A 115,343-nucleotide genomic window follows, 5' to 3' on the forward strand; every position below is an offset into this window, starting at 1 on the left:
CCAGTATTGTCGTTTCGCCCACTGCTGCGTTGCAAGCATTTGCGCCAACAGACGGCGCCGAATTGCAGGTTTCTTTCAGTGAAGATGAAAGCTGGGATCTGAAGCTGGAAGTCCCGACGGATGCAGAGTTGCCTGTTGCGATGGCTACGCCAGCCATCGCAGGCCATGTGCTTCCGCTGGCGGGTGCCGTAACCGGCAATGTGAGCGCGGAAGAAAGCCGGGATCTGGTACTCGATGCCGCTGCGGATGCCGTCACACCGCAACAGACTGTTGCCGGGGCTGAACACAGCAGCGCGGCTCCAGCGATTGTCGCCCCCGAACCGCAGCCGGAAGCGCCATTCATGCTGGATGAAGCGGCAATCCACAACATCACGGCATCGGTCGGCGCACAATTGGCGGTGGACATCGCCAGCGAAGTCGAGCAACTGACGCGCCAGCACTTCAGTGCGCTCGTCAATACGCTGTATGGCGAAACGCTACGCAAGCTGACCGCGGAAATTGCCCACGATCTGGATCAGCGCCTGGCGCCGCGTATCAGCGAACTGGTGCAGGATGAACTACGGCGGCAAAAGCTGCTGCGCTAGCCAGCGCCTGGCATGGTTCCGGCAGGGTGCGGCCCGCGGCGGCAATACCCGGCGTGCTTCACCGCCGTCGCCCTGCAGGCGGCCATACCCGACGGCATCGCACCATGCCTACCTTGGTCGCAGCGCAACGCCCGCTGCGCGTCGTTCCTCATAACGGAACGGCAGCCGCGACTCGCTCGGCAATAAAAAGGGCACCCTTGCGGGTGCCCTCCTCGATTCCTGCATCGCTGCCGATTACTTCAGCAGTGCCTTGGCCTTGGCGACCAGGTTGTCGACCGTGAAGCCGAACAGCTTGAACAGCTCGCCAGCCGGAGCCGATTCGCCGAAGCGGTCCAGACCCACCACATCGCCTTCCAGGCCGACGTACTTGCGCCAGCCATCGGTCACGCCCGCTTCGATCGCAATGCGCGGCACGCCGGCCGGCAGTACGGAAGCCTGGTAAGCCTTGTCCTGCTTGTCGAATACGTTGGTGCTCGGCATCGACACCACGCGGGCAGCAATGCCCTCGCCTGCCAGTACCGCTGCAGCCTTGACGGCCAGATCCAGCTCCGAACCGGTACCGATCAGCACCACTTGCGGGTTGGCGGCATCACGCAGCACGTAGCCACCCTTGCGGATATTGGCGATCTGCGCTGCATCACGCGACTGGAACTGCAGGTTCTGACGGCTAAAAATCAACGTGGACGGGGTTTCTTTCTGTTCGATCGAATGTGCCCATGCCACCAGCGATTCAACGGTATCCGCCGGACGCCACACGTTCATATTCGGGATCATGCGCAGCGTGGCGGTCTGCTCGACGGCCTGGTGCGTCGGGCCGTCTTCACCCAGACCGATGGAATCGTGCGTGAACACGAACAACGTCGGGATCTTCATCAAAGCAGCCATGCGCAGCGCGTTGCGTGCGTATTCGCTGAACATCAGGAAGGTGGCGCCGTACGGACGCCAGCCGCCGTGCAGCTGGATGCCGTTCATGATCGCGGCCATGCCGAACTCGCGCACGCCGTAGCTGATGTGGTTACCCACCAGCTCATTGCCTTCGCGCTTGAGCGGGGTGCTGCCCTTCCAGTTGGTGAATACCGAACCGGTCAGGTCGGCCGAACCGCCGAGCATTTCTGGCAGATGCGGCACCAGTGCGTTCAGTGCGTTCTGGCTGGCCTTGCGGGTGGCAATGGTTTCAGCTTTGCCATCGGTTTCGGCGACGGCAGCGGCAACGATGTCAGCCCAGTTGGCCGGCAGCGTGTGTGTGTTGCGGCGGGTGAATTCTGTAGCCAGTTCCGGATGAGCGGCCTGATACTTGGCGAACAGCTCGTTCCACTCGCCTTCCCACTTGGCACCGGCTTCTTTCTTGTCCCAGCCAGCGTAAACGTCGGCAGGGATTTCGAACGGGCCGTGGTTCCAGCCAATGGCAGCGCGTGTGGCGGCGATTTCTGCTTCGCCCAGCGGCGAGCCGTGGCTGTCGTGGCTATCGGCCTTGTTGGGTGAACCCTTGCCGATGATGGTCTTGCAGCAGATCAGCGACGGCTTGTCGGTCACTGCCTTGGCTTCTTCGATGGCCTTGAGCACGGCTTCCGGATTGTGGCCGTCGATCGGGCGTACCACGTGCCAGCCGTAGGCTTCGAAACGGCCCGGGGTGTCATCGGTGAACCAGCCTTCGACATGGCCGTCGATGGAAATGCCGTTGTCGTCCCAGAACGCGATCAGCTTGCCCAGGCCCCAGGTGCCGGCCAGCGCTGCCGCTTCGTGGCTGATGCCTTCCATCAGGCAACCATCGCCCAGGAAACACCATGTGTGGTGGTCAACGATGGGCAGGCCGGGCTGGTTGAATTCACGTGCCAGCAGTTTTTCTGCCAGCGCAAAGCCGACTGCATTGGTGATGCCCTGGCCCAGCGGGCCGGTGGTGGTTTCAATGCCGGGGGCGTAACCGTATTCCGGGTGACCGGCGGTCTTGCTGTGCAGTTGGCGGAACGCCTTCAGGTCATCGATCGACAGGTCGTAGCCGGTCAGATGCAGCAATGCGTATTGCAGCATCGAGCCGTGGCCGTTCGAGAGGATGAAGCGGTCGCGGTTCGGCCACTGCGGGTTTTGCGGGTTGTGGCGGTAATTGCCTTCGCCCCACAGCGCCAGCGCAATTTCTGCCATGCCCATAGGCATGCCTGGGTGGCCGGAGTTGGCTTTCTGAACTGCATCCATCGCCAGCGCGCGGATGGCGTTGGCGAGGTCGGTACGCGATGCCATGAAAATTCCTCTCGTCGATATTCAATGCGGTTTGGATTACAAGGCGGTGGATTTACAGCCACACCGCCAGAACTTGCCGCATTATCCCCGAGTGGGCACCGGGTAAACAACAGGAACAGGCTGCAAAATCACCGACTTCTTCGGTAAATCGGTCTTTTCTCTCCCGCCTTGTGCATCGCCAGGCCGCGCAGATGCTCATTCCAGCACATAAACACCCGGCGCTGCAGCAAGATTGGGGTATTGCCGTGTGGACAGCTTCGGCTTCACCTGCTCGCCCGAACGCTCGCCCAGCCACGCAGACCAGCTGGGCCACCACGATCCAGCGGTTTTCTGCTGCCGTGCCAGCCAGCCGTCGGCAGCCTCGCCCCGGGTCACGCCACCCTGCCAGTAACTGCGCTTGGAGGTGGGCGATGGTGGATTGACGATGCCGATGATGTGGCCGGATGTCGACAGCGTGAACGTCACCGGCCCGCTGGCGCGCCCGGTCAGCTTCCAGGTCTGCAACCACGGTGCAATATGGTCTTCCTCTGCGCTGACCATGAACAGCGGCGTGCTGATGCGGCCCAGATCGATGGGCTGGCCGGCCAGCGACAGCGCGTCGGGTTCGGTCAGCCGGTTCTTGAAATAGAACTCGCGCAGGTAGTAGCAGTGCATTTTTTCCGGCATGCGCGTGGTGTCCATGTTCCAGAACAGCACATCGAACGCCATCGGCGTTTCACCCAGCAGGTAATTGCTGATCCAGTAATTCCACACCAGGCTGTTGGCCCGCAGCATGCGGAAGCTCGATGCCATTTCCTTGCCATCCAGATAACCCTTGCTGGCGATGGTTTTCTCGACAAAGGCCAGCCCTTCGTCATCGAGGAATACCTCGATATCGCCGGGGCGGGAGAAGTCGGTCAGCGTGGTCAGCAAGGTGGCGCTGCCCACCTTGGCAGCGGCTCCCTTGCCGGCCAGCCACGCCAGGTATGCGGCTAGCAGCGTGCCGCCGATGCAGTAGCCGGCGAGATTGACACTGTCGCTGCCGGAGATGGCGCGTGCTACATCGACGATGCGGTCGATGCCATCGGTGATGTAATCATCGAAACTCACGTCGCGGTACTCACCATCCGGGTTTTTCCAGCTGGTGATGAAGACCGAGAACCCCTGGCCGGTCAGCCATTTGACCATGCTCTTGCGTGCATCCAGATCGAGCACGTAATACTTGTTGATCCACGGCGATACGATCACCAGCGGCACCTTGTGCACGGTGGCAGTGCTCGCCTCGTAATGGATCACTTCCAGCAGCTTGCCGCGATACACCACTGCGCCGGGCGTGGTGGCGAGGTTCTCGCCCACCTTGAATGCATCCATGTCCGTCATCGGGATATCGCCGCCACGCGCGGTATCACGGGCGTAGTTCTGCAGCCCCTGCGCCAGGCTGTCGCCGTGGGTGGCCAAAGCCCGCGCAATCGCCACCGGGTTGGTCAGCAGGTAATTGGTGGGTGCCACCGCATTGAGCACCTGGCGCAGCCAGAACGCACTGCGGCTGCGCTCCTGGTCACACAGGCCGGGCGTGGCATACAGCGCATCCTGCAGCCAGCGCGTATTGAACAGATACCACTCCTTGATGCCATCCCAGTATGGCGATTCCTGCCAGACCGGATCGGCAAAACGTGTGTCGTCCGGGTGCGGCGGGAACAGGTCCTGATCGGCGCCGCCCAGGCTGCGCTCGAGCACCATCTTGTGCCACAGTCCGTAATCCTTGAACCAGTTGCCGACCTGGGTAGAGAGTGCATCCGGCTGCAGCAGCCAGGCGCGCTGCGCCTTCAGCGTGGTGGCCACCAGGCCGAAAGGATCGAACGACTGGCGCAGGTCATGCTGCAAGCGGGTGAACCGTAGCGCCTGTTCCTGGAAATATTGGGGAGTATCCATTACCGCCTCGCTACCGACCTGTCGATGCTTCAGAGTAAGTTGCAGCGCAACAAAACTCAATGCAACAAATGGTGCCGCTCAGCCTGCCAGCGCATTGGCCTGTTGCAGATCCTGCGGCGTGCCTACGTTGACCCAGTTGCCGGTATGGAGTTCGCCACTGATGCGGCCCGCGCGTGCTTCCCGCGCGAAAATCGGCCCCAGCTTCGCCACGCTGCCCGCGACCACACCGGCCACCAGCGCCGGGTGGCACACCCCCAGGCTGCCATAGCAGTAACGGGGCTTGCCGTCCGGGTCGATCAGCCCATCGTGCAATGCATAGTCGCCATCCGCGTGATACGGCGGGTTGGGCACCATGATCAGGTGGGCCAGCCGCTGCTGTTGCCCGGCCATCTGCCGCGCCACCACCGCGAGGTGTGCCAGATCAACCGTGGTGTATACATCGCCGCTGAGCAGCAGGAACGGCGCATCACCCAGTAGCGGCAATGCCTGTGCAATGCCGCCGGCGGTTTCCAGTGCAGTGCTTTCCGGCGAATACGCAATGTTCACGCCATAATCGGCGCCATCGCCCAGCACTTCCTTGAAGCGGTGCCCCTGCCACGCATGATTGATCACCACGTCGGTCACGCCTGCGGCAGCCAGCCGCCGCAGATGCCAGCCGATCAATGGCACACCGCCTACCTCGAGCAAGGGTTTGGGGCAGGTATCGGTAAGCGGGCGCATGCGCTCGCCACGGCCGGCGGCAAGGATCATCGCTTTCATCAGAAGGTGAACCCGGTTGCGATCTTTTCGCCGTTCAGGTCCAGCAGCAGCCGGCCCAGCGGCGTCAGTTCGCTGTAGCGCTGGCATACGTTGCGCACGTAGTTGAACACGCGCGGGATATCGGCCAGGTAGCGGGGCTTGTCATCACGCACGTTCAGCCTTGCAAACAGCCCCAGCACCTTCAGGTGGCGCTGCAGGCCCTGCCATTCGAACGCGGTATAGAAATCACTGAAATCATCATGCACCGGTACGCCGGCAGCACGCGCCTTTTCCCAGTAGCGGATGGCCAGGTCCAGCACGAAGCCTTCATCCCAAGCCACGTAGGCATCGCGCAGCAAGGACACCACGTCGTAGCTCACCGGGCCGTTGACGGCATCCTGGAAATCGAGCACCGCCAGTTCACCATCCACCACCATCAGGTTGCGCGAGTGGAAATCACGATGCATGAACAGCGTGGGCTGTGCGGTGTTTTTGGCAATGATCAACGCCAGCGAGCGCTCCCAAGTCGCCATCTGCTTGTCGTTCAGCGGCTTGGCCAAGTGCTGGTCGATATACCATTCACGGCAGATCTCCATTTCGCGGCGCTGGAATGCGGCATCAAACGCTGGCAGGTGTTCAAAAGCCAGGCCCGTCTGCATGCGCACCAGTGTGTCCATCGCTTGCAGATACCACGCCTTGGCACTGGCTTCATCCACCAGGAGGGGCGTCAGCTCCTGCGTACCCAGGTCTTCCAGCGCGACGAAGCCCTGCGCCAGATCCCGAGCCAGCAACGCCGGCACGCGGATGCCGGCAGCAGCCAGCTCATCACGACGGGCAAGAAAAGGCTGCGCATCGAATTGCGCCGGATCCGCCTGCATCACGATCACGTTGCGATCAGGGTAGGTAGCGCGCCAGTAGTGGCGGACACTGGCGTCAGAGCCGCCAATTTCCAGTGTTGCGGGCGCAACACCGAGACTGCTGGTCAGCCAATTGGAAATATCACGATTGAGGTTCATGGCTTGCGGGAAGAAACCTAGATAGAATCGGCGGATTCTAAACCGAAGACCATCCGGCCGCATGATCCGAATCCCGCTGCCGCCTTTCCGCGCTGCCCCTTTGCTGCTCACATTGATGACGGCATTTGCCTATGCGGCAGGCGAAGACCCCCCTGTGCAGATCGAAGCAGACCAGGCTGCAGGCCAGTCAGAAACCGGTGCGACAGCCAGTGGCAACGTCGTTGTCACACAGGGCGATCTGCAGGTAGAGGCCGAGTGGGGCAAATACGATGCCGCCACCGACAGGCTGAACGCCGGTGACCGCGTCAGGATGACGCAGCACGGTGACGTACTGGTCGGCAATACGCTCGATTACTTCATTGACCGCCACGAGGGCACGCTCACCAACCCCGATTACGCGATGGCGCAAGGTATGGGGCGTGGTGATGGCGTCAAGCTGCTGTTCGAAGGCGAAAATCACTACCGGGTGGATGAAGGCCGCTTCACCAGTTGCCAGCCCGGCGACGACTCCTGGTATCTGCACGCCAATACGCTGTGGCTGGACTACACCACAAATATGGGCATTGCGCATAGCGGCTGGCTGGAATTCAAGGGCGTACCCATCCTGTATTCGCCGTGGATGAACTTCCCGCTCGATGACGGCCGCCAGACCGGCTTCCTTGCGCCTTCGCTGTCGTTCGATAACCGCAACGGTTTCGACGTCACGGTGCCGTTCTACTGGAACATCGCCCCCAATTACGACGCCACCATCACCTCGCGCTACCTGGCGCGACGCGGCCTGATGATGGGCGGCGAGTTCCGCTACCTGCAGCCGGAATATCAGGGCAAGGTGCAGGCACAGCTGCTCAAGGACCGGGAAGCCGAAGAAAACCGCTACAGCTTCGTGTTCCAGCACCAGCAGGCACTGACCGATCGCCTGGGGATGAGCATCGACATCCAGAAGGTGTCCGACGACAACTTCTTCAACGATTTCGGTGACCGTGCCGCCATTGCCGCACAAACCAACCTGCCACGACAGGCACAATTCAACTACACCGGCGACGACTGGAACAGCAGCCTGCTGTTCCAGCGCTATCAGACATTGCAGGATGCCACGGTACCGTACGCGCGCATGCCGCAGTTTGCGTTCAACGCCACGCCAACCTTCGCCGAATGGGCGCAAACCGGCATCAGCGGCGAGCTCACCCAGTTCAGCCACCCCACGCAAACCAACGGGTTCCGCAGTTGGGCGTATCCGTCGATCAGCACCCCCATCGTCAACAGCTACAGCTTCATCAATCCCAAGGTGGGCGTGCACGCCACCAATTACCAGATCGATGATGCCAAGGGCGGCAACCCCAATAGCGCAACACGCGTGCTGCCCATCGTCAGCGTGGATTCCGGGCTGTTCTTCGAGCGCGATTTCTCATTCGGGGGCAACAACCTTACGCAAACGCTGGAACCACGCGCGTACTACCTGTACATCCCGTACAAGAACCAGTCCAACCTGCCCAATTTCGATTCGTCGCTGACCGATCTGTCGTTCTCGCAGCTCTTCCGCGAGAACCAGTATTCGGGCAATGACCGCATCAACGACGCCAACCAGCTGACACTGGCGGTGACCAGCCGGCTGTTCCTGGCAGACGATGGCGTGGAACTGGTGCAGGCCAGCATCGGCCAGCGTTTCTATTTCGAAGAACAACGCGTCACCCTCGACAGCAGCGATCAGCCCAGTACCGCCAGCAAATCGGATTTGCTGGTCTCGGTAGGCGGGCGCTTCTGGCGTGATTTCTCTGCCGATTACACGCTGCAGTACAACAATCGCGACAAGGAAACCGTGCGTTCCACCGCCGGCGCCACCTGGAACCCGGAACCCGGCAAGCTCGTCAACATCCGCTATACCATCAACCGCAACCAGAACCCGCAGATTGAGCAGGTTGACCTGTCGGCGCAGTGGCCGCTGACGCGCAACTGGTACGGCGTGGCCCGCATCAACTATTCACTACCCGACCGGCAGTCCTTGGATACCATTGCCGGGCTTGAATATAATGCCGGCTGCTGGGGCCTGCGCCTGGCCGCGCAACGCTTCATCACCAGCGATGCCCAGTTCAAGACCACGTACTTCGTGCTGCTGGAACTCAATGGCCTGGGCGGTCTGGGCAGCAATCCGATTACCGCGCTGCGCAATGCCATTCCCGGCTATACCGCTGATTTCGCCAGCAGACAGCAGTAACAGACAGCGTTACCGCAAACAGGATACACATGAACGTTCATCGCCTTGCCCGTCTTGCCGTGTGCAGCACCCTCGTGCTCAGCCAGCTGGGTCATGCCGCAGTCGATACCGTCGATCGCATTGTCGCCGTGGTCAACCGGGGGGTCATCACCGCCCAGGAACTCGATGCACGGGTCGAATCGATCAAGGGCAACCTGCAGGCGCAGAAAATTGCGGCACCGCCGCAGGACGTGCTGCGCCAGCAAGTGCTGGAACGGATGATCACCGAGCAGGTGCAACTGCAATACGCGGGGAATGTCGGCATCCGCATCGACGACAACCAGCTGGAACGTGCCGTCGCGCGCATCGCCGAACAGAACAAGCTGAGCGTACCCGCATTCCGCCAGGAACTGGGCAAGCAAGGGATCAGCTGGGCCACGTTCCGTGAGGAAATCCGCAACGAAATCACGCTATCGCGCCTGAAGCAACGTGAAATCGATGCCAAGATCGTCGTTACCGACAGCGAAATCGATGAAGCCATCAAGCTCGCCGAAGGCAAGCAGCAGGTCGAATACGAACTGGCGCATATCCTGGTGTCGCTGCCGGAAAACGCCAGCGCCGAAGTGATCGCGCAAAAGCGTGCCCGCATCAATGCCGCACGTGATGAAATCAATGCGGGCAAGGACTTTGGTGCCGTCGCCGCGGTGTATTCCAATGCGCAGGATGCCACCAAGGGGGGGCAGTTGGGCTGGCGCGCAGCGGGCTCGTTGCCGCCGGCCGTTGCCGGCCTGCTCTCCCAGCTCAAGCAGGGAGAGATCACCGACATCATCCGCAGCCCGGCCGGCTTCCACCTGATGAAGCTGCTGGACAAGCGCAGCAAGACCGAGCAGGAAATCGTCGAGCAGAACCATGTCCGCCATATCCTGATCAAGGTCAATGAAGTGGTTTCAGACGATGACGCCAGGCAGAAAATCGCCCAGCTGCGTGATCGCATCCTGCGTGGCACCCGTTTCGAGGAGGTTGCCAAGGCGTTCTCCGAAGACGGCAGTGCAGCCAAGGGCGGCGATCTGGGCTGGGTGAATCCGGGCGAGACCGTACCTGAATTCGAACAGGCGATGAATGCATTGAAACCGGGCGAACTGAGCCAGCCGGTGCGCTCGCCATTTGGCTACCACCTGATCACGGTGCTGGAGCGCCGCAAGCAGGATGTCACGCAGGAGCGCGCCCGCTACCGTGTGGGCATGGAAATCCGCCAGCGCAAGACCGAAGAGCAATACGACGACTGGGTACGCCAGTTGCGCGACAAGGCATTCGTCAGCATCCGCCTGAAGGATCAGTGATGCCGGGCATTCCGGTACTGGCCATTACCACTGGCGAACCCGCCGGCGTAGGCCCGGAGCTGGCAGCGGGCATCGCCGCAGCGGGCGTTGCCGGTGCGCGGCTGGTACTGATCGGCGACAAGGCGCTGCTGGCGGAACGTGCAGCCAGCGCCGGCATTGCCAATGCGCAATGGCCCGACTACACCCCCGCGGGCAACGATGCGGTGGCCGTGCTGCACGTGCCGCTGGGTAAAGCCTGCGTAGCCGGGCAGCTCGATACTGCCAATGCACGCTATGTGCTCGATACGCTGGATATCGCCATCGATGGCTGCCAGGATGGCCGCTTCGATGCGATGGTGACCGCACCGTTGCACAAGGGCGTGATCAATGAAGGCTGCCCGGGCAAGTTCTTTTCCGGCCATACCGAATACCTGGCAGAACACACCAACACACCACAGGTGGTGATGATGCTGGTGGGCGGGGGCTTGCGCGTGGCACTCGCCACCACGCATGTGCCGCTGGCGGAGGTATCGGCAGCGCTGACAGCAGAAAACCTCGTCACCACGCTGTCCATCCTGCATGACGACCTGCAGCAGAAATTCGGCATTGCAGCGCCGCGTATCCTGGTAGCCGGGCTCAATCCGCACGCGGGCGAATCCGGCCATCTGGGCCGCGAAGAAATCGACGTGATCGAACCGGTGCTGGAAAAGCTGCGAGCCACCGGCATGCAGCTGACCGGCCCCTTGCCGGCCGATACGCTGTTCCAGCCCAAATACCTGCAAAACGCCGATGCGGTGCTGGCCATGTTCCACGATCAGGGGCTGCCGGTACTCAAGTTTGCCAGCTTCGGCAACGGTGTGAACCTCACGCTGGGGCTACCCATCATCCGCACTTCGGTCGATCACGGCACTGCGCTGGATCTGGCCGGCAAAGGCACAGCAGACGCCGGCAGCCTGCGCGCCGCGATTGCGCTGGCGGCCGAACTCGCTGCCCGCCGCCATACAGCCTGACCCCAAGTCGACCCCACTAGAGAGTACCCATGAGCAGCCACATTCCGCGCAAGCGATTCGGCCAGAACTTTTTGCAGGATCAGGGCGTGATCGGCGCCATCATTGCCGCCATCCACCCGCAGCGTGGCGACGTACTGGTGGAAATCGGCCCCGGCCTTGCCGCGCTCACCGATCCGCTGCTCAAGCAGGCCGGCAAGCTGCACGTGGTGGAAATCGACCGTGATATCGTCAGTCACCTGTCGGGCAAATATGCGCCGGAAGACCTGGTGATCCATCACTGCGATGCGCTCAAGTTCGACTTCGGCGCCTTGGCGCAAGAGATCGGCAACAACGGCGTGATCCGCTTGGCAGGCAACCTGCCCTACAACATTTCCACGCCGTTGCTGTTCCATCTGGCAGGATTCGGTGCAGCCATTTCCGACATGCATTTCATGTTGCAAAAGGAAGTGGTCGACCGCATGGTCGCCAGCCCCGGCACCACCGACTATGGCCGGCTGAGCGTGATGCTGCAGGTACGTTTCAACATGGAACACGTGCTCGATGTGCCGCCCGCCGCGTTCTACCCGCCGCCCAAGGTCGATTCGGCGGTGGTACGCATGATGGCGTGGCCCACCCCGCCATGGCCAGTGGATGACCTGGTACGCATGGAAAAGCTGGTGCTCAATGCATTCGGCCAACGCCGCAAGACACTGCGCAACAACCTGAAGGGCGTGGTGAACGATGCCGAGCTGCAGGCGCTGGGCATCGATCCGGGCTGCCGGCCAGAAAATGTGACGGTGCCGCAATATGTGGCACTGTCAAATTTTCTAAGTAGTCATGCCCGTTGATTGCTAGTGATCCGCCAAGCCCTTTTGTTCGATTTCAATAAACCCGACGGCGGAGCTACGCACTTCCGCTTTCACTTCAATGCCGTTGCTGTAAAAAAACATGCCATAGGGCGTTACAATCGGCTGCACCTGAGTAGATTGCAAGGACTGCACTACCATCCCCTTCAAACTTGCCCCGCGGATGATCAGATAGCGCTCATCCGCGTTAGTCGGGTTGATGAAAATGGTACGTTCCAGGCCACTTCCTCGATTGCGCAGCGACTTTTCGTCGAAACTGCGTCTGGTTCTGAATTGCTCATCCAGCGTCAACACAACAGGCATGAAGAGGGATGCGTCGGCCATCGAACCTTCACGTTGCGCCAAGATGGTAACCGAATAGGCAGTCACAAACTGCGGCAGTTTGTAGAGCTTGAAAAACGCCTTTTCCCCATTTTCAAATATGTAAGAAGGCGAAGTACTGTCGATTACGGCTCTTTCCAGCTTCAACGGCAGCGCAGTTTGCTGACTCAATCTCAGATCACCAAGTGCAACAGAGCGCGTCAGTGCGGTTTCCGCAGCACTCACGCGTTGCGAAGCTGTCGTTGCTGCACAGCCCCCAAGTAAGGCAAGAATGAAACTGATCGATAGCAACCCAATCAGTTTCATGCTCAGTTCTTCGTCAAATCAGCTGCAACCTGGCCAATGATCGCCTGCACACCCTGCACCAATCCATCCCGGGCTTTGTCAGGGCTCGCCAGTAATTCAGTCATATCCGCAAAACGGAAATTTTCGCCACCGGCCAAATGCACTGTTTTTGCATTGGGAAATGTGTACCCATAGCTGACAATATCTTGGTACAAAACCTTACCAGTCTTATTGTCTTCCAAAACGACTTCTGCGTGCACATACGGATAATAAGGGGTTGAAGCGCCAGCAGCGATATAAGCGGCATAGATACGAGTTGCCAAAACTGCATCGGTCTTTACTTTGCCATGCATCGCAGCAGCAGTAGTGATCGGTGCATCGTCACCCGGCGCATTGACCACATCGACAACATAACCAGCCTGGCCCAATGCATCAACCAGTTGCTGAGACAGTTTCTCGCGCAACTTTGTTACCTTGGGGTCAAGCTTGGCGGTCAGCTTGTCGGTTTTGTCGGCCATATCAGCGGCGGCAATCAATCCGCCGATCAATCCACCACTGAAGCCCGGATGCGCCACGATCTGGATCGCATATGTCTCTTGGACATCCTGACGCGCAAATGTCACGGATTTTATGTTCTGCGCCGCCTCTTTATTGAATGCTTGCTTACTGACCGATGCACAGCCAGTAAACAACATGCTCAGCAACATAATACCAATTACTTTTTTCATTAAAATCAAGCCTGTTCTGTTCACTTTTTTCGAGGATGCGCAACCTATCAAACCCCCTGAGCAACTGTCAATAAAACCATGACGTATGGAACATCCCTATAGCTTGATCAGGTATTTCGACATATGGTTATGCTAACCATACATCCATCTGTTTGAACGATGACCGATACCGCCAACTCCCCCATGATCCGCTTTGCCAACGTCAACAAATGGTATGGCCGCGACCACCATGTGCTCAGGGACATCTGCCTTGAGGTCAAGGAACGCGAGGTCGTCGTGGTGTGCGGCCCATCCGGTTCGGGCAAATCCACGCTGATCCGCACCATCAATCAGCTGGAGCCGGTGAAGGATGGCGAGATCTGGGTGGGCAACGTGCAGGTGAACAGCACTCGTACCAACATCAACCAGCTGCGCGAAAATGTCGGCTTCGTGTTCCAGCACTTCAACCTCTATCCGCACCTCACGGTGCTGGAGAACATCACGCTCGCCCCCATCCAGGTGAAGAAGATGAAGAAAGAGGCCGCGATCGAACTCGCTACCGAACTGCTGCTGAAAGTGGGCCTTGCCAACAAGCGAGATGCCTACCCGGCCAACCTGTCCGGCGGCCAGCAGCAGCGCGTGGCCATCGCGCGCGGCCTTGCCATGCAGCCCAAGGTGATGCTGTTCGACGAACCCACCAGCGCGCTGGATCCGGAAATGATCGGCGAAGTGCTCAAGGTGATGAAAGACCTGGCCGAATCGGGCATGACCATGATGGTGGTCACGCACGAAATGGGCTTCGCCCGCGAAGTGGCCGACCGCATCCTGTTTCTGGAACAGGGGGAAATCCTCGAAGACACGACACCGGCCAATTTCTTCACCGCACCAAAAACCGACCGTGCACGGCAATTCCTCAAGCAGGTACTGGCGCCGATGCACGGCGGCTGATCGCATCGCTCAGCCGTCGCTAGCCAGCAACGGCCTTGCAAGCCGGATGCGCGCTACTACAGCAGCTTCCTTGCGCCATTCACGATCACGATCACCGCAAAATACAGGTACAGCACTGCTGAAAGCGCATGGCAACCCTGGATGAAGCGGCGCCCCAGCAGCTTGCCGCCATGCGCGGCGGTGAGTACCACGAATACCGACCAGGCCAGACCGCCAACAAAGAAGCCGGTCAGAAAGTCCGCTGCGGCCAGCATGCTGCCATCGGTAGCCTGTGCAATCAGGCTGCCGCCCACTGCGGCAAACCACAGGATGGCCGATGGCGATGCCAGTGCCAGTGTCAGGCCGCGACCGAACAGGTGACGCATTGGTGGCAACGGCGCATGCGCCACATCGCCGGCATGGGCATCACGCCATGCATGCAGCGCCATCTTGCCGGCCAGCCACAGCAGCACACCGCCACCCACGATCCAGGTCAGCCATTGCACGGCAGCAAACTGCAGCAGCACGCTCATGCCCAGCAGCGACAGCACCGCGTAGGTCAGGTCGCCAAAACAGGACCCCAGGCCCAGCCACAGCGCCGGTCGCGCGCCATGCTTGAGGGCAATGTCGATCATCGCCACGTTGACGATGCCGATGTCCAGGCACAACGAGAGCGACAGCAAAAAACCGGTGATGAAGATATCCATGCCGGTAATCTTACGGCGAGCGCCCATTCGCGCCCATTGCTGCTATCCCGGAAGCGCTGCGTCAGTGGCGCCAGAAGGCCGGGCTGAACAACACCAGCACCGATATCACTTCCAGCCGGCCCAGCAGCATGGCCACCGTGCAGATCCAGATCTGCAGGTCGTTCAGCACGCCGTAATTCGACGAAGGCCCGACCACGCCCAGCCCCGGCCCGGCATTGTTGATGCAGGCAATCACTGCGGTGAATGCGGAGAGGAAATCGAGGCCGGTGAACAGCAGCAGAAAGGTCAGCACCACCACGCACATGAAGTACAGGAAAATGAAGCCCAGTACCGCAAAGATCACCGGCCCCGGAATGCTGACCCCGTTGACCCGGAGCGGGCGCACCGCATTCGGGTGCAGCAGCGTGGTGAGCTGGCGTGCGGATTCGCGCAGCAGGATCAGCGTGCGGATCATCTTGATGCCGCCACCGGTCGAGCCGGAACAGGCAGTGATGCACGACAGGAACAGCATGCCAAGCGGTACCGCAATCGGCCACTGGCCAAAATCGGTGCTGACGAAGCCGCTGCCGGTACCGATCGATACCAGGTTGAACGCCACGTGGCGCAGGCTGGTTGCGTAGTCCGGGTAGCTGCCGTACCACACCAGGTAGGCGGAGAACGCCAGCGTGCTGGTCACGATCAGCAGCAGCATGGCCTTGAATTCCGAATCCCGCCAGTACACGTTGAGCCGGCGCCCGGTGATGGCAAGGTAATGAGTGGCAAAGTTGGTGGCGGCCAGCAGCATGAACACGATCATGATGCCCTCGACCAGCGGCGAATCGAAATAGCCGACGCTGGCATCATGCGTGGACAGCCCACCCAGCGACAACGCGGCAAACGCGTGGCACACCGCATCGAACCAGCTCAGCCCGCCCAGTGTTTTCAGCAACAGCGCGCACGCGGCGGTCATCGCCATGTAGATCAGCCACAGGTTGCGCGCGGTTTCGTGGATGCGCGGCGTGAGCTTGGCATCCTTGATCGGCCCGGGGGTTTCCGCCTTGAAGAGCTGCATGCCGCCCACGCCCAGCATGGGCAGGATGGCCACCGCCAGCACCAGGATACCCATGCCGCCCAGCCAGTTGAGCATGTGCCGCCACAGGTTGACCGATAGCGGCAGGCCGTCCAGGTTGCTGAACGCGGTGACGCCGGTGGTGGTCATCGTCGACATGCCTTCGAAATAGCAATGCGTGAACGACCACTGCGGGTTGAACAGCATCAGCGGCACTGCCGCCAGTGCGGGCAGCATGGTCCACAGCCCCACCACCAGCACGAAGCCATCGCGGATGCCCAGTTCACGCCGGAAGCGCCGGGTAAGCAGGATCAGCGCCAGGCTGAACAGCAGCATGCCAATCAGTGCATCCAGAAACGGCATCAGGCCGGCATCCTTGCCGAGAAAGGCCACGGTGATGGGTACCAGCAAGGTCAGCGAGAACATCAGCGCCACGCGGGCCAGTACCGATACCACCGGCAGCGTGCGATAGGCTAGGGTACGCATCGGCGCCTCAGAAGAAACCCAGTTTGACCGCGAACAGCTGCTCCACTTCGCGGATGCGGCGCTTGTTGTCGATGAACACGATCACGTGATCGCCGTCCTCGATCATCGTATCGTGGTGGACGATGATGACCTCCTCGCCGCGCACCAGCGCCGCAAACTGGATGCCGGTCGGCAGGCGCAGCTCTTCAAGCTTGCGCCCCACCACGCGCGAGGTGCTGCGGTTGCCGTGGGCAACGATTTCCATCGCCTCTGCCGCGCCACGGCGCAGGCTGTGCACGGCTTCGATATCGCCATGGCGCACGAAGGCCAGCAGCGAGCCGATGGTGACCTGCGCCGGTGACAGCGCCACGTCGATGCGGCTGCCCTGCAGCAGCCCCACGTAACGCGAGCGGTTGATGATGGCGATGACCTTGCGTGCGCCCATCTGCTTGGCCAGCAGGCCGGACATGATGTTGTCCTCGTCGTCGCTGGTCAGCGCCAGATAGAGATCGGTGCGTTCGATCTGCTCGGCTTCCAGCAGCGCCTCGTCGGTGGCGTCGCCGGCCAGCACCAGTACGTCGGGCAAGGCCTCGGCCAGCCACATCGCGCGCTTGCGGTCGGTTTCGATCAGCTTCACCTGGTAGTGGCCCTGCAGCGCTTGGGCCAGCCGGTAGCCGACATTGCCGCCGCCGGCGATCAGGATCCGGCGTATCTTGCGTTCTGCTTCATGGAAGGTGGCCAGCACCGTGCGCAGCTTGCCGCGCGCGGCCAGCACGAAGACCTCATCGCCCGCTTCCACCACGGTATCGCCATCCGGCCTTATGGTGCGGTTGCGGCGGTACAGGCCCACCACGCGGCGATCGCAATGCGGCAGCAGCTCGCGCAGCGCCCGCAGCGGCTTGCCGTCCATCGGCGCATCTTTCTCCACCCGCACCACCACCAGCTGCGCCAGGCCACCGGCAAAATCGAGCACCTGCAGCGCTTCGGGCGTTTCCACCAGCCGGTGCAGGTAATCGGTGACGATCTGTGCCGGCGTGATCACGTGATCGATGGCAAAGCCGTTGCTGCCGAACAGCTCGGGTCGCGCCAGGATATCCTGGTTGCGGATGCGTGCCAGCCGGGTGGGCACGTTGAACAGCTCGTAGGCGATCTTGCATGCCACCATGTTGAGCTCGTCGGTCTGCGTGACCGCCAGCATCAGGTCGGCATCGGCGGCGCCTGCCGCCGCCAGTATCTCCGGACTGCCGGCGTTACCGCAAATGGTGCGCAGGTCAAGCCGATCCTGCAGTACCTTGAGGCTGTCGGGATTTTCGTCGACCAGCGTCACATGGTATTGCTCGTGCACCAGCTGCTCGGCAACCGAGGCGCCAACGCGGCCTGCGCCAAGGATCAGGATATTGGACATGGCTACAACCATCGAGTGGGCAGCCAGGCTGCCGGATTAACAGTGCCGCAGCAGGGGCCGGGCTGGCCAGCGTCACAGCGCGGGGCTGATCAGGCGTGGCCGCGCTCAGTGTACATTGCCCAGCGGTGTCGAATTGATCGACGTGGCCGCATGCAACGGCTCGTCGTTGGTCAGCCGCAATGCACGCTGGCGGATATCTTCATGATGGCTGGCCTCGACGCGGTCTGCCAGTGCGGCAATCACCGCGGTGGGCGGCTCGCTGTGGAATGCCATGTAGTGATGCCGGTAGGCATCGCGGTGCCGCGCCACGCCGGCGGTATCACCCAGGCCAGCATGGGCCTTGGCCAGCGCCGCATGAATGCGGTAATGCAGATGGGGCGAGGGATAGGCATTCTCCACCAGTGCCAGCGTGATCAGCAGCGTCTCGCGCGCGGTCAGCCAGTCCGATTCGGCCAGCCGGCATTCGGCAATGCCGATCAGGCTCATCAGCTCGCCCCACTGGTGCTGTTGCAGCCGGCAGATCTTCAGCGCAGCCATGAAGCTGGCGTAGGCATCGGCCACCTCGCCGCGCGCCAGTGCTAGCTGGCCGCGCATCCGGTAGATCTCGGCCTCGTGTTCCAGGCTTTGTGCCGGCAGCAGCACATCGTATGCACGTTGCAGTGCAATCGCAGCTTCGTCCAGCCGCAGCAGCCGGTATAGGTCCTGTGCGATATTGATGTAGACCATGCCGCGCAGCAACGCATCATCCACCAGGTGCAGGTAGTCGAATGCCTTGTAATGGTGTTCCAGCGCCGCGTCGTAGCGCTCGTAACCGAAGAAGACCTGCCCCAGTCCCACCTGTGCCCGCACGAAGGCCGGGTAGCTGGCGCCCGCCAGCGCCACCGCCAGGCAGTCATGCCAATGCCGCATGGCGGCACCATAATCGCCGCTGCTGTAAAAGCAGCGGCCCAGCGCCTCCAGCAATTCGGCTTCCTCGGCCACATCACCCGCCTGTACGGCAAGCTTCAGCGTATCGGCCAGCAGGATCGTGGCCTGCTGCGCCTGCCCCATCATGCCCTGGGCCAGCCCGGCGATGCGCCGCGCGCGCAGACCACCCGCCACATGGCCGCAACCATCTGCCAGCCGCTGCGCACGCAGCGCAAGCTGCAACCCTTCGCCGGCCTTGTGCTGGATCAGCGTTTCAGCGCTGTCCAGCAGCCGGTCGATATCGGCATGGGTGTGCACCCGCGCGCTTACTCTTCTTCCGTACCGCGGTTTTTCTTCGGTACCTGGATGCCCAGCGACTTGAGCTTGCGGTACAGGTGGGTCCGCTCCAGGCCGATTTTTTCCGCCACCCGGCTCATGTTGCCGCCAGTCTGCTCGATATGCAGCTCAAGATAATATTTCTCGAACTGATCGCGGGCTTCGCGCAGCGGTAACGCAAAATCGACCATGGGCAGCGGTGCTGCCGGCGCTGCAGGGGTGATCGGTGCCTCGCCGCTTGGCGCAAACTGCGACAGGATGCGCGATACCGGTGCGGTATCGATCTCGCCATCGCGGCTGGTGAGCGCCAGGCTTTTCACCACATTGACAAGTTCATCGATGTTGCCCGGCCACTCCTGCTGAGCCAGCAACTGCAAGGCGTTCTGGCTGAAACGGCGTGGCCCCAGCTTGTTGGCGTTGACGATCTCGGCCAGCATGGCCTCGGCCAGTGGCGGGATATCATCACGGTGTTCGCGCAGGCTGGGTACCGGCACGATCAGTTGCGACAATTGGTGCAATAGCTCCGGGTCCATGCCGGCCGCCAGCACATCCAGCGGTTTGCTTGATGCGGAGACCAGCTTCACGCGTGACTTTTCCAGCTTGCCCAGCACGTTCTTCAGGCCGGCCTGTGCACGGCGATCCAGATAGGCAATATCGCGCAGGAACAGCACGCCGCCGGTGGCCTTGTTCAGCAGCTCCTGCGGCGCAATGGCGAAATCGTCATTGGACAGCGGGGCGACGAACGGTACACCTGCCCCGCCCAGATAGCGGGCACAGATCTCGAAGCCCACGCCCGGCTCACCGAGCAACATCACCGGTGTGCTCTGCTGCTTGGCGGCATCAAGCACACGCGCCAGATCACGGATCAGCTCGGCTTCGCCCAGCCGTGCCAGATTGGCCACCACTTTCTGCAAGTCCGGCTGTTGCGTGAGCGCGCGCTTGACCGCGGCCAGCAACTTCTGCAGACCGATGGGCTTTTCCAGAAAGTCCATGGCACCGATACGCGTGGCTTCCACCGCAGTATCAATGGTGGCGTGGCCGGACATCATCACCACCGGCATGGTGAGCTGGCCGTTGCGTGCCCACTCCTTGAGCAGCGTGACTCCATCGGTATCCGGCATCCAGATATCGAGCAGCACCAGCCTGGGTTGCGCCTGATTGCGTAATTTACGTGCGGTTTCGGCGTTTTCCGCCAAAGCCACGCTATACCCTTCGTCTTGCAGGATCTCCGACAGGAGCTCCCGGATGCCGATCTCGTCATCTACGACCAAAATATCCTGACTACCCACTTCAACCCTCCATGAGCGGCAACTCGATCCGTATGGATGCGCCGCCACTATCGCGGTTTCCCGCCGTAATCCTGCCCTGATGCTCTTCGATGATTTTCTTCACGATCGCAAGCCCGAGCCCCGTGCCTTTCTGCTTGGTAGTCACATAGGGTTCAAACACACGCGAGAGCATGTCAAGCTGGAAGCCGGTACCGCTGTCTTCTATTGTTAGCCGTGCAAATTTATCGGCTTTTTCGGTTTTAACGCAAATTTCCGCCCGACGTTCCGACGCGAGGTCGATTGCCTGGACAGCATCTTGCGCATTCTGCAGCAGATTATGAATCACCTGCCGCAAATGGGTGGCATCACCTTGAATGAGCAAGGGCCCATGTGCAAGGTCGATGCGTGTAATCGGCGCCGCTTCGTACAGTACCAGCACTTCGGCCAGCAGTTGCTGCAAATCGACTTGTTTATGCTTGCCGGTAGGCGCACGCGCGTAATCGCGGAACGCATCGACCATCTGCTTGAGCGATCCTACCTGCTTGACGATGGTTTGCGTGTTGCGCGCCAGCAGGTCGGCGCCAGCCGCGTCGAGCTTGTCGCTGAGCTTGAACTCCAGCCGCTCCGCTGCCAGCTGGATCGGCGTGAGCGGGTTCTTGATCTCGTGCGCCAGCCGGCGCGCCACCTCGCCCCATGCGGCATCGCGTTGCGCAGACAACAGCTTGGTGATGTCATCGAACACCACCACGAAACCGCCCCCGGTTTCCTCTGCCAGCCGCGTGCCGCGCACATTGAGCACGCGCTGGCTGTCATCGAGCTCCACCTGGCGTTGCCAGTGTTCTTCATCCGACTGGAAACCCTGCATGATGGCGCTACAGAAACGCTCGAAACGCGGGTTGAGATCCGGCCAGTCCGGTAGCGGCGTACCGTCGATCTGCTGCAGGTCCAGATCCAGCACCCGCAACGCACTCATATTGTTGGAAGCAATGCGCCATTCATCATCAAACGACAGCACGCCGGATGACAGTGAGCCCAAAATGGTCTGCAGATAAGCCTTGGCTGCCGCCTGCGCGGCCTCCTGGCGTTCCAGCGTGTCACGCGCATCCGACAGCTGGCGCGTCATGCGGTTGAATGAATGCGTGAGGATGCCGAACTCGTCCCGGCTGGTGATCGGTTGCTGGCGTGAAAAATCGCCGGCCGCCACTGCGCGGGTGGCGTCGGCAAGGATGGACAATGGCGCTGCAAGCTTGTCGGACAGGTAAATGGCCAGTGCTGCGGCACCGAGAAAGGCCATCAGCAACGCCAGTGTCAGTGTCAGGCTGAAAATGAACTTGAGGCCCTGGCGCGATTGCGATTGCAGCTTGTAGTCGGCGCGTGCACGTTCGACCAGCTCCGCATCGTCAGCCAGTTGTCTCGGCACGGGCTGTATCAGCTGCAACACGCGGGTGCGCTCGCCAAAGCCGGATGCATGCACGGGGATCAGCACGCGCATGGTGAGTTCCTCACCGGGTTTGGATTCCAGTACGCTGATGGGGGTACGTTGCGCCTGCCGGAGCTGCGCGCGCTCGGGCTGTTTGGGGAACAGCCCGGCATTTTCATTGCCGATATGCGCAATGGCCTGACCGCTTTCATCAAACAGGCTCAGTTCCTGGATGCCGATCTGCTCGCGCAGCCGCGTCAGCCGCGTCAGCACCGCACTGCCGGTTTCGTCATGGATGTCGAGCGCAATGACCTTGCCTTTGCGGGCAAGATCGGAGAGCTGATAGTCAATGGCGCTGTGGCCCAGGTTGAGGCCACGATCCAGTGCATTGTCCACCCGCACGCTGAACCAGTTCTCGATCGAGCGGTTCAGGAACTGCACCGACAACGTGTAAACCAGCGCACCGGGCAGCACGGCGATCAGCGCGAACGACAACACCAGCCGCAAAGTCAGCCGCGAGCCGAACTCCTTGGCCTTCACGCGCTTTTTCAGATGCCAGAGCCGCGATCCCACCAGCCAGACCAGGCCCAGCAACAGCAGGATGTTGAGGCCCAGCACCTGGTTGTAATACTGGGAAAAAACGGATGTACTGCCTGATGCGGTCGCCAGCAGGAACAGCAGGATGGCGCCCAGCGATGCCAGGATCAGCAGCATGCGCTTCACTGCGCGACCTCTCCGTTGACATCCACCCAGCCCGATTCGAGTTTCCAGTCGTTCTGGCCCAGCGTGGAGAGCTGGAATGGCTTGGGTAGTTGCGAGATATCAAGACGCAGGCGGATGCGGCCGGAAAACGGGTCTTTGTCCTTGGCGATACCGGTATCGTGCAGCACGTTCCAGCCACGCACCACGCCCAATGCCGACAGCGCCTCGTCGACGCTGGCAAAGCTGCGGTAGAAGTTGCCGAAGTTCAGCCGGTACTGGCGTGAAAGTGCATGGTAGGACAATCGGTAGGTGAGCGATGCAGTGGGATTGAAGCTGTCCATTGCCTGCCGGTACCACGAGTAGAGCCGCGGCCGGGTCAACTGGAATTCATAAGTGAATGGCAGGGTCAGCCCGTTGGCCAGCGCGTCTTCCAGCGTGGCGTTGAGGCTGAGCTGGAAGCGCGCGGACAGCTCGATGTGCTCGCCCGCGTACTCCGCACCGCTGCTGACCGGCTTGATGCCATCGGCCAGGGCCGTTGCAGAAACGCAAGCAGCCAGCAGCAATGCCGCCAGCTTAAAGAGGACGTTTCGAAAACAGCGCGTAGAAAAAGCCATCGTGCTCCGGGCTGGGCAGTAACTGTCCATCCCCCGGCAAGTCGAGCGGCAGGCGCTCGGCATCGGCGTGGCGGACGGCGAAAGCCGCTGCTTGCTCACCATTTTCAGCCGGGAAAATCGAGCACGTAGCATAAAGGAGTTTGCCGCCGGGTGCCACGAGCGCCCATAGCGCATCGAGCATTTGTGACTGCTGCTGGGCAAAAGCGGCGAAATCCTCGGGCCGGCGCAGCCATTTGATATCCGGATGGCGGCGCGCCACGCCGGTGGCGGAGCAGGGTACATCGGCCAGGATGCGGTCGAACGGCTTGCCATCCCACCAGTCAGCCGGCTTGGCTGCATCGCCGGTCTTGAGCGTGGCGCTCAGGTTCAGGCGTTTGAGGTTGTCCGCCACGCGTTCCAGCCGCTTGGCATCGCTATCGACGGCAGTGAGGTCCAGATCGGCAATTTCCAGCAGATGGCCGGTCTTACCGCCGGGCGCTGCGCACGCATCGAGCACGCGCATGCCGTCTTTCACATCCAGCAACCGTGCAGCACGTTGTGCGCCCCAATCCTGCACCGATGCATCGCCATCGAAGAAGCCCGGCAGTTGATCAACGCCAACCGGGTGCTTGAGCAACAGCGCGGTATCGTCCAGCGCGCGCGTTTCGATACCGGCTTCGCGCAGACGGGCCTGGTATTGCTCGGCGCTGCCGCGGCGCTGGTTCACGCGCAGCGTCATCGGCGGGTGCTGGTTGCCGGCCACCATCATCGCCTCCCATTGCTGCGGGTAAGCCTTCTGGATCGCGGATATCCACCAGATCGGGTGCGACCAGCGGCCCAGCTGCGTGCGCTGCGCGGCACCGATCAGCTCGGTGCGCTGGCGCAGGAAGTTGCGCAGGATGGCATTGACGAGCCCCTTGCCTTTGCCCGAGCCGGTATGTGCCGCCACTTTCACCGCATGATCGACGATGGTGTACGGCGCGGCACGGGTGAAGTGCAACTGGTAAATGCTGACCAGCAGCAGCGCGCGCAGCCCGGGTTCGTGCATGGGCTTGTTCAGCAGCGATTCCAGCGTTTTCTGCAGCAACCCGAGGTGACGCAACGTGCCGTAGCACAGGTCCTGGATCGCACCGCGTTGCTGCGGGCGCAGATTGGGTTCCAGCCGCCAGACCTTGGCGAAAGCATCGGTCAGCGTCTGGCCGTTCAGGACCGCGGCAACGGTATCGGTGGCATATTTTTGCGTAAGGTACATCAGTACTCCAGCTGCCCGCGTGCCATGGCATGCAGCCTGGCGACACGATCAGCGGTTTGCGGGTGAGTGCGGAACAGATTATCCAGCCCGCCAGCGTGCAGCGGGTTCATGATCATCATCTGTGCGGTTTCAGGGTGGGCCTCAGCGGTGTGCATGGTAATGCCACGTGCATAGGCTTCGATTTTCTGCAGGGCATCGGCCAGCGCTTGCGGATCGCCACTGATGCGGGCACCGCCGGCATCGGCCGCGTATTCGCGTGAACGCGAAATGGCCATCTGGATCACGCTGGCTGCCAGCGGTGCCAGGATGGCCAGCAAGATGCCGACAACGGGATTCATGGAACGGCCATTTTCATCACGGCCACCAAAAAACATCGCAAAGTTGGCCAGCGCCGAGATCGCACCGGCCATGGTGGCGGAAATGGTCGAGATCAGGATATCGCGGTGCTGCACATGGGCCAGCTCGTGCGCCATCACGCCGCGCAATTCACGGTAGCTGAGCACGCGCATGATGCCGGTAGTGGCCGCAACTGCAGCGTTTTCCGGATTGCGGCCGGTGGCAAACGCATTGGGCTGGTCTTCATCGATCACATAAACCTTGGGCATGGGCAGGCCGGCACGTTGTGCCAGTTCCTGAACCATGGCGTACAACTCGGGCGCGGTGCTGGCGTCGACCTGGTGTGCGTTGTACATGCGCAGCACCATCTTGTCCGAATTCCAGTATGCGAACAGGTTCATGCCGCCGCCGATCAGTAATGCAATCAGCATGCCGCTCTTGCCGCCGATCAAGCCGCCAATGAATACGAACAACGCCAGGAAGGCGGCCATCAGGATGGTGGTTTTCAGCCAATTATTCATAGGTTTGCGGGCAACAATGTGAATGGAGACATGAGATAGATGCCGCGTCAGGCAGAAAATTCAATCACCGCGATATTGATTGTGCATAGTTGGCATGGGTTGCCAAAGCAATGGCAATCCTTCACGCCTTCGGCGTTGCCGCGTGCCCGCTGCGGCAGCCTGGCAACGGCTGCTCAGCGGCCCAGAAAGCCACCCGTTGCTAGCACGGTGCCCGCCAGAAAGGCAGCTACATCCAGGCGTTTTCCACCGGCCTTTTGCAGTTCGGTCAATTGCAACGCGCCGCTACCGCAGGCCACGATGATGCCATTCCGCGCCACATCGAGAATTTCGCCGGGCTGCCCTGCCCCGCTTGCCTCGGCAGCGCGCCAGATTTTGAGCGGGTTGCCATCCAGCGTGGTTTGCGCTGACGGAAACGGATTGAACGCACGGATCATCCGGTCCAGCGCGCTGGCCGGGTGCGCCCAGTCGATTTGCGATTCTTCTTTCTTCAGCTTCTCGGCGTAGGTCACGCCGTCAATCGGCTGCGGCGTTGCCCCCGCCTGCAGCGCGGGCAGGTTGGCCAACGCGCTGACGATGGCGGTGGCGCCCTGAACCATCAGCTTGTCGTGCAGCGTGTGGGCGGTATCGTCCGCGGCAATCGGCGTCACGTGCACGCTGAGCATGTCCCCGGTATCGAGCCCGGCATCCATCTGCATGATGGTGATACCGGTGCTTGCATCACCGGCCAGGATGGCGCGCTGGATGGGCGCTGCGCCACGCCAGCGCGGCAATAGCGACGCATGGATGTTCAGGCAGCCCAGCCGCGGCATGTCCAGCACCACTTGCGGCAGGATGATCCCGTAGGCGGCCACGATCATCGCATCTGCGGCGATGGCGGCAAGCGGCGCCTGCTGCTCTGGCGTACGCAGTTTTTCCGGCTGGTACACCGGCAGCTGATGTTTTTCTGCAACGACTTTGACGGGCGACGGCGTGAGCTTCATGCCACGTCCCGCAGGCCGATCAGGCTGCGTCAATATGAGCAATATTTCGTGCCCGGCAGCAATCAGCGCCTCGAGCGCGGCAGCGGCAAAATCAGGTGTACCAGCAAAAATGAGTTTCATCGAATACCGGAAGTCGGGAAGAGACAACAGGGTGTGAGTCTGTGCCTCACACCTGCTTTTTACATGGTTTTGCGCTGGTTTTTCTTCAGCTTCTGCACAATGCGGTTCAGCTTCAGGCGTGAGAGTTTTTCGACAAAAACCTTGCCATCCAGATGGTCGATTTCGTGCTGGATGCAAATCGCCAATAGCTCGTGAGCGTCGATTTCAAACGGTTTGCCGTTGCGGTCCAGCGCTTTGACGCGGATATGCTCGGCACGCTCGACCTCCTCGTAAATGCCGGGCACGGACAGGCAACCTTCCTCGTAGGTGGTCTTGCCGTCCATTTCGACGATTTCCGGATTGATCAGCACCATCAGCTGGTCTTTGGTTTCGGAAATATCGATGACGATCAGCCGCTGGTGGAAATCCACCTGCGTTGCGGCAAGGCCGATACCGGGGGCCTCGTACATGGTTTGCGCCATGTCATCGATCATTTGGTGCAGACGGTTGTCGAATTGCGTCACCGGTTTTGCAACGGTGTGCAAGCGCTCGTCCGGATAGTGCAATATATTCAGAATGGCCATGGTTGCTTGCGACTTAAAAAGTTTGTATGCAGAATCAGTAAATAAACACTAATCACAGAGCGCTCCCGAACCGGGGCGCGGGATGAGCCCGACAATGCGAAAAACGATTATATCTCTTCTTTTGGCCCTCGGTGCCGTGGCAGGTTCCGCACAGGCCGACACACTTGCACTGCAGAACAGCGCACCTGAACGCTACGTGGTGGTGAAGGGGGATACGCTGTGGGGTATTTCCGGCAAATTCCTCAAGCAGCCGTGGCGCTGGCCAGAAATCTGGCAGCTGAACAAAGACGAGATCAAGAACCCGCACTGGATTTATCCGGGCGATGTGGTGGTGCTGGACCTGTCCGGCAAGGAGCCCCGCCTCAAACTGCTGAAGAACGACAAGAATACCAACCGCCCCAGCGGCCCGCTCAAGCTGGGCCCGCAGGTGCGTATCGAGGAATACACCAATGGCGCGGTTTCGAGCATCCCCGTGGATGCAATCCGCCCGTTCCTGCAGCGCCCGTTGCTCATCGAGCCTGAAGAGCTCAGGAAAGCGCCGCGTGTCGCTGCAGGCCCGGATAACCGCGTGGTCTATTCTGCGGGCGACAAGATTTATGCTACCAAGCTTGCCGGCAAGGCCGGTGATTCCTGGCAAGTGTTCCGCCCGGGCAAGCCGCTGATCGATCCGGCTGATCCCGAGCACAAACGGGTGCTGGGCTACGAAGTGATTTATCTGGGCGATGTGACCGTGGATGTGGTGGGTGACGTTTCCACATTGCGCGTGGTCACTGCCAAGGAAGAAATCGCTCCGGGTGACCGCTTGCTACGTGCCAACGACATTCCGTTCGTCAACTACGTGCCGCATACGCCGGATAACAATATCCAGGCGCTGGTTGTTTCTGCCTATGGCGGTATTGCCGAAGTGGGGCCCTATTCCACCGTGGTGATCAACAAGGGTTCGCTCGATGGGCTGGATATCGGCAGCGTGCTGTTCACCTTCAAGGCTGCCCGCCCTCTCAAGCGTGCCGACAACGAGGCCGAAGGCCTGATGATTCCACCGGAAAAGAGTGGCAACCTGTTCATCTATCGTGTGTTCCCGAACGTATCGTATGGTCTGCTGCTCGACAGCACCATGCCGGTCAACGTGGGTGACCTGGCCAGCTCGCCGCAGTAAATGACGTAGCCCGACAAAGGCCACGCAATGCGTGGCCTTTGTTTTGTGCACCAGGCCGGAGACGGTTGCCGGCCGGCTGTTCCCGGACAGGCTTTGATAGATAGGTCACCGCATATGCCGCTTGATACAGACAGCCGCGATTGGTTGCGTTTCAGCCTGGTGCCCGGCGTGGGTGCGCGGCGCCAGCTGGCGCTGCTGCGCGCGTTCGGCACGCCAGCCGCTGCACTGGCCGCCAGCCCCGTTGCGCTGGCCGATACGCTGCCACCTTCACTGCTGGATGCCTGGTGTACGCAGAACGCCACCGTTGCCGGGGTGGAACGTGCGCTGGATTGGCTAAGCGCGCCAGATCACTTCCTGCTGGCACTGGGCGATGCGGATTACCCGCCACAACTGCTGGATCTGCCGGACCCGCCGGTGGTGCTATACCTGAAAGGCAGGCGTGAACTGCTGGGCCACGCCGCAGTCAGCATCGTGGGCAGCCGCAATGCCACCGTGCAGGGCGTACAGAATGCAGAAGCGTTTGCCGCTGCGCTCAGCCATGCCGGGCTGGTGGTGGTCAGCGGCCAGGCAGCCGGTATCGATGCCGCAGCCCACCGTGGCGGCCTTGCCGGCCCCGGCTCGACCATTGCCGTCGTGGGCACCGGGCTCGATCGCGTGTACCCGGCCAGCAACCGCACGCTGGCGCACCAGATTGCCGGACAAGGGCTGATCGTTTCCGAATTTGCGCTGGGTACCGAGCCCAAGGCCGGGCATTTCCCGCAACGTAACCGCATCATTGCCGCGCTGTCGCTGGGTACGCTGGTGGTCGAGGCCACCCTGGGCAGCGGTTCGCTGATCACCGCCCGGCAGGCGCTGGAACTGGGACGGGAAATCTTTGCCATACCCGGGTCCATCCACGCGCCCCAGGCACGCGGCTGCCATAGCCTGATCAAGCAGGGAGCAAGACTGGTGGATGCCGCTGAAGATATCCTGCAAGAGCTGGACTGGCAGGCGCGGCTGGCGCCGGTGAGCGCCAGCCGGGCGGCAACAACTGCTGAAAACGGGCTGGAAAGAGGTGCGGAGGAGATGCAAGTTCTTGATGCAATGGGCTTTGATCCGGTCGATCTGGATGCACTGGTTGCCAGATCCGGCTTGACTGCGGATGCACTCTGCGCAATCCTGCTTGGTTTTGAGCTCTCCGGTGATGTTGCCGTTTTACCCGGTGGCCGCTGGCAGCGGCTTGGAAAATAGCGCTCCCGCCCCGATGTTGCCCCCATGCTAGAAGTTCTCGCCTATCTCTTTGAAGCTTTCCACAGTGCCGACGGTGTGCCGGAACTGCCTGCGCTTGCGCGCCAGCTCGATGCCGTCGGTTTTGAATCCGACGAAATCCAGGAAGCGCTTGCTTGGCTGTCAGAACTGTCGCAACTGGACGTTGACGCCTACCAGGACGTGCCGGATACCCCGCGCTGGCTGCATCCGCTGGAAGCAGCCCGTCTGGACGCCGATGCGCTCACCTACTGGCACTATCTCGAACATGGCAAGGTCTTGAGGCCGGCAGAGCGCGAAATGGCGCTCGACCGCGTTCTGGCCGATAGTCAGAATGAAATCGGCGCCGAACGCCTCAAGCTCATCGTATTGATGGTGGTCTGGCGCAAGCGAGACGAACTTTCTAATCTGCTGATAGAAGAAATCCTTTTTGGCCGCAATGGCGCTACGCTGCATTGAGCGCTCCACTGAACTCCCCGTCGAGGCCACATGGCTGAAAATCTGCTGATCGTCGAATCGCCGTCCAAGGCGAAAACGCTGCAAAAATACCTGGGCAAGGATTTCCAGATCCTTGCCTCCTACGGCCATGTGCGCGGTCTGGTGCGCAAGGACGGCTCGGTCGATACCGAGAACGAATACAAGATGAAGTACCAGGTCATCGACAAGAACAAGAAACATGTCGATGCGATCTGCGATGCCGTGAAAGCCGCCAACAACATCTACCTGGCATCTGACCCGGATAGAGAAGGCGAAGCCATCTCCTGGCATATCCTGGAAATCCTCAAGGGCAAGAAACTGCTCGACAAGGACAAGACCTTCAAGCGCGTGGTGTTCCACGAGATCACCGAATCGGCAGTGCTGAACGCAGTGGCCAACCCGCGCGACATCGACAGCAACCTCGTCAATGCGCAGCAGGCACGCAGCGCGCTCGATTACCTGGTGGGCTTCAACCTGTCGCCACTGCTGTGGCGCAAGGTACGCTCGGGCCTGTCTGCCGGCCGCGTGCAAAGCCCGGCGTTGCGCCTGATTTGCGAGCGCGAGATCGAAATCCGCGCCTTCACCAGCCAGGAATACTGGACGGTGCACCTCGACAGCCACAAGGGCCGCCAGAAGTTCGGCGCCAAGCTCAACGAGTGGCAGGGCAAGAAGCTCGAACAGTTCGATATCCCGACCGAAGCGGTGCAGGCCGACATCCTCAAGGCCATCGAAGGCGCCGAGGCCAAGGTCAGCCGGGTCGAGAAGAAAAAGAAATCGCGCAGCCCCACCGCGCCGTTCACCACGTCGACGCTGCAACAGGAAGGCGTGCGCAAGCTCGGCATGACCACCGACCGCGTGATGCGTACCGCGCAGCAGTTGTACGAAGGGATCAACCTGGGCGGCGAAACTGTTGGTCTGATCACCTATATGCGTACCGACTCGGTGGCGCTGTCCAACGATGCGCTGACCGACATCCGCGATTACATCGGCGCGAATTTCGACAAGGAATACCTGCCGACGGCGCCGGTGGTGTACAAGAACAAATCCAAGAACGCACAGGAGGCGCACGAAGCGGTGCGCCCGACCGGCATCGCGCGTACGCCCGATTCGGTGAAGTCCTTCCTGAGCCCGGATCAGTTCAAGCTCTACCAGATGATCTGGAAGCGCACGCTGTCGTGCCAGATGGCGCCGGCCAAATTCGATACCGTCAGCGTGGATATCCAGGTGGGCCCGCAGGCGGTGTTCCGTGCCAGCGGCCAGACCCTGGTGTTCCCCGGCTTCATCGCCGTGTACCAGGAAGATGCCGACGACGTTGAAAGTGACGAAGACGAAGCACGCCTGCCGGTACTGGAAGAAGGCGATGTGCTGCCGGTGGACAAACTGTTCGGCGAGCAGCATTTCACCCAGCCGCCGCCGCGTTATTCGGAAGCCTCGCTGGTGAAGGCACTGGAAGAGTTCGGCATCGGCCGTCCTTCCACCTACGCCTCCATCATCAAGACGCTGAAAGACCGCGAATACGTCGATCTGGATAAAAAGCGCTTCATCCCTACCGATACCGGCGAAGTGGTCAACAAGTTCCTGACCGATCACTTCACGCAATACGTGGACTACAACTTCACCGCCAAGCTCGAAGACCAGCTGGATGAGATCTCCAATGGCTCGCGCGAGTGGGTGCCGGTGCTGGACGAGTTCTGGCACAAGTTCCACGACGTGGTGGTGGAGAAGCAGGGGCTGTCGCGCAAGGAAGTCACCCAGGAAGAGCTGGAAGAGGATTGCCCCAAGTGCGGCAACAAGCTCGCCATCCGCCTGGGCAAGCGTGGCCGCTTCATCGGCTGTACCACGTACCCCGAGTGCGATTACACGCGCAACCTGAACGAGGACGCCGATACCGCGCCGACCGAGCCCGAAGTGGTGCCGGACCGCGTATGCCCGGAGTGCTCGTCGCCGCTGCATATCAAGACTGGCCGCTACGGCAAGTTCATCGGCTGCTCGGGCTACCCCAAGTGCAAGCATATCGAGCCGCTGGAGCCGCCCAAGGACACCGGCGTGGATTGCCCGCTGTGCAACAAGGGCACGCTGAAAGAGAAGAAGAGCCGCTACGGCAAGCTGTTCTACTCGTGCAGCACCTACCCCAAGTGCACGTATGCCACCTGGGATCCGCCGATTGCCGAAGCCTGCCCGCAGTGCAAGTGGCCGGTGCTGACGATCAAGACCACCAAGCGCCGTGGTGTGGAAAAGAAGTGCCCGCAGAAAGAGTGTGGCTGGACCGAGGTAATCGAGCCGCCGGCACCGAAGGAGTAAGCGGCATGCCGCCCGGCAACGGGCTGCATCGTATCCGTGGGCAACAAGCAAAAAGCCGGGCTAGCCCGGCTTTTTCACGTCTGCAGCAGACAGCGCTGCAAAGTACATGCGATCAGTGGTGCAGGATTTTGGACAGGAAGGTTTGCGCGCGCTCGCTGCGTGGCTGGCCGAAGAAATCGTCCTTGGCGGCATCCTCGACGATGGCGCCGCGGTCCATGAAGATCACGCGGTTGGCCACCTTGCGCGCGAAACCCATTTCGTGGGTCACGCACATCATGGTCATGCCTTCCTTGGCGAGCTGCACCATCACGTCCAGCACCTCGTTGACCATTTCCGGGTCCAGCGCGCTGGTGGGCTCGTCGAACAGCATGGCGATCGGGTCCATGGCCAGTGCGCGGGCAATGGCCACCCGTTGCTGCTGGCCGCCGGAGAGCTGGCCGGGAAACTTGGCCGCCTGCGCCTTGAGGCCCACGCGGTCCAGCAGCTTCAGGCCCTTTTCCATCGCTTCGGCGTGGCTGCGGCCCAGCACCTTTTCCTGCGCCAGGCACAGGTTTTCGGTAATCGACAGGTGCGGAAACAGCTCGAAGTTCTGGAACACCATGCCGACCTTGGCACGCAGCTTGGGCAGATCGGTTTTTGCGTCACCCACCGAGGTGCCTTCCACGCTGATGCTGCCGGACTGGAAAGGCTCCAGCCCGTTCACGCACTTGATCAGCGTGGATTTGCCCGAACCGGATGGCCCGCACACCACCACCACCTCGCCCTTGGCGACGCTGGTGCTGCAGTCGGTCAGCACCTGGAAATCCCCGTACCATTTGCTGACTTTATTGATTTCTATCATGAACTTACCCTTGGTCGAATCTTATCGGATCACCGCGATGCGCTTGTGCAGCTTTTTCAGCAGCATGGACAGCGGAAAACACACGCAGAAGTAGGCCAGCGCGGCAAAGGTATACATTTCCTTGAGCGCGCCATTGTTGCTGGCCACCACCACATTGGCGCCCATGAAGTCCTTGATGCCGATGATGGTCACCAGCGAGGTATCCTGGAACAGCACCACGGTTTGCGTGAGCAGCAGCGGCAGCATGTTGCGCAAGGCCTGCGGCAGGATGATGTAGCGCATGCTTTGTGCGTAGGTGAGGCCCAGTGCCTGCGCGGCGCCCACCTGCCCTTTCGAGATGCTCTGGATGCCGGCGCGGATGATCTCGCAGTAATACGCGGCCTCGAAAATGGCGAAGGTGATGAACACCGATTTGTCCGGCCCCAGCTTGAAACCGAAGAACGGCAGCAAGAAGTAGAACCAGAAAATCACCAATACCAGCGGTATCGAGCGGAACAGGTTCACGTAGCCGGCGGCAAACAGCCGCAACGGCGTGATGCTCGACAGCCGTGCCAGCGCCAGCAGGCAGCCCAATACGATACCCACCGCCATCGAGCTGGCCGTCAGCGTGAGCGAATACTGCAGCCCGCCCAGCAGGATTTCGTGGTTATCGGCAATCAGCTGCCAGTCTATGCCGAGGAAACGGCTCATTTGCCACCTCCTGCGATCATGCCGGGCACCCGGGCCTTGCGCTCTATCCACGCCATCAGCCGGTTTACCGCCAGCGCCATCACCATGTACAGCACGGTGACCGCGAAGATGGTGATGATCACCTGGTTCGAGTATTCAACCATCTGTTTCATCTGGAAAGTGAGCTCGGTGAGGCCGATGGCCAGCGCCACCGCCGAGTTCTTGAACGTATTCATGAACTCGCTGGTGAGTGGCGGGATCACGATGCGGAACGCCATGGGCAGCAGCACGTGGCGGTAGGTTTGCGGCAAGGTCAGCCCCAGTGCCAACCCGGCATTCTTCTGCCCGCGCGATAGCGACAGGATGCCCGATTTCACCTGCTCGGCCACGCGTGCGGCGGTGAAGAGGCCCAGGCCGACGGCGGCGGTGATGAACTCCGGCCGCGGCATGTCCTGCTTCATCCAGTCGCCCGCCGCCTTGGGCAGCATTTCCGGCAGCACGAAAAACCAGAAGAACAATTGCACCAGGAAGGGGATGTTGCGGAACACTTCCACATACGCATCGCCCAGCAGTGCCAGAGTGCGTATCGGCGCGGTGCGTACCACGCCGACCACCGCGCCGATGATCAGCGCGATCACCCAGCCCGACAGCGCGGTGGCTGCCGTCCACTGCAGCCCCGTCAGCAGCAACTGCCAATAGGGGCCATCACCGGTCGGGGATTCCTGCCACAGTATCCCCCAGTCGATGTGCAGATTCACTTCACACGCCCTTGTCGGTCGGGTTGGCGAACTGCTGCTTGAGCTTGTCGCTCATCGGCATGTTGAGGTTGATGTTCTTGGGCGGAATCGGTGATGTGAACCACTTGCTGTAGATTTTCTGGATTTCGTCCGACTTGTAGAGTTTGGTCAGCGATTCATCCACCAGCTTCTTGAACTGCGGATCATCCTTGCGCAGCATGATGCCGTAGGGCTCGCTGGAAAGCACTTCGCCCACCACGGCAAAATCCTTGGGGTTCCTGGCGTTGGCGATCTTGCCGAACAGCAGCGTGTCGTCCATCACGAAGGCGGCGGCGCGGCCGGTTTCCAGCATCAGAAAGCTTTCGTCGTGATCCTTGCCATACAGGTTTTTCACGTCGATTTTCTGGCCGGATTCGTGCTGCTTGATGTAGCGGTCAGACGTGGTGCCGGTAGTAGTCACCACCGCCTTGCCGTTCAGGTCGGCAATGCTCTTGATGCCCGAATCGGCGCGCACGGCGGTGCGCACGTTCACCAGGAACATGTTCACGCCGAACGCCACCTGCTTCTGGCGTTCCATGCTGTTGGTGGTGGAGCCGCACTCCAGGTCGATGGTGCCGTTCTGCATCAGCGGGATACGCGTGCTGGAAGTCACCGGCTGGTACACCACTTCCAGTGTCTTGAGCTTCAGCGATTTCTGCACCGCATCCACCAGCTTGTTACAGAGATCCACCGAGTAACCGACGTACTGCTTGTTGCCGATCAGGTAAGAGAACGGTTGCGATGCATCGCGCACGCCCACCACGATGGTGCCGCTGTCCTTGATCTTCTTCAGCGTACCGGTCAGTTCTTCTGCATGTGCCTGTGCGGCAAAGGCGGTGGTCAGCGCGGCGGCCAGGGTAATGAGCTTGTGCATGGAGGTCTCCGTGGTGGATAAACAGTCGCTACGGAGTATAGGCAGCGGATGGACGCTGCGCGCTCCGTGAAAACCCTAAGCAATTCGCGGCTTGGCGCGTTGTTGTCACGATTTTGTCATTTGCAGGCCGCGTAACCGGGCTGGCCTTGCCGGTAACGCCATGTGGCTGCCTGCCAGCACCGTATGATGCTCGCGACATTGATGTTGCAGCATCTGCTTTCATGCCATTTCGCTGCGTATAATCGGGTTCTTCTCATCCGCTGACAACAGGCGAAATCATGGCCCGTCTTGCTGCTGCAGTACATGGTCTCCGGGCTTTCGTACTTACCCTGTTCCAGTGGCTGGGCCGTGGGCTCTCCTGGCTGGCAAGGCAGCTGTTCGGCGAGGTCAACTGGCAGGCACCGCGCTGGTTGCAATGGAGCGCGGCAAAAACCGTGCAGGGCGGCCACTGGCTGCGCAAGCACCCGCGCCACGGCGTGGTGGGTGCGCTGGTGCTGGCGGCGCTGGCAGGTGGTGGCTGGTTTGGCTGGAAGTGGTACCAAAGCCTGCCCAAGCCGCTGGTAAGCGAATACACGGTGAGCGCACCGGCGGCCACGCCGTACGATGACCTGGGCAAGCCGGCCTTCCAGCCGCTGGTGATCGAATTCAATGAATCGGTCGCGCCGCTGAAGGATATCGGCAAGGTGCCCAAAGCAGGCATCGCGCTTGCGCCGGCCATGGCCGGTGAATGGCGCTGGGACAGTGATCGCAAGCTGGTTTTCCGCCCCAAGGCAGACTGGCCGATCGCTGCGGAATTCACCGTGACGATGGCCAGGCAAGGCCTGTTTGCGCCAGCGGTGAAGCTGGACGAATACGAAACCGAATTCAAAAGCGCGGCATTCACCGCCAAGGTGGACGAAGCGAGCTTCTATCAGGACCCGCGTGACCCCAACCTGAAAAAGCTGGTGGCCACGGTGCATTTCAGCCATCCGGTGGATGCAGCAAAGCTCAAGGAGCAGATCACGCTCAAACTGGGCGGCGGGCTGGGTTTCCAGGACGGCAGCGCCGCGCCGTTTGCGCTCAGTTTCGACAAGCTCAAGCTCAATGCATATATCCACTCCGCCGCGCTGGCCATTCCGCGCGAAGACACCGAGCTGAAGCTGATCCTGGCCAAGGGCATCGTGGCGGCGCGCGGCGGCAATGGCACGCCGGATGAAATCACCAGCAAGATCAGCGTGCCGGGCCTGTACAGCCTGCGCTTCGATGGCCTGGGCATGACGCTGGTGGACAACGAGCGCTTCGAGCCCGAACAGGTGCTGGTATTCAGCAGCAACGTGCCGGTATCCGATCAGGCGCTGAACGGGCATGTGAAGGCATGGCTGCTGCCCGAGTTCCATCCGGATACCCCCAAGGACGAGCGTAGCCAGCCTACCGCATGGAGCCTGTCGCGCATTGACCAGGCATCGCAGAAGCTGATGAGCGCGCTGCCGCTCAAGCCGGTGCCGGGCGAGGACGAATACAGCCTGCAGCACGGGCAGAAGTTCGATGCGCCGGTAGGCCGTTACGTGTACGTGAAGATCGATCAGGGTGTCAGCGGCTTCGGTGGCTACCAGAGCGGCAAGGAAAGCGCTGCGGTGTTCAAGGTGGCGCCGTATCCGCAGGCAGTGAAGCTGCTGAGCCAGGGTGCGTTGCTGTCGCTCAATGGCGAGAAGAAAGTGGCGTTCGTGGCGCGCGGCCTGCCGGGCGTGCGCATCGAGATCGGCCGTGTGCTGCCCAACCAGCTGCACCACCTGGTGGACCAGAACCGCGGTGATTTTGCCCGCCCGGATTTCAGCGAGGAATTCATCGATGGCCTGACCGAGCGGCTGATCGAAACCAAGCCGCTGCCGCCGGGCCAGCCGGGCAAGCCGTTTTACGACAGCGTAGACCTTTCCAGGTACCTGGTGGGTGCCAATGGTGGCCGCCATGGTGTGTTCATGCTGAGGTTGTCACCGTTCAACCCCAAGCAACCCAGTCAAGTCAATTACGAGCCGAACGACAGCCGCTTCGTGCTGGTGACGGACCTGGGCATGCTGAGCAAGACAGCGGTGGACGGCAGCCGCGATGTGTTCGTGCAATCGATTTCCACCGGCTTGCCGGTGGGTGATGCGCGGGTGGACGTGATCGGCAAGAACGGCTTGTCGGTGATTTCGGCAATGACCGATGCCACCGGCCATGCCCGCCTGCCGGTGCTCAAGGATCTGGTACGCGAGAAAGCGCCGCTGATGCTGATGGTGAGCAAGGGCGATGATCTGTCATTCCTGCCGCTGTACCGCTACGACCGCGAGCTGAACCTGTCGCGTTTTGACGTGGGCGGCATCGAGAATGCGGTGTCCGCGCAGCAGTTGTCGGCATTCGTGTTTACCGATCGCGGCCTGATCCGCCCAAGCGAAACCGCGCACATCGGCGTGATTGCCCGCACTGCCAACTGGCAGGGCAATCTCGCCGGCGTGCCGCTGGAAGTGGAAGTGACCGATCCGCGCGGGCTGACGGTATTGAAAGACCGCATCAAGCTCTCGCCTACCGGGTTTGAATCGTTTGATTTTGCCAGCACCGATACAGCAGCAACCGGTGAGTACCAGGTCGGTGTGTACCTGGTGCGCGACGACAAGCGTGGCGAGCAGATCGGCAATGGCAGTTTCAAGGTGCAGGAGTTCGAGCCTGACCGCATGAAGGTGACCGCATCGCTGTCGAAACTGCCGATGGAAGGCTGGATCAGGCCGGATGAAGTGGTGGCCGGTGTGCAGGCCATGCAGTTGTTCGGCGCACCCGCCGCGGGCCGCAAGGTGGAGGCGGACGTATCGCTGAGCCCGGCAATCCCGGCATTTGCCAAATACCCGGATTACCGGTTCTCTGACCTTGGCAGCCTGCAGGAGCCATTCCGCGACCAGCTGGCACCGGCAACCACCGATGACAAGGGCGAGGCCACGCTGGCGCTCAACCTCACGCGCTTTGCGCGCGCCACCTACCGGCTGCACCTGACCGCGCGCGTATTCGAGGCGGGCAGCGGCCGTGGCGTGGCAGCAGAAACCGCCACGCTGGTATCCAGCGCAGCCTTCCTGGTAGGGGTAAAGGCCGATGGCCCGCTCGATTATGTGAATCGCGGCAGCAAGCGCAGCGCGTCGTTCCTTGCCATCGGGCCGGACCTGAAGCCGGTGGCGGCAGACAAGCTCAGCATCAACTGGGTGGAGCGCCGCTATGTATCGGTGCTGGTCAAGCAATCGGACGGCACCTACCGCTACCAGTCGCGGCTGAAGGAGATCGTCCGCGACAGCAAGGCTGGCGCCTTGCCGGCAGCGGCAACAGACTTGCCATTGCCGACCGATGAACCGGGCGACTTCGCGCTGGTGATCAAGGGCGCCGATGGCGCAGAGTTGAACCGCATCCAGTACACGGTGGCCGGTGCCGCCAACCTGTCGCGCTCGCTGGAGCGCAATGCGGAGCTGCAACTGACGCTGAACAAGAAGGGCTATACGCCGGGCGATACCATCGAAGTGAATATCCGTGCGCCGTATACCGGTGCCGGGCTGATCACCATCGAGCGCGACAAGGTGTACCAGCACGTGTGGTTCAAGGCCGATACCACCAGCTCGGTGCAGAAAATCACGCTGCCCAAGGAATTTGAAGGCAACGGTTATGTATCGGTGCAGTTCGTGCGCGATCCGGCCAGCGACGAGGTGTTCATGAGCCCGCTGTCCTATGGCGTGGCGCCATTTGCGGTGAACCTGGATGCGCGCAAGCTCAAGCTCAAGCTCGATACGCCCAAGGAAGTGAAGCCGGGCCAGAAGGTGAACTTCAATATCGCCACCGACGAGACGGCACGCGTGGCGCTGATCGCGGTGGATGAAGGCATCCTGCAGGTGGCGCGCTACAAGACGCCGGACCCGCTGGGCTTCTTCTTCCAGAAGCGCTCGCTGGACGTGAAAACCAGCCAGATTCTCGATCTGATCCTGCCGGAATTTGCCAAGCTGATGCAGGCCGCGGCGCCGGGTGGTGACGGCGAAGGCGCGCTGGGCAGGCACCTGAATCCGTTCAAGCGCAAGCACCAGCCACCGGTGGCGTACTGGTCTGGCCTCGTCGAGACCGGCCCGGCAGGCAAGGCGCTGAGCTGGACCGCGCCGGATACCTTCAATGGCAAGCTGCGCGTGTTCGCGGTGGCGGTGTCCGCGCAGAAAATCACCGTGGAAGAGCGCGCCACGCTGGTGAAGGGCGATCTGATCCTCAGCCCCAATGTGCCACCCGCAGTAGCGCCGGGTGATGAGTTCACCGTCAGCGTAGGGGTGTTCAACAATATGCGCAGCAAGGCCGATGTGACGCTGGCGCTGACTGCCGGGCCGGGCGTGCAGATCGTCAAGGTGGCCAGCCCGCTGTCGATTGCACCGTTGCATGAAGGCGTGGCCGAAGTGGTATTGCGCGCCACCGATACGCTGGGTGATACGCAATTGCGCTTTGCGGCCACTGCCGCGGGCGGTAAATCCGGCAAGGCGGCAGACAGCCTGTCGGTACGGCCACCGGTGGCGTACCGCACGCAGCTTACCGTGGGCAGCTTCAGCAGCAGCCCCACTGAAGTGGCGCTGGGCCGCCAGCTTTACCCGCAATACCGCAAGGTGGAAGCGGGGGTGGCCGGCTCGCCGCTGGTGTGGGCAAACGGGCTGGCAGCCTACCTGGAAGGCTACGGCTATGGCTGCACCGAGCAACTGGTGAGCAAGGCCATGCCCGCACTGTTGCTGACTCCGGCCGGCGAGCGCGCCGCGGGCAAGCCGCTGCAGGTATTCAACAGCACGCTGCGGGTGCTGCGTGAACGGCAGAATGATGATGGTGGCTTCGGCCTCTGGGCAGCCAACCCCGTCGTGAGCAAATACGCCGCCATCTACGCGTATCACTACCTGCTGGAAGCGCGCGAACGCAGCCTGCCGGTGCCGAACGACCTGCTGCGCAGTGGCAAGGCGTGGCTGGGCGGCGTGGCCAGTGGCGAGAGCGAGGGGCTGGCCGGTGCGCGTGAACGTGCGTACGCAATCTACCTGCTGACGCGCATGGGCGACATGACCAGTGGCCAGTTGGCCGCGCTGCAGCAGGAGCTGGATGCGCGCTATGCCAAGGCGTGGCAACAGGACACCACGGCGCTGTTCGTGGCGGCCAGCTACAAGCTGCTCAAACAGGATGGGCTGGCGGACAAGCTGGTGAAGAACGTGCCATGGCTGCTGACCGGCAAGGCGGCGCGTGATGGTGATGTGTACGACGACCCGCTGTCGCACGATGCCTTCAAGCTGTACCTGCTCAGCCGTCACTTCCCGCAGCAGAAAGCACCGGCGGCAATGCTTGATGCGATGGGCAAGGTGATCAGCAGCCAGCAATACGCCACGTTCTCTGCCGCGCAAACGCTGCTGGCGCTGGATGCGTATGCGGCGCACAACAGGGATGAAGGCGGCGCGTATACGCTGGCCGAAGTCGACCGTGCCGGCAAGGCCAGCAATGTGGCTCTGCCAGCCGGGCCGCTGGGGCGTGCGCCGCTGTCTGTCACCGCCGCGCGTGCGCGCATGGGCAAGGATGGCAATGCACCGGCATGGTATGCGATTGCCGAATCCGGCTTCGATCGCAATGCGCCGACGGGCGAGGTCAAGCAGGGGCTGGAGGTGGTGCGCGAGTACCTGAGCCTGGATGGCAAGCCGCTTGCCAAGGTGAAGATCGGCGACGAATTCCTGGTACGTATCCGCTTGCGCGCCACCGAGCGTGATTCAGTCAGCCAGGTTGCCGTGGTCGACCTGTTGCCGGGCGGCGTGGAGATCGTGCCCGCGCCGCGTGATGATGCGGAAGCCGCACCGGCGGCCGCGTCCGAAGGCGAGCAGGCAGAAGGGGACGGTGGTGAAAGCGAAGGCGTTGGCGATGTGCCGTTGGCCAGCTGGCAGCCCCCGGTGGGCGTGAAAGCGCAAACCGACTGGCAGATCGACTACCTGGAGCAGCGCGAAGACCGGTTGATCATCTATGGTAGCGCCGGCCACGATGCGGCTACCTTCGTCTACAAGCTGCGTGCCACGCACGCCGGCAAGTTCAAGACCCCGGCGCCGTATGCCGAGGCGATGTACAACCCGCGCATGCAGGCACGCGGGGCAGTGGGTAGCCTGGAGATCGTCAAGCCTTGATCTGGCGGTCGCGCAAGGCGGCGGGCATCCTGATCAAGGGCGCCGCCGCCTTTTTCATTGTGCTGTTGCTGCTGCGGCTGTGGCCGCACGAGCCGCTCTCTGCCGCTGTACCGGGCTCGACGGCGCTGCTGGCGCGCGACGGGCAGTTGCTGCGGCTGACGCTGGCCAGCGATGAACACTACCGGTTGTGGCTGCCGCTGGACGATATCTCGCCCACGCTCAAGAACGCAGTGCAGGTATACGAAGACCGCTGGTTCTACTGGCACCCCGGTGTAAACCCGGTAGCGCTATTGCGCGCCACCGTGGCTACCTATAGCGGGGGCAACCGCCAGGGTGCTTCGACGCTCACCATGCAGCTGGCGCGGCTCAAATACCGGCTCGATACGCGCAGCCCCGCTGGCAAGCTCAAGCAGATTGCACTCGCGCTGTGGCTGGAAGCACGCTACAGCAAGCGCGATATCCTCGATGCCTACCTGAACCTGGCGCCATATGGCCGCAATATCGCCGGCGTGGGCGCGGCCAGCCTGATCTATTTCGGCAAGCCGGCGGCGCAACTTTCGCTGCCCGAAGCGCTGACGCTGGCGGTGATTCCGCAATCTCCCAGCCGCCGCGCCGGTAGCGGTGCATCGCTGGCTGCCGCGCGGGCGCGGCTGTTTACCCGCTGGCAGACCGCCTATCCGGTCAGCGCCGGTGAAGCGCGGCTGATGACCCTGCCGTTGCCGGCGCGGCCGCTGGCGCAGCTGCCATTCCGCGCGCCGCATTTCGTGCAGCAGGTGATGGCGGAAACCACGCCACACGGCCCGTTGCGCACCACGCTGGATCTGGGCCTGCAGCAGGTGCTGGAACGGCAAGTGCGCCAGTACCTGGCACAGGTGGGCGGGCGTGGCGTGCACAACGCGGTGGCGCTGCTGGTGGATACGCGCGACATGGGCGTGCGCGCGATGGTGGGCTCGGCCGATTATTTCGATGTCGCCATCGCCGGCCAGGTGAATGGCAGCGATGCCAAGCGCAGCCCCGGTTCCACGCTCAAGCCCTTCCTGTATGGGCTGGCACTCGATCAGGGGCTGATCCACCCGCGCAGCATGCTCAAGGATGCACCGACGGCGTTCGGGCCCTTCCAGCCGGAAAACTTCGATGGCCGCTTTGTCGGGCCGATTGCCGCGCAGGATGCACTGATCCGCAGCCGCAACATCCCGGCGGTGTCGCTGGCTGGCCGGCTGAAGCGCCCCACGCTATATGACTTCCTGCATGATGCCGGCGTGGCGCAAATGAAGTCGGAGGAGCATTACGGGCTGGCGCTGACGCTGGGTGGCGGTGAAGTCACCATGCAGGAGCTGGCCGGCCTGTATGCGCTGCTGCCCAATGGTGGGGTGCTGCGGCCATTGCGCGTGGTGGAAAGCCAACCCAACATCGCCGGGCCGCAATTGCTGTCGCCGGAGGCGAGCTTCGTGGTGCTGGACATGCTGGGCCAGAACCCGCGCCCTGATGGGTTGGCACCGGCGCGCTCGCGTGGCTGGTTCACCGCGTGGAAGACGGGGACCTCATGGGGTTTCCGCGATGCGTGGACTGCCGGCGTGGTGGGCCCCTACGTGCTGGTGGTATGGCTGGGCAATTTCGACGGTGCGGGCAACCCGGCGCTGGTGGGGGTGGAAACGGCAGCGCCGCTGTATTTCCGCATTGCCGATGCCTTGATGCTGGCCAGGCCGAACGAACCGCAATCCAGGCGCGTGCCACCAGCCGCGCTCAGGCATGTGGCGGTCTGCGCGGACAGCGGTGACCTGCCCAATGCATGGTGCCCGCGCACGGTGCCCACGTGGTTCATCCCCGGCCGCTCGCCGATCCGCGTGAGCACGCTGCACCAGCCGGTCGTGATCGACAATGCCAGCGGCAAGCCCGCATGCCCGCCGTATGATCCGGCACGCACGCATACCGAGATTTTCGAGTTCTGGGAAAGCGATATGGCGCGGCTGTTCCGCGAAGCTGGCATGCCGCGCCGCGCGCCGCCACGTGCCGAATGCGATGGCAAGCTGGCCGTTGCCGATTACCCGCCGCGCATCACCTCACCACTTACCAACGTGGCCTACACGCTGCGCTTGTCACGCCCTGAAGAAACCATTGCACTGCAGGCAGTGGCCGCTGGCGATGCGAAGACGTTGTTCTGGTTCGATAACCAGGCACTGCTGGGGCAGACTGACGCGCGCGGCAGCGGCCTGCCATGGCGGCCGATGGGCGGTGGCTGGCACCAATTGACGGTCGTGGACGACCAGGGGCGCAGTGCCAGCCGGCAATTGCAGGTGGAAATGCAACCCTGACCGCCACCTGGCGTACCGGGTTTGCCCGCGTTTTCGGGCAAGCAAAACTCGATATCGCGCAGGAGAGCACAACGCAGGTCCGCCAGCCGGGGCTGCCATGCCCTGTCAGCAGTGCTGTACCTGTATTTTGCGATGATCGTGATCGTGAACGGCACCAGGACACTGCTGTAGAGCCTGTTCTGCCCGAACCGTCCTCCACAAGGGCGCCTCGCTGACGCGCGCCAGTGGCGCAGCAACCGGAAAGAAACCGGTCGGGAAGAACACTGTCAGTACGCTCCGCTCCCCTTCACCACCGTTTTGATGGTCTTGCAGACGATGGCCACGTCGTACCACAGGTTCCAGTTCTTCACGTACCACGCATCCAGCGCCACGCGCTCGTCATAGCTGGTGTCATTGCGCCCGGACACCTGCCACAGGCCGGTCAGCCCCGGGCGCGCTTCCAGATAGAAATCGACCTTGTCGCCGTAGCGCTCAAGCTCTTCGGTGATGATGGGGCGCGGGCCGACCAGACTCATTTCGCCGCGCAGCACATTCCACAACTGCGGAATCTCGTCGAGGCTGGTCTTGCGCAGGAAGGCGCCGATGCGGGTGATGCGCGGGTCGTTGCGCAGCTTGAAATCCTTGTCCCACTCTTCTCGTGCATCGGCACTGCTGGACAGCAGTTTTTCCAGCACTTCCTGGCTGTTGTGCACCATGGTGCGGAATTTCCAGCATTTGAACGGCGCACCGTTCATGCCTACCCGCACATGACCGAAAAACACAGCCCCCGGGCCACCCTGGCGCTTGATCTGGATGGCGGCAAACAAGAATAGCGGTGACAGCAGCAGCAGGCCCACGCTGGCACCGAACAAGTCGAACGCACGCTTGAGCAGCGTCAGCGATTTTACCGTCAGGTTGTTGCGTACCCGCAGCAGCAGCACTTCGTGGCTGAAAAAATGGTGCGGCACCACGCCGAACAGTGGCAGGCCGGCGATCGGCGGGATCACGTGCAAATCCTTGTAGCGCAGCGACAACTGCTCCACCTGCGGGCCGATCACACGCATCTCGTCCTGGTCTGCCGCCACCACCACGTGCGGGCGGTTGTTGCGGTCCAGCCAGCCCAGCAAGGCGTCCGGCGCAATGCTGATCACCTCGATACGGCGGCCCTTCAGATCGAACGCGGCAGGGGCATCCGGCGTGACCGCCAAGAAGGCCTGCACGCGGAAGCCCAGCTGGCGCTCGCTCATCATCGCCAGGTAGGCATCCTGCGCATTGCTGCTGGCGCCGATGATGATGGTGGGCAATTGCCAGATACCCAGCTTCAGCAGCAGGCCACGCATCGCGCCACGCAGCCACGGCAGCAACACCAGCGCCAGCCCCCACGAGACCGGCCACAGGAAACGCGAGATCGCAAACTTGCCCAGCAGCACCAGCATGCCGTTGAGCAAGGCAGCCAGCAGCAGCGCCCGCAGCATTTCCAGCAGCTCATCCCAGAACGGCAGGCGCAGGCTGTAGTGCCCGCGCCACCAGAACGTGGCCACGGTGATCACCGCCAGACCGGCAAAACCCGCCGCCTGCGGCTGCCCTTCCCACAGCCACCAGTTGTGGATGCTGCCGCCGAAACGGTGCGCGCGGAACAGCCACAGCAGGCCGACGGCCAGCCCGAAGGAGATCGCCAGCGCAGTAAAATCAGCCAGCGCCAGCCAGGGTTTGGCGCGCTCGGGCAGCTGCGATTTGTTGTGTTCGATTTCGGACATAAAGCCTGTTCTGCTAAGGGTGCAGCGCGGGCGCAATGCCATACGCTGCGTAGAGTTTGTGCATCATTGTGCCCAGCGCATAGTGCTGCGCGGCAAACGCATGTGCTGCTGCGCCCAACTGGCGCCGCGCTGCGGCATCGGCAATCAAAGCGTGCAGGCGGCTGGCAAACTCATCGGCACTGCGTGCAAGGTAGCCGTTCTGGCCATCGCGCACCAGATCACGATTGCCGACCACATCGGTGGCCACCACCGGCAGGCCTGCGGCCATGGCTTCGATCACCGCTACCGGCAGCCCCTCCCAGCGCGAGGTCTGGATGTAGATATCCAGCGTAGCCAGATGGTTCAGCGCCGCGCTGCGGTCCACCCAGCCGGTGAGCTGCACGCCGGCAGCCTGCAAGGCGGCCTCGCCGCTGGCATCGCCCCCGCCTATCCAGATGAACTCGACGCCCGGCTGCGCGACGCGCGCGGCAATCCGGGCAAACAGCTCCGGATTGCGCGCCAGCGCCACGCGGCCTACGGTGCCGATGCGCACCACGCCCGGATTGCCGGGCGCGGCCGGAATGGCGGCGAGATCGACGGCATTTTCCACCACCACCACGCGCTGCGTCAGATGCTGGCGAATTTCCTGCCCTTCCGACGGCGAGCACGCCACCAGCGTGACCGGCATGCGGGCCAGCAGTTTCTCTATCGCCAGGAACACACTGTTCTTCAGGCGCCCTTCGGCACGCTGCAGGAATGACAGCCCGTGTGGCGAGAAGAAGTAGCGTGGCCCGCGCACAAACAGCCCCACCAGGCGTCCCAGCGCGCCCGCCTTGCTCGAATGCAGGTGCACGATATCGGGCTGCAGCTGCCGCAGCAGCGCGGCCAGTTGCCGGCCACAGCGCCAGTCGGCCAGCGGGCTGATAGCCCGGCCCATGCGCAGCTCCACCGTGGCAATGCGCGCATCGAACAGGCTGCGCCAGTTGGCCGGGGTTTCCTCGCGGATGGAATGGATCAGCGTGATGCGGTGACCATCGGCTGCCTGCGCATTGGCCATCGCACACAGCATCGACAGCGTGCCGGCGCCGAACGATTCGACCACGTGCACGATGTGACTCATACGCGGCTCCGGCGCAGCCTGGACTTGAGCTTGAATACTGCCTTGTAGGGCACTGCCAGCAATGCGGCAGTACGCGCAATGCCGGCCAGCGCCGCCATGCTGCCGTCGTTATGACGGCGTTGCAGCAGCAAGCGGGATTTAAGCTGCCGGTCGCGCTTCGAATGCGAAATGCTGGCCGGGTCCAGCTCGTAGCGGATCATCACATCGGGCAGGTTGGCGGTTTCGAAGCGGTTCACGAATTCCCAGAACAGCGCGTAATCCTCTGCTGCCGGTGCATCGAGCGGATAAAGCCCGGTCTCTTGCAGCGCCGCAGCGCGAAACATCACCGCCGGATGGACGAATGCCGAATTGGCACGCATCGCCCTGCGGATATCCGCATGGGCAAACGGGTGGCGCAGCACGAACTGCTCGACCCCGAGCGGATCGACCATGCTGGCCGCACCGCCCACCAGCATGACTTTGGGGTGTGCATCCAGGAATGCCACCTGCCGGGCCAGCCGGTCCGGCACATTGAGATCGCCACAATCGAGGCGCGCCACCAGCTCGTAACCGCGCGCGTTGATCCACTGCAGGCCACTGTTGAGCGCGTGCTCGATGCCGCGGTTCTGCGGCAGGTTCAGGAAGCGCAACACGCCCTTGGCGCTGAATGCAGCGCGTGCCGATGCGTGCTCTATCGGCGCGCGGGTGCTGCCATCATCGACCACCAGTACATCGCAGACCTCGTTCCTGCCGATGGACGCAAGCGAGCGCTCCAGCGCCAGCGGGTTGTTGTAATGCGGGATCAGCACGATCACGCGCGGTTGTGGCAAATCACTCATGGTGTATTTCCAGCGCCGTCCAGCCCAACGCACTGGCGCAGGCATGGCGGGCGTATTCAAGATGCAGTACCCGGCGCGGCGCATGCCGGCTGGATCGGGATGAAGCGTGCCACAACAATGGCGACATGATGAGGACATCCCCGGCCGCCGCGATGCAATCTGCGGCTGCAGCGGTATCCGGGATGGCGCTGCCGGGCACCGCAAGGTGCGAGCCCGGCAGCACCCGCAGACAGCCATTGCCGCCATCGCAGTCATCCAGATGCAGCCGCAAGGTCAGCCGCTGCTGCAGTACCGGTAGCGGCGGGCGCACATGCCAGGCGCCGTCTTTTTGCGACCAGGGGCCCCAGCCTTCCGCATCGAAGCGGCTGGCTGCAGTCACGGTCAGATCCTGATGCCAGCTTACCAGCCAGTTCTGTTCCGGGCTCTTGTCAAAAAACAGCGCGCGCACCAGATGGCTGCCCTCGCCCAGCAGCAGCATGACCGTACGGGCCAGTTGCCCACGTCGCGCCAGCTGCGCAACGGCAGGCAGCAACCGATCGATATGGCGCACGCCCCCGCGGCCGGCACCCGGCTGGTGGGGCGCCAGATCAGCACGTAATACCGCGCAGTCAGACTGGCTGACGGCACCGCGCAACCAGCCGAAGCCCTTGCGGCCCAGTTCCGCCTGCAACGCTGCTGATGGCGCGCCGCTCAACTCCACTTGCCGCCCCCCAGCACCTGCCTGACGGCGCGCACCACGCCAAACGGCAGCACCTGCCACACCAGCGGCTTGGCCAGCATCAGCAGCGAGCGCGGCGCCCAGTCGAAGTGCCGTGCCAGCACCTTGAAACGGCTCCATTGCTGGCGGCGGCGCCGCGACAGTGAAATGCCGCTGTCGTTGTACTCGGACCATGTCAGCACGTCGGGCAGATTGGCAGTCTGGTAGCGCGCAACGAAATGCCAGAAATAGGCAAAATCCTCCGCCGCCGGCGTATCGACCGGGTACAGGCCGATTTCCTGCACCGCGGCCACGCGGAACATCACCGCGGGGTGGGTGAATGCATTGTCATCATGCATCTGTCGCACGATCTCGGCGTGGCTTTGTGGCTGATGCAGCGTGAAGCGATCACCGCTCGCATCGAAAAAAGTCACCGCGCTGCCCAGCAGGGCAACCTGCGGGTGCGTATCCATATATGCCTGCTGGCGCGCAAAGCGATCTGCCGCCACCCTGTCGTCGCAATCGAGCCGCGCGCAGTAGTCGTAGCCGGCATCGACAATCGCTTGCAGGCCGGTATTGAGCGCGTGCTCGATGCCGCGGTTCTGCGGCAGGTACAGCAGGTGCAGCGTACCCTGCGCACGGAAGGCCGCGCGTGCGGCAGCCTCGTCCAGCGGTGTGCGGGTGCTGCCATCGTCCACCACGTAAACGTCCACCGCTTCGTCCACGCCAATGGAAGCCAGCGACGTGTTCACGCCAACCGGGTTGTTGTAGTGCGGAATCAGCAAGGCAGTGCGGTTCATGGTTTTTCCAGCAGGTTCAGCCAGCGCGCCAGTGTCGCGGTGGCGGAATAGGCCAGCGCACGCTCGCGCAGCCACGCAGACAGCGCGGCGCGCCGTGGTGGCATTTGCGTGGCAATCAGCGCGGCCAGCGCAACGCCGCTGGCGGTGGTGGTGACAAAATCAGCACGGCGCTCGCCAAACAGCTCGTAAACGCCGCCGGCATCGGTGGAGGCCACCGGCACGCCGGCCGCCATCGCTTCCAGCACCACCAGCGGGCAGCCTTCGAAATTGGACGTCAGCAGCAGTACATCGGCCTGCGCCAGATAATCGCCTACTTGGTCGCTGCGCCCGGCCAGCAGCAGCTGGCCATCCATGCCCAGCCGGGATGCTTCGGCCTGCAGCCACGGCTGCAGCGGCCCATCGCCGACCACGGTCAGTTGCACCGGGAGCGGCTGCGCATCCAGTGCGGCCAGCGTATCCAGCCACAGCTGCGGCTGTTTTTCCTCGGCAATGCGGCCAACGAACAACAGCTTGAGCACGCCATCATCCACGGACAGTGCCTGCGCCTGTGGCTGGCGGGCATCGACAAAATTAGGCAACACCAGCCACGCGGGCACGGCGGGCTGGCCCAGCCAGCGCGCCATGGAATCACGCGCATGCTGCGATACGAAAATCAGCTCATGCACGCGGCGGTATACAAAACGGCAGGCGGCGCGGTGCAGCGGGTTCATCCGCGCAAACGCATCCAGTTCGGCCAGCGGCCCATGTACCCAGCCGATGAAGCGCCTGCCCAGCCCCAGCGTGGCTGCATAGCCCATATAGAGCGGCGCAAGGAAGGTAGCGGCGATCACCACATCGTGCTCGCGGGCAAGCCGGCGCACCGCGCGCCAGCCGGCCAGCCAGGTCCATGGCTTACGGCCATGCCAGTGTGCGGAGAGATCGATGATGTCGAGCGCGCCGGTGCGGTCAGTCCACAGATTGCGGTTGCCGGCCAGCATGGCCACGCTGACGGTCACACCCTGCTGTGCAAGGCCCTCCCCCACCAGCGCCACGCAGCGCTCGACGCCGCCCAGGCCCAGATCACGCACCAGGAACAGCACTTTCATGCCTGCCTCCGCCAGCGCTTCGCCCACTGGTAGACGGTATCACCGATCAGCACACGCAACTGCTGGCGACGCCATTTTGCGTATTCATCGGCTGGTGGCGGAAATGCGGTGCCCAGTTGCCGGAACAGGCGCAGGCAGGCAGGGCCAACGCCGGCCGTACGCACCAGTGCATCGATCCAGGCGCTTGCAAATGCCGGAGCAAGCGCCGGATCTTGCTGCGCGAGTGCCAGCAGGGCATGGCCCAGCTCACGCCACTGCGCGACATCCAGCGGTTGCTCCGGGCTGGCATGACTGGCAAAGCGGCGCTTGTCGGCATCCGGCCAGTTGGCCGGCAATGCGTGCAGCGCGTAAGCGCTGCGTACCGCGCGTGCAGTAGCAGCCAGCTCATCGCGGCGGGTTTGCGTGATCTGGCCGGCATGGATGCGGTAATCGAGCAGCGCTTCGGCCACCGCAGTAAAGCGGGCACCGGCACAGGCGAATGCGCACCACAGTGCGTAATCCTCGGCATGCGGCGCAGCGGCATCGTACCCGTGATGCTTGAACAGGCTGGCACGTGCCATCACACCGGGGTGGGCAAATGGCGGATTGAACAGCAGCGCGGCTTTCAGCGCGGCATCACCTGTCGGTGGCAGCCAGAGCCCCGTGCGCCCGCCAATGAAGCGCACACCCACACCGCACACGTCGGCACCGGCCTGCGCCAGTGCAGCCAGTTGCTTCTGCAGCCGTTGCGGGTGCGCGATATCGTCCGCATCCATGCGGGCAATCCACGTACCGCGCGCAGCGGCAATGCCTTCGTTGAGCGTGGCGATCAGGCCGCGGTTGGCGCGGCTGATCACGCTGAAGCGCGCATCGGTTGCGGCGTGCGCGTTCAATAGCTGCAAGGTGCGGTCGGACGAGCCATCGTCGATGGCGATGCATTCGAAGTCGCTTTCGGTCTGCGCGGACAGTGATGCCAGCGTGGCCGCCAGGAAGTCCGCGCTGTTGTAGCAAGGCAGGATGATGGAAACCAGCGGCGCACTCATGCGCGTATCTCCGCGAATACCTGGCGTGCACGCCACCAGAATGCGGCGACGATGAAGGCCTCTACCGCGATCACCGCTTGCGCGGCGCGTACCGCAGGCTGCGCAGCCCCCGGCAGCAGCGCCACCAGCAGCGCCACGTTGAGCAGCCCGGCAACGATCAGCACACGGCTGTAGTAGCGCTCGTGCCCGAAGGTCAGCAGCGTTTGCGATCCATACAGGTAAGAGAGCGCGCCCAGCACGATGGCCGGCGCCAGCCACATCACCGCGGCCACCGCGCCGGTCATGCCATGGCCAAGCAGCAGCGGCACGATCCACGGCGCGCCCAGCATCAACACCAGCGTGGCGGCAAGCCCGGCCCCACCCTGCAGCAGCAAGGCCTTGCGGATCAGCACCATTGCACCGGGGCGATCGGCAACAGCCAGCTGCGCAATACGCGGATAGGTGGCCTTGACCAGCGGATCGATCAGCGCGCCCTGCGCGGTGTAGACGAAACGGAACGCCGCGCCGAAGAAGCCCACCTGCGCCGGGCCGGCAAAGAAGCTGAGCAGGAAACCGGTCGATGTGGTGTACAGGCTGGTAGACAGCGCGGACAGGAAAAACGGCCAGCTGTCCTTCCATGCCTGCCTGATGCCGGCAAAAGTCGGCGCCACCCATGCCGGGCGCACCAGCCCCCAGCCGCTACCCCACCAGATGGCGCCAGCCAGCATGGCCGGCGTGGCCTGCAGCACCACCGCCAGCGCCACGTCACCCGGGCCGCGCACCAGCAGCAACAGCAGGCCCAGCATCAGCACGCGCGACACCACGGTCAGCAAGGACGCCAGGCGCAAGGCCTCGTAACCCTGGAAATACCACTGCGGAAAGAACACCGAGCTGACGATATAGATGAGCGAGAACAGGTACACACCGGCATGCTGGCGCCAATCACCGATCACGCACACCAGCACCGTCAGCGCCACGCACGACACCACCGCCAGCAGGGCCTTGGCGCAATTGATTTTCCAGAACACGCGCGCCGCAGCAGCCGGGTCGTCCCTGAGCTGCGCGATCTCGCGCGTGGCCGACAGGTTGAAGCCGAAATCGGTGAACAATACGCCGTACTGGATGGCGTAAAACGCGCCCATCATTACCCCGAAGCCATCCGCCCCCAGCGTGCGCGTGAGGAAGGGAAACGTCACCAGCGACAGCAGCGGATTCAGCCCCTGCACGATATACAGGGCAATAATGTTGGAGCGCAGGCGCGCATCAAGCGTCATGGCGGGCTTTCAGATAAAAACGCCCCGGATTGTACCCCCAGGGCGTTCATCAGCGTGTAACCGGCAGTCCAGCCGGCGCGGACTGCGGCGGCTGCACTCACCGCGCGAACAGGCGCGCGTGCTCGACCATCAGGCAGGCATCCATCACCACGAAAAGCCCGGCAGCACGTGCGCGCAGCGCCGCCGGCTCGTTGACGATGCCCAGCTGTATCCAGATGCCGCGTGCGCCTCTGGCAATGGCAGCGTCCACCACCGCATCCACTTCTTCGGCACGGCGGAATACATCCACCAGGTCGATATCGCCCGGCACATTGGCAAGGTCTGCGTACGCGGGCTCGCCCAGCACCTCGGTCACCAGCGGGCGCACCGGCACGATCCGGTAGCCGGCGCGCTGCATATAGCGCGATACGCCGTGGCTGGGCCGGCTGGCATTGGGCGACAGGCCGACCACGGCGATACGCGTTGCATCGGCCAGGAAGGCGCGGATTGCTTCGTCGGGCGGGTTGCGGAACGGGGTAGCGGTCGTGTTCACAGGCTGGCCTCCTCGGGCGGGCGCAGGCCCGGATGGTCCGCCATCGGCCTATCCAGAAAATACCCCTGCACCAGGTCTATACCGATTTCGACCAGCATGTTCAGAATGGTTTCATCTTCGACGAATTCGGCGATGGTGGTCTTGCCCATGTCGTGCGCCATGCCGACCATGCCGCGCACGAACACCTGGCTGTCCCGGTCGCTCGGCAAATCCTTGATGAAGAAGCCGTCGATCTTGAGCACGTCGGCTTTCAGCTGCTTCAGGTAGGCGAACGAAGCGAAGCCATTGCCGAAGTCGTCCAGACAGACCACGCAGCCGGTATCGCGCAACGCATCGATGAAGCGCTGCGCGTCGCGCAGGTCCGATACCGCCGCCGTTTCGGTCAGCTCCACCAGCAGCCGTTTCGGGTCTACATGGTATTCGCGCAGCAACCCGGCGATATAGTCCGGCATGCCAGGCTCATCGAACGAGCGGCCCGATACGTTCACCGCAATCGATGGCGCATAGGGTTTTTCTGCCAGCAGCTTGATCACGCGGCGGATCACCCAGCGGTCCAGCTCGATGATCTTGCCGGTTTTCTCTGCCGCCGGGATGAAATGGCCCGGCATGATCACGCTGCCCGGGTTGGCCGGGTCTTTCATCCGCACCAGCGCCTCGAGGTGCTCCAGCTCGCGCGTGCGCGCATCGTAGATGCCCTGGAAGTACAGCTCGAAGCCTTCGTTTTCCAGCGCCTCCTGGATGCGGTCCTTCCACGACAGCCGCGACAGCGCGTGCTTGGACTGGTCGGCCTCGGCCCGGTACAGCCGCCAGGTGGATTTGCCGGCGGCTTTGGCCTGGTACATGGCCGAATCGGCATGGGCCACCAGCTCTGCCGCGTTATTGGCATGCTGCGGGAACAGCGCCACCCCCACCGAGCTGGACGGCTTGAGCACATGGCCGTCCACGGCAAACTGCAGCTGCGAAATATTGCCGACGATGCGCTCGGCCAGCTTGCTGACCTCGAACTCGTTGCAATCGGGCACCAGAATGGCGAATTCATCGCCCCCCAGACGCGACAGCACCTCATGCCGGCGTACCTGGCTGCCGATTTCGCGGCCGATGCTCTTGAGCAATTCATCGCCCACGCCGTGGCCGAAGGTATCGTTCACGTACTTGAATTCATCCAGGTCGAAGAACACCAGCGCCATGGTGCCATCGCGCCGGTCTGCCTCGGATACCATGCGCTCCAGCTCCTGCTGGAAGCGGTGGCGGTTGTACAGGCCCGTCAGCGCATCGCGCTCGGCCAGATTGATCATGCGTTCGGCAATCTGCCGCTGCTGCGTCACGTCCTCGTACAGCCACATCTTGCCGTTGGCCGCGCCCTGCGCATCGATTACCTGGTAGCACTGCTGGGTGATCACCCGGCCGTCGTTCATGGTCAGCTCGCCAAAATCGACACGCTCCTCGGCAAAGGCATGATCTTCCAGATAGTGGCCGATGATATCGCCGATGGCCGGGCGGTTTTCCGCCTGCTGCAACACCTGGCCGATGGGCCGACCGGCCAGCACCGCAGAACCGGATACCCCCCACAGCGCCGAAAACGCCGGGTTGTGGAACAGCACGCGGTTATCGTTATCGACGAACAGCACGCCAAAGCGCATGGCGGCCAGCAGCGCGGTCAACCGTGCACGTTCGCTCTCGGCCCGTTGCAGATAACTCTGCCCCAGCGACTGGATCTGCCGCAGCTCGATCACCGCCTTGCGCAGCGCCAGCCGGTCGTCTTTCAGCTCGGTATTGTCGCGCAGGCTCAGCCGCAGCCCCTGGTACTGGCCATCCACATCGTAGATCGGCATCCAGTCGACCGATGCCCAGAAGTAGCTGCCATCGCGGCGCACCGCACGGAACTCGAAATCCTGTATTTCGGTACGTTCGGCCAATGCCTTGGTCAAGGTATCTGCCAGACGTGCACGCTCTTCGGGCAGTGCCAGTGACAGCGGAAAATCACCCAGCAGCATGCACGCATTGGCCGAGTACCCGGTAAGCCGGTTGACGGTGGCATTCACCCACACCAGCCGCCCCTCCGGGTTCAGCCACAGTTCGGCACTCGGGGTGTGATCCGCAATGGCGTGAAACTTGCGCTCGTTCTGCACCAGTACATCGATCTGGGTGCGGATATTGCGGCCCATCTCCACCACCCGGCGCGACAATCTGGCCACTTCGTCTTCACCGGAGATGTCCGGCAATACTTCGAAACGCTTGCTGGCCGAGTTCTCTACCTGGCCGATCAGCGCCAGCAGGCGGCGCTTGAGCGTAAATGCCAGCACCGCAAACAGCAGCACCAGCAACGCACTCCACAGCAGCAGCACCCCGGTGTTCTGCAGCAGCAGCCGCGCAAGGCCGCTGTGCTGTTCGTGCATGGACATGCCGTAGCGCAAGCGCCCCAGTATCTGCCCCCCTTGCTCGATGCGCACCTCGGCATTGATCAGATCGGGCAGCGTGCCATGCTCGAGATCGGTCACGGCGGGTAGCGGCTGGGCAATATCCCAGCTGCGCGCGGTAATCACCTGGCCGCGTGCATCCTGCAGCACCAGATAGTCGATGCCCTCGGGGGTGCGCAGCCGGTCCAGCAGATCGCCAGCGCGTGCGTAGTCACTGCTGCTCATGGGGCCGGTGAGTGCGGCGGCAAACAGCCGCGATACCTCCTGCACCCGCACGGTCATGGTATGGCGAGCGGTATCCTGCCACAGCCGGATGGTATTGAACGCAAGCAGTCCGATCAGCAACAGCTGCAGCACGCCGCCGAAGAGGATGAGGCGGCCACGCAAGGTGACGGGAAAAAGGAAGGATGGAATCCGGAACCGCATAGTGGCCAGCCCTGCAACGAGCTGCTTCTCCCCATTAGGCCCTTGCCCCGGCAGCACAATGCGGGCCGGGTCAGGCCCTTAGTTATTGGATGCGTAAGCTGCGCTGTGGCAACTGCGCCTGCCCTGCCTCTTTATAGCGGTTTTATGAACACTTTAGAGCGCCGCTGATAGTTGTAGAGATGCTTCTTTTCAATCGGCAGCTCGTCCACTGTCGCCTGCGCGAAACCGCGCTCGACAAACCAGTGGCTGGTACGCGTGGTCAGCGCGAACAGCTTGCGCAAGCCCTGGCTGCGCGCCTGTTGCTCCACATGGCGCAACAACTGTGCGCCACGGTCTTCATCACGGTAATCCGGATCGACCACCAGGCAGGCCAGCTCAGCCATGCCGCTATCGGCAAACGGCTGGATCGCCACGCAGCCGATGATCTTGCCGTCGTGCTCCAGCACTGCATAACGGCTGATTTCACGCTCCAGTTGCTCACGGCCGCGCTTGACCAGCACGCCGGCATCCTCCAGCGGCTCGATCAGCGCCAGCATGCCACCCACATCGTCGATAGTAGCCTGCCGCAGCGCTTCGAGTGGCTCGCGCGAGATCATGGTGCCGATACCGTCGCGCGTGAACAACTCCATCAGCAGCGAGCCATCCATGTGATGCGTGATCAGGTGCGCCCGTGCCACGCCCTGGCGTACCGCACGGATCGCACACGGCACATACAGACGGATGTCTTCGTTCGCTTCCGGGTTGGCATCCAGGAAGGCCTGCGCCTCGTGCGCGGTCAATTCGGTCTGCAGGTCGCCGTTCTGGTCGATCACGCCATCGTGGCCGAACAGGAACAGCAGCTTGTCGGCCTTCAGCGCGATCGCCGCACTGGTGGCCACGTCTTCCAGCGTGATGTTGAACACCTCGCCGGTGGGCGAGTAACCGATGGTGGAAAGCAGCACCAGCTCGCCGTCATCCAGCCGGTAGTTGATCGCAGTAGTATCTACCTTGCGCACCTGGCCGGTGTATTGCAGATCGATACCGTCGACCACGCCCATCGGCTGCGCGGTGATGAAATTGCCGGCCGAGACACGGATATCCGCATTGGCCATCGGCGAATTGGCCAGCCCCATCGACAGCCACGATTCGATCTCCACCCGCACATGCCCTGCCGCCTGGATCACGCACTCCAGCGTGGACAGGTCCGTCAGCCGCACGCCCTTGTGATATTCGGGCACCAGCCCGCGTTCTGCCATGCGCGCATCGATCTGCGGGCGGGCACCGTGCACCACCACCAGCCGGACTCCCAGGCTGGTAAGCAGGTTGATGTCATGCGTGAGCGTGGCGAACTTGCCTTCCCGTACCACCTCGCCGCCGAGCGCGATGACGAAGGTCCGGCCGCGGAACGCGTGGATATACGGCGCGGCCTGGCGAAACCATTCAACAAAATCGGCGGTGTGCATCAGTACAGGACCCCATGAAGCGATGCCCGGAATGGGCAAATCACCTACAAGAATAACGGCGGAGGGCGACGTTGGGAACGCCTGTGTTTACTCCTACGCTGCAAGCAGACAAACCGGAGCAAAAACAGGAGGTCATAATGAAGAAATCTATTTGTCTTGCCAGCCTGGTTACGGCGCTTGCCATACCTGCGGCCCTGGCGGCAGAACAATCCACATCAGGCGGCCTTGCACCAGACCGGTTCGATGTGGCGGCAGGCAGTTTGCTGCGCCCGGACGGCGGGACCTCGCTGAGCAATGTGCAGTTGATTGCCGGCTGGGATTTACCGTGGCGCTGGTTCGAAAGCGACAACGGCGCGCTGGTCACCCGGCTGGATCTGGAGGCCGGCTATCTCAATACGCAGAATGGCGCGGTATGGAGCGGCACCATTGCGCCGGTGGCGCGGTACCAATGGAAAAGCGGCAGCCTCTGCGCGCCGTTCGTGGAAGCCAGCATCGGCGTGGCGTGGTTCTCCAACCAGCACTGGCGCGATGGCTACGGCTACGACATGGGATCACGCGCATTGTTTGCAGACCGGCTGGGTGCCGGCTGCAAAATGGGCAAGCAGGAAATCGGCATCCACGTCATGCATTACTCGAATGCAGAACTTGCCGACAAGAACCCCGGCGCCGATCTCGTCTACCTGCGTTACGGGTATGTATTCTGATCGGTACTCGGTTCTGTCCTTGCCTGCTCGGGTTACGGCAAGGCGAAAATGACAGACCGATTGGCCATCCTTCATGACCGCTGCCACCTGTATCCCGGCAGCGGCCGCCGGATTTTACTCTGCGATCTCGATGCGGCCACGGCCGCTGTGCTTGGCGCGGTACAGCGCTTCATCGGCACGCAGTACCAGCGCACGGCCATTTTCGTCGCCCTTGAGGGCGGCAATGCCGGTGGAGAAATTCACGTCGATGCGCTGGTTCTTGTGCAGGAACGGCGTACGGTGGGCGACGGTACGCAGCCGGTCGATCACGTATTTGGCGCCATGCACATCGGTTTCCGGCAGCAGCAGCAGGAATTCCTCGCCACCGTAACGCACCAGCAGGTCCGACTCGCGCAGCACGGCCTTGGCAAGGTTGGTCATGTGGATCAGCACCTGATCACCGGTCAGGTGGCCAAAGCGGTCGTTGATCTGCTTGAAATCATCCAGGTCGAACATCACCACCGCCAGCTTGGTGTCGTGGCGCTGCGCACGCTTGACCTCGGTAGCCAGCACGTGATCGAAGCCCTGGCGATTGAGCGCACCGGTCAGTGCATCCTGCTCCAGCATCTTGCGGTTGAAGGCAAGATCGGCCTCGATATGCTTGACCGCATCGCGGATAGAGCGCAGATCGTCGGTCGAGGTGGTGACGGTGGAATGGATGGTGGAGGTGGAATCGATCAGCTCGGTCAGCAGCGACTCCAGCGCCGAATGCGCCTCTTCCACGCTCATGCGGCGTGATTCGTGCGCCTCTCTGGCATCCTGCAGCGCGTCCAGGCTGCCGCTCATGCGTTCGCCGCCTTCGACCAGTGCCGTGACCAGCTCGGTGGTGGTCTCATGCGCATCGCTCACCGCATCATCGAGCTTGATCAGTATCTGCCAGGCGTTCTGCAGCTCGGCGCTGTTTTTGTTCTCGGGCGATTTGATCGTGACGATGGCGTTGTAGAATTGGGCATAGTTTTCCGGCGTGGGCGGCAAGCCACGCTCGGAAAGGCGTTTGAGCGCAATCCGTGCTATTTCGACCGGGTTGACCGGCTGCGTCGTCGACATGATCTGATAAAGGTTCGCTGATTCGGAAACCGGCCGATTCTACGCAAGCCGCCGACATTCGCCAACTGTTGCCCTTTGATTACAAGCCATTCATCCATCAGCGTTTTTTAGGCCTTCCATGCATATCCATATTCTCGGCATCTGCGGCACTTTCATGGGCGGCCTTGCCGCATTGGCACGCGAGGCCGGCCATACCGTGACCGGCTGCGATGCCGGCGTGTATCCGCCCATGTCCACCCAGCTTGAAGCGCTGGGCATTTCCCTGATCGAAGGCTGGGGACTCGAGCAACTGGCGCTCGGCCCCGACCTCTTCGTCGTCGGCAACGTGATGAAGCGCGGTAACCCGCTGATGGAGGAAATCCTCAACCGCGGCTTGCGGTATACCAGCGGGCCGGAATGGCTGCGCGACCACATCCTGGCAGATAAATGGGTGCTGGCGGTGGCCGGCACGCACGGCAAGACCACCACTTCGGCCATGCTGGCGTGGGTGCTGGAAGATGCAGGCCTTGCGCCCGGCTTCCTGGTGGGCGGGGTGCCGGAAAACTTCGGCATCTCGGCACGCCTGCCGGGCAGGCCGCCGCAAGACCCTGCGTCGATATCGCCGTTCTTCGTGATCGAGGCCGATGAATACGACACGGCGTTTTTCGACAAGCGCAGCAAGTTCGTCCATTACCGGCCGCGCACCGCTATCCTCAACAATCTGGAATTCGACCACGCCGACATCTTCAACGATCTGGCGGCAATCGAAACACAGTTTCATCACTTGGTGCGCACCGTACCGGGCCATGGCCTGCTGATCATCAACGGCCGTGAAGAAAGCATGAACCGCGTGCTGGCGCGGGGATGCTGGACCCCGTTCGAGCGCTTTGGCGTGGAAGGCGGCTGGTCGGTCGGCGCGCATTACAGCGATGGCTTCGACGTGCTGTACAAGGGCGAGCCGCAGGGCCGGCTGCAATGGGACTTGCTGGGTGAACACAATGCGCTCAATGCACTGGCGGCAATTGCCGCCGCACGCAGCATCGGCGTAACGCCGGCAATGTCGATTGCCGCGCTGGCGCATTTCAGGAACGTGAAGCGCCGGATGGAAATCAAGGGCGTGGCTGGCGGCGTAACCGTGTACGACGATTTTGCCCATCACCCCACAGCCATTGCCACCACAGTAGCCGGCTTGCGCAAGAAGGTGGGCAAGGCGCGCATCCTGGCGGTACTGGAACCCCGCTCCAACACCATGAAGCTGGGCACGATGAAAGAAGCGCTGCCCGGCTCGCTCAAGGAGGCCGATCTGGTGTTCTGCTATGGCGCCAACCTGGGCTGGAACCCGGCGGAAGCGCTGGCACCGCTGGGTGACAAGGCGCAAAGCTTCGACGACCTGGATGCGCTGGTCAGCAGCGTGGCTGCCGCTGCGCAAAGCGGCGACCAGATCCTGGTGATGAGCAACGGCGGCTTCGGCGGCGTGCACGGCAAGCTGCTGGCGGCACTGGAAAAGTAACCACCACGCAACAGGCAGTCATTTCAACGTAAGCTTTTTTGACTTGCAGCAGCGGCAGTTCAACAATCGGGGGCCACACCATACACAGGCGCAATGACGTCTGGGATCAAGGACTTGAGATGAAATGCCGCGTTACTTCACTGCTGCTGGCCGCATGGCTGGCATGCAGTGCCCTGCCCGCACGGGCCACCGATGCAATCCAGACCGCCTACGATGCCGCCGCCAAGGCTGCGCAGCGCGGCCCGGCGGATGTCAAACTGATCGATCAGGCGGTATTGAAGCTGCCGCAAGGCTATGCGTTCGTGCCCAAGGCAGAGGCCAGCAAGCTGCTCGATGCCATGGGCAACAGCCCCGCGGACACGCTGCTGGGCATGATCATGCCGGTCAGCGACAACAGCAACTGGTTCATCGATGTGAGCTTCGAGAAATCCGGCTACATCAAGGACGATGACGCTAAGGCATGGAATGCCGATGACCTGCTGACCAGCCTGAAAGACGGCACCGAAGAGAGCAACAAGGTACGCAAGGAGCGCGGTATCCCTGAGTTCGAAGTGGTGGGCTGGGTGGAAAAACCCGATTACCAGCCGGGTACGCACCGGCTGGTGTGGTCGATCAATGGGCAGGACAAGGGTGCAGCCGCCAATCAGGAGCAGACGGTGAACTACAACACCTACGCACTGGGCCGCGATGGCTATATCAGCATGAACCTGGTCACCGGCATGAGCACGGTGGAGCAGGAAAAACCACAGGCCAAGGCGCTGCTGGCGGCGCTCGACTTCAACGCGGGCAAGCGCTACCAGGACTTCGACGCCAGTAACGACAAGATCGCCGAATACGGGCTGGCCGCGCTGGTGGCCGGCGTGGGCGCCAAGAAGCTGGGGCTGCTGGCCATCATCGGCGCGTTCCTTCTCAAATCTTTCAAACTGGTGATCGTGGCGGCCCTCGGCGGCTTTGCGGTCATCCGCAAGTTCTTCGGCGGCAAGGCCAAGGAACAGCCGGTGGAGCAAACTGCCAGCACACCGGGCGACCAGACCTGATCACGGCCAGTGCAGTGGTCAGCAGACGGAAGGCCGCCACCCGGGCGGCCTTTTTCATCGGACGGCGCTATAACGACAGCATCGCCCCCACCGCCTGCCTCCCATGCTCAGCGATCAACTCCTGCAACGCCTGCGTAGCCGCGTAGCGCTGCTGCAGCACTTCTCGGAAGATGAGGTCCGCGATTTCCTCGCGCATTGCGAGGCGCAGTACTGGGCTGCCAGCCAGCGCGTGATTGCCGAAGGTGAGCCCGGCAGCAGCCTGTATATCGTAGTGGCGGGCCAACTGGCGGTTTTGCATGCCACGCGGCAACAACCCATCCTGCTGGCGGAACTGGATGCCGGCGATACCTTCGGCGAGCTGGCGCTGCTGGATGGTCACGAACGCTCCGCCCATGTCGATACGCTGACCGAAGTACGGCTGCTGCAGTTCGACCGCGCGCAACTTCGGCATATCCCGGCGCTGCAGACCAAGCTGTATCACAACCTGGCAGTGATGCTGGCCGAGCGGCTGCGTGAAACCAATGCGCTGGTCAGCATGCTGGCCACCGGCATGCCGCACACCGCGCATACCGGCGCGGCACGGCAGATCATGCAAACCGGTCGCTGATCACCACCAGACCGGTTCCGGCTCCAGCACCACGCCGAACTGCGCGGCCACGTCCACCTGCACTGCTGCAGTCAGCTCTGCCACGTCGTGGCGTACCGCACCGCCATGGTTGACCAGCACCAGCGCCTGCCTGGCATACATGCCCACCGGGCCCAGCTGCTTGCCTTTCCAGCCCGTCTGCTCGATCAGCCAGCCGGCAGCCAGCTTGCACAGGCCGGCACCGGCCGGATACGACACCAGCTGCGGATGTTCGGCCAGCAATGCATCGCGCACGGTCTCCGGCACGATGGGGTTCTTGAAAAAGCTGCCGGCATTGCCGATCTGCGCCGGATCGGGCAGCTTGCGCTGGCGTACCGCGATCACCGCCCGCGCCACGCCCTGCGGCGTGCGCGGCAGGCCCAGGCTGGCGAGTTCGCCATCGATATCGCCGTAGCTGGTGACCAGCGTGGGCCGCCTGGGCAGGCGGAATACCACTTCGGCAATCAGCCAGCGGCCTGCCTCTGCCCGCTTGAAGACGCTGTCGCGGTAGGCAAAACCACAATCGGCATTGGAAAAAACCCGCTTGCGGCCGTCATCCAGTGAATAGGCCGTCAGCTCGAACAAATGATCTTTCACTTCGACGCCGTACGCGCCGATGTTCTGGATCGGCGCAGCACCGACGGTACCGGGGATCAGCGACAGGTTTTCCAGCCCGCCCCAGCCCTGCTGCAGCGTCCACTGCACGAACTGGTGCCAGTTCTCGCCCCCGCCTGCTGCCACGTAGACCGCGTGTTCGTCCTCGCCGATCAGGCGGCGGCCGGGGATTTCCACCCTGAGCGTCAGCCCGTCCACCACCTCGGGCAATACCAGATTGCTGCCACCGCCCAGCACATGCCATGGCTGGGTGCGCAGCGATGCATCGGCCAGCAGCGCCTGCAGGTCATCAACGCTGGTAATGCGGGTGAATTGCGCGGCATGTGCAGTCAGGCCCAGCGTGTTGAGCATGGTCAGTGCGACATCGGTATGGATGGCAGTATGGATGGCGGGCATGGCAGGGCCGGTGATGGCAGGTGCGGAATTATCTCCCGTGCTGCCCCGGACACAAAGGCGCCGGCATAAAAAAACCGGAACGGTTGCCCGTTCCGGCTCAAATCAGGCCGCGGCGTCGTCTGGCACCCGGTGAGGGCCGGCGACGCTCGGATGGATGGCCCTAAATCACTTGATGTTGCTGATCAATGCCTGGCACTCGGCCGCAGTGACGTTCTCGCCGCACGTGGCGATCTGGTCTTGCGGCTTGCCATCGGCGGTGTCGGTCAGCAGCTTGTTGCCCAGCACGTGGTTGACCGCGTTGAGGTTGTAGCCGTTGTCCTGCTCCACTTGCCAGAAGAACACGCCGCCCAGTTGCTTGTCTTTTGCGTACTGGGTTTTCAGCGCTGCGGTACGCGGTGTTTCCGTGGTGATGAACGACCAGCCAGCCGGGCCGATCGGGTTTACCAGGTAATCCGCATTGCTGAGCTTGTCGGTGTACAGGTGATAGCCATTGCGCGGTTTCAGGTCACGATCCAGATAGTTCTGGTACAGATCGTAGCCTTCGACCACACCCGCTTCCCACGAGCCCACGCCGGCAATGCCGGTGATGAAGGCGGTACCGGTCCAGCCGGCATCGCCAAACGTGGTATCACCCTTCAGGCCATTGGTGTACTCCTTGATGTCGCCCGGCAGGATGGCTTTGGCGCGGTGGTAGTTGGCCACGCCGATCATCATCTTGTTGAACGGCACACCGTACTGGCTGTTCAGGTACTCGATGGTCCAGCTTGCCGATACGCCGGTGGATGAGCCATTGGCGTTGGGGTTGGTGTACAGCGGCGTGTGATGGCTGATGTTACGCTCCCATGCCCCGGTCAGGTCATAGGTCATCACGTACAGGCGATCGAGATACTTGTTGATTTCACGCCAGTCCAGCTTGTCGAGCGGGCCCTTGGTGGCCGGTATGGCCGACGACAGGCGATACTTCTTGCCGGTCTTGACCGTCAGCCAGTCCATGCCTGCACGCAGATCCTTCAACAGCTGCAGATAGTTCTGCGGATCATCCGGGCGGGCCATGCCGTCGACTGCACCATCGGTGGCCGGGTATTCCCAGTCGATGTCGATGCCGTCGAAGTCGTAGCGCTGCAGGAAGCTGACGATGGAATCAACGAAAGCCTTGCGGCGCGTTGCATCGGATGCCATCCACGGGAAGCCTTCGGACAATGTCCAGCCACCGACCGACAGATCCAGATGCAGGTTCGGGTTGGCCTTGCGATGGTTGTACAGCACGCCGAATACGCCGGCGACATCATCCTTGCCGATGTCGTACATGCTTTCCGCACCGCTGATCTTGGCCGTTTGCCCGCCGTTGAGATTGCGCAGGAACGCAGCTTCGAAGTCGGCCATGGCCATTGCACCATCCGGCAGCTTGGATTGCTTGCAGGTACGCAGTACCGCAGCCGGCGCGGTGGTCGGGAAGCCCGGGGCCTGGGTGTTCTTGGCGGCCGGGTAGCAGATACCCGCAAACCCATATACCAGACGGTCCAGGTTCTTCACCGGCAGCTTGCTGAAGTCGAACTGGCGGCCATAGATCGCCCAGTCGCCCAGATAAGCCACGCGTTCCTGGCCGGCGGCCGGCTCGTACACGTTGTGCTGCAACGGCAGGCTGCCTGGCGGCAACTTGGCGACGCGGCCACCGGTATCCGAATCGAAGCCGGGGTGGTTGCCGCCCGGGTCGGTAGCCGGGTTGATGCCGCCGCGGGTACCGGTCAGCGTGGATGCGGTATTGGAAATACGCGTGGTGGAAAGCTTGCCCGCAGCCAGCACTTTGCCGGAATTGGGGTTGCCGGCCACCGGCTGCGGCGTACCGTAGTTGATGTTGTTCGGCACGGTAACCGGGCACAGCTCGGTATCGGGCACGCCGACCAGCTTCCACTGGTTGGTGTATACGGTGCTGTCCGGCGGAATCGCGTAGGTATCAACCAGCGCCTGGTAGGCCTTGCCGCTGTAGCCGGCAATGGCGCCCTTGGCGTAGATCTTGGTAGCCAGGTAATCCGGCGCGCAGAAGTGTGCGCTCGGCAGCGGGGTCGGGGTGGGCCCGGGTGGACCGCTAGGCACCGGTGTCGGCGTGCCGCATGGGCCGCCAGGCAACCACAGCGCCGGTACATTGGCCGGATCCCAGCCCACTTGTGCGGTGTGTGCTGCACGTGCGGTATACGACAGGCCGTTGTAGCTCACGTTCAGGCCCACGGTCACTGCCAGTCCAGGCGCCCAGGCCACGCAGCCGGTCACCGGGGTCGGTGTGACGACAGGTGGTGTCGGCGTGACCGGTGGCGTACTCGGGGTAGGCGTGACCGGACGTGGCGTTGCCGTCACGATGGGGGTGGGAGTGACCGGGCGCGGGGTGGTGGTGACGATCGGCGTAGGCGTGACCGGGCGTGGCGTAGCGGTCACGATCGGGGTGGGGGTAGGCGTTACTGGGCGCGGGGTTGCCGTCACTGCCGGGGTCGGTGTGGTGGAGGGCGTTGCACCCAGGTCCTGCCAAAGCGTGGGCGTAGCGGCGGGGTTCCAGCCGGCACCCGCGTAGGCAGTATGGGTAACCAGTGCCTTGTAGTCGTGGCCGTTGTAGCTGACGACGGTACCGGAACTATAGGTACTGCCTTCTTGCCAGGCAGGTGCGGCATACACAGCCGCAGCCGCCAGGAGCGAGAGCAGAAGCCCCGCCCAGCGTTTTTTTCGAATCATCTCTTCCATTCCTTCTTCTTATGAACCCAGATGAACGCTGCCGTATGCTCGACAGCGCGCTTGCTCGCCAACGGCCGGTCGGGTGCCGATCGCTGAATCCGCCTCCAGCCGGAAAACACCATGGGCAAACTGGGCCATCGTAGATAAATGCAGAATGGTGTCAATGTGTTTCAAATGAACACAATCCTTTGATTTTCAAAGGTTTTAATTTAAAAATATTAACGAATATTGATATTTGGTAAGCTGGAAAATCAAACTACATACCCATCTGCCGGGCAGGGGCTTGCGATTACGCCTGCAAGCGCCGTCATGCGCCCGCTTTGCCGCTTTATGGCAATAAACGCCGCTTTTAATTACGAATATCTTACGATCAAAAATCAGGTGTTCCCCTACCGTGCAGGCAATCCAGCTGCCAGCCGGCCATGCCGCGGTGTTGCATTTGCCCAACGCCCACGCCCTCCCTGAGCGGCATGCAGCGCGCGGCGAACGGACAGTCCATGAAAAAGGCCACCCCGCAAGGTGGCCTTGAAGAACCGCGTTGATCCGCTTAGTTCGGGTATTGATTCAGATAAGCCTTGTGGCCCTTGGCGAACGAGTAGTTGCTGCTCTTGTCCCAGTTCACCGACCAGGTCATCACACCGCGGAAGTCCGGGTAGGCGGCGCTTGGCTTGTAGCCGGCGCAGTTGCTGCCCTTCATCAGGCAATCGAGCGCTTGCTGTACGCCAGCGTTGGACAGATAGCCACCCGACGGTGCTGCACCGCTGGTTGCCGGCAGGCCCAGGCTGAGCTGATCCGGGCGCAGTGCCGGGAACGGCTTGCTCGGATCGCGGTTCACGTTGAAGCCCTTGAGCATCATGTCGGTCAACGCGACAGCGAAATCAACCGTGCCCTGGTTGTAGTTCTTCTCGTCCGTCGCGGTGATGCCGCCGGTGTTGTAGAGCTGAACGTGCAGGATGGTCAGTTCATTGCGCAGGCCGTAGATGATCGGCAGGTAAGCGCCCCAGATGCCGCCATTCACGCCATAGCCACCCTGTACATACGCCACTTCCGGCGCCATCGTGATCATGAAGTTGGCACCGAAGCGTGCTTTCAGCGCCTTGGTGGCTGCGATCAGGTTGACGATCTGCGGGGTGGTCGGGTTGCGGTAGTCTTCACCGGCGGCCATCGACAGGTTGTTTTCGATATCGATGTCGATACCGTCAAAGCCATACTTGGCAATGATGTCGCCCATGGTCTTGATGAAGATGTCACGTGCGGCAGTATTGCCCAGCACGATCACGCCATTGGCGCCGCCCAGCGAGATCTGCACTTTCTTGCCGGCAGCCTGCTTGGCCTTGATGTCGGCAATGAAGTCGGCTTCGTTGAATGCCTTGTCGAGCACGAATGCAGCGGTACCGGCAGGTGCGAACGGATCGCCTTCGGCGAACGACACGTTGATGATGTCGTATTCGGCCGGTACGTCCTTCAGGCGCATCGTGCCGGTGCCGTTGTCGAAGTTGTGCCAGTAGCCTTCAACCACATGTTTGGGCAGGCCGGTGACCGGAACGCTGGTCACAGGCACCGTGGTCGGTGTCGGCGTAACGCCCGGCAGCGGCGTCGGGGTGACAGCCGGTACCGGCGTTGCGGTCGGCTTCGGTGTGGCGGTAACGATCGGGGTTGGCGTGGCCGGGCCCGGGGTCGGTGTCGGGCCACAAACACCCAGGTCGTTCCACGGCTTGCCGTCGCCGGTGTTGGCGGACGGGGTATCGCCGCTGGTCCACCATTTGGCGGAATAGGTACGGCCGTTGTAGCTCACTTGCGCACCGCCGTTATAGGCAGTCGTGCTGGACCAAGCGGCAGCGGTACAACCGCCGGCCGGTGTGGTCGGTGTCACGGTCGGCACCGGGGTGCTGGTGGGCTTGGGTGTGGCGGTCGGCGCGGTGGTCGGCTTCGGTGTGGCTGTCGGGCCGGATGTCGGCACGGCGGTCGGAGCCTTGGTCGGCACAGGGGTGGCAGTCGGCGCGCTGGTCGGCGTTGTGCCGGTATCCACGCCCAGATCTTGCCACAGTGTCGGGGTAGAGGCCGGGTTCCAGCCTGCGCCAGCATAGGCGGTATGGGTAACCAGTGCCTTGTAATCATGGCCGTTGTACAACACCACGGTACCTGCACTGTAGGTCGAACCTTCGGCCCAAGTCGGGTAGGCTGCGTTTGCGGCAATCGAACCTGCGAGCAAAACGGCAGCAAGCATACCCGTCATACGCGCGGAGGCGCGTTTACGATTTTGCATGATCATCCTCCATCAGGATTTGTCAGCCGGCGCCGTTGCCACGACCCCCGCCCATTTAGGCCCGGGATCGGCGTCCCGGTGCGCATTGCCGCGTGCCACAACACCTGCTCTGGCACGGACAACGCTGTAATCTTAAAGCTTTCATGTAGTAAATCCAGCCCTGCTACGAAAAAGTTCATACGGCTGTGATGTATTTGTCACTTCGTAAAGTTAAGCAAACATCCAGCAAAAACAACGTAGGCATGCGGTAAGCAATCGCATGAAAAAACCGGGGCATAAGCCCCGGTTTTCTTTACTGCCTGCAAGCGGAAAAGCAGTTACGGCAGCGTCTTCAGCGCGGCAGCAGCCGGCTTGGAGAAGTTGTAACCGTCGTGCTTGTCCCAGTTGATCGACCAGGTCATCACGCCGCGGTAATCCGGGTACGCCTTGGACGGCTTGATCGAGCCGCAACCCTGCAGCTTGGTCAGGCAGTTGAGCGAATCGGCCACCACTTGCGCGGTCACAAAGCCACGACCCGCAGACTGGTTGCCGGACGGCACACCGAATGCCACCTGGTCAGGACGCAGACCCTTGAACTCCCAACCCGTACCGTAGTTGACCTTGAAACCTTCGATCAACATCAGGCTGCCACCGACCAGGGCATCAACGGTACCTTCGTTCACCATGGCACCATTGGTGTAAGTGAAGCCGCCGTTGTTGTAGTACTGCACGTGCAGCACGCTCAGATCATCACGCAGGCCGTCGATGATCGGCAGATAGGCACCCCAGATGCTGCCATAGGAGATATAGCCACCCTGTACATACGGATGCTCGGGCGCCATCGACAGGTAGAAGCTCGGGCCGATCTTGGCTTTAAGCTGCTTCACGCCGGTGATCAGGTTGTTGATGATCGGTGCGCCGCTGGAAACGCCACTGCCACTTTCCAGATCAAGGTCGATACCGTCGAAGCCATACTTGGTCAGGATGCCGTACAGGCTATTGACGAAGTTGGTCACGTCGGACGCGGTGTTCAGCGTGATCGAACCATCCTGACCACCCAGCGACAACACGACCTTCTTGCCCTTGGCACGCTTGGCGGCAACATCGGCGATGAACTGCGCTTCGCTACCGGCATGGCTGTCGAGGTTGAAGGCGACATTACCGTTGCCGGCATTGTCTGCAAACGCGATCACGATCACGTCCCAATCATCGGAAACCTGCGCGACCGGGAAGGTATCGCCAGCCGGATTGGTGAAGTTGTGCCAGTAGCCTACCAGCGCGTGCTTGGGCAGCGTGCCCGGCACAACGGTCGGCGGCACCGAAGTCGGAGTCGGCGTGATGACCGGCTTGGTCGTCGGTGTCGGCGTATTGGTGACAACCGGAGTCGGCGTGACCGGCTTGGTAGTCGGCGTCGGTGTATTGGTGATGATCGGTGTCGGTGTTACCGGGCGGGTAGTCGGGGTCGGGGAAACCGAGCCGCCATTGCAAACGCCCACGTCATTCCAAGGTTTGCCGTCACCGGTGCTGGAAGACGGCACGTCACCACTGGTCCACCATTTGGCAGAATAGGTGTGGCCGTTGTAGCTGACCTGTGCGCCGCCATTATAGGCAGTGCTGCTGGACCATGCCGGCGCGGTGCAACCACCGGCTGGCGGCGTGGTCGGCGTAGCACTAGGCTGCGGGACAATGGTGACCGCTGCGGTGGGCGTTACCGGAGTCGATGTCGGTGTCGGGACGGCGGTCACCGGCGTGCCGGCAACCACTTGCCACAAGGTCGGGGTGGAGGCAGGATTCCAGCCAGCGCCCACGTAGGCGGTATGGCTGACCAGTGCCTTGTAGTCAACATTGTTGTAAGTCACGACAGTGCCGGCCGTATAGGTGGCACCTTCTGCCCACTGCGGTGCAGCGTGGGCGGCCATGATGCCGCCTGCCATCACTGCGGCAGCAATAACGCGCGTCAGAAGCGACGGGCGATGCTTACGATCTTGCATTTTGGGTACTCCTCCATCATTGGTGATAAGCCGCCGCCAATGGCGGCGGCCATGTCATGCAGGGCTGGATTCCCGCATGGAATGGGCGGGGTGGTGTTCCACCCTCACCCTCACTGCATGCTGCAGATCATGCGGGTGCGATCAGAATGCACCAAAAATCTTGCTGAAATCCCATTGCTGTTGACTGATGCCACTGCACTGCCAGTTTGCCGCAGTACTGCCCGGGCAGTTGCCGTTGTCACGCCCCAGCGACCAGAAAGCCAGACGTGCCATGCCCTTCTGCTTGGCAAAATCGCGGACGATCTTTGCATCATTCAGCGTGAACACTTCGGTCGGATTGTCGTTCTGGCCAATCATGGCCGTTGCAGACAGCATCGCCCAGTACTGTGCATCGGTCTTGCCTGGCCACAGTGCCTTGATCTGGCTGAATACATTCTGCAATGCCAGCACCGAACGGTCACCCATCTGGTTGCCCGATACACCATCGTAGTAGTCCATGATCATCGGGTTGATGACATTGACCTCGACACCGGCGTTCTTGGCCGACTGCAGCACGTAGAGGTTCTCCGCGTCGAACCCCGGGCTAGGATGCACGCCCAGCGTGAACGAAATGTACACAGTCTTGCCCTTGGCCTTGAAGCGATCCTGCAGGATCTTCAATGCGGCATTGCGGCGATCGACGATGGTGGCATCCAGGTTATTCTGGCTGTCGCCATGCTCCGGGTCCAGATCGAGATGATCGGCGCCAAAACGCTCCAGCACGTTTTCATAGATGGTGGCGATGGATGCGGCATCGGTACAGCTGCGCGCGATATCGCTGGCATTCCAGCCGCCAGACGAAATGATCACGTTGCCGCCCAGAGCACGTAGCGATGCGGCCTGGCTGATCAGATTGGATTCACTACCCGGCCAGCCGCCGTTGCAGCCACCTGCCGAGTTGAAGAACGCCAGCGAGACGAAGCGCCCACCGGTGCTCTGTGCCCAGCCCGGCAGATCCACATTGCCGCTCACATCGATATACGGCGCGAAACGGTAGCCGGTAACCGGCGCTGTCGTGGGAGTGGGGGTCGGCGTGATGGACGGGTTGGTGGTCGGCGTGATCACCGGGGTCACGATCGGCGTCGGGGACGGGCCGGAACCATCGCAAGGGCCGGCATCGGTCCACGGCTTGCCATCGCCGGTATTGGACGACGGCGTGTCACCACTGGTCCACCATTTGGCGGTGTATTTGCGGCCGTTGTAGCTCACCTGCGCGCCGCCGTTATAGGCGGTGGTGCTACTCCACACGGCAATGGTGCAGGTGCCGGTAACCGGGGTCGGGCTGGCGGTGATGACAGGCGTCGGCGTCGTGGTCGGTGTGGGTGTGACCGGTTTGGGCGTGACGGTGACTGTCGGGGTCGGGGTAACCGGTTTGGGTGTCGCGGTGACCGTCGGGGTCGGGGTAGGCGGCTGCGGCGTCGGTGTTGCACCGGTGCTCACGCCCAGATCCTGCCACAGCGTGGGGGTGGAGGCCGGGTTCCAGTTGGTACCCGCGTAAGCGGTATGGGTAACGATGGCTTTGTAATCGTGGCCGTTGTAGCTGACAACGACGCCAACCGTGTAGGTGCTGCCTTCCTGCCATGCGGGCGCGGCGTGCGCGGCCATCACGGCGCCGGCCATGGCAATGGCGAGCAGCCAGCCACTCAGGCGATTCCTGCGTACTTGCATGTTTGACTCCTTTGCGGCGGCCCGCACCACGGTCGATGCAGGGCCGCCTGGACAGGGCGGTTTTCAAGGCTGGATGCGGCAGACCCTGGAGGGCCTGCGGCACTGCGCTACGGCTTATTGGCCGAAGTAAGCGCGATAGCTCTTGGAAAACTCGAAGTTGTTGTACTTGTCCCAGTTGATCGACCAAGTCATCAGACCGCCCAGACCCGGATAGGTTTTGGCTGGCTTGTAGGTACCACAATTGCTGCCCTTCATCAGGCAATCGAGCGCCTTGGTCATTTCAGCCGGGCCGACAAACCCGCCGCCGGCATTCACGTTGGCCGGGATACCGATCACCACCTGATCCGGGCGCAGTGCCGGGAACTGGAAGCTGCTGCCGGAGATCTTGAAACCGGACAGTGTCATATCGGTCATCGCCACGTGGAAATCGGCATTGCCCATCGAGTGGTAGGTGTTGTCGAGACCAGTAACCGGGCCCGAGTTGTAGTCCTGCACCTGCAACCAGTTCAGATCGTTGCGCAGCGCGTAGATCACCGGCAGGTAGGCACCGGCACGTGTATCGCAACCGGCGCAGTTGCCGCCGTAGAACTGGTAGCCCAACTGTACGAAGAACGTTTCGGGTGCCATGGTCAGCATGAAGTTGGCGCCGTACTTGGCCTTCAGCGTCTTCAGTGCGGAGATCAGGTTGACGATCACGGGCGATGTGGGGTTGGCCACATCGTTGTCTCCGGCATTGAGCTGCAGCGAATGACCTTCGAAGTCCACGTCCAGACCGTTCAAGCCGTACTTGTCGACAATCGCCGAAACCGAGCTGACGAATGCGTCACGTGCTGCGGCGCTTTCCAGACGAACCTGGCCGTTGGCGCCACCGATGGAGATCAGCACCTTCTTGCCCTTGGCCTGCTTGGCCTTGATGGCGGCGATGAAATCGGCTTCGGATTCAACGTTCGGGCACTCGGTCGACGGGCAGAGCTTGAATGCAACCTGGCCGCTGGTCGACGAAGTCGGCTCGGCGAACGACAGATTGATCACATCCCAGTCATCCGAGATATCCGCCATGCGGATATAGCCGGAGCCATTGGCAAAGCTGGCATGCAGATACCCCACCAGCAGCTTGCGACCCGGGTTCGGCGTCGGCGTGACCGGTGTCGGCGTCACGGTGACGATCGGTGTCGGCGTCACGATGGAGCCGGTGACCTGCACGGTTTTCGCTGCGCCATTGCCGCACTTGGCGAAATTGGCGTTGCATACCTTGACGAAGTAAGTATGCGTGCCCTTGCTGACGTTGGTCAGCTTGCCGGATGTACTGTAGTAGGCCTTGTTGTTGACGAAATCGTCACCAATCGTATAAGGACCGGTACCGCTCAGTACCACGAGCGAACCTTCCATGACAAACCAGTTGACCGGTGCGCCGAGTTCAGCGGAATCAATGGTCCAGGTCACGCTGACAGACGATGCCGGGCCTTCGGTGAAGGTGGAGGTGATATTGGCCGGCACGCCAGCGGGCGGCTGGAACGGAACCGAAGACGGTGTAGGCGAGATGGTCGGAGTCGGGGTGCTGGTCGGTGTCGGGGTGACCGAAACGCCGCAAGGGCCGGTATCCGTCCACGGTTTGCCATCGCCGGTATTGGCAGAAGGGATATCGCCGCTGGTCCACCATTTGGCGGAATACTTGCGGCCGTTGTAGCTGACCTGCGCGCCACCGTTATAGGCGGTGGTGGTGCTCCAAGCAGCAACACTACAGCTGCCCACTACCGGCGTCGGTGTGCTGGTGACAACCGGCGTTGGCGTATTGGTAACGGCAGGCGTCGGCGTAGCCGGCTTGCTGGTCGGTGTCGGCGTGGCGGTCGGGCCAGGCGTCGGCGTGGTGCCGCTGGTTACACCCAGGTCTTGCCACAGCGTCGGTGTGGAAGCGGGATTCCAGCCTGCGCCGGTATAAGCGGTGTGGCTGACCAGTGCCTTGTAATCGTGGCCGTTGTAACTGACCACTACACCGGCGGAATAGGTATTGCCTTCCTGCCAGGCAGGGGCGGCGAATGCGGCAACGACGCTACCGGCCATGAACATAGCCGTCAGCAGCCGCGTGATGCGCGAGCTTTTCATTGAACTCTCTCCAATCCTTATAATTTGAATGGCCAGTCTGAAACCGGCCGATATACAGCGGTACAGCAAACGGCGCGCAGGCGGAAACGCACGCATATCCGGGCAGAAAAACAGCCCGGTCAAGCGCATACCACCGGCAATGCCGGTACGACCGTATTCAAAAGTCTTCTTTGTTGGTATGAAAGGGGCGGTTTGCTTAGCCGCACGATGGGCAGGCTTTGCGCCTGTCCAGCCTTTCGTCAACGCATGGGGTCACCAGTGCGTCCGCAGCGCGAAGCCTTTGTAGCGTCGCTTTCAATGCCTATTCTGGCCTGCAGGTTGATATTGCGACTGGATCACGCCAAATGTCAAAAATATTTCCCATTGATTTAATTGAGAAAATTCTAATTTATTGGTTTAATGATCGATTATGACAAAACCACTTGCGATAGCAGGGCCAGTCATTTAAAACCAGCACATAGACGCTTGAATTTGCAGGGCGTGCTGCAGCTTCCGATCCGGGCGATCAGTCAGCGCAACAATCGTCCAGTCGAAATCAGGACAAAAAAATAGCCGGGCGCAAGCCCGGCCATCAAGATGATGAAGAAGGAGAACCAACGACATAAGGCTGGGTAGTCCACACCCCGCCGAGCCAGTCAGCTCTTGTCGAAATACCACGACAGCAAACTAGTGCTTTCGCGCGACACCCCGACAATACAGGCTTGTGGTGTCGGCTTGAATGTCAGAATATGACGTCAACTTGTTCGAATCGCTCAATGACCACTCCATTTCACGAATACTTCGAAGTCTCGCCAACTACCGTCCAGCAAAGCGTTGGTGCACGGGTGTTTTACAAGCCCTATTTGCGTGCACTCAATGACTATGACGTGATGCTCACTGGCATTACCGATGCGCACGACAGTTTTCATGTCGAGCGCACCGGCGCGCCGTTTCATGTGGTGCTGTTCGCGCTGGATGGCAGCGGCGAGATCACCGACGGAGAAGCACACCAGCCATTGCCGGCCGGCCACGTTGCCATTCTGCCCGCAGGTCGCCGTGGTGGCTTCCAGCTCACCGGCTCCAGCTGGCGGCTGGTGTGGTTCCTGCTGAACGACAGCCCGCGCTGGAGTGCCCTGCAGATCGAGGCGCCACAGGTACGTCCGGCGCGCAGCCCCGCCAGCCTGTACCCGGCAGTGGCCACGCTGTGCGAAGAGGCATGGCTATCGGAATTCGATCAATCACTGGCCACCCCTGCACTCACGCTGGTGATGCAACTACTGCAGCGCGAACTCAATACCGAACCGCAAACCAGTGATGTAGCTTTGCGGCTGCAACGCCTGTTTGGTCCGGTGTTGCTGTACCCCGCCCGCCCTTGGCGTGTAGATGCATTGGCTGCCGAATTTGGCGTCAGCGTTGCGCATTTCCAGCGCCTGTGCGTGCGCTACCTTGGTGCATCGCCACAGCAGATGCTGCTGTCACACCGGATGAACCGGGCCATGGAAATGCTGCAGGCCGGCATGGGCAGTGTGGGGGAAGTAGCCACCGCCACCGGCTACGAGGAAATCGCCAGCTTCTCCCGCCGCTTCACGCAGCATTTCGGCATGGCGCCCAGCATCGTGCTGCGCCGGCGCGGCCAGCTCAATCCGCCATAAACGGCTGGCGCGGCTGCAGCTCACTCCACCGCAGTGCGATGCCGGCCATTCCAGCACACCGTGCGCAAGCGATGGTCTCGATTACCCGGTCATGTTACTCCCCCACCCTGGCGGAAACCCTGACCGTGCTCTGCGCCCCAAGCTAACGCTAACACTGTGAGCTTGCGCAACACGGCGATCAATCGCCAGCAGGTCGTTGAGCCGCAGCAGAGCAACGACACAGATCTGTGTTCACGACATACTCCGGCAAGCAACAGACCCGGGATGAGCCACCGGCAGCACCAGGCGGATGCCAAAGCCGCCATGGCCCGCGCACGCCCCAGACAGGGCGGCACGACCCAAGCAGCCGTTAGTCATCATCGCAACCGCTGGCAGCAGTCTGCCCCACTCCGGCCCGGCCACAATGACTGAAGAGATGCCAGGCATTTCCTGCAGCCAAAGAAAAAGCCCTCCCGTTTCCGGGAGGGCTTCAATCAACTACTGTTTATTGCTTTGTCTTGCTACCGATTACTGGCGAACTGCACTCATCGCGTTCATCAGGGTACCGGTCGAATCATCGCCATCGAGCGACCAGCTGAACAGACCTGCCAGACCATTTGTCTTCACGTATGCAGACTTGGTGGCGATGTTGTCAGTGGTGTCGTAGGACCAGAAGGTCGAGCCGTCAAACTTCCACGATTGCTTGGTGGTTGCATTGGTATACACGGTACCCGCTGCGTTCTTCAGCACCTTGTAGTCCTCGATGCCAGCTTCGTAGGTACCGGTCGCTGCCTTCGCTGCCTTCTGGTACAGACCGTTGTTGGCATTCGTCACGCCAGTCCAGCCACGACCGTAGAACGGGATACCGACGACAATCTTGGAGGCCGGTGCACCACCTGCGACGAGGTTCTTGATCGCACGGTCGATGTTGTACTCGGCACCCAGACCTGGCAGACCAGTCTTGGGATCGATATGGTTCGGGCTGTTCGGATCCGGATACAGATGCGAATGGAAGTCCGTCGGGCCTGTTGCTTCCCAACCGCCGTGGAAGTCATAGGACATCAGGTTGATCCAGTCCAGCGACTTGCTGTACTCGCCCGGTTCGGACATGTCGATCTTGTCCTTGCCAGCGCCGATCGCGACAGTCAGCGCGTACTTCTTGCCGGTGGTTGCAGTCACAGCGTCCAGTTGCTTGCGGAATTCTGCGAGCAGCAGGGTGTTGTTCTGCTTGTCAGCCGGCGAAACGGTGTTGTAGCCGAAGCCTTGAACGCCCGGGAATTCCCAGTCGATATCGATACCGTCAAATACGCCAGCCGCTGCACCGGTGCCGCCTGCGCCGTCATAAACCGGCAGGTTGCCCTTGATGTAGGTGTTGATGCACGACGAAACCAGCTGCTTGCGCAGTGCGTCGGTTTGCGAAGCTGCGGAGAACCACTTGGACCACGACCAGCCGCCCAGCGAGATGAACACCTTCAGGTTCGGGTTCAGTGCCTTCAGGCGCTTGATCTGACCGAAGTTGCCGCGCAGTGCGTCGTCCCACTTGTCGGCTACGCCGTTCACCGAACCGGCTGCATCGAAGGACTTGCTGTAGTCGGCAAACGGATCGCCACCATCGCCGTTACCGGATTCGGTACGGTACTGGATGTCACATTCGTAGCCACCGTTCTTCTGGTAGACGTTACCGAACGCGTAGTTCAGGAAGGTCATCTTGGCAGCGGAACCGCTGGTCTGGATGTTCTTCACTTGATAGCCGCGACCGTAGATGCCCCACTGTGCGAAGTAGGAACCCACTTGACGACCGGTAACCGGCGGGATGGTCGGGCCAGTTGTCGGTACGACTGTCGGAGCGATTGTCGGTGCCACGGTCGGAGCGACGGTAGGTGCAACAGTCGGAGCCACGGTCGGCTTGACGGTCGGTGCTACTGTCGGGCCGGTTGTCGGTGCAACGGTAGGTGCAACTGTCGGAGCCACGGTCGGCTTGACGGTCGGTGCCACTGTCGGCGCAACGGTCGGTACGGTTGTGGAGCCACCGCATACGCCCAGATCGGTCCAGGGCTTGCCATCACCGGTGCTGGAGGACGGCACGTCGCCGCTGGTCCACCACTTGGCCTGGTAGTTGCGGCCGTTATAGGTAACTTGTGCGCCGCCGTTGTAGGCAGTGCCTGCAGCCCATACTTGATAGCAGCCAGCGGACGGAGCCGGTGTTGCTGTCGGAGCGGCAGTCGGTGCTACTGTCGGAGCGGTAGTCGGCTTGGCAGTCGGTGCAACTGTCGGAGCGACAGTCGGAACCGGAGTAGCAGGAGTACCAGTGCTGGCACCCAGATCGCCCCACAGTGTCGGGGTGGTGGACGGAGTCCAACCGGCGCCGACATAAGCGGTGTGGGTAACCAGTGCCTTGTAGTCATGACCACTGTAGCTGACGATGGTGCCAGCCGAGTAGGTATTGCCTTCTTGCCATGCCGGATATGCGGCAACAGCTTGAACTGCGATCAGCGCAGCGGGTACAGCAGCAAGCGCAAAACGATTGAAGTGCGACATAGAGCGTTCTCCATCCTTCTTTGTATTGGCGTTATTCACGCGCATCCACTGGTATTCACCCTAAAACCACGCTGTCATCTTTGTGAAAGCTTATGGGTTTTTTCGGGCCACCGGGCTATCTCCGAACCACAATTGGTCCGTGATGGTGTTCATTACTGCTGAGTGCGATTCCGATGTCAAGCCATATGATCGCTGCCGTTCGTCGGCCAACTGACGCTGCAGGTATCGCCAAGACTACCAACTACAAGTCGGCCCAAAACTGGCTTGGTGCACCACAACATTGGCGCACGATTCACGCCGCAAATCCCTTAAAACAATGGATTGCACCATGTTGCTACGCAACATTAACCGATGCTGTTGTACGTTCCTGTTACAGATTTTTGTAGTTTTTTTGTGAAAACTACACAAATATTTTTGAGAAATTTGCCGGGACTGCGGTATTTCTCACAAGTGCTCCGGCAGATGCGCCGCACATCCTTACGCCTTGCATACAAGCATAAAACACCCGAGTAAAAATCTGTAACATGCCCGGTTGCTGACAGCGATCCGTGTTACGCAAAAGAAACTGACAATTTCCCCGATCAGGTGGTATCAGTGGAAATCTGTATGCGGGCGAAATTTTGACGGCGGGTGGCAATACACTTGCATGCTTTCAGGGGCGATTACCCAGGTTCCAGCGTGCGCAGTACCATTTGGTCTGATCATTGGATAGCCCGATCAATACGCTGCCGAACTTGGACAGATAGCGCGGGTATGGGCCGGCCAGCGGTACGAATGCGTAGCCCAGTCGCTGTTCGATGTTCTTGCGTACCGTTTCGACCGGGCTGGGGATCAGCGCGCCGACCATCAGCGCGGTGGTATCGCGGGTGTTGACGAACACTTCGACAGCCGGGTTGCCGGCCAGCTCCGCATTCTGCGAATCGAACCAGTCCGCGCCACCCCAGGTACGCAGCGGCTCACCCAGATAGGTATGGAAGTAGTCACGCCAGTAATCAGGAGACCATTCCGACCTGCACGATAGCGCCGCCTCGACCTGATCGCTGAAATGGCTGGGGATTTTCGCTGCATACGCAGCGGGCAGGAAAAACGCCGCCAGGAAGACGGAGCAACAGCAAATCCGTTTCATGGCGGCGTTATCCTCTGGTGCCCGATGCTGCACCCGCTGACTTATATAGAGATAGATCAGCCCGAGTTGCGCAGGCCGGCGGCAATCCCGTTGATGGTGAGGTGGACGGCGTGCGCCACTTCCTCGCTCTCGTCACCGGCACGCATGCGCTTGAGCAATTCAACCTGCAGATGGTTGAGCGGATCAAGGTAAGGCAGGCGGTTATCCAGACTGCGGGCCAGCGTCGGGTTATCGCCCAGCAGCGCCGGGTGATTGGTGATGGCCAGCACCGCATCCACAGCGCGCTGCCATTCTGCCTTGATACGGCCGAAAATGCGCTTGGCCAGATCCTGATCCTGCACCAGTTCGGTATAGCGTGCGGCAATCGCGATGTCCGACTTGGCCAGCACCATTTCCATGTTGGAGATGGTGACCTGGAAGAACGGCCAGCTCTGGTACAGCTGGCGCAGCGTAGCGAGGCCTTCATCGCCGGATTCGGCCAGGTATTCGCTGATTGCAGTGCCAAAACCATACCAGCCCGGCAACATCAAGCGGCACTGCGACCAGGAGAACACCCACGGGATGGCGCGCAGGTCGGCAATGCTGTTGGTGGCCTTGCGCGCAGCAGGACGAGAACCGATGTTCAGGTTGGGAATCTCGCCGATCGGCGTGGCTTCACGGAAATAGGTGACGAAATCCGGCGTGGCGTACACCAGATCACGGTAGGCCTGGTAAGCACGCAGCGACAGGCGCTCCAGCAGCGCGTGATGCGCGGCATCGTCGATCGCTACGGCGGCCTTGCCCGGCAAGCTCGCTTCCAGCGTGGCAGCCAGCAGGATTTCCAGATTGCGGCGGCCCACTTCGCGGTCGGCAAACTTGGCGGCAATCACTTCGCCCTGCTCGGTCACGCGGATCTGGCCGTTGACCGAACCGGCCGGTTGCGCCAGCACCGCATCGTATGCGGGGCCGCCACCGCGGCCAACGGTACCGCCGCGGCCGTGGAACAGGCGCATGGTGATGCCGGTTTCATCAAACACCTTCACCAGATCCTGCTCGGCCTTGTACAGCTCCCAGTTGGACGTGAGGTAACCGCCGTCCTTGTTGGAATCCGAGTAGCCCAGCATCACTTCCTGCACATTGGCACGGCCGTTGACGATCTGGCGCCATTGCGGAATGGCGAACAGCTCGGACATGATCTTGCTGGCGCCGCGCAAGTCGGGAATGGTTTCGAACAGCGGAATCACGTTGATCTTGGCCACCACCACCGGCGACAGCTGGATCAGGCCCACTTCGTTCATCAACACCGCCACTTCGAGGATGTCGGACACCGATTCGCAGTTGGAGATGATGTAGTTGGGCAGTACATCTTCGCCGTAGCGCGATTGCATCGCTTCGGCGGCGCGGTAGATGTCGATTTCCTTCTGCGTGAGTTCGGAATACTCGACATACGGACAGATCAGCGGACGCGGGCTGGCCAGTTCGCGCAGCAGCACGGTGCGGCGGCTGGCTTCGTTCAGCGCCAGGTAGTCTTCCAGGCCGGATTTCTCGAACAGCTCGGCGATCACCTTGTCGTGGATGCCGGAGTTCTGGCGCATGTCGATCGGCGCCAGGTAGAAACCGAATACGCTCACTGCACGCTGCAGACGGCGCAGACGGCCGCCGGCCAGCTTGGTGGCCCCGTGCGCTTTCAGCGAATTGGCCACGATGGCCAGATCGACCGCCAGTTCCTGGGCGCTGGTGTATGGCTCGGCGCGCGCCACGTCATGCAATGCATGATGGAAGGTACCGATCTGCGTAGCCGTGGCGAAAATGCGCGCACGGATTTGCGATACTGCCATGCGGTACGGCTCTTCACCCTTGCGGGCGCGGCTTTCGGCGGCGGAATCAGCCAGTTGCTGCAATGCTTGGTCCACCTGCACGATGCGTGCAGACATGGACAGCTCGTTCTCGAGCTTCTGGCATTGCTGGTAGTAATAGTCGAGCGCCACGCCGGATTGGCGCGACACCGCGTAACGCAGCACTTCGCCGGTCACGAACGGGTTGCCGTCGCGATCACCGCCGATCCAGCTGCCCACATGGATGAAGTTGCTCAGCTGCACGTCCTGGCCGGCTAGCTCGGTCAGCTTGTCTTCCAGGTCCACGTACAGGCGCGGCAGCTCGTGCAGGAAGGTATTGCGGAAATACGCGGAGCCGTTTTCGATCTCGTCCTGCACCGTCAGCTTGAAGGTACGGATTTCACGCGTTTGCCAAAGTGTCAGCAGCACGCGCTCCAGCGCTTCCTGGTTAGCTTTTTGCTCATCCGGCGTCATCGGCAGGCGATCACGCTCGGTCAGCAGCTCGGCCACCGCGCGGTGGCAATCGAGGATGGTCTTGCGCTTCACCTCGGTGGGGTGCGCGGTCAGCACCGGCGCGATCAGGGTATTGGCCAGCAGGTTGAGGATTTCGGACGGCTTGACTTCACGTTCGGACAGGCGGGCGATCACATCGCTGATGCTGCCGCGCTGCGGATCGGAGCCATTGATCTTGTGCGTGCGGCGGCGGCGGTTGTGATGCAGGTCTTCCGCGATATTGGAAAGGTGCGAGAAATAGCTGAATGCGCGCACCAGTGCCACGGCATTGGGCAGATCCAGTGACGATAGCGATTTCGCCAACTGCGCACCGGCAGCAGGGTCGGTACCCTCGACATAGCTGATGGCCAGATCACGGATGGCATTGATCTGATCGGCCGTGCTGGCGCCGGTTTGTTCGCGAATGGTGTCAGCGAGCACACGGGCGAGGAGGTCGAGATCACGCGCAAGCGGCAGATCTTTGTCGGCAATCGTTTCGAGTTGGGACATGGCGGCAGCTAATCTTAGGAACGTAAGTAGGCACGCCGCGCAAATCACCCGCTGTCGCAAGACGGGGTTTCCACGACGCAAATCGGCGCTATTCTAGCAAATAGTCGCCCCCGACGGGGCGCTTCCTGACAGGTAATACTGAGGAATCACCATGGCGCGCTACCGCTTTCACCTGATGAACGGCTTTGCTGAACGATTGCTGGCCGGAGCGGCCATTGCGGTCGTGGAAACCGGCAACCTTGATGACAGCGCAGCCTTGCAGGCACTGGCCTATCAGCTGGGTGCGCCAGAGACTGCATTCGTCGACCCTGCCAGCGGTCGGGCCAGGGTGTATGCGCCACAATACCCGTTACCCAGTTCGGGCCACGCCGCACTGGCAATTGCCGCCGCGCTGGGCGAGCGACTGCTGAAACCGGTCGATTTCGGCTTGGGGCCGGTACAGACCCGCCAGCAGGGCGCGCTATGGCATTTCCAGGCCGAAGCGCCCAAAAGCCGCGCCATCGCCCTGGCCGCCGATGCACTGACCAGCGCGCTGGGCCTTGATTTTGGCGACCTCACCGGACAGAACCTGTTTGTGGATACCGGCATGGAACAATTGCTGGTGCCTGCGCGCTCACAGCAGGCGGTGCTCAAAGCCAAACCCAAGGCGGCCTCACTGGCGCTGCTGGCCAGCAACGGGCCCCATATTGCCCAGTTGGTACTGTGGCATCAGGAAGGCGACGTGACCACCATGCGCAGCTTTGCGTCCGACCAGCTCAATGTGTTCGAGGATTTCGGTGCCGGCAATGCTGCCGCCAACGTGGCGGGTTGGAAACTGGCCACCGGTAGCGTGGCGCCGTTTGCGTTCAAGATCGAACAGGGCCACACCATACAACGTATCGTCAGCAGGCTATCGGTGTTGTATGTGGCGACCGATGCCAGCCGGCGGATCTCGGTGGGCGGGCGCATTTGGAAGGTGGGCGAAGGCGAGCTGGACGTCTGAGCGCCTGTGCTGTACTCATCGGCCTGCAGCCGCGAATAACCGCCATCAAGCCCCGGCCCGGCCGGCTGCTTAGCGGCTTTGGAAAGTGACGCAGCGGCTCTCCCTGTTGTGAACCAACGCCCCCCACCGTCACCGCCGCGAGGGAGCCCCGCTACGCTCGTCACTTGCACGAACAGGGTCTGGACCAACCGGCGCCCGGGAAAACAGGCAGCGCCCCCTGTCCGATCCGGCACTTCACGCCTTGCTGTCCACCGATGGCGCCGGCGGCGCGGCATCATTCTGCAGCAACGCGGCATCCACACCATAGCGGCGTTGCGTGCGGCGGAATGCATCCTGCAATTGCCGCGCCTTGCCATTGGATGGATCGAGCCGGCGCGCGCGCTCCAGATATTGCTGGGCGGTTTCCATATAGCGCACATCCCAGCCGGCCTTGTTCACGCACACCAACAGCGCATTGGCGGCGTTGAGCAGCACCTGCAGATTGCCGGGCAAGGTTTCCAGCGCGCTGATGAAGCGCTCGGCCGCACCGGCATAATCACCGGCATTGGCCGCGCGCACGGCTTCGTTATTGACTTCGACGATATCCTGATTGGCCGACTGGATCAGCGGTGCCGCCAGCTCCGGCCGGCCGATACCGTGATAGAGCGCCTCGACCGCGCCAGCGACCTCTGCATCGTCATTGCGCACGCGCAATGCGTGCTTCACATAGCGTTCGCCGCTCTCCACGTCGCGCCGCGCGTAGCAGCTGTGCGCCAGTTCCAGCAATACCCCGGCCGGCACGTCGGCCATCGCATCCAGCCGCTCGCGTGCTGCGGTGAGCGAGCGTTCGGCCTTGTCACGCTCTTTCAGCGCGGCAAACGCCTCGCCCTCGATCAGGTCGGACACCACCAGCGCCACCTCATCGTGGCGGAAATCACGCTTGACCTGCGCTGCGGTGCGCTGCGCGCCCAGCACGTCTGCATTGGCAAGTTGCGCGCGCGCCAGTTCCGAGTACACGGCCGGATCACGCGTGATGGCAGTACGCGCCAGCTCTACCGCCTGCGCCAGCGCACCTTCGGCCACCGCGCGTTCACCATTGCGCAAGGCCAGCCGCCCGAGCGCGCGTTGACGCTGTGCCACCAGCGGCGAGCGCTGCACCGCATCAGCCAGCACCGCTTGAGCGCCCTGCGCATCACCCAGCGCCTGCAAGGTGCGCGCCAGACCGTCGTAGGCTTCGATCACCAGGTCATGCTCGGTGCGCACGCGCTCGTACAGCAACTGCGCTTCATCGTACTGGCGCAGTGCAAACTGCGAGCGCGCCAGCCCCAGCATTGCCCACGGTGCATCGCGGCTGGCCAGCACTTCGCGGTAGAAATCGCGCGCCTGTACGTGCTCACCCAGCAGCGTCAGCAAGCGTCCCTTGGCTCTGGCCAGCGTATCGGGCTGCGGCTGCACCGCATCACACGCGGCAATCGCCGCCAGGTAATCACCGGTACGCGTAGCCTCATCGATGGGGCGCAACTGCGCCTTGCGCGCCAGCGCAATCATCAGCCGCTGTACGAAATCGGCACTGGAAAACGGCTTGAGCAGGTAGCCATCCGGCGCCAGCTCGGCCGCGCTCATCACCTGCGACGAGCGCCGCTCGCCGGTCACCACCATGAACACACACGAGGGCTTGAGCAACTGATGGCGATGGCAGGCCTCGAACAGGTGCACACCGTCGAGCCCGCCGCCCAGATCGAACTCGGACAGTACGATGTCATAGGGTGTCTGCCCCAGCCGCGCCATGGCATCGGCCAGGCGGCTCACGTAGTCGATCTGCGTCACGCCGCAATCGTTCAACCCGGCGCCGATCGCCTGGCGCATGCCACTGTTGGGATCGATCACCAGCGCCTGCTGGCCGGTCAGATTGGGAGCCCCCTGGATATTTGCCATCGTCGCGTCCTCAGCCCGTTACCGCTTCCAGTTTGGCATAGGCCACCGCCAGCCACTTGGGGCCAGCATCACGGAAGTTCACTTGCACATTGCCGGTGGCGCCACCTTCGTGGTCGATCACCACGCCGATGCCGAACTTTGGGTGCTTCACCGTCATGCCCACAGCCAGCCCATGTTCGGGTGTTTTGTTTTTGGCAGTGCTGGGGGCGGCAAAGCTTTGCGGTGCATAGCCGCGGTTGAGGAAGTGCAACAGCTCTTGCGGCACTTCGTCCAGAAAACGGCTGGCAATCGAATAGCGCGTCTGCCCGTGCAGCATGCGGCTTTGCGCCAGGCTCAGGTACAGGCGCCGGCGCGCGCGGGTAATTGCCACGTACATCAGCCGGCGCTCTTCCTCCAGCCCCTTGGGGTCTGCCGCGCTGTTCTCGTGCGGAAACAGCCCCTCCTCGATACCGGTGAGGAAGACGCTGTGGAATTCCAGCCCCTTGGCAGCATGGATGGTCATCAGCTGCACCGCGTCCTGCCCGATACCGGCCGCGTGCTCACCGCCTTCCAGGCTGGCATTGGCGAGGAATGCAATCAGGTCATTTTCGTCTTCGGTCACGAAACTGGCTGCAGCGTTGACAAGTTCATCCAGGTTGGCAAGGCGCTCTTCGCCTTCCTTGTCGTTACGGTAATGCTCGGCCAAGCCCGATTGTTCCAGCACCACGCTCACCAGTTCTGGCAGCGGCAAGCCTTCCACCTGCTGGCGCATGCTGTCGATCAACTGAACAAAGCGCCCCACCGCCGCCGCGCTGCGGCCAGCCCCGGTCGAGCATGCGGCCAGCCACAGGCTGGTGCCGGTCATACGCGCGGTCTCCTGGATGGTTTCGATGCTGCGGTTGCCGATACCGCGCGTGGGGAAGTTGATGATGCGCAGCAGCGCGTTATCGTCATCGTAATTGGCAATCAGCCGCAGATAGGCCAGTGCATGCTTGATTTCCTGGCGCTCGTAGAAGCGCAGGCCGCCATACACGCGATACGGCACATTGGCCTGTACCAGCGCGTGTTCCAGCACGCGCGATTGCGCATTCGAGCGATAGAGGATGGCAATTTCCGCCAGCGCTTGCCCATCGCGGCGCAACTGGCCAATTTCCTCGACAATGAATTCGGCCTCGCCAAAATCACTCATTGCCTCGAATACACGGATCGGCTCGCCGGCAACATCGTCGGTCCACAGCTTCTTGCCCAGCCGTTCCCGATTATTAGCAATGACTGAATTGGCAGCATCAAGAATGGTGCCGTGTGAGCGATAATTCTGCTCCAGCTTGATCACGTGCTTCACCTGGAAATCACGCTGGAAATCGTACATATTGCCCACATTGGCGCCGCGGAATGCGTAAATCGATTGGTCATCATCACCGACCGCAAACATGGCATTGCTGTCGCCCACCAATAGCTTCAGCCATGCATATTGCAGCCGGTTGGTATCCTGGAATTCATCCACCAGCACATGGCGAAAGCGGCTGCGATAATGTTCACGCAATGCGGCATTGCGCTCCAGCAGTTCGTAACACGCCAGTAATAACTCGGCAAAGTCCACCACGCCTTCACGCCGGCACTGGGTTTCATATTCCAGATAGATACCGGCCAGCGTGCGCGAATAGTCGTCCCAGCTTTGCACGCCAGCAGCGCGCGTGCCGTTTTCCTTCTGGCCATTGATGAAGTGCTGCGTGGGCTTGGGTGGGAAGCGCTCGTCGTCGATATTGAGCGTTTTCATCGCGCGCTTGATTGCCGCCAGTTGATCGGCTGAATCAAGGATGGCAAACGTGGCAGGCAGGCCTGCATCGCGGTGATGCAACCGCAGCATGCGGTTACACAGGCCATGGAAGGTACCCATCCACAGGCCGCGCGGATTGAGTGGCAGCATGGCGGTCAGCCGCGCCAGCATTTCCTTGGCGGCCTTGTTGGTGAAGGTGACCGCCAGGATGCCCGCCGGGCTCACCTGGCCAGTAGTAAGCAGCCACGCAATGCGCGTGGTCAGCACACGGGTCTTGCCACTGCCGGCCCCGGCCAGAATCAGCGCATGCTCGGCCGGCAGCTCGACTGCAGCAGCCTGCTCGGGGTTGAGGAATTCGGTCAGCGGATGCGGCATGGGGGCCTGGGCCTTGATTTCATTGGAATTGATGCGGATTGCGGCAGGTGCAAGGCAGTCTGCGCTGTAATTGTACAAACACCCGGGCACGGCCGGCGAGCAATGCGCGCGATGCTGGGCCGCGCGCGGCAACGCACGATGCATTGCCGTTTGCTGCAAGCCGGTACAGGCCAAAAGAAAAAGGGCAGCACAAGCTGCCCTTTTCAATCATCGGCGTATGAACCGATCAGCGTCAATCAGATGCGCAGGTCGTCGATCGCCTTGCCGGCATTGATCCAGTCCAGCGCCCATTGCGGCTTGCGGCCACGGCCAGACCAAGTCTGGTTGGCATCAGCCGGGTTGCGGAATTGCGCTTTGCCGGCACTGGCGGCTTTCTTGCCGCCCAGCTTCTTGCCCGATTCAAGGCCGAGCACTTCATTCAGCGAAAAACCCCTCGCGGTGGCCAGATTCTGCAGCTCTACCAGCAGGTTCTGCTTGTCGGTCACCTTGCGGCTGGCGATTTCGCGTTCAGTATCTTTTTGCAGTTGGAACAGCTGCGGAAGCGTGTAGCCGGACAAATCCATTCTCAGATCTCCTGATCAGTCAGAGGCGGTCATATTTACGTTACTGATTATGCAGCCGGGTAATTGGTATTTCAAGCCCGATCTGGCCAATCAATTCACCGTAACGTCTTTTCTGAGCCAGCCATTGATTGCCGACAAATCATCCGCGCTCAAAGTGCCCACCGCAGAAGCCAATTGCAAACGGCTATACAGATACTCGTAACGGGCAAAAATCAGGTTGTAGCGCGTCAGGAAATAGCTTTGCTGCGCATTCAACACGTCCACAGTCGTCCGTACGCCGACTTCGCGCCCCAGCTTGGTCGATTCCAGCGTACTCAAGCTCGACTTCAGCGCCTGCTGCAATGCATTCACCTGTGCTGCTCCGCTTTGCACACCGAGAAATGCCTGGCGCGTTTGCTGTACCACGCTGCGGCGCGTGGCCTCGACGGTATCGCGCTGTGCATCGTCCTTGGCAATGGCTTCACGCAATTGCGAGCTGCGATTGCCGCCGGTAAATACCGGGATCGACAGTTGCAGGCCGATGGTGCCGCTATTGGTGCGATCGGTGCCGCCCGAGGTCGAGATACCGCTATCCCGCCACTGGCTACCATAGCTGGCGACCAGATCAAGCGCCGGGGTGCTGGCCAGCCGGTATTTATCGATTTCACGCTTGGCAATCTCCTGATTGAGCTGCTGCGACAGGAAATTGATATTGCTTTGCTCGGCGCGTTGCAGCCACTCGCTCAGCACATTGGGTTGTGGCGGCTGGGTCGCCTGATCAGGGTTGGCGGGCAGCAATCCCACCGCGCTGAGCGAAGTCAGCTCGGTAAACGCGGCGCGGCGCACCTCCAGCTCGTTGGCGAACTGGATTTCATTGGCGACGATGGAATCGTACTGTGCCTGTGCTTCGTTGGTATCGGTAATGGTGGCGGTGCCCACCTCGAACATTTTCTTTGCCTGCTCGAGTTGCAATGCCACCGCCTCCTTTTGCGTGGCGGACAACTCGACCTTGGCTTCGGAGGTCAGCACATCGAAATAGGCACGCGCCACACGCAGGATCAGGTCCTGCTCTGCCGCGGTGTATTGCAGCTCGGCCAGATCGGTTTGCCGGGCCAGTTGATCCTTGCTGGCAAACAGGTCGGCACGATACACCGGCTGGGTGGCGGCAATGCTGCCGCCATATTGCGTGCCGCTTTTATCGGATGCCGCATTGAAGACAGAGGCATTGCCGGGCTCGTATTCGCTCTTCACGCCGGCATAGCTGCCATCGACGGTCACCTTGGGCAGCAACAGCGCACGCCCCTGCACCACTTTTTCGCGGCCTGCCAGCAACGTATTGCGGGCAGAAGCGATGGTGGCATCGTACTTCTGCGCGGCCTGCCACGACTGCATCAGGTCAGCAGCCAGAACGCCCGGCGCGATCAATGCAAGACTGAGGGCAAGAATGGTTTTCTTCATTTCTGTCTTTCCCAAAACAATTAATTCGTAGCCGGCTGTTGGGCCGGCCGGGGAATGCGGAACCAGGCCGCGTACAGCGCAGGCAGGAACAACAGGGTCAGCACCGTGGCCACCAGCAGGCCGCCCATGATGGCCATGGCCATCGGGCCCCACAGGGTATCCTGCGTAAGCGGAACCATTGCCAGCACCGCGGCAACCGCCGTGAGCATGATGGGGCGGAAGCGGCGCACGGCCGATTCGATGATGGCATCCCAGGCAGCCATGCCCTCACCGATATGCTGTTCGATCTGATCCATCAGAATCACCGAATTGCGCATGATCATACCCGACAGCGCAATGACGCCGAGCGTGGCAACAAAACCGAACGGTGCGCGGAACAGCAACAACGCCATCGTCACGCCGATCATTCCCAGCGGCGCGGTCAGCAGCACCATGATCATCCGCTGGATACTTTGCAATTGCAGCATCAATAGTGTCATGACCACGATCAGCATCAGCGGCATCACCGCAGCGATGGAATCCTCGCTCTTTTTCGAGGCTTCCAGCGTGCCGCCGATTTCGATGTGATAGCCATGCGGCAATTTTGCTTCCACTTCCTGCACCTTGGGCCACAAGGCCATAGCAACGTCCGGCGGCTGCGCATCGTTGACGTCCGCCCGCACAGACAGTGTCGGCACACGGTTGTGGCGCCAGATCACGCTCTCTTCCGTTTGCAGCTCCACCTTGGCCAGTTGCCCCAGCGGCACCGTACGCCCGTTGCCCAGTTGCACCGGCAGGCTTTCCACCGAAGCCAGCGATTTGCGATCTTCCGGCGCCAGCCGGCTCACCACGTCGATCAGCTGATTGTCTTCACGGTATTGCGTTGCAGTTACGCCGGATATCGCCATTTGCAGCGTTTGTGCCAGTTGCTGTGAGGTCAGCCCGGCCTGGCGCAAGCGGTCCTGGTCAACGCGCAGGCGCAGCACCTTCACTTTCTCGCCCCAGTCGAAATTGACGGTGCGTGCATGCGGGTTGGCACGCATGATGGCCGCCACCTGCTCACCGGCGCTGCGCAATACTGCCGGGTCATCGCCGGAGATACGGAACTGCAGCGGGTAACCCACCGGCGGGCCGTTTTCCAGCCGGGTAACACGGCCGCGTACCTGGGCGAAATCATTCTCGAACAGCGTGGTGATGCGTTTGTACACGTCTTCGCGCACGTGTTCATCGCGCGTCATCACCGTCAGCTGTGCGTAGTTGATATTGGGCATCTGCTCGTCCAGCGGCAGGTAGTAACGCGGCGAGCCGCTGCCCACATAGCTGGTAATGCTGACGATGTTCTTGTCGCCGGCCAGTGCGGTCTCCAGCTTCTTCACTTCGCGTTCGGTGGCCTCGAACGACGCGGTATACGGCAGCCACAGATCGACCATCAGCTCGGGACGGCTGGATGCCGGGAAGAATTGCTTGGGCACGAACAATGCAAACAGCACCAGCGACAACACGAAGGCGCCCACAGTAATCGCAATGGTGGTCTTGCGCATGGTGATGCACCAGGTCACCAGCGCGCGGAACATCCGGTAGAAACGCCCGGCATGCACTACATGGTGTTCATCCTTGGCACGCTCTGGCAGCAGCTGGTACCCCAAGTAGGGCGTGAACACCACCGCGACGATCCATGACAGCACCAGCGCAATACCCACCACCGCAAAAATCGAGAACGTGTATTCACCCGCATCCGATTTGGCCAAGCCTACCGGCAGGAAGCCGGCGACGGTGATCAGCGTGCCGGTCAGCATCGGGAACGCGGTGGATGAATACGCAAAGGTGGCCGCGCGGAAGCGATCCCAGCCTTCCTCGAGCTTGAGGGCCATCATTTCCACCGCGATGATCGCATCATCCACCAGCAGGCCCAGCGCGATTACCAGCGCGCCGAACGAGATGCGCTGCAGCTCGATGTTGAAGTACCACATGCCCAGGAAAGTCAGTGCCAGCACCAGCGGGATCGATAGCGCCACCACGATGCCGGTACGCCAGCCCAGGCTGAGGAAGCTCACCGCCAGCACGATGGCCACCGCTTCCAGCAAGGACTCCATGAAGATTTTCACCGCGCCGTGCACGATGGCCGGCTGATCGGAGATCGCATGCACTTCGATGCCGACCGGCAGGCTGGCTTTCACGCCTTTCATGCTGGCATCGATCTGCTCGCCCATGCGCAGCACGTCGCCGCCCTTGCGCATGGAGATGCCCAGCGCGATCGCCTCCTTGCCCTGGTAGCGCACCCTGGTTTGCGGCGGATCGATGGTGGCGCGGTACACCCTGGCCACGTCACCCAGCCGGAAGGTCTTGCCGGCGATGGTGATGGGCGCGCTCTTGAGCATGTCCACCGCGTCGAAGCCGCCGGAGACGCGCAGGAACACGCGCTCGTCCGGGCCGTCTATGCTGCCGGCCGGCGTGACGGTATTGGTTGCGGACAGCATCTGGTTGATCTGGAACGGGCTGACCGCCAGGCTGGCAAGCTTGGCCGCCGCGTACTCGACGTAGATTTTCTGGTCCTGCGCGCCGATCAGCTTGACCTTGTTCACGTCCGGGTTGCGCAGCAGTTCGGTCTTGGCGTGCTCGACGTACTCCTTCAGCTCCGGATAGCTGAAACCATCCGCAGTGAACGCGTACAGATTGCCGAAGGTATCGCCGAACTCGTCATTGAAAAACGGCCCCACCGTGCCCGCCGGCAAGGTGCCGGCAATATCGCCGATGCGCTTGCGGATCTGGTACCAGTTGTTCTCTACGTTCTTGCCCGGCACAGCTTCGCGCAGTTGCACGATGATCAGTGCCTCGCCCGCGCGCGAGTAGCTTTTCATGACGTCGACGTCAGCCAGGCCCTGCATCGCCTCTTCCAGCCGGTCGGTCAGCTGCTTTTCCACCTCGCCAGCCGATGCGCCAGGCCAGAACGCACGGACCACCATGGCCTTGAACGTGAACTCCGGGTCTTCCTTCTGCCCGAGCTTGGTGTACGCCAGCACGCCAGCCAGCGACAGGATAACGATCAGGTAAAGCACCAAAGAGCGGTGGGTGAGTGCCCATGCGGACAGGTTGAAGCGGCTGACGTGCGCTTCGATATGGGTATCCTGGTTTTCCGGATGCATCGCTCATGCTCCCGGCTGGCTGGCGGTCTGGCCGGCAGCGGCATTACTGATCAGCTTGACGGTCTGGCCTTCGCGCAGCATGTGCACGCCAGCGGTCACCACCACGGTGCCCGGCGTCACGCCTTCCACCACGATGCCGTTCTCGGTCACGCCCTTCACCTTGACCGGAATGCTGCGGACCTTGTGGCTGGCCGCATCGTAGCGCCACAGCTTTTTCTGGCCGTTCACGTCCAGCAGCGCCGTCAGTGGCAGCTTGAAATCCTGTGTATGTGTCTGATCGCCGGTGGGCACCAGCACGGTGGCGGACATGCCCAGCTGCACACCATCATCTGCATCATTCAGCGTCACCCGTGCAGCAAAGGTACGGCTGGATGCATCGGCGGACGGGGATAGCTCGCGCACGCTGCCGTGATAGGTCTTGCCGCTGACTGCCCAGAGTTTCACCTGCAGCGCCTGCCCCACCTTGAGCGCATCGCGCAGGTTTTCCGGCACCGCCACTTCGATTTCGCGCGCGCCATCGCGTGCCAGCGTCAGCACCGGCTGCCCTGCGGCAACCACCTGGCCCGGCTCTGCAGCCACCTGAGTGACCACGCCAGCGGCATCTGCGCTCAGCGTGGCATAAGCGGCCTGGTTGCCAGCCAGCCTGGCCTGCGCTTCCGCCTGCTTGAGCGTATCCTGCGCGGCGTTGAGCGCGGTCAGCGTGCGGTCCACTTCGGCGCGGCTGACAAAGTTTTTGGCCAATAGGTCATTGGCGCGCTGGTTGTCGATTCTGGCCTGCGCCAGCTGGGTGCGCGCGGCAGACAATGCTGCCGATGCCGCCGCTGCAGACAGGCTGGCATCGGCCGGGTCCAGCCGGGCCAGCGCCTGGCCGGCCACCACGCGGCTGCCGGCATCGACCTTGCGCTCCACCAGCTTGCCAGCCAGCCGGAACGATAGCGGCGATTCGACGCGCGCACGCACCACCCCCGTCAGCTCGGCCTGGCCGGCCACCGCCTGCGGCCTCACCACCACGGTACGCACCGGCCTGATCTCGTCAACGGGCGCAGCAGGTTTCTGGCAAGCAGACAACACGCTGACAAAGCCCAGCGTACCCAACACGGCCCACGGCCGGATGCAACGATCATTCATGGTGAACTTCCTGGCAGAGACTAAAAATCGGGGAACAGGCGCGCGCCTGCTGGCAGCCGTTATTCCGGCGCGGTACAGGCCACTTCGCCGGGGCGGGCCAACAGGCCGCCCAGCGCAACGTCGATGAATGAGTCCAGATAGGCTTGCGGATCGGCCGCCAGGTTGCCGCACGGCACATTGCCGCTGCGCGACAGCATGGCCATGACGATGGGCGCGGCCAGCACGTCGATGGTTTGCTCGACGTTGACCGGGCGGAATTCACCGCTGGCAATGCCCATCTCGAGCACGCGCCGGAACAGCGACTGGCCCGGATGGATGAATTCGCGCTCGTATACGTCAAGCACTTCGGGGAAATTGCCGCCTTCGGCAATCATCAGCTTGGGTAGCGCCGACAGCGAGGTTTCGCCCATGGTCTTCCACCACAGTTGCACCAGCTCGCGCAGCAGGCCTGCGGCATTGCCTTGGAAATTGGCGAGCTGTGCGCTGGCCTCTTCGATTTCCGGCAGCAGCAACTCGCGGATCACCGCCTTGAAGATCTCTTCCTTGTTGGCGAAGTACAGATAGGGCGTGCCGCGGGTAACGCCCGCCTCGCGCGCGATGTCTTCGATGCGCGTGGCGGCGTAGCCCTTCTGCACGAACAGCGCCAGCGCCGCCTCGAGGATTTCCTGCGGGCGGGCTTCCTTGCGTCGCGACCAGCGTTTGCACAGCATGATTTCTGCCTTTGCCTGCCGTGATCACCTGGAGAAAACAGCGCCCCATGTCTTTCAGACGGCAACTAATAAATGAATGTTCATTTATTATTCTGCGCAACAGTACACGCTGTCAATAAACTTGCATGGTTTGTTTCAGCGGGCCAAAAATTTTGCACAAATTCACGTTACAAATTGCAAACCCGGATTACGCTGCACGCGGCAACAGGTCTACAATTCGCGCCAATTCCTCCCTTCTGCCGGAGCCTTGCCATGACCGAAATCACCGCACTCGACAAAGCCAACATCCTTTCCGAAGCGCTGCCCTATATCCAGCGCTTCTTCGACAAGACCATCGTGATCAAGTACGGCGGCAACGCCATGATCGACGAGGAGCTCAAGGAAGGCTTCGCACAGGACGTGGTGCTGCTCAAGCTGGTGGGCATGAACCCGGTGGTGGTGCATGGCGGCGGCCCGCAGATCAATGACCTGCTCGACCGCATCGGCAAGAAAGGCGAATTCATCCAGGGCATGCGCGTGACCGACGCCGAAACCATGGACGTGGTCGAGATGGTGCTGGGCGGCCATGTGAACAAGGAAATCGTTTCGCTGATCAACAAGCACGGTGGCAAGGCAGTAGGCCTGACCGGCCAGGACAGCCACTTCATCCGCGCGCACAAGATGCTGCTGAAGAACGAAGCTGGCGAAGAGACCGTGGATATCGGCCAGGTGGGCGAGATCGACAAGATCGACCCATCCATCGTCATGCATCTGGACGCAGCCGATTTCATCCCGGTGATCGCGCCGATCGGCGTGGATACCGAAGGGGAAAGCCTCAACATCAATGCCGACCTGGTTGCCGGCAAGCTGGCCGAAGTGCTGCACGCGGAAAAGCTGATCCTGATGACCAACACACCCGGCGTGCTCGACAAGGACGGCAACCTGCTGACCAAGCTGACCGCGCGCCGCATCGACGAGTTGTTTGCCGATGGCACCATCTCCGGCGGCATGATGCCCAAGATCGCGTCGGCACTGGATGCAGCCAAGAGCGGCGTGAACTCGGTGCACATCATCGACGGCCGCGTGAAACACGCGCTGCTGCTGGAAGTGCTGACCGAACAAGGCGTGGGCACGATGATCCGCGCCAAGTAAGCGCTCATCCTCACGCTCAGGAAAGCCGCCTTCGGGCGGCTTTCCTTTTGCGGTGCCCCGCTCTGCACCGCCGGGTATCACATCGTGCCGTAAGCTGGCTTGACAAGCTGCGCCAGTGAGCCAAAGTTCAGGTATGCGTCCGGATTGAAGCCATCATGATCGAACTGAAATACCTGAATGTATGCCTGGTGGAACCCTCCGTCGTGCAAGCGCATTTCATCAAGCAGGAACTGGCAGAGCTGGGTGTCACCCGCGTGGACATCGTGAACAGCGGCGCAGCAGCGATCAGCCGCCTGGAAGCAGGCCCACCACTGGATGTATTGCTGTCAGCACTGTATCTGCCGGACATGACCGGCACCGAGCTGGTCTACCAGCTGCGTACCAGCGGCGTACATACCGAATTGCCATTTATCCTGGTTTCATCGGAAACCAAACCCCATGTGCTTGATCCAATACGTCAGGCAGGATCGATTGCGATTCTGCCCAAGCCATTCACGCGCGCACAGCTACAGGTGGCGCTGGGTAACACGCTGTCCTATCTGAACGCCGACGTAGACCGCGACGAGTTCGAAAGCCTGCATGTGGAAGATCTGAAAGTGCTGGTGGTTGACGACAGCAGCACCGCACGCCGGCATATCCGCAGCATCCTGGAGAAACTGGGATTCGAGCGGTTTACCGAGGCCATCAACGGACGCGAAGCCATTGCTGCATTGGGAGAAAGCCTGTTCGACCTGGTGGTGACCGATTACAACATGCCGGAAATCGATGGCCGTGAACTCACCAGTTATATCCGCCAGCGCAGCGCGCAGAGTACCGTGCCGGTGCTGATGGTGTCGTCGGAGAAAAACGAGGAACGGCTGGCCGCCGTGCAGGAAGCCGGCGTTTCGGCGGTGTGCGACAAGCCTTTCGATACCGCACATGTAAAAAGCCTGCTGGCGCAGATGCTCAAGCACGAAGGATGAATTCAGGCAGCAGCAAGCCTTGCAAGACGACGAACGGCAGCTACATTGGTAGTATCCGCCCCACCTGATGATCCGGAGACGATCATGAAAAACGTACGCCAACTCCTTGCCAGCAAGGAATTACACAGCACCATGTCGGTGCCGCCGCAAGCGACCGTTTACCAGGCCCTGCAAATCCTTGCCGAGAAGAACATCGGCGCATTGCTGGTGATGGAAGGCGAGCAACTGGTCGGCATCTTTTCGGAGCGCGATTACGCCCGCAAGGTGATCCTGATGGGCAAGACCTCGGCCGGTACGCCGGTTTCCGAGATCATGACCCGCAAGCTGATCTGCGTCTCGCCAGGCGTCACCGTCGATGAGTGCCTGGGCCTGATGACCGAAAAGCGCATCCGCCACCTGCCGGTACTGGACGGCGAGAAGGTGGTGGGCATCCTGTCCATCGGTGACCTGGTGCGCGAGAAAATCGCCGACCAGCAATTCACCATCGACCAGCTCGAACACTATATCCACCAGACCCCGGCCGTCGCGCAGCCGCATTAACGGCGATAATGCCCCTGGCCTACCACTACACAAGCCGGCGCCCAGCCGGCTTTCTCATGCGCAAACCTGCCCGCTCCACCCGCCAGCCCGTATGGCTGTTTGATCTCGACAACACGCTGCACGATGCCAGCCGGCACGCGTTTCCCACCATCGATGGCGCCATGACACAGTTCATCGCGGAGGCGCTGGCCATCCAAGCCGATGCAGCATCGCATTTGCGCGTGCATTACTGGCAGCGTTACGGCGCCACCATACTGGGGCTGCTGCGGCACCACCCGCATATCGATCCCCGCCATTTCCTCGCGCATAGCCACCCGCTGACCGAGCTGCTGCAGGCGGTTTACCCGATGAAAGGGCTGAAGCGCACGCTGCAGCAGCTACCGGGCCGCAAGATCCTGTTCACAAATGGTCCACAGCTTTATGCACAGGCGATGCTGAACGCGCTGGGCGTAGCGGCGCATTTTGACGGGATCTTCTCGGTTGACCGTGCCCGCGGTTACGTTCCCAAACCGCAGATGCGCACCTACCGGCAGTTGCTGCGGCATTTCCGGCTACAGGCCAGCGATTGCATCCTGGTGGAAGACAGCCGGGACAATCTGCAACCGGCCAGACGCCTGGGCATGCGGACCATCTGGATCAAGCGCGGCGTGCGCGGCAGTGCGTGGGCCGATCACACCATCCGGCAACTGGCCGATTTGCGCACACGGCGCTGTTCATGAAAAAAGGCGCGGCAATGCCGCGCCTTGAGCTGAAACTGTCCGGGAAGCGATCGGGGAGCAGACCCGCCCTCTCGCAGACCCGGCCTGCGATCAGATTTCGACCTGCGTGCCCATTTCCACCACGCGGTTGGGTGGAATCTTGAAGTATTGCGTGGCGCGTACCGAGTTGCGCGCCATGATGCTGAACAGCCAGCCGCGCCAGCGGCTGATGGCTGGATGCTTGCCCTGCACGATGGTCTCGCGCGACAGGAAATATGAGGTTTCCATCGGTTCGAAATGCAACTCCGGCTGCAGCTCTTCCACCTGTGCAAGAATTTCCGGCACCTGTGGCTCTTCCTTGAAGCCGTAGGTGGCAATGATCTGGTGGAAGGTTTGCCCCAAACGGCGGATCACGACCCTTTCGCGACGCGGCACGAACGGGATATCTGCAGTGGTCACGGTCAGGAATACCACCTGCTCGTGCAGCACCTTGTTGTGCTTGAGGTTGTGCAGCAATGCGTGCGGCACCGAATCGGTACTGCCGGTCATGAAGATGGCCACACCCTCTACGCGCTGCGGCGGCGATGCTTCCAGGCTTTCGATGAAGCCGGCCAGGGGCAGCTCGCCCTCGTGCAGCTTGTCGCCCAGCAGCGAGCGGCCGCGATGCCAGGTCATCATCACGGTGAACGACGCCAGGCCTACCACCAGCGGCAGCCAGCCGCCATCAGGCACCTTCAGCACGTTGGCGGAAAAGAGCAGCAGATCGATCAGGAACAATACCGACAGCACGAACCACAGCACCACGCGGCGAGCCTTGCTCAGCGTGCGGCCCAGCACCATGAAGGCCAGCAAGGTCGTCATCACCATGGTGCAGGTCACCGCAAAGCCGTATGCAGCGGCCAGTTTGGTGGAGGAACCCGCCACCAGCACCAGCACGATCACCGAAACCAGCAATGCCCAGTTCACCTGCGGCAGGTAGATCTGGCCGATTTCCGTCTCGGACGTGTGTTCGATATTCATGCGCGGGCAGAAGCCCAGCTGGATGGCCTGCTTGGTCACCGAGAACGCACCGGAAATCACCGCCTGTGACGCAATCACCGTAGCCACCGTGGCCAGCACCACCAGCGGCACCAGGCCCCAATCGGGCGCCATCAGGAAGAACGGGTTCTTGATTGCCGATGGGTCACGCAACAACAGCGCGCCCTGGCCAAAGTAGTTGAGCACTAACGACGGCAGCACAAAGATGAACCACGCACGGCGGATGGCCGGTCGGCCGAAATGGCCCATATCGGCATAAAGCGCCTCGGCACCGGTGAGCGCCAGCACCACCGCGCCCAGCAGCACGAACGCCTGCACCGAATGGTATTCGGCAAAGCGCAACGCATGCACCGGGTTCATTGCCGCCAGTACGCCGGGGTTCTTGATGATCTGCATCAGGCCCAGTGCGCCCAGCACGAAGAACCATAGCAGCATCACCGGGCCGAACAATTTGCCCACCGTGGCAGTGCCGCGCGACTGGATCATGAATAGCGCCACCAGCACGCCGATCGTGATGTAGATGATGTACGGATCCAGCGTATGCGAAACGATACCGATCCCTTCCAGTGCGGACAGCACCGAAATGGCCGGTGTGATCATGCTGTCCCCGTAGAACAGCGCGGCCCCGAAAATGCCCGCCGCGGCAATCAGCAGCGCCTTGCGCGAGCCGGGCTTGGCCTTCTGCAGCGCCAGCGCCATCAGCGACAGCACACCCCCTTCGCCACGGTTATCCGCACGCAGGATGATGATCACGTACTTGAGCGACACCACCAGGATCAGTCCCCAGAAAATCAGCGACAGCATGCCGAAGACGTTTTCCTGGATGATTTCCAGCGGATAGTGCCCGTTCAGGCATTCTTTCAGCGTGTAGAGCGGGCTGGTACCGATATCACCGTAAACCACGCCAAGTGCTGCAAGCGACATCGCGGCAAGACTGGATTCGCGGCCGGTGGGGGAGGGATGGCTCATGGGCAACCAGGCTGTATGTAAGTCGCGCGATTATAGCCCCGGGCTTGAGGGCTCCTGATAACTTTTGGGGCATCGTTGCGGCAAAGCAGCATAAATCTGCCGCCAGTCGAAATAAGGCCCGGGATCGGTCTTGCGTTCCGGCGCAATGTCATTGTGGCCAACGATGCTGCCAATTGGGTGCACCGCAGCAATCGCCTGCAGCAACGGTAGCAGGCTGGCATACTGCGCGGGTGAAAACGGCTGCAGATCGGTGCCTTCCAGTTCGATGCCGATGGAAAAATCATTGCAGCGCGCCCGCCCTTGCCAGCGCGATGTGCCTGCATGCGCAGCACGCTGCAGACAGGAAACGAACTGGATCACCTCGCCATCGCGACGGATGAAGAAATGCGCGGCCACACGCAGCTTCACCAGATCGCCATAGCCGGGCGCCGCATCAGCGGCCAGCGTATTGGTAAACAGCCGCTCGACATGATCCGAGCCAAACTCGCCCGGCGGCAGGCTGATATTGTGGATCACCACCAGATCGACCGGCATGCCGGCTGGCCGCTCATCACGATTGGGGCTGGGCACATGGCGTGCGCCGTTGCACCAGCCATCAGCATCGATGGCGAAAGTGTTCACTCCTTCATCCCCAGCCGTTCCATGCGATAGCGCATCGAGCGGAAGGTAACCCCCAGCAACTTGGCCGCTTGTGTGCGGTTGCCGCCGGTTTTTTCCAATGCCTCCAGAATGGCCTGTTTCTCCACCCGGTCCAGGTAGTCCTGCAGCGTACCCACCCCATCGGCAGCGCTGCCCAGCGGCTCGCTGCCAGCCGGATTGAGCTGCAAGTCATCCTGGCAGATGGTTGCGCCGTCCGATAGCGCCAGCGCGCGCTCGAGCATGTTTTCCAGCTCGCGCACATTGCCGGGGAAATCGTAATGCAGCAGCGCGGTCAGCGCACCGGCATCAAACTCGGGCTCGTCCATGCCGTTCTGGTGCGCCAGGCGCGCCAGCACATGGCGGGCAATCAATTCGATATCGCTGCCCAGCTCGCGCAGCGGCGGCATTTTCAGTTCGATCACGTTGATGCGGTAATACAAGTCCTGGCGGAACCTGGCCGCCTCCACGCATTTGGCCAGGTTCTGGTGCGTGGCCGAAATCAGCCGTACATCCACCGCTTCCTCGATGGTACTGCCCACCTTGCGGACCTTGCGCTCCTGAATGGCGCGCAGCAGCTTCACTTGCATCGCCAGCGGCAGGTCGGCAACTTCATCCAGAAACAGCGTGCCACCGCTGGCAGCCTGGAAAAAACCGTCGCGGTCTTCGTTGGCGCCGGTGAATGCGCCTTTCTTGTAGCCGAAGAACTCGCTCTCCATCAGATTTTCCGGAATCGCACCGCAGTTCACCGCAACGAAATCCTTCTCGACCCGGCTGGATTTGGCGTGGATGGCACGCGCTGCGCGCTCCTTGCCGCTACCCGATTCGCCGGTGATGTATACCGGTGCCTGGCTGCGTGCCAGCTTGTCGATCAGATCGAGTACCTGATGAATGGGCGCCGATTCACCCAGCAGCATGCGCGCGCCCTGCGCGCCCTCCTGCACGGCAGGCGCATCATCGATGCGCAATGCGGATTTGACCAGCGTACGCAGCTGATCGAGCGACACCGGCTTGGCCAGGTAATCGAACGCGCCGGCCTTGAGCGCGGCAACGGCATTCTCGGTGCTGCCATACGCGGTGATCACCGCAGCAGGCACATCCATTTTGCGGGCCTGGATATGGCGGATCAGCTCCAGCCCCTCGCCATCGGTCATGCGCATATCGGTCAGGCACAGATCGTAGCGATGGGCATCGAGCAGCGCCCGGCCCTCGCTCACGCTATGGGCCTTGTCGACTTCCAGCCCCATTTTCAGCAGGGTGAGCTCAAGCAGCTCCGCAAGATCGCGTTCGTCATCAACGACAAGAATGCGCTTTGCGCCCCTAGACTTTTTGGCCATCGTATCTCCCGAACACTATCCTGAAGCAGGCGCCGCCTTCGTCCGGCGGCAGATATTCAAGCAAGGCCGCATTGGCGGCGCAGATTTCCCGGGCAATATACAAGCCCAGCCCGGTGCCTTTCGATTCGGTGGTGAAGAAAGGCTCGAACAATTGCGATTGTGCATCCGCCGGTACCGGCGGGCCATCGTTCACCACATCCAGCCGCCAGCGGCCGTCGCGCGTGCTTACCCGCATGGACAGGCTGCCCGGCTCCTTGCTGCAATAGCGCCAGCCATTGCGCAGCAAGTTCCACAATACCTGGTGCAGATGCCCCGGATCGAAGCGGATTACCGCTTCATCCGGGCAAACCATTGCCACCGGGATGCTGATGTCCTCCGCCTGGCGTACCTCTTCCAGGAAAGACGGCAACCAACTGGCGATGCGGATTTCACTCATCTGCACCCGGTCACGGCGGTTCAGCTCCAGCACGTCACGCACCATGCGCTCCAGCCGTGCGGCATTCTCGTTGATGATTTGCGTCAACCTGGCCTGCAACGGATCCGCGCTGCTCTCTTCGCGCAGCAACTGTGCGGCATGGCTGATCGCCCCCAGCGGATTGCGGATTTCATGCGCCAGGTTGGCCGTCAGCCGCCCGAGCGCCGCAAGCTTGAGCTGCTGCGCTTCGCGGCGCAGCCTGTCCATGTCTTCCAGATAAACCAGCACTTCCTGATCGGAAGAAGCAGCCAGACGCACAAAGCGTGGCCGCAGGGTCTTGCGCGAAGCCGCTTGCAGCAGCGGCGACAGCTGTTGCGGATCTTCCCGCCAGGCCGACAAGGCCTCGGCCAGGCCACTCAGCACGCTGGGCAAAGATGCATTGGGTCCCGGCTGTACGCCGGTCAGCCGTACCGCCTGATCATTGATCTGCCGGATCACCCCGTTGCGATCGACCACCAGCACACCATCGGATACGTCCTGCAGGATGCGCTCGTTGAGTTGGGCCAGGTTGGCAAGATCGATGCCGCGCTGTTCGGCCAGCCGTTCGCTTTCTGCCGCATAGCGCGCCAGCCGGTGCGCCAGCCATGCCACGGCGAAGCATGCCGCGCACAGCAACGCAGGCACCAGGAATTCATCACTGGATGCACGCCCCACCAGAAACTGCCACATCTGTTCGCCCAGCACCGCGATGCTGGCAACAGCCGCATGGAACAGCGTCATGCGCCCGCGCGAAATCAGTCCCGCGGCCGCCAGATAAGGCAGCAGCAGAATACCCAGCCCGCTCTTGATGCCGCCCATCAGATGCATGATGCCGACAATGAACACCACGTCGGCCAGCACCTGGATGCCCAACTGGACATGGAATGCCGGCAAGCGGCGCGCAATGCCCACCGCAAACACCAGCGCAATGCAGATGTATGCGCCCAGCAGTTGCAGGAAGAATGGCCACTCCTCAGCTGAAATTGCCGGCTTTCTGGAGAGCCAGCTCACGCTGCCGAGCAAGGCGATCAGACAGAGAAAACGGAAAACGTTGAGGAGCGCCAGCGAGCGCCAGTGCAATTCGGAAGGAGAAGAATGAAGCCGGGGCATGCGGGACTCCAGCCGGGAACCCGGCCCCGTTGCGGGGCCGGGAACATGTTTATTGTTGTTGCTGGATATGGCGGCGTGGCGAGCCATCGATAAAACGCGACAACTCGGTCAACGCGGCTTCGTAGACACCGCGCTTGAACTCGATCACCGCCTCCAGCGGTGCCCAGTATTCGTTCCAGCGCCAGGCATCGAACTCGGGATGACTGGTACGGCGCAGACAGACGTCCGAATCGTGTCCAGTCAAACGGAGCAGAAACCAGATCTGCTTCTGGCCTTTATAGGTGCCGCGCCATTCGCGGCGAACCCAGTGAGTCGGCACATCGTACTTCAACCAATCGCGGGTGCGGCCTATGATCTGCACCTGGCGGGGCTCCAGCCCCACTTCTTCCATCAGCTCACGGAACATGGCCTGTTCCGGGGATTCGCCCTGCTTGATGCCACCCTGCGGAAACTGCCAGGAATGCTCACGCACGCGCTTGCCCCAGAACACCTGGTTCTGACGGTTGACGATGATGATGCCGACGTTCGGGCGATAGCCGTCACGGTCGAGCATGGTAATACCTTGTAAATCTTGGGTTAGACCAATTCTCTCATCTTGCACCCCGGTTAGGAAGGGGCACGGAGGGCAAACATCGGTGCTGCCCGCCTATCTGGCGCGCACATGCTTGCTGGTGGTGATAACCCGGAGCGGGAAAGCGATTTTTTCAGCCAGGCTGATCATCGACGGCACGCATCATCGCTGCATTCCGGAGGGATTCGATCACGTCAGCCTTCAGGCAGGCTACACGAACAGCTTTCTGTCGTTATGCGGATTCATCCGCGCCAGATCAGTGACGAACTCGGTGAATTCCAGCCCGTATTGCGCTTCCAGCTTTTGCGCACGTGCGGTGAGCGCCTCCCATTTCGGGTCGCCCAACGGGCGTTTGAAGCCGAAGGCAATCACATTGCCTTTTTGCCTTGCCGGCAAACACAGGAAACAACCATCGAACACATCGGAAAGGCGATCACAGTATTGCTGGAAGCGCTTGTCCGATCCCCACAGGTTGACTGCCAGCACACCATCGCCGCTCAGCTTGTCGCGGCAGGCCATGAAGAAGTCCGGCGTGGCCAGCGGCGGGGCGATGCCGGTAGCGCTATAGGCATCCATCACGATCAGGTCGGCGCTGCCGTCGGCCATACTGCACACGTGGGCAGCACCGTCGCCGGTGATCACGTCCAGCCTGGCGTCATCATCGGGCAGGAAGAACATGCTGCGTGCCACGTTCACTACCTGCTGGTGCAGTTCCACGCAGGTGATGTGCGTTTGCGGCAGATTGCCGTATGCCCACTTGGCGATAGAACCGCCCCCCAGGCCGATCAGCAGCATCTCGCGCGGCGGCTCGATGAACAACAGGCAACCGAACACGCAACGGCTGTACGCCAGCACCAGCTCCGCCGGGTTGTTCACGCGCATGGCGCTTTGCGTATCGTCGTTGCCGAAGTGCAGCTTGCGGATGCCGAACTCCTCGGAGATATCGATCACCAGTTCATCATCGGGCCGGCTGGAAAAGCGCTTGGAGCGGAACAGCATCAGTCCGCCCCGCAACCGGCAACATCGGCTGGCTTCGATGCCAGGATGGAAATGCGTGCCGGATCCTTGAAGGTTTCACGGTCGAACGCCTTGTCGCCGTCTTCACGCGCCACGCCATCCGCCTTCGCACCGGCAAAGTCATGCAGCTTGGTATCGGCCAGATGCGATGGCACCACGTTCTGCAGGCTGCGGAACATGGTTTCGATACGGCCGGGAAAGCGCTTGTCCCAGTCGGCAATCATGTCGCCGATCACAGCACGCTGCAGATTGGGCTGCGAGCCGCACAGATTGCACGGAATGATCGGGAAACCCTTCAGCGCGGAATACTTGATGATGTCCTTCTCACGGCAGTACGCCAGCGGGCGGATCACCACATGCTTGCCGTCGTCCGATACCAGCTTGGGCGGCATGGCCTTGAGCTTGCCGCCGTAGAACATGTTGAGGAACAGCGTTTCCAGAATGTCTTCGCGGTGGTGGCCCAATGCGACCTTGGTAGCGCCCAGTTCGTCGGCCACGCGGTACAGGATGCCGCGGCGCAGGCGCGAGCACAGGCTACAGGTGGTCTTGCCCTCAGGCACCAGCTTCTTGACGATGCTGTAGGTGTCTTCCTCGATGATGCGGTATTCCACCCCCAGCGCGGCCAGGTACTCGGGCAGCACATGCTCGGGAAAGCCCGGCTGCTTCTGGTCCAGATTGACCGCGACGATACTGAAGTTGATCGGCGCCGAGCGCTGCAGGCTGAGCAGGATGTCGAGCATGGTGTAGCTATCCTTGCCGCCGGACAGGCACACCATCACGCGGTCACCCTCTTCGATCATGTTGAAATCGTTGATGGCATCGCCCACCGCATGGCGCAGCCATTTGTTGAGCTTGTTGAGTTTCTGCTTTGCAGCCGCATCACGCTCTGCATCGTTCAGCGCGGCGGTTTCCGTATTGGCGTTCATGGTGGCCCTGGGGTATCCCAATAGCGTCGGGGCGCGATGCGCCCCGAGATAGAGTCTTGAATTGGTAAGGATTTTACCGCAAAAGCACGCGCTTACCTATGGCAGCAGCCATGAGGCATGCTATGCGGACCACGCCAGCAATGCAGCACCATGCTCGCCCAGCCAGTCCCGCTGTTTTTTCCAGTCCGGGCAAACGGCGGCCACGACGGCCCAGAACCGCGGCGAGTGGTTCAGCTCTGCCAGATGTGCCAGCTCGTGGATGATCACGTAATCGATCACTTCGGGCGGCGCCTGCATCAGCCGCCAGCTCAGGCGCACATCACCGGCGGCGGTGCAGCTACCCCAGCGGGTTCTGGCACTGGTGAGCAATACCCGGCGTGCCACCAGATTCATCCGCTGCTGCCAGAGCGCGACGCGCTGCAGGAAGTAAGGCCGCGCGGCGCGCTGGCAAAAACGCGCAAATGCGGCCGGCAGCTGATCCGGCGGTGCGGCCAGCGCCAGCGTGGCATCATCCAGCCGCGCACGGCCGGCATTGGCAATCAGCATGCGGGGGCTGCCCAGCCACAGCACCTGCCCACCGCCGGCAAGCTGCGGCGCAGCTGCACGCGGGGTATCGAGGTGGCGCAGGATCCAGTCGGCTTTCAGGCGGATCACCCGTTCGGCCTCGGCCACCGGCGCACGTGCCGGCAATGTGACGGTCAACCCGTCACCGCCGATTTTCAGGCCGATAGAGCGCCGGCGTGCGCTGCGCTTGAGCGTGTAATCGAGTGTGCGGCTGCCCAGCTCAAGCCGTTGCCGCATCACGGGGAAACCTGGGGCCGCGCTCGGGAAAGGCGGCCAGTTGGCCTTCGATCCAGCCTTCCACTTCGGTCATGATGGCATTGGCGGTGCGATCGGCAGTAGGGATCACCGGGCCGACCTTCACCGTGATGGTGCCCGGCCACTTCAAAAACGAGTTACGTGGCCAGAACTCGCCCGAGTTCAATGCCACCGGCAGGATGGGCACATGCAGCTCGCTGGCAAGGCGCGCACCGCCCTGTTTGTAATGGCCACGCTGCCCCGGCGGCACGCGCGTGCCTTCCGGAAAGATCAGGATGCAGAAACCCAGCCCCAAGCGGTTGCGGCCCTGTTCCATCAACAGGCGCTGTGCTTCCGAGCGATTGCCGCGGTCGATGGCAATCGGCGACAGCGTGCGCAAGCCCCAACCGAAGAACGGCACTTTAAGCAGCTCACGCTTCAGCACGAACACCATGGGCGGCAGCATCTCCTGCAGCGCCATGGTTTCCCATGCGGACTGATGCTTGCTCATGATCATCACCGGCTGTTTGGGCACGTTTTCCAGCCCTTCCACCCGGTATTTCACGCCGCAGGTCACGCGCAGCCAGAAAATCATCATGCGTGACCACTTGCTGACGAAGCGGTAACGCGCCACCGGCGGCAGCGGCAACATCAGCAGGCAAAGAATGGCATAAGGCGGGGTGACCACCAGCATACCCAGCCAGTACAGCGCAGAACGGAACCAGATCATGTGTATCAGTGCGCCTGTCGTTTCAGCAAAAAATCGGTAAATTGGGCCAGATCGTCGAATACCGCGGTGGCATCGGGCAAACCGCCCTTGGCAGCGGTGGCCGTGCCCTTGCCGGTCAGCACCAGTGCCGGGCGCCCGCCTGCGGCAACGATAGCCTGCAAGTCGCGCAGGCTGTCGCCCACCATCCAGGTTTCCGCCAGATCGGCATGAAAGCGCCGCGCGATATCGTGCAGCATGCCCGGCAAAGGCTTGCGGCAATCGCAGCCGCCATCCGGCGTGTGCGGACAGAAGAACACCGCATCGATATGGCCACCAAAGTTCTGCGCCGCGCGGTGCATCTTGGCATTGATGCGGTTGAAGGTATCCACGTTGAACAGGCCACGGCCGATCCCGCTCTGGTTGGTGGCCACCACCACCATCCAGCCGGCACGCGTCAGCTCGCCGATCGCTTCCAGGCTGCCGGGCACGGCAATCCATTCTTCCGGCGATTTGACGAAATCATCGCGGTCTTCATTGATGACGCCATCACGATCAAGAATCAGCAGTTTCATGGTGTTATGCGGCATCAGTGATCGGATACCCGCAATGGCGGCAAGGTTTGCAGCTCAGCCGCCATGCAAAATAATCCGTGGGTCATTCGGCCAGCAGCGACAGTTCTGCCACACGGTTCATCAGATCGGCCAGCGCGGACAGCAATGCCAGCCGGTTGCCACGTACTGCGGCATCGTCCGCCATCACCATCACGCCGTCAAAGAATGCATCGACCGGTGCCTTGAAGGCGGCCAGCTGCTTCAATGCGCCCGTGTAGTCATGCGCGGCCAGCGCGGCCTCAACCGGGCCCTGCAACGCACGCAGCGTATCGAACAATGCTTTTTCCGGTGCCTCGGCAAACAGGCCGGCATTGATCGCCGGCACATCGCCTTCCACCTTCTTCAGGATGTTGCGGATACGCTTGTTGGCTGCGGCCAGCGCAGTTGCTTCCGGCAGCGCCTTGAATTCGGCCACGGCTTTCAGGCGCACCCGTACTTCGTCGAAGCGCGGCGGGTTCAGCGCCAGCACCGCATCGATATCCGCCGCCGGGTATTCCGCCGCCAGGTAGTTCTTCAGGCGGTCGAGCATGAAACCATATACGCCATCGACGGTGCCTTCCGCCACCACGCCAGCCGGGAATGCGGCTGCAGCCGCCACCAGCAGTGCGTGCAGGTCGAGCGGCAAGTCCAGCAACTGGCGCACCACACCCAGCGCGGCGCGGCGCAGTGCAAACGGGTCTTTATCGCCAGTCGGGATCAGGCCGATGCCCCAGATGCCGACGATGGATTCAAGCTTGTCCGCCAGCGATACCGCTTGCGCCACCGCGCCTTGCGGCAGCGTGTCGCCAGCGAAGCGCGGGTGGTAATGGCCTTCGATCGCAGCGGCAATCACATCGCCCTCGCCATCAAGGCGTGCGTAATACATGCCCATGATGCCTTGCAGCTCGGGGAATTCACCCACCATGTCGGACACCAGGTCTGCCTTGGCAAGGTAAGCTGCGCGCGCGCACACCGCCTTGTCCGCGCCCAGCGCCGGGCCGATCTCGCCGGCGATTTTCTGCAGGCGCTCGACGCGTTCGAGCTGGCTGCCGATCTTGTTGTGGTACACCACGCTGCGCAGCGACGGCACGCGTGATTCGAGCTTTTTCTTCTGGTCCTGCTCGAAGAAGAATTTGGCATCCGACAGCCGCGCGCGCAGCACACGCTCGTTGCCACCGACGATGGCGGACGAATCGGCGGCCTCGATATTCGATACCAGCAGGAAGCGGTTCATCAGCTTGCCGTTGCCATCCAGCAGCGGGAAGTACTTCTGGTTCTGCTGCATGGTCAGGATCAGGCATTCCTGCGGCACCTTGAGGAAATCGGCCTCGAAGCCGGCCTCCAGCACCACCGGCCACTCCACCAGCGCGGTCACTTCATCAAACAGCGCATCGTCGGCGGCAATGGTGGCGCCCAGGCGCGCAGCGGCAGCGTGCAGCTTGTCGCCGATCAGCGCGCGGCGTGCGTCGAAGCTCGCCACCACCTTGCCTTCTTCGTAGAGCTTCTTCGCGTATTCATCGGCATGGGCCAACTCGACCGCACCGGCAGACAGGAAGCGGTGGCCCTGCGTGGTACGGCCGGATGCCAGATGCAGCACCCTGGCGGCAATCACATCGCTGCCGTGCAGCACGGTCAGGCCGTGGATCGGACGGATGAACTGACCATCGCGGTCACCCCAACGCATCATCTTGGGGGCAGGCAGCTTTTTCAGCGCCACTTCGATCAGGCCGGACAGCAGTGCGGATAGCGGCTCGCCTGCTTTCACGCTGCGGAAAATGAACACATCCTGCTTGCCGTCCGAGCCTTGCTCGAGCGCATCCACACTCACGCCGCACGAGCGGGCAAAGCCCGCCAGCGCCGGCGTGGGCACGCCATCCTTGAAGCCGGCGGCCACGGCCGGGCCTTTTTTCTCGATTTTCTGTTCAGGTTGCAGCGCGGCAACCTGCGGAATGCTCACCGCCAGCCGGCGCGGGCTGGCAAAGGCGTGGTATTCAACCCCGGCATCCACGAAACCCAGCTTTGCCAGTTCGTCGAACAGAGACTTGGCAAACGCTGCGCCCAGTTTCGGCAGCGCCTTGGGCGGCAGTTCTTCGGTAAACAGTTCAATCAACAGCGTTTGCGTCATCTTTTCTTACTCTTCTTGATCTTCAGTATCGAGCACAGTTCAAAAGCGGGGCTGGCAAGGCGTGCGAGCGCAGACAGTACAACAAGTACGGCAAGCGGGCACAACGCAGCCAGGCACGGTTTTCAATCTGTGTCTGGCTTGGCGTCTTTGTCTGCCATGATCTTGCAAACCTGACGCACGAAATCGGCGCCATAACTATCGGCAGCCTGATCGGCAAATTCCCACTGGAAGCCGGGCACGTCATAGCGCGCCACCTCAACCCCATCCTCGTCACGCAGCTCGACGGCAATGCCGGCCATGCGCCCGCTCGGGCAATCGATGGCCTGGCGCGTGTACTTGTTGCGGTACTTGCCCTTGGATTGCCCATCGATCTGGTCGGTCTTGAACTTCTGCCACATCCACACATAGGTGTAGCGCGCCGAGCCCTTGTCCTCTTCGGCTTCGTGGGTGACCGATGCACTGTCCACCCACATCTCGAAGTCCGGCATGGTGCCGTACTGGCGCCATTCGGCCTTCTTTTCCGGCACCGGCGCCGGGCCATCGAGCTTGTCGTCGTACTTGCCGCAAGCGGCAAGCAGCAGGCCCAGGGCGAGGAGCAGCGCGCGCATCACCACGATGCCCTAGCCGGCTGCCTGCTGGCACATCGGGAAACCGAGTGCTTCGCGGCTGTCGTAATACGCTTGCGCCACCTGGCGTGCCAGCGTGCGGATACGGCCGATATACGCGGCACGCTCGGTCACCGAAATGGCGCCGCGCGCATCGAGCAGGTTGAAAGTATGCGCAGCCTTCAGGATCATTTCATAACCCGGCAACGCCAGGCCGGCATCGAGCAGGCGCTTGGCTTCGGATTCGAAGTTGCCGAACAGATCCAGCAGCAATGGCGCGTTCGAGTGCTCGAAGTTGTACTTCGACTGCTCCACTTCGTTCTGGTGGTAGATATCACCGTAAGTGACCACCTGGCCATTCGGGTACTTGGTCCAGACCAGGTCGTAAACGTTTTCCACGCCCTGCAAATACATGGCCAGGCGCTCCACCCCGTAGGTGATCTCGCCCAGTACCGGCTTGCAGTCGAGGCCGCCCACCTGCTGGAAATAAGTGAACTGCGTCACTTCCATGCCGTTCAGCCACACTTCCCAACCCAGACCCCAGGCGCCCAGCGTGGGATTTTCCCAGTCATCCTCGACAAAACGGATGTCATGCACGGTGGGATCAATGCCCAGCTTTTTCAGCGAGCCCAGGTACAGCTCGAGGATATTGTCCGGGTTCGGCTTCAATACCACCTGGAACTGATAATAGTGCTGCAGGCGGTTGGGGTTCTCGCCATAGCGGCCGTCCTTGGGGCGGCGGCTGGGCTGCACATAGGCGGCGTTCCATGGCTCCGGGCCGATAGCGCGCAGGAATGTGGCGGTATGGCTGGTGCCAGCGCCCATTTCCATATCATAGGGTTGCAGCAACGCACAGCCTTGTTCGGCCCAATAGCGTTGCAGTGTCAGCAGGATTTCCTGGAAGGTCAGCATGATTACGTAACGTGCTCTGGCATCTTCTAAACCCGCTGATTCTACTTGCTTTGTGGGTTGGCGACCAATCCACCGCCCAGCCGGTGCATCGTCTTGTGCATGACAGCAAAAGCGCGAACCCCTATGCTTTGGGAACTTTGCTGCTGCTACGCCCTTCTTGCAGCAATGCGCCCCCGCTCGTTGCCCGTGAAGTCTGCCATGAAATCCCTGCTTTCCATCCTGCTGATCACCGTTGCCGCACAGGCCTCCGCCCAACTGGACCTGCTGTCGCTGCGCGATGCCGCGCGCAGCCGCGACATCAACCGCATTGCGCAACTGGCCGATGCTTCCCGTGGCGAGGTACTGGAAATGTACCCGCAGTACTACTGGTACTCGCTGCAGCTGCCGCAACTGAACGATAGCGATCTCAAACCGTTTTTCGACCGCTTCGAAGGCACGCCACTAGCCGATCGTCTGCGCGGCGAATGGCTGAAAGAGCTGGGCAAGCGCCAGGACTGGACGGCATTCGATGCGCACTACCTGCGCGCCGATGCACCACCGATCGAACTGCAATGCTTTGCCGCGCAATCGGCACTGGCCAAAGCCGACCGCAATGCCACGCTGAAACTGCGCCCTTCGTGGTTCAGCGATCAGGCGAGGCCGGAAGCATGCAACCCGGTTTACGATGCACTGTTCGAAGCAAAGCAGCTGACCAACGACGACGTGTGGGCGCGCATCCGCCTGGCGCTGGCCGCCAACAAGCCGGATTTTGCCCGCCAGTTGTCGGCGCGCGTGGGTTTCCCGGCCGCGCTGGCCAATCGCGCCATCACTGTTGCTGCCAATACCCCGGAAAAAGCGCTACCCAAACTGGCGGGCAATGACCGGGGTACACGTGAAGCGGCACTGTTCGCCATCCAGCGACTGGCGCGCAGCGATGCCGACAAGGCCGCGGGCTGGCTGGGCAAGCTGTCGCGCGACTGGCCGGAGGCCGATCAGCGCTATGGCTGGCAGGAGCTGGGGCAGATTGCCGTGCGCCAGCACTTGCCGCAGGCCAATGAATGGTTCGAGCGCGGCGGCATGAGCGATCTGGATGAAAGCGGCCGCTTCTGGGCGGTGCGCGCAGCGCTGCTGGCGCAAGACCCGAAAACCACGCTGGCCCGCATCGATGCCATGCCGGCGGAAGACCTGAAGCTGACCGTGTGGCGCTACTGGCGCGCCATGGCACTCAAATCACTGAACCGCGTACCGGAAGCCACCGTACTGCTGAGCGAATTGGCTGGCGGCGAGGATTTCTACAGCCTGCTGGCCAAGGATGCATTGGGCAGCGTGGCCGAAGCGGTGACGCCGCCGATTACCACCAGTGAAGAGCAGATGCGCGCGGTGCAGCAGCGTCCCGGTATCCAGCGGGCATTGGCACTGTACGACCAGGATTGGCGCACCGAGGGCATGCGCGAGTGGACATGGGCATTGCGCGGGCTGACCCCGCAAGAACAGGTGGCCGCCGCGCAGATCGCCGAGCGCAACAACTTGCTCGACCGCATGATCTTCACCGCCGAGCGCACACCGGGCCGGGTGGACCCCCGGTTGAAATATCCCACCCCGTACCGCCCGCTGGTGCAGGCAGAAAGCCGCGAGAACGGCGTGGATGCCGCCTGGGTATACGGGCTGATCCGCCAGGAAAGCCGCTTCATGAGCACCGCACGCTCAGGGGTGGGCGCATCCGGGTTGATGCAGCTGATGCCGGCTACCGCCAAGTGGGTGGCGGGCAAGCTCGGCATGAAAGGCGTATCGCCGAGCGAGCTCAACAACATCGAAACCAATGTGCGTTTCGGCACCTTCTACCTGGGCTATATCCAGGAGCGCCTGGAAGGGCACCCGGTGCTGGCCACCGCCGGCTACAACGCCGGGCCGGGCCGGGCGCGCAACTGGCAGGCCAGCCAGCCGATGGATGCCGTGATCTATATTGAAACCATCCCTTTCGATGAAACGCGTGATTACGTGAAGAAAGTGATGGCCAATGCGCAGCACTATGGCTATCTGCTGGGCGAGCAAACCACGCTGGCACAGCGGCTTGCCACCATTCCCCCCAAGGGCGGTACCGTAGACGCCCCCTGACAGCAACGGCGCCGGGCTTGCACCGGCAAAGGGCCAGTGATGAAACGCATCGTGATCATCGGCGGCAGTGGCTTCATCGGCAGCCACATTGCCGCGCAGCTGGCAGCGCGGGGCCATAGCCTGGTCATTCCCACCCGCCAGCGCGAAGCGGTGCGCAGCCGCACGCTGACCTTGCCGCAGGTGGCGCTGGCCAGTGCCAGCATTCACGATCCGGCCGAACTGGGCCGGCTGCTCGCCGGCGCGGATGTCGTCATCAACCTGATGGGCATCCTGCAGGGCAAGGAAGCGGATTTCGAACGCGCGCACGTCACCCTCACCCGGCAGATCATCGCGGCGTGCCTGGCAGCCGGCGTACAGCGCTACCTGCACATGAGCGCGCTGGGCGCGGATGAAAACGGGCCATCGCGCTACCAGCGCAGCAAAGGCCGCGCCGAAACACTGGTAAAGGCCAGCCCGCTGGCATGGACCATCTACCGCCCTTCCGTGGTATTCGGCCGTGGCGATCATTTCATCACGCTGTTTGCCGGCATTACCCGCCTGGCGCCGCTGTTGCCGCTGGCCGGCGCTCAGGCATTGTTCCAGCCGGTGTGGGTGGAAGACGTGGCGCGTGCGTTCGTGGCCGGGGTGCAGCGCAAGGACCTGGCCGGGCAAACGCTCAGCCTGGTGGGGCCGGATGTCTATACGCTGGGGGACATCGTGCACATAGCCGCACAGGCCGCCGGGCATCGCACCCGCATCATCGCGCTGCCTGAATGGATGGCCAGGCTACAGGCAACGCTGATGGCGCTACTGCCCGATCCGCCCATCAGCCACGATAACCTCGACTCGATGAAAACCCCCAATATCGACAATGCCGGCTTCCCGGCTATGCTGGGATGGAAGCCTGCAGCACTGGCAGCCATTGCGCCTAGCTATGTGGGGGCAGCTTCCCGCTACAATGAATACCGCCGTCATGCCGGACGCACCGGGCGCGGCACCCCGTAAAGCAATCGTTCTTGCACCCTTGAGGAGTTAGTGATGGCTGTACTCGTAATCCGCAAATTGCCGCCCGATACCCAACCGGAAGCCGTGGCAGCGCTGCTGCGCGAGCTGGGGTTTTCGCATCCGATCGGCGAGATCACCATCAGTGACGACAGCGGTTTCCCGATGGCACTGATCGAGCTGGATATCAGCGAAGCCGCCTGCCACGCGGTCGCCAAGCAGATGCATGGCCACTTCTGGAACGGCCACACACTGGAAACGTCCGAAACCCATATCTGGCGCGAGTAGCGATCATGCGTATCGCCATATTCGACAGCAAACCCTACGACCATCTCTCGCTGGAGCGTGCCAATGCCCGCCACGGCCATGAGCTGGTGTTTTTCGAAGACCGGCTCAACCGCCAGACCGTACCGCTGGCGGCCGGCTTCGATGTGGTATGCCCGTTCGTCAACGACCGGGTCGATGCGGCAACCATCGCAGAACTGGCGCGCCTGGGCGTACGGCACGTGGCGCTGCGCTGCGCCGGCTTCAATGGCGTGGACATCGTGGCGGCCAAACAGCATGGCGTGGCCGTTACCCGCGTACCCGCGTATTCACCGGAAGCGGTGGCAGAACATGTCTTCGCACTGCTGCTGACGCTGGTGCGCAAGACGCACCGCGCATACAACCGCGTGCGTGACGGCAATTTCTCGCTCGATGGCCTGGTGGGTTTCAACCTGCACGGCCGCACCTTCGGCGTGGTGGGTGCCGGCAAGATCGGCCTCGCCACACTGCGCGTGGCACGCGGCTTCGGCATGCGCCTGATCGCCAACGACCGCACACCGGATCTGGCGATGGGGGCAGCGCTCGGTTGCGAGTTCATGCCACTGGAGCAATTGCTGGCCGAATCGGACATCATCAGCCTGCACGCGCCGCTGTTCGATGAAACGCGCTACATGATCAACGCCGCTTCGATCAATTCGATGAAACACGGCGCCGTCATCATCAATACCAGCCGCGGCGGGCTGATCAATTCCGCAGACCTGATCGACGCGCTCAAGGATGGCAAGCTGGGCGGCGTGGGGCTGGATGTATACGAATACGAAGAAGGCGTGTTTTTCGAGAACCTGTCCGGCACCGCCTTGCAGGACGACATGCTGGCGCGGCTGACCACCTTCCCCAACGTGGTGATCACCTCGCACCAGGGCTTCCTCACCGACGAGGCGCTGTCCAACATTGCCGAAACCGTGATGGGCAACGTGGCCGCGTTTGCAGCGGGCTTGCCGCTCGCCAACGCGGTCTGACCGGGCAGGCACGTCATTCATCTTCCGCACAGCCTGAGCAGACTGCATCGCCGCGCCAGCTGGCTGGCCCTGTTGCCGGGCCTGCTGGCAGCGCTGTTTGCGCTCGCCTTTGCCGCCTACCTGCTGCTGACGCGCGAAGAAGTCGAGATCCAGCGCAGCAACCAGCTCGAGCAAGACCTGCTGTGGCAGAAACAGGCGATCGAGCAGCAATTGC

89 protein-coding genes (1 of these 89 running past the window's edge) are annotated in these 115,343 nt (G+C 61.8%); 27 read left to right on the top strand and 62 right to left on the bottom strand.

Going from position 1 to position 115,343, the window contains the following annotated elements; all coding sequences use genetic code 11:
- The coding region (locus IGB42_RS02800; RefSeq protein WP_159666432.1) for a hypothetical protein at positions 1-584 on the top strand (584 nt) is incomplete at its 5' end.
- 234 nt (positions 585-818) lie between these two features.
- Here IGB42_RS02800 and tkt read toward each other — a convergent pair.
- The 4 genes from tkt to IGB42_RS02820 all read right to left on the bottom strand — a co-directional run bounded on the left by tkt (position 819) and on the right by IGB42_RS02820 (position 6,484).
- Positions 819-2,819 (bottom strand): transketolase, encoded by a 2,001-nt coding sequence (tkt, locus tag IGB42_RS02805; RefSeq protein WP_159666435.1) that lies wholly within the window; start codon positions 2,817-2,819, stop codon positions 819-821.
- A 195-nt stretch (positions 2,820-3,014) separates the two neighbouring features.
- Positions 3,015-4,730 (bottom strand): alpha/beta hydrolase, encoded by a 1,716-nt coding sequence (locus IGB42_RS02810; protein ID WP_159666438.1) that lies wholly within the window; start codon positions 4,728-4,730, stop codon positions 3,015-3,017.
- Between the two features lie 78 nt (positions 4,731-4,808).
- Entirely contained in the window at positions 4,809-5,489 is a 681-nt protein-coding gene (murU, locus tag IGB42_RS02815) for an N-acetylmuramate alpha-1-phosphate uridylyltransferase MurU (protein WP_159666441.1), read from the bottom strand.
- Positions 5,489-6,484 carry an aminoglycoside phosphotransferase family protein gene (locus IGB42_RS02820; RefSeq protein ID WP_159666444.1) on the bottom strand — a complete coding sequence of 332 codons (996 nt, stop codon included), beginning with the start codon at positions 6,482-6,484 and terminating at the stop codon, positions 5,489-5,491. The genes murU and IGB42_RS02820 overlap by 1 nt, the downstream gene beginning before the upstream one ends.
- 61 nt (positions 6,485-6,545) lie before the next feature.
- On the opposite strand from IGB42_RS02820, the gene IGB42_RS02825 reads away from it, so the two are divergent.
- From IGB42_RS02825 to rsmA, 4 genes are read left to right on the top strand one after another with little or no spacing between them, the layout of a single operon-like run.
- Positions 6,546-8,696, top strand: coding sequence for an LPS-assembly protein LptD (locus IGB42_RS02825; RefSeq protein ID WP_159666447.1), 2,151 nt, complete (start codon positions 6,546-6,548; stop codon positions 8,694-8,696).
- Between the two features lie 29 nt (positions 8,697-8,725).
- Positions 8,726-10,015 carry a peptidylprolyl isomerase gene (locus tag IGB42_RS02830; protein ID WP_159666450.1) on the top strand — a complete coding sequence of 430 codons (1,290 nt, stop codon included), beginning with the start codon at positions 8,726-8,728 and terminating at the stop codon, positions 10,013-10,015.
- A complete protein-coding gene (gene pdxA / locus IGB42_RS02835) occupies positions 10,015-11,004 on the top strand; it encodes a 4-hydroxythreonine-4-phosphate dehydrogenase PdxA (protein ID WP_159666454.1) in 990 nt (329 codons plus the stop codon). Before IGB42_RS02830 ends, pdxA begins: the two co-directional genes overlap by 1 nt.
- Positions 11,005-11,033: 29 nt before the next feature.
- Positions 11,034-11,831, top strand: a complete 798-nt coding sequence (rsmA, locus tag IGB42_RS02840) for a 16S rRNA (adenine(1518)-N(6)/adenine(1519)-N(6))-dimethyltransferase RsmA (RefSeq protein ID WP_159666457.1) — start codon at positions 11,034-11,036, stop codon at positions 11,829-11,831.
- Positions 11,832-11,834: 3 nt separating this feature from the next.
- On the opposite strand, the gene IGB42_RS02845 is transcribed toward rsmA, so the two are convergent.
- Positions 11,835-12,476, bottom strand: a complete 642-nt coding sequence (locus IGB42_RS02845) for a MalM family protein (protein ID WP_159666460.1) — start codon at positions 12,474-12,476, stop codon at positions 11,835-11,837.
- Positions 12,477-12,478: 2 nt separating this feature from the next.
- Complete coding sequence (locus tag IGB42_RS02850) at positions 12,479-13,183, bottom strand: hypothetical protein (protein WP_159666463.1); 705 nt, start codon at positions 13,181-13,183, stop codon at positions 12,479-12,481.
- Positions 13,184-13,366: 183 nt separating this feature from the next.
- On the opposite strand from IGB42_RS02850, the gene IGB42_RS02855 reads away from it, so the two are divergent.
- Complete coding sequence (locus tag IGB42_RS02855) at positions 13,367-14,110, top strand: amino acid ABC transporter ATP-binding protein (protein ID WP_159667668.1); 744 nt, start codon at positions 13,367-13,369, stop codon at positions 14,108-14,110.
- A 56-nt stretch (positions 14,111-14,166) separates the two neighbouring features.
- On the opposite strand, the gene IGB42_RS02860 is transcribed toward IGB42_RS02855, so the two are convergent.
- The 11 genes from IGB42_RS02860 to def form a co-directional block, all read right to left on the bottom strand.
- A complete protein-coding gene (locus IGB42_RS02860) occupies positions 14,167-14,823 on the bottom strand; it encodes a LysE family translocator (RefSeq protein ID WP_236822478.1) in 657 nt (218 codons plus the stop codon).
- A gap of 34 nt (positions 14,824-14,857) precedes the next feature.
- Positions 14,858-16,330 carry a TrkH family potassium uptake protein gene (locus tag IGB42_RS02865; RefSeq protein ID WP_159666466.1) on the bottom strand — a complete coding sequence of 491 codons (1,473 nt, stop codon included), beginning with the start codon at positions 16,328-16,330 and terminating at the stop codon, positions 14,858-14,860.
- A 7-nt stretch (positions 16,331-16,337) separates the two neighbouring features.
- Positions 16,338-17,714 carry a Trk system potassium transporter TrkA gene (gene trkA / locus IGB42_RS02870; RefSeq protein WP_159666469.1) on the bottom strand — a complete coding sequence of 459 codons (1,377 nt, stop codon included), beginning with the start codon at positions 17,712-17,714 and terminating at the stop codon, positions 16,338-16,340.
- Between the two features lie 105 nt (positions 17,715-17,819).
- The gene (locus IGB42_RS02875) at positions 17,820-18,938 is read right to left on the bottom strand and encodes a lipopolysaccharide assembly protein LapB (RefSeq protein ID WP_159666472.1); all 1,119 of its coding nucleotides are present in this window, start codon (positions 18,936-18,938) and stop codon (positions 17,820-17,822) included.
- A gap of 8 nt (positions 18,939-18,946) precedes the next feature.
- Complete coding sequence (locus IGB42_RS02880; RefSeq protein WP_159666475.1) at positions 18,947-20,245, bottom strand: sigma-54 dependent transcriptional regulator; 1,299 nt, start codon at positions 20,243-20,245, stop codon at positions 18,947-18,949.
- A 1-nt stretch (position 20,246) separates the two neighbouring features.
- Complete coding sequence (locus tag IGB42_RS02885) at positions 20,247-22,358, bottom strand: ATP-binding protein (protein ID WP_236822494.1); 2,112 nt, start codon at positions 22,356-22,358, stop codon at positions 20,247-20,249.
- A 5-nt stretch (positions 22,359-22,363) separates the two neighbouring features.
- The gene (locus tag IGB42_RS02890) at positions 22,364-22,909 is read right to left on the bottom strand and encodes a DUF4390 domain-containing protein (RefSeq protein WP_159666481.1); all 546 of its coding nucleotides are present in this window, start codon (positions 22,907-22,909) and stop codon (positions 22,364-22,366) included.
- Positions 22,910-22,919: 10 nt separating this feature from the next.
- Complete coding sequence (gene rsmB, locus IGB42_RS02895) at positions 22,920-24,191, bottom strand: 16S rRNA (cytosine(967)-C(5))-methyltransferase RsmB (protein ID WP_159666484.1); 1,272 nt, start codon at positions 24,189-24,191, stop codon at positions 22,920-22,922.
- A complete protein-coding gene (htpX, locus tag IGB42_RS02900; protein WP_159666487.1) occupies positions 24,191-25,048 on the bottom strand; it encodes a zinc metalloprotease HtpX in 858 nt (285 codons plus the stop codon). The genes rsmB and htpX overlap by 1 nt, the downstream gene beginning before the upstream one ends.
- Positions 25,049-25,221: 173 nt before the next feature.
- The gene (fmt, locus tag IGB42_RS02905; RefSeq protein ID WP_159666490.1) at positions 25,222-26,148 is read right to left on the bottom strand and encodes a methionyl-tRNA formyltransferase; all 927 of its coding nucleotides are present in this window, start codon (positions 26,146-26,148) and stop codon (positions 25,222-25,224) included.
- A 59-nt stretch (positions 26,149-26,207) separates the two neighbouring features.
- Complete coding sequence (def, locus tag IGB42_RS02910; RefSeq protein WP_159666493.1) at positions 26,208-26,711, bottom strand: peptide deformylase; 504 nt, start codon at positions 26,709-26,711, stop codon at positions 26,208-26,210.
- A gap of 136 nt (positions 26,712-26,847) precedes the next feature.
- Between def and IGB42_RS02915 the strand changes: the two genes are divergently transcribed.
- The 4 genes from IGB42_RS02915 (at position 26,848) to topA (ending at position 31,890) form a co-directional block, all read left to right on the top strand.
- Complete coding sequence (locus IGB42_RS02915; protein ID WP_236822479.1) at positions 26,848-27,867, top strand: LysM peptidoglycan-binding domain-containing protein; 1,020 nt, start codon at positions 26,848-26,850, stop codon at positions 27,865-27,867.
- A gap of 114 nt (positions 27,868-27,981) precedes the next feature.
- On the top strand, positions 27,982-29,097 hold the full coding sequence (gene dprA, locus IGB42_RS02920; RefSeq protein WP_159666500.1) for a DNA-processing protein DprA: 1,116 nt from the start codon (positions 27,982-27,984) through the stop codon (positions 29,095-29,097).
- Between the two features lie 24 nt (positions 29,098-29,121).
- Positions 29,122-29,571 (top strand): DUF494 family protein, encoded by a 450-nt coding sequence (locus IGB42_RS02925; RefSeq protein WP_159666503.1) that lies wholly within the window; start codon positions 29,122-29,124, stop codon positions 29,569-29,571.
- A 30-nt stretch (positions 29,572-29,601) separates the two neighbouring features.
- The gene (gene topA, locus IGB42_RS02930; RefSeq protein WP_159666506.1) at positions 29,602-31,890 is read left to right on the top strand and encodes a type I DNA topoisomerase; all 2,289 of its coding nucleotides are present in this window, start codon (positions 29,602-29,604) and stop codon (positions 31,888-31,890) included.
- 112 nt (positions 31,891-32,002) lie between these two features.
- On the opposite strand, the gene IGB42_RS02935 is transcribed toward topA, so the two are convergent.
- From IGB42_RS02935 to IGB42_RS02950, 4 genes are read right to left on the bottom strand one after another with little or no spacing between them, the layout of a single operon-like run.
- On the bottom strand, positions 32,003-32,731 hold the full coding sequence (locus IGB42_RS02935) for an amino acid ABC transporter ATP-binding protein (RefSeq protein WP_159666509.1): 729 nt from the start codon (positions 32,729-32,731) through the stop codon (positions 32,003-32,005).
- 21 nt (positions 32,732-32,752) lie between these two features.
- A complete protein-coding gene (locus tag IGB42_RS02940) occupies positions 32,753-33,421 on the bottom strand; it encodes an amino acid ABC transporter permease (RefSeq protein ID WP_159666512.1) in 669 nt (222 codons plus the stop codon).
- The gene (locus tag IGB42_RS02945; RefSeq protein ID WP_159666515.1) at positions 33,418-34,158 is read right to left on the bottom strand and encodes an amino acid ABC transporter permease; all 741 of its coding nucleotides are present in this window, start codon (positions 34,156-34,158) and stop codon (positions 33,418-33,420) included. The genes IGB42_RS02940 and IGB42_RS02945 overlap by 4 nt, the downstream gene beginning before the upstream one ends.
- A gap of 1 nt (position 34,159) precedes the next feature.
- Positions 34,160-35,050, bottom strand: coding sequence for a transporter substrate-binding domain-containing protein (locus tag IGB42_RS02950; protein WP_159666518.1), 891 nt, complete (start codon positions 35,048-35,050; stop codon positions 34,160-34,162).
- Positions 35,051-35,328: 278 nt separating this feature from the next.
- Here IGB42_RS02950 and IGB42_RS02955 point away from each other — a divergent pair, with 278 nt between their 5' ends.
- Positions 35,329-41,208 (top strand): alpha-2-macroglobulin, encoded by a 5,880-nt coding sequence (locus IGB42_RS02955; protein ID WP_159666521.1) that lies wholly within the window; start codon positions 35,329-35,331, stop codon positions 41,206-41,208.
- The gene (pbpC, locus tag IGB42_RS02960; protein WP_201799804.1) at positions 41,205-43,520 is read left to right on the top strand and encodes a penicillin-binding protein 1C; all 2,316 of its coding nucleotides are present in this window, start codon (positions 41,205-41,207) and stop codon (positions 43,518-43,520) included. The genes IGB42_RS02955 and pbpC overlap by 4 nt, the downstream gene beginning before the upstream one ends.
- Positions 43,521-43,786: 266 nt before the next feature.
- On the opposite strand, the gene wbaP is transcribed toward pbpC, so the two are convergent.
- From wbaP to argA, 11 genes are all read right to left on the bottom strand, one after another.
- Positions 43,787-45,256 carry an undecaprenyl-phosphate galactose phosphotransferase WbaP gene (gene wbaP, locus IGB42_RS02965; protein WP_159666524.1) on the bottom strand — a complete coding sequence of 490 codons (1,470 nt, stop codon included), beginning with the start codon at positions 45,254-45,256 and terminating at the stop codon, positions 43,787-43,789.
- A 13-nt stretch (positions 45,257-45,269) separates the two neighbouring features.
- Complete coding sequence (locus IGB42_RS02970) at positions 45,270-46,355, bottom strand: glycosyltransferase (RefSeq protein WP_159666527.1); 1,086 nt, start codon at positions 46,353-46,355, stop codon at positions 45,270-45,272.
- Positions 46,352-47,173: a glycosyltransferase gene (locus IGB42_RS02975; RefSeq protein WP_159666530.1), complete on the bottom strand. Its 822-nt coding sequence runs from the start codon at positions 47,171-47,173 to the stop codon at positions 46,352-46,354. Before IGB42_RS02975 ends, IGB42_RS02970 begins: the two co-directional genes overlap by 4 nt.
- A complete protein-coding gene (locus IGB42_RS02980; protein ID WP_159666533.1) occupies positions 47,166-47,873 on the bottom strand; it encodes a phytanoyl-CoA dioxygenase family protein in 708 nt (235 codons plus the stop codon). The genes IGB42_RS02975 and IGB42_RS02980 overlap by 8 nt, the downstream gene beginning before the upstream one ends.
- Positions 47,864-48,670 carry a glycosyltransferase family 2 protein gene (locus IGB42_RS02985; protein ID WP_159666536.1) on the bottom strand — a complete coding sequence of 269 codons (807 nt, stop codon included), beginning with the start codon at positions 48,668-48,670 and terminating at the stop codon, positions 47,864-47,866. The genes IGB42_RS02980 and IGB42_RS02985 overlap by 10 nt, the downstream gene beginning before the upstream one ends.
- On the bottom strand, positions 48,667-49,755 hold the full coding sequence (locus IGB42_RS02990) for a glycosyltransferase (RefSeq protein ID WP_159666539.1): 1,089 nt from the start codon (positions 49,753-49,755) through the stop codon (positions 48,667-48,669). The genes IGB42_RS02985 and IGB42_RS02990 overlap by 4 nt, the downstream gene beginning before the upstream one ends.
- A complete protein-coding gene (locus IGB42_RS02995; protein WP_159666542.1) occupies positions 49,752-50,777 on the bottom strand; it encodes a glycosyltransferase in 1,026 nt (341 codons plus the stop codon). Before IGB42_RS02995 ends, IGB42_RS02990 begins: the two co-directional genes overlap by 4 nt.
- Positions 50,774-52,030: an oligosaccharide flippase family protein gene (locus IGB42_RS03000; RefSeq protein WP_159666545.1), complete on the bottom strand. Its 1,257-nt coding sequence runs from the start codon at positions 52,028-52,030 to the stop codon at positions 50,774-50,776. The genes IGB42_RS02995 and IGB42_RS03000 overlap by 4 nt, the downstream gene beginning before the upstream one ends.
- A 97-nt stretch (positions 52,031-52,127) precedes the next feature.
- Positions 52,128-52,562, bottom strand: coding sequence for a CoA-binding protein (locus IGB42_RS03005; protein WP_159666548.1), 435 nt, complete (start codon positions 52,560-52,562; stop codon positions 52,128-52,130).
- Positions 52,559-55,405: an EAL domain-containing protein gene (locus tag IGB42_RS03010; RefSeq protein ID WP_159666551.1), complete on the bottom strand. Its 2,847-nt coding sequence runs from the start codon at positions 55,403-55,405 to the stop codon at positions 52,559-52,561. Before IGB42_RS03010 ends, IGB42_RS03005 begins: the two co-directional genes overlap by 4 nt.
- Positions 55,406-55,536: 131 nt before the next feature.
- Positions 55,537-56,847 carry an amino-acid N-acetyltransferase gene (gene argA / locus IGB42_RS03015; protein ID WP_159666554.1) on the bottom strand — a complete coding sequence of 437 codons (1,311 nt, stop codon included), beginning with the start codon at positions 56,845-56,847 and terminating at the stop codon, positions 55,537-55,539.
- A gap of 137 nt (positions 56,848-56,984) precedes the next feature.
- On the opposite strand from argA, the gene IGB42_RS03020 reads away from it, so the two are divergent.
- Positions 56,985-57,551, top strand: a complete 567-nt coding sequence (locus IGB42_RS03020) for an acyloxyacyl hydrolase (protein WP_159666557.1) — start codon at positions 56,985-56,987, stop codon at positions 57,549-57,551.
- 114 nt (positions 57,552-57,665) lie between these two features.
- Here IGB42_RS03020 and IGB42_RS03025 read toward each other — a convergent pair whose 3' ends face one another.
- Entirely contained in the window at positions 57,666-58,637 is a 972-nt protein-coding gene (locus IGB42_RS03025; RefSeq protein ID WP_159666560.1) for a GGDEF domain-containing protein, read from the bottom strand.
- A gap of 118 nt (positions 58,638-58,755) precedes the next feature.
- Between IGB42_RS03025 and mpl the strand changes: the two genes are divergently transcribed.
- From mpl to IGB42_RS03040, 3 genes are all read left to right on the top strand, one after another.
- A complete protein-coding gene (gene mpl, locus IGB42_RS03030) occupies positions 58,756-60,126 on the top strand; it encodes a UDP-N-acetylmuramate:L-alanyl-gamma-D-glutamyl-meso-diaminopimelate ligase (protein WP_159666563.1) in 1,371 nt (456 codons plus the stop codon).
- A 119-nt stretch (positions 60,127-60,245) separates the two neighbouring features.
- Positions 60,246-61,163 carry a DUF2167 domain-containing protein gene (locus tag IGB42_RS03035; RefSeq protein WP_159666566.1) on the top strand — a complete coding sequence of 306 codons (918 nt, stop codon included), beginning with the start codon at positions 60,246-60,248 and terminating at the stop codon, positions 61,161-61,163.
- Between the two features lie 103 nt (positions 61,164-61,266).
- On the top strand, positions 61,267-61,770 hold the full coding sequence (locus IGB42_RS03040; protein ID WP_159666569.1) for a cyclic nucleotide-binding domain-containing protein: 504 nt from the start codon (positions 61,267-61,269) through the stop codon (positions 61,768-61,770).
- On the opposite strand, the gene murB is transcribed toward IGB42_RS03040, so the two are convergent.
- The 6 genes from murB to IGB42_RS22500 form a co-directional block, all read right to left on the bottom strand.
- Positions 61,771-62,799, bottom strand: a complete 1,029-nt coding sequence (gene murB, locus IGB42_RS03045) for a UDP-N-acetylmuramate dehydrogenase (protein WP_159666572.1) — start codon at positions 62,797-62,799, stop codon at positions 61,771-61,773.
- Positions 62,800-62,964: 165 nt separating this feature from the next.
- Entirely contained in the window at positions 62,965-65,529 is a 2,565-nt protein-coding gene (locus IGB42_RS03050) for a glycosyl hydrolase family 18 protein (protein ID WP_159666575.1), read from the bottom strand.
- A 538-nt stretch (positions 65,530-66,067) separates the two neighbouring features.
- Positions 66,068-67,786, bottom strand: a complete 1,719-nt coding sequence (locus IGB42_RS03055; protein ID WP_236822481.1) for a chitinase — start codon at positions 67,784-67,786, stop codon at positions 66,068-66,070.
- A 317-nt stretch (positions 67,787-68,103) separates the two neighbouring features.
- Positions 68,104-69,756, bottom strand: a complete 1,653-nt coding sequence (locus IGB42_RS03060; protein WP_201799805.1) for a chitinase — start codon at positions 69,754-69,756, stop codon at positions 68,104-68,106.
- Between the two features lie 141 nt (positions 69,757-69,897).
- Entirely contained in the window at positions 69,898-71,463 is a 1,566-nt protein-coding gene (locus tag IGB42_RS03065) for a carbohydrate-binding protein (protein WP_159666578.1), read from the bottom strand.
- A gap of 114 nt (positions 71,464-71,577) precedes the next feature.
- Positions 71,578-73,566 (bottom strand): carbohydrate-binding protein, encoded by a 1,989-nt coding sequence (locus tag IGB42_RS22500; RefSeq protein WP_304505695.1) that lies wholly within the window; start codon positions 73,564-73,566, stop codon positions 71,578-71,580.
- Positions 73,567-74,321: 755 nt separating this feature from the next.
- Between IGB42_RS22500 and IGB42_RS03075 the strand changes: the two genes are divergently transcribed.
- On the top strand, positions 74,322-75,197 hold the full coding sequence (locus tag IGB42_RS03075) for a helix-turn-helix transcriptional regulator (RefSeq protein ID WP_159666581.1): 876 nt from the start codon (positions 74,322-74,324) through the stop codon (positions 75,195-75,197).
- 507 nt (positions 75,198-75,704) lie between these two features.
- On the opposite strand, the gene IGB42_RS03080 is transcribed toward IGB42_RS03075, so the two are convergent.
- From IGB42_RS03080 to ppc, 3 genes are all read right to left on the bottom strand, one after another.
- The gene (locus IGB42_RS03080; protein WP_159666584.1) at positions 75,705-77,714 is read right to left on the bottom strand and encodes a glycosyl hydrolase family 18 protein; all 2,010 of its coding nucleotides are present in this window, start codon (positions 77,712-77,714) and stop codon (positions 75,705-75,707) included.
- A 652-nt stretch (positions 77,715-78,366) separates the two neighbouring features.
- The gene (locus IGB42_RS03085; protein ID WP_159666587.1) at positions 78,367-78,840 is read right to left on the bottom strand and encodes a hypothetical protein; all 474 of its coding nucleotides are present in this window, start codon (positions 78,838-78,840) and stop codon (positions 78,367-78,369) included.
- 56 nt (positions 78,841-78,896) lie between these two features.
- On the bottom strand, positions 78,897-81,656 hold the full coding sequence (ppc, locus tag IGB42_RS03090) for a phosphoenolpyruvate carboxylase (RefSeq protein ID WP_159666590.1): 2,760 nt from the start codon (positions 81,654-81,656) through the stop codon (positions 78,897-78,899).
- Between the two features lie 151 nt (positions 81,657-81,807).
- On the opposite strand from ppc, the gene IGB42_RS03095 reads away from it, so the two are divergent.
- Positions 81,808-82,638, top strand: coding sequence for a PhzF family phenazine biosynthesis protein (locus IGB42_RS03095; RefSeq protein ID WP_159666593.1), 831 nt, complete (start codon positions 81,808-81,810; stop codon positions 82,636-82,638).
- A gap of 234 nt (positions 82,639-82,872) precedes the next feature.
- Here IGB42_RS03095 and IGB42_RS03100 read toward each other — a convergent pair whose 3' ends face one another.
- The 7 genes from IGB42_RS03100 to IGB42_RS03130 all read right to left on the bottom strand — a co-directional run bounded on the left by IGB42_RS03100 (position 82,873) and on the right by IGB42_RS03130 (position 93,643).
- Positions 82,873-84,552, bottom strand: a complete 1,680-nt coding sequence (locus IGB42_RS03100) for a response regulator (RefSeq protein ID WP_159666597.1) — start codon at positions 84,550-84,552, stop codon at positions 82,873-82,875.
- Positions 84,553-84,562: 10 nt separating this feature from the next.
- Complete coding sequence (locus IGB42_RS03105; RefSeq protein ID WP_159666600.1) at positions 84,563-86,683, bottom strand: UvrD-helicase domain-containing protein; 2,121 nt, start codon at positions 86,681-86,683, stop codon at positions 84,563-84,565.
- Positions 86,684-86,919: 236 nt separating this feature from the next.
- Positions 86,920-87,246 (bottom strand): H-NS family nucleoid-associated regulatory protein, encoded by a 327-nt coding sequence (locus IGB42_RS03110; RefSeq protein WP_159666603.1) that lies wholly within the window; start codon positions 87,244-87,246, stop codon positions 86,920-86,922.
- 90 nt (positions 87,247-87,336) lie between these two features.
- Positions 87,337-88,683, bottom strand: a complete 1,347-nt coding sequence (locus IGB42_RS03115) for a TolC family outer membrane protein (RefSeq protein ID WP_159666606.1) — start codon at positions 88,681-88,683, stop codon at positions 87,337-87,339.
- Between the two features lie 20 nt (positions 88,684-88,703).
- A complete protein-coding gene (locus tag IGB42_RS03120; protein WP_159666609.1) occupies positions 88,704-91,805 on the bottom strand; it encodes an efflux RND transporter permease subunit in 3,102 nt (1,033 codons plus the stop codon).
- Between the two features lie 3 nt (positions 91,806-91,808).
- Positions 91,809-92,933 (bottom strand): efflux RND transporter periplasmic adaptor subunit, encoded by a 1,125-nt coding sequence (locus IGB42_RS03125; protein ID WP_159666612.1) that lies wholly within the window; start codon positions 92,931-92,933, stop codon positions 91,809-91,811.
- 59 nt (positions 92,934-92,992) lie between these two features.
- The gene (locus IGB42_RS03130) at positions 92,993-93,643 is read right to left on the bottom strand and encodes a TetR/AcrR family transcriptional regulator (protein WP_159666615.1); all 651 of its coding nucleotides are present in this window, start codon (positions 93,641-93,643) and stop codon (positions 92,993-92,995) included.
- A gap of 252 nt (positions 93,644-93,895) precedes the next feature.
- Here IGB42_RS03130 and argB point away from each other — a divergent pair, with 252 nt between their 5' ends.
- The 4 genes from argB (at position 93,896) to IGB42_RS03150 (ending at position 96,995) form a co-directional block, all read left to right on the top strand.
- Entirely contained in the window at positions 93,896-94,774 is an 879-nt protein-coding gene (gene argB, locus IGB42_RS03135; protein ID WP_159666618.1) for an acetylglutamate kinase, read from the top strand.
- 155 nt (positions 94,775-94,929) lie between these two features.
- Positions 94,930-95,736 carry a response regulator gene (locus tag IGB42_RS03140; protein WP_159666621.1) on the top strand — a complete coding sequence of 269 codons (807 nt, stop codon included), beginning with the start codon at positions 94,930-94,932 and terminating at the stop codon, positions 95,734-95,736.
- A gap of 84 nt (positions 95,737-95,820) precedes the next feature.
- Positions 95,821-96,276 carry a CBS domain-containing protein gene (locus IGB42_RS03145; RefSeq protein ID WP_159666624.1) on the top strand — a complete coding sequence of 152 codons (456 nt, stop codon included), beginning with the start codon at positions 95,821-95,823 and terminating at the stop codon, positions 96,274-96,276.
- A 56-nt stretch (positions 96,277-96,332) separates the two neighbouring features.
- Positions 96,333-96,995, top strand: coding sequence for a pyrimidine 5'-nucleotidase (locus IGB42_RS03150; protein ID WP_159666627.1), 663 nt, complete (start codon positions 96,333-96,335; stop codon positions 96,993-96,995).
- 90 nt (positions 96,996-97,085) lie between these two features.
- Here IGB42_RS03150 and IGB42_RS03155 read toward each other — a convergent pair whose 3' ends face one another.
- The 13 genes from IGB42_RS03155 to glyQ all read right to left on the bottom strand — a co-directional run bounded on the left by IGB42_RS03155 (position 97,086) and on the right by glyQ (position 110,771).
- Positions 97,086-98,981, bottom strand: a complete 1,896-nt coding sequence (locus tag IGB42_RS03155) for a potassium transporter Kup (RefSeq protein WP_174764161.1) — start codon at positions 98,979-98,981, stop codon at positions 97,086-97,088.
- A 30-nt stretch (positions 98,982-99,011) separates the two neighbouring features.
- The gene (ampD, locus tag IGB42_RS03160) at positions 99,012-99,602 is read right to left on the bottom strand and encodes a 1,6-anhydro-N-acetylmuramyl-L-alanine amidase AmpD (protein WP_159666630.1); all 591 of its coding nucleotides are present in this window, start codon (positions 99,600-99,602) and stop codon (positions 99,012-99,014) included.
- On the bottom strand, positions 99,599-100,954 hold the full coding sequence (locus IGB42_RS03165; RefSeq protein WP_159666633.1) for a sigma-54 dependent transcriptional regulator: 1,356 nt from the start codon (positions 100,952-100,954) through the stop codon (positions 99,599-99,601). Before IGB42_RS03165 ends, ampD begins: the two co-directional genes overlap by 4 nt.
- Entirely contained in the window at positions 100,938-102,518 is a 1,581-nt protein-coding gene (locus tag IGB42_RS03170; RefSeq protein WP_159666636.1) for a PAS domain-containing sensor histidine kinase, read from the bottom strand. The genes IGB42_RS03165 and IGB42_RS03170 overlap by 17 nt, the downstream gene beginning before the upstream one ends.
- Before the next feature lie 49 nt (positions 102,519-102,567).
- On the bottom strand, positions 102,568-103,071 hold the full coding sequence (locus IGB42_RS03175; protein WP_159666640.1) for an RNA pyrophosphohydrolase: 504 nt from the start codon (positions 103,069-103,071) through the stop codon (positions 102,568-102,570).
- Between the two features lie 228 nt (positions 103,072-103,299).
- Positions 103,300-104,088 carry a spermidine synthase gene (locus tag IGB42_RS03180; RefSeq protein WP_159666643.1) on the bottom strand — a complete coding sequence of 263 codons (789 nt, stop codon included), beginning with the start codon at positions 104,086-104,088 and terminating at the stop codon, positions 103,300-103,302.
- On the bottom strand, positions 104,088-105,032 hold the full coding sequence (gene ttcA / locus IGB42_RS03185) for a tRNA 2-thiocytidine(32) synthetase TtcA (protein WP_174764162.1): 945 nt from the start codon (positions 105,030-105,032) through the stop codon (positions 104,088-104,090). Before ttcA ends, IGB42_RS03180 begins: the two co-directional genes overlap by 1 nt.
- Before the next feature lie 120 nt (positions 105,033-105,152).
- Positions 105,153-105,833, bottom strand: a complete 681-nt coding sequence (locus IGB42_RS03190) for a M48 family metallopeptidase (protein WP_159666646.1) — start codon at positions 105,831-105,833, stop codon at positions 105,153-105,155.
- Positions 105,817-106,560 (bottom strand): 1-acyl-sn-glycerol-3-phosphate acyltransferase, encoded by a 744-nt coding sequence (locus tag IGB42_RS03195; protein ID WP_159666649.1) that lies wholly within the window; start codon positions 106,558-106,560, stop codon positions 105,817-105,819. The genes IGB42_RS03190 and IGB42_RS03195 overlap by 17 nt, the downstream gene beginning before the upstream one ends.
- 5 nt (positions 106,561-106,565) lie before the next feature.
- A complete protein-coding gene (gmhB, locus tag IGB42_RS03200) occupies positions 106,566-107,111 on the bottom strand; it encodes a D-glycero-beta-D-manno-heptose 1,7-bisphosphate 7-phosphatase (RefSeq protein ID WP_201799806.1) in 546 nt (181 codons plus the stop codon).
- A gap of 82 nt (positions 107,112-107,193) precedes the next feature.
- On the bottom strand, positions 107,194-109,254 hold the full coding sequence (glyS, locus tag IGB42_RS03205; protein WP_159666655.1) for a glycine--tRNA ligase subunit beta: 2,061 nt from the start codon (positions 109,252-109,254) through the stop codon (positions 107,194-107,196).
- Positions 109,255-109,376: 122 nt separating this feature from the next.
- Positions 109,377-109,862 (bottom strand): hypothetical protein, encoded by a 486-nt coding sequence (locus IGB42_RS03210; protein ID WP_159666658.1) that lies wholly within the window; start codon positions 109,860-109,862, stop codon positions 109,377-109,379.
- A gap of 12 nt (positions 109,863-109,874) precedes the next feature.
- Positions 109,875-110,771: a glycine--tRNA ligase subunit alpha gene (gene glyQ / locus IGB42_RS03215; RefSeq protein WP_159666661.1), complete on the bottom strand. Its 897-nt coding sequence runs from the start codon at positions 110,769-110,771 to the stop codon at positions 109,875-109,877.
- A 198-nt stretch (positions 110,772-110,969) separates the two neighbouring features.
- Here glyQ and IGB42_RS03220 point away from each other — a divergent pair, with 198 nt between their 5' ends.
- The 5 genes from IGB42_RS03220 to IGB42_RS03240 all read left to right on the top strand — a co-directional run.
- Complete coding sequence (locus tag IGB42_RS03220) at positions 110,970-112,865, top strand: lytic transglycosylase domain-containing protein (RefSeq protein WP_159666664.1); 1,896 nt, start codon at positions 110,970-110,972, stop codon at positions 112,863-112,865.
- A gap of 39 nt (positions 112,866-112,904) precedes the next feature.
- Positions 112,905-113,849, top strand: a complete 945-nt coding sequence (locus tag IGB42_RS03225; protein ID WP_159666667.1) for a complex I NDUFA9 subunit family protein — start codon at positions 112,905-112,907, stop codon at positions 113,847-113,849.
- A gap of 33 nt (positions 113,850-113,882) precedes the next feature.
- A complete protein-coding gene (locus tag IGB42_RS03230) occupies positions 113,883-114,134 on the top strand; it encodes a hypothetical protein (RefSeq protein ID WP_159666670.1) in 252 nt (83 codons plus the stop codon).
- Between the two features lie 5 nt (positions 114,135-114,139).
- Complete coding sequence (locus tag IGB42_RS03235; RefSeq protein WP_159666673.1) at positions 114,140-115,129, top strand: 2-hydroxyacid dehydrogenase; 990 nt, start codon at positions 114,140-114,142, stop codon at positions 115,127-115,129.
- Positions 115,130-115,201: 72 nt separating this feature from the next.
- Positions 115,202-115,343: the beginning of a PAS domain-containing sensor histidine kinase gene (locus IGB42_RS03240; RefSeq protein WP_159666676.1), read on the top strand. 2,060 nt of this gene lie beyond the right edge of the window; only the first 142 of its 2,202 coding nucleotides appear in the window; it begins with the start codon at positions 115,202-115,204; the stop codon falls past the right edge of the window.

The organism is Andreprevotia sp. IGB-42, assembly GCF_009848685.1.
In the GTDB taxonomy this organism is placed as follows: domain Bacteria; phylum Pseudomonadota; class Gammaproteobacteria; order Burkholderiales; family Chitinibacteraceae; genus Andreprevotia.

Bases quoted from the DNA above. Each gene is read 5' to 3' on its own strand.
- tkt (WP_159666435.1), bottom strand. From the start codon at position 2,819: ATGGCATCGCGTACCGACCTCGCCAACGCCATCCGCGCGCTGGCGATG.
- IGB42_RS02810 (WP_159666438.1), bottom strand. From the start codon at position 4,730: ATGGATACTCCCCAATATTTCCAGGAACAGGCGCTACGGTTCACCCGC.
- murU (WP_159666441.1), bottom strand. From the start codon at position 5,489: ATGAAAGCGATGATCCTTGCCGCCGGCCGTGGCGAGCGCATGCGCCCG.
- IGB42_RS02820 (WP_159666444.1), bottom strand. From the start codon at position 6,484: ATGAACCTCAATCGTGATATTTCCAATTGGCTGACCAGCAGTCTCGGT.
- IGB42_RS02825 (WP_159666447.1), top strand. From the start codon at position 6,546: ATGATCCGAATCCCGCTGCCGCCTTTCCGCGCTGCCCCTTTGCTGCTC.
- IGB42_RS02830 (WP_159666450.1), top strand. From the start codon at position 8,726: ATGAACGTTCATCGCCTTGCCCGTCTTGCCGTGTGCAGCACCCTCGTG.
- pdxA (WP_159666454.1), top strand. From the start codon at position 10,015: ATGCCGGGCATTCCGGTACTGGCCATTACCACTGGCGAACCCGCCGGC.
- rsmA (WP_159666457.1), top strand. From the start codon at position 11,034: ATGAGCAGCCACATTCCGCGCAAGCGATTCGGCCAGAACTTTTTGCAG.
- IGB42_RS02845 (WP_159666460.1), bottom strand. From the start codon at position 12,476: ATGAAACTGATTGGGTTGCTATCGATCAGTTTCATTCTTGCCTTACTT.
- IGB42_RS02850 (WP_159666463.1), bottom strand. From the start codon at position 13,183: ATGAAAAAAGTAATTGGTATTATGTTGCTGAGCATGTTGTTTACTGGC.
- IGB42_RS02855 (WP_159667668.1), top strand. From the start codon at position 13,367: ATGATCCGCTTTGCCAACGTCAACAAATGGTATGGCCGCGACCACCAT.
- IGB42_RS02860 (WP_236822478.1), bottom strand. From the start codon at position 14,823: ATGGGCGCTCGCCGTAAGATTACCGGCATGGATATCTTCATCACCGGT.
- IGB42_RS02865 (WP_159666466.1), bottom strand. From the start codon at position 16,330: ATGCGTACCCTAGCCTATCGCACGCTGCCGGTGGTATCGGTACTGGCC.
- trkA (WP_159666469.1), bottom strand. From the start codon at position 17,714: ATGTCCAATATCCTGATCCTTGGCGCAGGCCGCGTTGGCGCCTCGGTT.
- IGB42_RS02885 (WP_236822494.1), bottom strand. From the start codon at position 22,358: ATGCTGCTGATCCTGGCATCGCTGGGCGCCATCCTGCTGTTCCTGCTG.
- rsmB (WP_159666484.1), bottom strand. From the start codon at position 24,191: ATGTACCTTACGCAAAAATATGCCACCGATACCGTTGCCGCGGTCCTG.
- htpX (WP_159666487.1), bottom strand. From the start codon at position 25,048: ATGAATAATTGGCTGAAAACCACCATCCTGATGGCCGCCTTCCTGGCG.
- fmt (WP_159666490.1), bottom strand. From the start codon at position 26,148: ATGAAACTCATTTTTGCTGGTACACCTGATTTTGCCGCTGCCGCGCTC.
- def (WP_159666493.1), bottom strand. From the start codon at position 26,711: ATGGCCATTCTGAATATATTGCACTATCCGGACGAGCGCTTGCACACC.
- dprA (WP_159666500.1), top strand. From the start codon at position 27,982: ATGCCGCTTGATACAGACAGCCGCGATTGGTTGCGTTTCAGCCTGGTG.
- IGB42_RS02925 (WP_159666503.1), top strand. From the start codon at position 29,122: ATGCTAGAAGTTCTCGCCTATCTCTTTGAAGCTTTCCACAGTGCCGAC.
- topA (WP_159666506.1), top strand. From the start codon at position 29,602: ATGGCTGAAAATCTGCTGATCGTCGAATCGCCGTCCAAGGCGAAAACG.
- IGB42_RS02935 (WP_159666509.1), bottom strand. From the start codon at position 32,731: ATGATAGAAATCAATAAAGTCAGCAAATGGTACGGGGATTTCCAGGTG.
- IGB42_RS02940 (WP_159666512.1), bottom strand. From the start codon at position 33,421: ATGAGCCGTTTCCTCGGCATAGACTGGCAGCTGATTGCCGATAACCAC.
- IGB42_RS02950 (WP_159666518.1), bottom strand. From the start codon at position 35,050: ATGCACAAGCTCATTACCCTGGCCGCCGCGCTGACCACCGCCTTTGCC.
- IGB42_RS02955 (WP_159666521.1), top strand. From the start codon at position 35,329: ATGGCCCGTCTTGCTGCTGCAGTACATGGTCTCCGGGCTTTCGTACTT.
- wbaP (WP_159666524.1), bottom strand. From the start codon at position 45,256: ATGTCCGAAATCGAACACAACAAATCGCAGCTGCCCGAGCGCGCCAAA.
- IGB42_RS02970 (WP_159666527.1), bottom strand. From the start codon at position 46,355: ATGAGTCACATCGTGCACGTGGTCGAATCGTTCGGCGCCGGCACGCTG.
- IGB42_RS02975 (WP_159666530.1), bottom strand. From the start codon at position 47,173: ATGAGTGATTTGCCACAACCGCGCGTGATCGTGCTGATCCCGCATTAC.
- IGB42_RS02985 (WP_159666536.1), bottom strand. From the start codon at position 48,670: ATGAACCGCACTGCCTTGCTGATTCCGCACTACAACAACCCGGTTGGC.
- IGB42_RS02990 (WP_159666539.1), bottom strand. From the start codon at position 49,755: ATGAAAGTGCTGTTCCTGGTGCGTGATCTGGGCCTGGGCGGCGTCGAG.
- IGB42_RS02995 (WP_159666542.1), bottom strand. From the start codon at position 50,777: ATGAGTGCGCCGCTGGTTTCCATCATCCTGCCTTGCTACAACAGCGCG.
- IGB42_RS03000 (WP_159666545.1), bottom strand. From the start codon at position 52,030: ATGACGCTTGATGCGCGCCTGCGCTCCAACATTATTGCCCTGTATATC.
- IGB42_RS03010 (WP_159666551.1), bottom strand. From the start codon at position 55,405: ATGCGGTTCCGGATTCCATCCTTCCTTTTTCCCGTCACCTTGCGTGGC.
- argA (WP_159666554.1), bottom strand. From the start codon at position 56,847: ATGCACACCGCCGATTTTGTTGAATGGTTTCGCCAGGCCGCGCCGTAT.
- IGB42_RS03020 (WP_159666557.1), top strand. From the start codon at position 56,985: ATGAAGAAATCTATTTGTCTTGCCAGCCTGGTTACGGCGCTTGCCATA.
- IGB42_RS03025 (WP_159666560.1), bottom strand. From the start codon at position 58,637: ATGTCGACGACGCAGCCGGTCAACCCGGTCGAAATAGCACGGATTGCG.
- mpl (WP_159666563.1), top strand. From the start codon at position 58,756: ATGCATATCCATATTCTCGGCATCTGCGGCACTTTCATGGGCGGCCTT.
- IGB42_RS03035 (WP_159666566.1), top strand. From the start codon at position 60,246: ATGAAATGCCGCGTTACTTCACTGCTGCTGGCCGCATGGCTGGCATGC.
- IGB42_RS03040 (WP_159666569.1), top strand. From the start codon at position 61,267: ATGCTCAGCGATCAACTCCTGCAACGCCTGCGTAGCCGCGTAGCGCTG.
- murB (WP_159666572.1), bottom strand. From the start codon at position 62,799: ATGCCCGCCATCCATACTGCCATCCATACCGATGTCGCACTGACCATG.
- IGB42_RS03050 (WP_159666575.1), bottom strand. From the start codon at position 65,529: ATGGAAGAGATGATTCGAAAAAAACGCTGGGCGGGGCTTCTGCTCTCG.
- IGB42_RS03055 (WP_236822481.1), bottom strand. From the start codon at position 67,786: ATGCAAAATCGTAAACGCGCCTCCGCGCGTATGACGGGTATGCTTGCT.
- IGB42_RS03060 (WP_201799805.1), bottom strand. From the start codon at position 69,756: ATGCAAGATCGTAAGCATCGCCCGTCGCTTCTGACGCGCGTTATTGCT.
- IGB42_RS03065 (WP_159666578.1), bottom strand. From the start codon at position 71,463: ATGCAAGTACGCAGGAATCGCCTGAGTGGCTGGCTGCTCGCCATTGCC.
- IGB42_RS22500 (WP_304505695.1), bottom strand. From the start codon at position 73,566: ATGAAAAGCTCGCGCATCACGCGGCTGCTGACGGCTATGTTCATGGCC.
- IGB42_RS03075 (WP_159666581.1), top strand. From the start codon at position 74,322: ATGACCACTCCATTTCACGAATACTTCGAAGTCTCGCCAACTACCGTC.
- IGB42_RS03080 (WP_159666584.1), bottom strand. From the start codon at position 77,714: ATGTCGCACTTCAATCGTTTTGCGCTTGCTGCTGTACCCGCTGCGCTG.
- IGB42_RS03085 (WP_159666587.1), bottom strand. From the start codon at position 78,840: ATGAAACGGATTTGCTGTTGCTCCGTCTTCCTGGCGGCGTTTTTCCTG.
- ppc (WP_159666590.1), bottom strand. From the start codon at position 81,656: ATGTCCCAACTCGAAACGATTGCCGACAAAGATCTGCCGCTTGCGCGT.
- IGB42_RS03095 (WP_159666593.1), top strand. From the start codon at position 81,808: ATGGCGCGCTACCGCTTTCACCTGATGAACGGCTTTGCTGAACGATTG.
- IGB42_RS03100 (WP_159666597.1), bottom strand. From the start codon at position 84,552: ATGGCAAATATCCAGGGGGCTCCCAATCTGACCGGCCAGCAGGCGCTG.
- IGB42_RS03105 (WP_159666600.1), bottom strand. From the start codon at position 86,683: ATGCCGCATCCGCTGACCGAATTCCTCAACCCCGAGCAGGCTGCTGCA.
- IGB42_RS03110 (WP_159666603.1), bottom strand. From the start codon at position 87,246: ATGGATTTGTCCGGCTACACGCTTCCGCAGCTGTTCCAACTGCAAAAA.
- IGB42_RS03115 (WP_159666606.1), bottom strand. From the start codon at position 88,683: ATGAAGAAAACCATTCTTGCCCTCAGTCTTGCATTGATCGCGCCGGGC.
- IGB42_RS03120 (WP_159666609.1), bottom strand. From the start codon at position 91,805: ATGCATCCGGAAAACCAGGATACCCATATCGAAGCGCACGTCAGCCGC.
- IGB42_RS03125 (WP_159666612.1), bottom strand. From the start codon at position 92,933: ATGAATGATCGTTGCATCCGGCCGTGGGCCGTGTTGGGTACGCTGGGC.
- IGB42_RS03130 (WP_159666615.1), bottom strand. From the start codon at position 93,643: ATGCTGTGCAAACGCTGGTCGCGACGCAAGGAAGCCCGCCCGCAGGAA.
- argB (WP_159666618.1), top strand. From the start codon at position 93,896: ATGACCGAAATCACCGCACTCGACAAAGCCAACATCCTTTCCGAAGCG.
- IGB42_RS03140 (WP_159666621.1), top strand. From the start codon at position 94,930: ATGATCGAACTGAAATACCTGAATGTATGCCTGGTGGAACCCTCCGTC.
- IGB42_RS03145 (WP_159666624.1), top strand. From the start codon at position 95,821: ATGAAAAACGTACGCCAACTCCTTGCCAGCAAGGAATTACACAGCACC.
- IGB42_RS03150 (WP_159666627.1), top strand. From the start codon at position 96,333: ATGCGCAAACCTGCCCGCTCCACCCGCCAGCCCGTATGGCTGTTTGAT.
- IGB42_RS03155 (WP_174764161.1), bottom strand. From the start codon at position 98,981: ATGAGCCATCCCTCCCCCACCGGCCGCGAATCCAGTCTTGCCGCGATG.
- IGB42_RS03165 (WP_159666633.1), bottom strand. From the start codon at position 100,954: ATGGCCAAAAAGTCTAGGGGCGCAAAGCGCATTCTTGTCGTTGATGAC.
- IGB42_RS03170 (WP_159666636.1), bottom strand. From the start codon at position 102,518: ATGCCCCGGCTTCATTCTTCTCCTTCCGAATTGCACTGGCGCTCGCTG.
- IGB42_RS03175 (WP_159666640.1), bottom strand. From the start codon at position 103,071: ATGCTCGACCGTGACGGCTATCGCCCGAACGTCGGCATCATCATCGTC.
- IGB42_RS03180 (WP_159666643.1), bottom strand. From the start codon at position 104,088: ATGCTGTTCCGCTCCAAGCGCTTTTCCAGCCGGCCCGATGATGAACTG.
- ttcA (WP_174764162.1), bottom strand. From the start codon at position 105,032: ATGAACGCCAATACGGAAACCGCCGCGCTGAACGATGCAGAGCGTGAT.
- IGB42_RS03190 (WP_159666646.1), bottom strand. From the start codon at position 105,833: ATGCGGCAACGGCTTGAGCTGGGCAGCCGCACACTCGATTACACGCTC.
- IGB42_RS03195 (WP_159666649.1), bottom strand. From the start codon at position 106,560: ATGATCTGGTTCCGTTCTGCGCTGTACTGGCTGGGTATGCTGGTGGTC.
- gmhB (WP_201799806.1), bottom strand. From the start codon at position 107,111: ATGAAACTGCTGATTCTTGATCGTGATGGCGTCATCAATGAAGACCGC.
- glyS (WP_159666655.1), bottom strand. From the start codon at position 109,254: ATGACGCAAACGCTGTTGATTGAACTGTTTACCGAAGAACTGCCGCCC.
- IGB42_RS03210 (WP_159666658.1), bottom strand. From the start codon at position 109,862: ATGCGCGCGCTGCTCCTCGCCCTGGGCCTGCTGCTTGCCGCTTGCGGC.
- glyQ (WP_159666661.1), bottom strand. From the start codon at position 110,771: ATGCTGACCTTCCAGGAAATCCTGCTGACACTGCAACGCTATTGGGCC.
- IGB42_RS03220 (WP_159666664.1), top strand. From the start codon at position 110,970: ATGAAATCCCTGCTTTCCATCCTGCTGATCACCGTTGCCGCACAGGCC.
- IGB42_RS03225 (WP_159666667.1), top strand. From the start codon at position 112,905: ATGAAACGCATCGTGATCATCGGCGGCAGTGGCTTCATCGGCAGCCAC.
- IGB42_RS03230 (WP_159666670.1), top strand. From the start codon at position 113,883: ATGGCTGTACTCGTAATCCGCAAATTGCCGCCCGATACCCAACCGGAA.
- IGB42_RS03235 (WP_159666673.1), top strand. From the start codon at position 114,140: ATGCGTATCGCCATATTCGACAGCAAACCCTACGACCATCTCTCGCTG.